Annotated in this window: 78 protein-coding genes, 1 tRNA gene and 4 pseudogenes; 49 read left to right on the forward strand and 34 right to left on the reverse strand. The window is 70.4% G+C overall.

Features of this window, described 5'->3' with window-relative positions; all coding sequences use genetic code 11:
- Positions 1–144: 144 nt before the first annotated feature.
- From ACWDEX_RS27900 to ACWDEX_RS27910, 3 genes are all read right to left on the reverse strand, one after another.
- The gene (locus ACWDEX_RS27900) at positions 145–444 is read right to left on the reverse strand and encodes a hypothetical protein (protein WP_450466958.1); all 300 of its coding nucleotides are present in this window, start codon (positions 442–444) and stop codon (positions 145–147) included.
- Between the two features lie 268 nt (positions 445–712).
- Positions 713–3,025 (reverse strand): protein kinase domain-containing protein, encoded by a 2,313-nt coding sequence (locus ACWDEX_RS27905; RefSeq protein WP_450466960.1) that lies wholly within the window; start codon positions 3,023–3,025, stop codon positions 713–715.
- 250 nt (positions 3,026–3,275) lie between these two features.
- Complete coding sequence (locus tag ACWDEX_RS27910; RefSeq protein WP_450466962.1) at positions 3,276–4,328, reverse strand: LacI family DNA-binding transcriptional regulator; 1,053 nt, start codon at positions 4,326–4,328, stop codon at positions 3,276–3,278.
- A 286-nt stretch (positions 4,329–4,614) separates the two neighbouring features.
- Between ACWDEX_RS27910 and ACWDEX_RS27915 the strand changes: the two genes are divergently transcribed.
- Positions 4,615–5,280, forward strand: a complete 666-nt coding sequence (locus ACWDEX_RS27915) for a response regulator (RefSeq protein WP_450466964.1) — start codon at positions 4,615–4,617, stop codon at positions 5,278–5,280.
- Positions 5,281–5,287: 7 nt separating this feature from the next.
- On the opposite strand, the gene ACWDEX_RS27920 is transcribed toward ACWDEX_RS27915, so the two are convergent.
- The 3 genes from ACWDEX_RS27920 to ACWDEX_RS27930 form a co-directional block, all read right to left on the reverse strand.
- Positions 5,288–6,511, reverse strand: a complete 1,224-nt coding sequence (locus ACWDEX_RS27920) for a sensor histidine kinase (RefSeq protein ID WP_450466965.1) — start codon at positions 6,509–6,511, stop codon at positions 5,288–5,290.
- Positions 6,512–6,588: 77 nt separating this feature from the next.
- Positions 6,589–7,959, reverse strand: a complete 1,371-nt coding sequence (locus ACWDEX_RS27925) for an FtsX-like permease family protein (protein ID WP_450466966.1) — start codon at positions 7,957–7,959, stop codon at positions 6,589–6,591.
- 5 nt (positions 7,960–7,964) lie between these two features.
- Entirely contained in the window at positions 7,965–8,717 is a 753-nt protein-coding gene (locus tag ACWDEX_RS27930) for an ABC transporter ATP-binding protein (RefSeq protein ID WP_450466967.1), read from the reverse strand.
- Between the two features lie 347 nt (positions 8,718–9,064).
- Between ACWDEX_RS27930 and ACWDEX_RS27935 the strand changes: the two genes are divergently transcribed.
- The 8 genes from ACWDEX_RS27935 (at position 9,065) to ACWDEX_RS27970 (ending at position 17,334) form a co-directional block, all read left to right on the forward strand.
- Complete coding sequence (locus tag ACWDEX_RS27935) at positions 9,065–9,622, forward strand: DUF2087 domain-containing protein (protein WP_450466968.1); 558 nt, start codon at positions 9,065–9,067, stop codon at positions 9,620–9,622.
- Positions 9,623–9,899: 277 nt separating this feature from the next.
- A complete protein-coding gene (locus ACWDEX_RS27940) occupies positions 9,900–12,089 on the forward strand; it encodes a peptidoglycan recognition protein family protein (protein WP_450466969.1) in 2,190 nt (729 codons plus the stop codon).
- Between the two features lie 364 nt (positions 12,090–12,453).
- Entirely contained in the window at positions 12,454–13,071 is a 618-nt protein-coding gene (locus ACWDEX_RS27945) for an RNA polymerase sigma factor (protein WP_450466970.1), read from the forward strand.
- Positions 13,068–13,919, forward strand: a complete 852-nt coding sequence (locus ACWDEX_RS27950) for a hypothetical protein (RefSeq protein WP_450466971.1) — start codon at positions 13,068–13,070, stop codon at positions 13,917–13,919. The genes ACWDEX_RS27945 and ACWDEX_RS27950 overlap by 4 nt, the downstream gene beginning before the upstream one ends.
- A gap of 121 nt (positions 13,920–14,040) precedes the next feature.
- Positions 14,041–14,883 (forward strand): CPBP family intramembrane glutamic endopeptidase, encoded by an 843-nt coding sequence (locus tag ACWDEX_RS27955; RefSeq protein ID WP_450466972.1) that lies wholly within the window; start codon positions 14,041–14,043, stop codon positions 14,881–14,883.
- A gap of 91 nt (positions 14,884–14,974) precedes the next feature.
- Complete coding sequence (locus tag ACWDEX_RS27960; RefSeq protein ID WP_450466973.1) at positions 14,975–16,240, forward strand: histidine kinase; 1,266 nt, start codon at positions 14,975–14,977, stop codon at positions 16,238–16,240.
- Complete coding sequence (locus tag ACWDEX_RS27965) at positions 16,204–16,845, forward strand: response regulator transcription factor (RefSeq protein ID WP_450466974.1); 642 nt, start codon at positions 16,204–16,206, stop codon at positions 16,843–16,845. Before ACWDEX_RS27960 ends, ACWDEX_RS27965 begins: the two co-directional genes overlap by 37 nt.
- Before the next feature lie 48 nt (positions 16,846–16,893).
- Positions 16,894–17,334, forward strand: coding sequence for a DUF523 domain-containing protein (locus ACWDEX_RS27970; RefSeq protein WP_450466975.1), 441 nt, complete (start codon positions 16,894–16,896; stop codon positions 17,332–17,334).
- A gap of 93 nt (positions 17,335–17,427) precedes the next feature.
- Here the strand turns inward: ACWDEX_RS27970 and ACWDEX_RS27975 are convergent, their stop codons facing one another.
- From ACWDEX_RS27975 to ACWDEX_RS27985, 3 genes are all read right to left on the reverse strand, one after another.
- Positions 17,428–17,964, reverse strand: a complete 537-nt coding sequence (locus tag ACWDEX_RS27975) for an NUDIX hydrolase family protein (RefSeq protein WP_450466976.1) — start codon at positions 17,962–17,964, stop codon at positions 17,428–17,430.
- Between the two features lie 241 nt (positions 17,965–18,205).
- Positions 18,206–20,425, reverse strand: coding sequence for an NADP-dependent isocitrate dehydrogenase (locus ACWDEX_RS27980; RefSeq protein ID WP_450466977.1), 2,220 nt, complete (start codon positions 20,423–20,425; stop codon positions 18,206–18,208).
- 112 nt (positions 20,426–20,537) lie between these two features.
- Positions 20,538–21,299: a crotonase/enoyl-CoA hydratase family protein gene (locus tag ACWDEX_RS27985; RefSeq protein ID WP_450466979.1), complete on the reverse strand. Its 762-nt coding sequence runs from the start codon at positions 21,297–21,299 to the stop codon at positions 20,538–20,540.
- A 137-nt stretch (positions 21,300–21,436) separates the two neighbouring features.
- Between ACWDEX_RS27985 and ACWDEX_RS27990 the strand changes: the two genes are divergently transcribed.
- From ACWDEX_RS27990 to ACWDEX_RS28005, 4 genes are all read left to right on the forward strand, one after another.
- Entirely contained in the window at positions 21,437–23,341 is a 1,905-nt protein-coding gene (locus ACWDEX_RS27990; RefSeq protein WP_450467052.1) for an ABC transporter ATP-binding protein, read from the forward strand.
- A 536-nt stretch (positions 23,342–23,877) separates the two neighbouring features.
- The gene (locus ACWDEX_RS27995) at positions 23,878–24,522 is read left to right on the forward strand and encodes a vitamin K epoxide reductase family protein (protein WP_450466980.1); all 645 of its coding nucleotides are present in this window, start codon (positions 23,878–23,880) and stop codon (positions 24,520–24,522) included.
- 265 nt (positions 24,523–24,787) lie between these two features.
- Positions 24,788–26,467, forward strand: coding sequence for an aa3-type cytochrome oxidase subunit I (ctaD, locus tag ACWDEX_RS28000; RefSeq protein WP_450467054.1), 1,680 nt, complete (start codon positions 24,788–24,790; stop codon positions 26,465–26,467).
- 3 nt (positions 26,468–26,470) lie between these two features.
- A complete protein-coding gene (locus ACWDEX_RS28005) occupies positions 26,471–27,031 on the forward strand; it encodes a hypothetical protein (RefSeq protein ID WP_450466981.1) in 561 nt (186 codons plus the stop codon).
- Positions 27,032–27,131: 100 nt separating this feature from the next.
- Here ACWDEX_RS28005 and ACWDEX_RS28010 read toward each other — a convergent pair whose 3' ends face one another.
- On the reverse strand, positions 27,132–28,439 hold the full coding sequence (locus ACWDEX_RS28010; protein ID WP_450466982.1) for a cytochrome P450: 1,308 nt from the start codon (positions 28,437–28,439) through the stop codon (positions 27,132–27,134).
- Between the two features lie 89 nt (positions 28,440–28,528).
- A complete protein-coding gene (locus ACWDEX_RS28015) occupies positions 28,529–29,893 on the reverse strand; it encodes a glutamine synthetase family protein (protein ID WP_450466983.1) in 1,365 nt (454 codons plus the stop codon).
- Between the two features lie 360 nt (positions 29,894–30,253).
- Here ACWDEX_RS28015 and ACWDEX_RS28020 point away from each other — a divergent pair, with 360 nt between their 5' ends.
- The 9 genes from ACWDEX_RS28020 (at position 30,254) to ACWDEX_RS28060 (ending at position 38,836) form a co-directional block, all read left to right on the forward strand.
- Positions 30,254–30,442: a ferredoxin gene (locus tag ACWDEX_RS28020; RefSeq protein ID WP_450466985.1), complete on the forward strand. Its 189-nt coding sequence runs from the start codon at positions 30,254–30,256 to the stop codon at positions 30,440–30,442.
- Position 30,443: 1 nt separating this feature from the next.
- Complete coding sequence (locus tag ACWDEX_RS28025; RefSeq protein ID WP_450466986.1) at positions 30,444–31,667, forward strand: NAD(P)/FAD-dependent oxidoreductase; 1,224 nt, start codon at positions 30,444–30,446, stop codon at positions 31,665–31,667.
- On the forward strand, positions 31,664–32,470 hold the full coding sequence (locus ACWDEX_RS28030) for an acetoacetate decarboxylase family protein (RefSeq protein WP_450466987.1): 807 nt from the start codon (positions 31,664–31,666) through the stop codon (positions 32,468–32,470). Before ACWDEX_RS28025 ends, ACWDEX_RS28030 begins: the two co-directional genes overlap by 4 nt.
- A 31-nt stretch (positions 32,471–32,501) precedes the next feature.
- A complete protein-coding gene (locus tag ACWDEX_RS28035; protein WP_450466988.1) occupies positions 32,502–33,965 on the forward strand; it encodes an aldehyde dehydrogenase in 1,464 nt (487 codons plus the stop codon).
- Positions 33,958–34,899: a 3,4-dihydroxyphenylacetate 2,3-dioxygenase gene (locus ACWDEX_RS28040; RefSeq protein WP_450466989.1), complete on the forward strand. Its 942-nt coding sequence runs from the start codon at positions 33,958–33,960 to the stop codon at positions 34,897–34,899. Before ACWDEX_RS28035 ends, ACWDEX_RS28040 begins: the two co-directional genes overlap by 8 nt.
- A 9-nt stretch (positions 34,900–34,908) precedes the next feature.
- Positions 34,909–35,754, forward strand: coding sequence for a fumarylacetoacetate hydrolase family protein (locus ACWDEX_RS28045; RefSeq protein WP_450466990.1), 846 nt, complete (start codon positions 34,909–34,911; stop codon positions 35,752–35,754).
- Positions 35,755–35,976: 222 nt separating this feature from the next.
- Entirely contained in the window at positions 35,977–36,618 is a 642-nt protein-coding gene (locus ACWDEX_RS28050) for a TetR/AcrR family transcriptional regulator (protein ID WP_450466991.1), read from the forward strand.
- Between the two features lie 243 nt (positions 36,619–36,861).
- Positions 36,862–38,316, forward strand: coding sequence for an APC family permease (locus ACWDEX_RS28055; protein ID WP_450466993.1), 1,455 nt, complete (start codon positions 36,862–36,864; stop codon positions 38,314–38,316).
- Between the two features lie 109 nt (positions 38,317–38,425).
- Positions 38,426–38,836 (forward strand): hypothetical protein, encoded by a 411-nt coding sequence (locus tag ACWDEX_RS28060; RefSeq protein ID WP_450466995.1) that lies wholly within the window; start codon positions 38,426–38,428, stop codon positions 38,834–38,836.
- Positions 38,837–38,942: 106 nt separating this feature from the next.
- Here ACWDEX_RS28060 and ACWDEX_RS28065 read toward each other — a convergent pair whose 3' ends face one another.
- A complete protein-coding gene (locus ACWDEX_RS28065; protein WP_450466997.1) occupies positions 38,943–40,142 on the reverse strand; it encodes an alpha/beta hydrolase family protein in 1,200 nt (399 codons plus the stop codon).
- A 116-nt stretch (positions 40,143–40,258) separates the two neighbouring features.
- Complete coding sequence (locus ACWDEX_RS28070; RefSeq protein ID WP_450466998.1) at positions 40,259–40,969, reverse strand: type 1 glutamine amidotransferase; 711 nt, start codon at positions 40,967–40,969, stop codon at positions 40,259–40,261.
- Between the two features lie 116 nt (positions 40,970–41,085).
- On the opposite strand from ACWDEX_RS28070, the gene ACWDEX_RS28075 reads away from it, so the two are divergent.
- Positions 41,086–42,576: an aldehyde dehydrogenase gene (locus ACWDEX_RS28075; RefSeq protein WP_450466999.1), complete on the forward strand. Its 1,491-nt coding sequence runs from the start codon at positions 41,086–41,088 to the stop codon at positions 42,574–42,576.
- A complete protein-coding gene (locus tag ACWDEX_RS28080) occupies positions 42,561–43,286 on the forward strand; it encodes a gamma-glutamyl-gamma-aminobutyrate hydrolase family protein (protein WP_450467055.1) in 726 nt (241 codons plus the stop codon). The genes ACWDEX_RS28075 and ACWDEX_RS28080 overlap by 16 nt, the downstream gene beginning before the upstream one ends.
- Before the next feature lie 28 nt (positions 43,287–43,314).
- Here the strand turns inward: ACWDEX_RS28080 and ACWDEX_RS28085 are convergent, their stop codons facing one another.
- Positions 43,315–43,974, reverse strand: coding sequence for a helix-turn-helix domain-containing protein (locus ACWDEX_RS28085; RefSeq protein WP_450467000.1), 660 nt, complete (start codon positions 43,972–43,974; stop codon positions 43,315–43,317).
- 71 nt (positions 43,975–44,045) lie between these two features.
- Between ACWDEX_RS28085 and ACWDEX_RS28090 the strand changes: the two genes are divergently transcribed.
- Positions 44,046–44,855: an IclR family transcriptional regulator gene (locus ACWDEX_RS28090; RefSeq protein WP_450467002.1), complete on the forward strand. Its 810-nt coding sequence runs from the start codon at positions 44,046–44,048 to the stop codon at positions 44,853–44,855.
- Positions 44,856–44,964: 109 nt separating this feature from the next.
- Here the strand turns inward: ACWDEX_RS28090 and dmpG are convergent, their stop codons facing one another.
- The 5 genes from dmpG to ACWDEX_RS28115 are packed head-to-tail and all read right to left on the reverse strand — an operon-like array spanning position 44,965 to position 49,691.
- Positions 44,965–45,984 (reverse strand): 4-hydroxy-2-oxovalerate aldolase, encoded by a 1,020-nt coding sequence (dmpG, locus tag ACWDEX_RS28095; RefSeq protein ID WP_450467003.1) that lies wholly within the window; start codon positions 45,982–45,984, stop codon positions 44,965–44,967.
- The gene (locus ACWDEX_RS28100; protein WP_450467004.1) at positions 45,981–46,925 is read right to left on the reverse strand and encodes an acetaldehyde dehydrogenase (acetylating); all 945 of its coding nucleotides are present in this window, start codon (positions 46,923–46,925) and stop codon (positions 45,981–45,983) included. Before ACWDEX_RS28100 ends, dmpG begins: the two co-directional genes overlap by 4 nt.
- Positions 46,922–47,725: a 2-keto-4-pentenoate hydratase gene (locus ACWDEX_RS28105; RefSeq protein WP_450467005.1), complete on the reverse strand. Its 804-nt coding sequence runs from the start codon at positions 47,723–47,725 to the stop codon at positions 46,922–46,924. The genes ACWDEX_RS28100 and ACWDEX_RS28105 overlap by 4 nt, the downstream gene beginning before the upstream one ends.
- On the reverse strand, positions 47,722–48,696 hold the full coding sequence (locus ACWDEX_RS28110; RefSeq protein ID WP_450467007.1) for a 3-carboxyethylcatechol 2,3-dioxygenase: 975 nt from the start codon (positions 48,694–48,696) through the stop codon (positions 47,722–47,724). Before ACWDEX_RS28110 ends, ACWDEX_RS28105 begins: the two co-directional genes overlap by 4 nt.
- Positions 48,693–49,691 carry a zinc-binding dehydrogenase gene (locus ACWDEX_RS28115; protein ID WP_450467008.1) on the reverse strand — a complete coding sequence of 333 codons (999 nt, stop codon included), beginning with the start codon at positions 49,689–49,691 and terminating at the stop codon, positions 48,693–48,695. The genes ACWDEX_RS28110 and ACWDEX_RS28115 overlap by 4 nt, the downstream gene beginning before the upstream one ends.
- Before the next feature lie 101 nt (positions 49,692–49,792).
- On the opposite strand from ACWDEX_RS28115, the gene ACWDEX_RS28120 reads away from it, so the two are divergent.
- From ACWDEX_RS28120 to ACWDEX_RS28155, 8 genes are all read left to right on the forward strand, one after another.
- The gene (locus ACWDEX_RS28120; protein WP_450467009.1) at positions 49,793–51,142 is read left to right on the forward strand and encodes an aromatic ring-hydroxylating dioxygenase subunit alpha; all 1,350 of its coding nucleotides are present in this window, start codon (positions 49,793–49,795) and stop codon (positions 51,140–51,142) included.
- A complete protein-coding gene (locus ACWDEX_RS28125; RefSeq protein WP_450467011.1) occupies positions 51,139–51,474 on the forward strand; it encodes a non-heme iron oxygenase ferredoxin subunit in 336 nt (111 codons plus the stop codon). Before ACWDEX_RS28120 ends, ACWDEX_RS28125 begins: the two co-directional genes overlap by 4 nt.
- Positions 51,471–52,685: an NAD(P)/FAD-dependent oxidoreductase gene (locus ACWDEX_RS28130; RefSeq protein ID WP_450467012.1), complete on the forward strand. Its 1,215-nt coding sequence runs from the start codon at positions 51,471–51,473 to the stop codon at positions 52,683–52,685. The genes ACWDEX_RS28125 and ACWDEX_RS28130 overlap by 4 nt, the downstream gene beginning before the upstream one ends.
- Before the next feature lie 68 nt (positions 52,686–52,753).
- The gene (locus ACWDEX_RS28135; protein ID WP_450467013.1) at positions 52,754–53,329 is read left to right on the forward strand and encodes a 3-phenylpropionate/cinnamic acid dioxygenase subunit beta; all 576 of its coding nucleotides are present in this window, start codon (positions 52,754–52,756) and stop codon (positions 53,327–53,329) included.
- A 45-nt stretch (positions 53,330–53,374) separates the two neighbouring features.
- A complete protein-coding gene (locus ACWDEX_RS28140) occupies positions 53,375–54,232 on the forward strand; it encodes an alpha/beta fold hydrolase (RefSeq protein ID WP_450467014.1) in 858 nt (285 codons plus the stop codon).
- Positions 54,229–55,065, forward strand: a complete 837-nt coding sequence (hcaB, locus tag ACWDEX_RS28145; protein WP_450467015.1) for a 3-(cis-5,6-dihydroxycyclohexa-1,3-dien-1-yl)propanoate dehydrogenase — start codon at positions 54,229–54,231, stop codon at positions 55,063–55,065. The genes ACWDEX_RS28140 and hcaB overlap by 4 nt, the downstream gene beginning before the upstream one ends.
- A gap of 20 nt (positions 55,066–55,085) precedes the next feature.
- The gene (locus tag ACWDEX_RS28150) at positions 55,086–56,684 is read left to right on the forward strand and encodes an acyl-CoA synthetase (protein WP_450467017.1); all 1,599 of its coding nucleotides are present in this window, start codon (positions 55,086–55,088) and stop codon (positions 56,682–56,684) included.
- A 1-nt stretch (position 56,685) separates the two neighbouring features.
- Entirely contained in the window at positions 56,686–57,150 is a 465-nt protein-coding gene (locus tag ACWDEX_RS28155) for a hypothetical protein (protein WP_450467019.1), read from the forward strand.
- Between the two features lie 111 nt (positions 57,151–57,261).
- Here ACWDEX_RS28155 and ACWDEX_RS28160 read toward each other — a convergent pair whose 3' ends face one another.
- Together ACWDEX_RS28160 and ACWDEX_RS28165 are read right to left on the reverse strand one after the other, a co-directional pair.
- On the reverse strand, positions 57,262–57,642 hold the full coding sequence (locus tag ACWDEX_RS28160; RefSeq protein WP_450467020.1) for a peptidase inhibitor family I36 protein: 381 nt from the start codon (positions 57,640–57,642) through the stop codon (positions 57,262–57,264).
- Positions 57,643–57,884: 242 nt separating this feature from the next.
- Positions 57,885–58,985 (reverse strand): hypothetical protein, encoded by a 1,101-nt coding sequence (locus ACWDEX_RS28165; protein WP_450467022.1) that lies wholly within the window; start codon positions 58,983–58,985, stop codon positions 57,885–57,887.
- Between the two features lie 406 nt (positions 58,986–59,391).
- Here ACWDEX_RS28165 and ACWDEX_RS28170 point away from each other — a divergent pair, with 406 nt between their 5' ends.
- Entirely contained in the window at positions 59,392–59,604 is a 213-nt protein-coding gene (locus ACWDEX_RS28170; protein ID WP_450467024.1) for a hypothetical protein, read from the forward strand.
- A 638-nt stretch (positions 59,605–60,242) separates the two neighbouring features.
- On the opposite strand, the gene ACWDEX_RS28175 is transcribed toward ACWDEX_RS28170, so the two are convergent.
- Both ACWDEX_RS28175 and gndA read right to left on the reverse strand, forming a co-directional pair.
- Positions 60,243–61,472, reverse strand: a complete 1,230-nt coding sequence (locus ACWDEX_RS28175; protein ID WP_450467025.1) for an FAD-dependent oxidoreductase — start codon at positions 61,470–61,472, stop codon at positions 60,243–60,245.
- Positions 61,473–62,356: 884 nt separating this feature from the next.
- Positions 62,357–63,796, reverse strand: coding sequence for an NADP-dependent phosphogluconate dehydrogenase (gndA, locus tag ACWDEX_RS28180; protein ID WP_450467026.1), 1,440 nt, complete (start codon positions 63,794–63,796; stop codon positions 62,357–62,359).
- Between the two features lie 325 nt (positions 63,797–64,121).
- Here gndA and ACWDEX_RS28185 point away from each other — a divergent pair, with 325 nt between their 5' ends.
- Positions 64,122–65,288, forward strand: a complete 1,167-nt coding sequence (locus ACWDEX_RS28185; protein ID WP_450467027.1) for a transglycosylase family protein — start codon at positions 64,122–64,124, stop codon at positions 65,286–65,288.
- Between the two features lie 54 nt (positions 65,289–65,342).
- Here ACWDEX_RS28185 and ACWDEX_RS28190 read toward each other — a convergent pair whose 3' ends face one another.
- Positions 65,343–66,458 carry a DMT family transporter gene (locus ACWDEX_RS28190; protein WP_450467028.1) on the reverse strand — a complete coding sequence of 372 codons (1,116 nt, stop codon included), beginning with the start codon at positions 66,456–66,458 and terminating at the stop codon, positions 65,343–65,345.
- Between the two features lie 413 nt (positions 66,459–66,871).
- Here ACWDEX_RS28190 and ACWDEX_RS28195 point away from each other — a divergent pair, with 413 nt between their 5' ends.
- From ACWDEX_RS28195 to ACWDEX_RS28230, 8 genes and pseudogenes are all read left to right on the forward strand, one after another.
- Positions 66,872–69,199 (forward strand): GH92 family glycosyl hydrolase, encoded by a 2,328-nt coding sequence (locus tag ACWDEX_RS28195; protein ID WP_450467029.1) that lies wholly within the window; start codon positions 66,872–66,874, stop codon positions 69,197–69,199.
- 145 nt (positions 69,200–69,344) lie between these two features.
- Positions 69,345–70,706, forward strand: a complete 1,362-nt coding sequence (locus ACWDEX_RS28200) for a wax ester/triacylglycerol synthase family O-acyltransferase (RefSeq protein ID WP_450467030.1) — start codon at positions 69,345–69,347, stop codon at positions 70,704–70,706.
- A gap of 225 nt (positions 70,707–70,931) precedes the next feature.
- Positions 70,932–72,422, forward strand: coding sequence for an SDR family NAD(P)-dependent oxidoreductase (locus ACWDEX_RS28205; RefSeq protein ID WP_450467032.1), 1,491 nt, complete (start codon positions 70,932–70,934; stop codon positions 72,420–72,422).
- Between the two features lie 105 nt (positions 72,423–72,527).
- Positions 72,528–72,761 (forward strand): hypothetical protein, encoded by a 234-nt coding sequence (locus ACWDEX_RS28210; RefSeq protein WP_450467033.1) that lies wholly within the window; start codon positions 72,528–72,530, stop codon positions 72,759–72,761.
- A 309-nt stretch (positions 72,762–73,070) separates the two neighbouring features.
- Positions 73,071–73,406, forward strand: a pseudogene (locus ACWDEX_RS28215) (nucleotidyltransferase); the annotation flags it as partial.
- A 421-nt stretch (positions 73,407–73,827) separates the two neighbouring features.
- A complete protein-coding gene (locus ACWDEX_RS28220) occupies positions 73,828–74,001 on the forward strand; it encodes a hypothetical protein (protein ID WP_450467034.1) in 174 nt (57 codons plus the stop codon).
- A 54-nt stretch (positions 74,002–74,055) separates the two neighbouring features.
- Positions 74,056–74,548, forward strand: a pseudogene (locus ACWDEX_RS28225) (N-acetyltransferase family protein).
- A 270-nt stretch (positions 74,549–74,818) separates the two neighbouring features.
- Positions 74,819–76,006, forward strand: a complete 1,188-nt coding sequence (locus tag ACWDEX_RS28230; RefSeq protein WP_450467035.1) for a thiolase family protein — start codon at positions 74,819–74,821, stop codon at positions 76,004–76,006.
- Between the two features lie 121 nt (positions 76,007–76,127).
- Here ACWDEX_RS28230 and ACWDEX_RS28235 read toward each other — a convergent pair whose 3' ends face one another.
- The gene (locus tag ACWDEX_RS28235; RefSeq protein ID WP_450467036.1) at positions 76,128–76,904 is read right to left on the reverse strand and encodes an HAD-IIA family hydrolase; all 777 of its coding nucleotides are present in this window, start codon (positions 76,902–76,904) and stop codon (positions 76,128–76,130) included.
- Positions 76,905–77,045: 141 nt separating this feature from the next.
- Between ACWDEX_RS28235 and ACWDEX_RS28240 the strand changes: the two genes are divergently transcribed.
- Positions 77,046–77,792 (forward strand): cobalt-precorrin-6A reductase, encoded by a 747-nt coding sequence (locus ACWDEX_RS28240; RefSeq protein WP_450467037.1) that lies wholly within the window; start codon positions 77,046–77,048, stop codon positions 77,790–77,792.
- Positions 77,793–77,891: 99 nt separating this feature from the next.
- On the opposite strand, the gene cobF is transcribed toward ACWDEX_RS28240, so the two are convergent.
- Positions 77,892–78,680 (reverse strand): precorrin-6A synthase (deacetylating), encoded by a 789-nt coding sequence (gene cobF / locus ACWDEX_RS28245; RefSeq protein ID WP_450467038.1) that lies wholly within the window; start codon positions 78,678–78,680, stop codon positions 77,892–77,894.
- A 59-nt stretch (positions 78,681–78,739) separates the two neighbouring features.
- Positions 78,740–79,264, reverse strand: a complete 525-nt coding sequence (locus tag ACWDEX_RS28250; protein WP_450467040.1) for a DUF309 domain-containing protein — start codon at positions 79,262–79,264, stop codon at positions 78,740–78,742.
- A 99-nt stretch (positions 79,265–79,363) separates the two neighbouring features.
- On the opposite strand from ACWDEX_RS28250, the gene ACWDEX_RS28255 reads away from it, so the two are divergent.
- Positions 79,364–79,437 (forward strand) — tRNA-Pro (locus ACWDEX_RS28255).
- 306 nt (positions 79,438–79,743) lie between these two features.
- Here ACWDEX_RS28255 and ACWDEX_RS28260 read toward each other — a convergent pair.
- The 5 genes and pseudogenes from ACWDEX_RS28260 to ACWDEX_RS28280 all read right to left on the reverse strand — a co-directional run.
- Positions 79,744–79,842: pseudogene (locus ACWDEX_RS28260) on the reverse strand (IS5/IS1182 family transposase); the annotation flags it as partial.
- Positions 79,843–79,950: 108 nt separating this feature from the next.
- A complete protein-coding gene (locus ACWDEX_RS28265) occupies positions 79,951–80,496 on the reverse strand; it encodes a TetR/AcrR family transcriptional regulator (protein WP_450467041.1) in 546 nt (181 codons plus the stop codon).
- A 61-nt stretch (positions 80,497–80,557) separates the two neighbouring features.
- A complete protein-coding gene (locus ACWDEX_RS28270; protein WP_450467042.1) occupies positions 80,558–80,689 on the reverse strand; it encodes a hypothetical protein in 132 nt (43 codons plus the stop codon).
- 26 nt (positions 80,690–80,715) lie between these two features.
- Positions 80,716–82,212 carry an MFS transporter gene (locus ACWDEX_RS28275; protein WP_450467043.1) on the reverse strand — a complete coding sequence of 499 codons (1,497 nt, stop codon included), beginning with the start codon at positions 82,210–82,212 and terminating at the stop codon, positions 80,716–80,718.
- A 320-nt stretch (positions 82,213–82,532) separates the two neighbouring features.
- Positions 82,533–83,462 (reverse strand): zinc-binding dehydrogenase, encoded by a 930-nt coding sequence (locus ACWDEX_RS28280; RefSeq protein WP_450467045.1) that lies wholly within the window; start codon positions 83,460–83,462, stop codon positions 82,533–82,535.
- Positions 83,463–83,542: 80 nt separating this feature from the next.
- Between ACWDEX_RS28280 and ACWDEX_RS28285 the strand changes: the two genes are divergently transcribed.
- Positions 83,543–84,208 carry a TetR/AcrR family transcriptional regulator gene (locus ACWDEX_RS28285; RefSeq protein ID WP_450467046.1) on the forward strand — a complete coding sequence of 222 codons (666 nt, stop codon included), beginning with the start codon at positions 83,543–83,545 and terminating at the stop codon, positions 84,206–84,208.
- A gap of 133 nt (positions 84,209–84,341) precedes the next feature.
- A pseudogene (locus tag ACWDEX_RS28290) lies at positions 84,342–84,832 on the forward strand (ARMT1-like domain-containing protein); the annotation flags it as partial.
- Positions 84,833–84,983: 151 nt separating this feature from the next.
- Here the strand turns inward: ACWDEX_RS28290 and ACWDEX_RS28295 are convergent.
- Positions 84,984–85,424 (reverse strand): hypothetical protein, encoded by a 441-nt coding sequence (locus ACWDEX_RS28295; protein ID WP_450467048.1) that lies wholly within the window; start codon positions 85,422–85,424, stop codon positions 84,984–84,986.
- A 169-nt stretch (positions 85,425–85,593) separates the two neighbouring features.
- On the opposite strand from ACWDEX_RS28295, the gene ACWDEX_RS28300 reads away from it, so the two are divergent.
- Positions 85,594–86,850: a histidine kinase gene (locus ACWDEX_RS28300; protein ID WP_450467049.1), complete on the forward strand. Its 1,257-nt coding sequence runs from the start codon at positions 85,594–85,596 to the stop codon at positions 86,848–86,850.
- Entirely contained in the window at positions 86,838–87,482 is a 645-nt protein-coding gene (locus ACWDEX_RS28305; protein WP_450467050.1) for a response regulator, read from the forward strand. Before ACWDEX_RS28300 ends, ACWDEX_RS28305 begins: the two co-directional genes overlap by 13 nt.
- Positions 87,483–88,130: 648 nt before the next feature.
- On the opposite strand, the gene ACWDEX_RS28310 is transcribed toward ACWDEX_RS28305, so the two are convergent.
- A partial coding sequence (locus tag ACWDEX_RS28310) for an alpha/beta hydrolase (protein WP_450467051.1) occupies positions 88,131–89,327 on the reverse strand: 1,197 nt, incomplete at its 5' end.

Below are 89,327 nucleotides of genomic sequence, written 5' to 3' on the forward strand. Positions count from 1 at the left end.
GCCGACGACCGCCCCCGCCGCGTCTGTCCTTGCGGATCTCGAACTCCATCGCACCCCTTGAGCTGGGGTGTTGCGACGACCACTAGAACTCAAGCTCCCGCGCCGGGGGCGTCGCACGTTCTGGCGCTTGGTGGCTGCCGGGGTTCAGTCGGCCCAGCGCGTGGCGAAGATCTGCGCCTGGGCTTCTTCTTCAGCGGTGTCGGCGGTGCGTTCGTAGTGGCAGACCAGGCACTGGCCGATGCCGACACCCATGCCGTGGTCGTCCTGATGATCGGAACTGAAGGACTCGTAGCCGCAGACGGGGCAGTCCTGCAGGTCGAGGCCCTCGGGGTTGTGCTTCGGGTGGTAGGGCTCGTGGAGTTCGGCTGCGGCCTCTGCGCGGCGGGCGGCTTCTTCGTCGCAGACTTGATGCGCCCGTCGGCGTAGGCAACCTGGGTCGGCCACTCGTGGGCGACGATCGCCGCCAGGCCGTTGGTGAGGGCCGTGTCGAAGGCGCCGGCGGCCGCGGCGGCCGTGGGGGCTAGCTCCAGGTCGGTGGTGCACTTGGCGTAGGTCTCTGCGCGCTCGCTCTGCATGGCGCCATCATTACCGCGCCCGCGATCTCCGGACAGGAAAGCTCTGTTAACAGGCCGTTGCGCCACCGCCAAGATGTGATGGGCGCGGCTACCCCCGCACCCATCACCCCAGTTCAGAACACTTTTCCGCCTCGTCCTCACGCGGATGATCTCGACCCCTTTGCGCTTGAAGCGAGGCAGTAGGCGAGCGTCTCGTAATGGCGTGTGGCAGGCACGGTGGCGTGCTCCGCGACGAGAGCCCGCGCCTGCTCCGACAGCGGCGGCGGATCGATCCTGCCCTCACCGGCTCCGGGAACCAGTGCCTCGGCCACGTCACCGGCCGTCGGCCGTTGATCCGGATCGGGGTGAAGGCACGACAGCACCACCTCCACGAAGTCCTCGGGCAGGCCGGCGAGATCGGGTGTACCGGCCCGGATGTTGGCGACCACGGACGGCGTGTCCTGGCCCCAGGGGCTGCGCCCCAGAGCCAGACGGGCGAGGACGGTGCCCAGGGAGAACACATCGCTGGCCGGTGTGAACGTGCGCTGCTCGCGTAGTTGCTCGGGGGAGGCGTACGCGTAGGTACCGGCGAATCCGCGCCGTGGCTCGGTGAGCCGTTCGATCTGGGCGATACCGAAGTCGATGACGCGCGGGCCGTCCTCGGTCAGCAGCACGTTGGCCGGCTTGAGGTCGAGATGCACGATGCCCTCGGCGTGGATGGCGCTCAGGGCGACGGCGATGCCCGCCCCAAGCGTGCGCACCAAGTCGATGTCCAGCGGTCCGTAGCGCTCGGCGAGTTCTTGCAACGAGGGGGCTGCCACGTACGGCACCGCCATCCACGGGGGCGAACCGTCGGTGTCCGCGGCGATCACCGGAACGGTGAACCGCCCGTCGACCCGTTGGGCCGCCCGCACCTCGTGGGCGAAGCCCTGCTTGATCGGGGGAGCCGCCGCGAGGTGCGCGTGCAGCGTCTTGACCGCGACCATCAGCCCGTCGGGATCCTGGCACAGGTAGACACGCCCGAAGCCGCCCTCGCCGACGCACTCCAGTACCTCGTACCTGCCGAAGACCGGTGGCTGGTCCACTCCGGCGGTGGGCCGTGCCCGCTCCATCTCCCGCCAGGTCCCGATGGCCGCGGCCTGCCCGTGCAACGCGATCCGTCCGTCCTCGGCCCCCGAGGACGTCCGCTTCCGTGCGCCCTGTTCACCCGTCGCGGGCTGCTCGTCCTTCACCACGACGACCCGCGCCGCCGTCGGTTCGCCCGCCCGGAATTCGTACGCCTCGATCCGCACGTTCCCCTCACCCAGGCGGGACACGTAGACGCCCAGCAGCCCCAACCGTTCGCAGAGGGAGGCCTCTTCGGGTGTCGGCCGTAGATCGTCGCGGGCGAAGCAGAGGGCCGTCACGTCGTACCCCTGCCGAGACAGTTCCCCCAGCACGGTCGCCCACTGCTCCGTGGTCCATTCGCGCCATATCCGGTCGTCCGTACCGTCGTTCAGTACCGCAAGGCGGGTCGCCTGGGATGCGCCGGCCTCGCGTGCCAGCACCGCGCATGTCGTTTCCGCCGCGGCCTGTACCGCCTCGCCCAACAGCGTCGCGGTCGGTTCCGCGATGCGAAGCACCTTGCGCCGGGACATCCGGGCAAGCTCGTCGCGCTGCCCGCGAAGGATGTCGTACTCCGGCGAACCAGGCCCCTGGCCCTGAAGCTCCATGCACGCGAGTACCTTCCCGAAACAGTCGACAGCCGTCGCGTGGTCCTCCGCGCTCACCGCCGCCTTCGCCTGCGCGACGCGTGCGGAGAGGGTATGGGAGCTGCCCGCCCCGTACAGTCGCTCGTACTGCGCGGCTACCTGCCCGTACATCCGGCCCGCGCGCTGGAAGTCGCCCGCGGCTTCGACGGCGGCGGCCGTCGCGAAGAGGTCCTTGAGCCCGTCGTGGCCGCCCTCGTTGCCGAACGGCAGCTCGCCGGCGACCTCGGCGTAGCGCTGACGGGCGATTTTGACGAGCTGGTGGCCGGGGCCGAGCTCCTGTTGGGCGGTGTGCAACATCTGGGAGAACGCGCGCAGCGCGGCCGCGTTGTCGCCGCCTTTCTGCTGCCAGTAACCCACCTCGCACAGCAGGGTGAGCGCCGCCTCGGTGCGGTTTTCCCGCTCGGCGGACCGTAACATGCCTTCGTAGCGGCGAACGGCCTCCTCGGGGCGGCCTGATCGGCCGTGCCAGTGCGCGAGTTGGTGGCGGGCCAGTTCGGTGTCCGGATGACGCGGTCCCTGTATCCGCTCCCGGTCGGCGAACAGGCGGGCGAACAGTTTCACTGCGGCTTCTGGTTGCCCGGATTCGCCGGTCCAGTGGGCCAGTTGGTGCCGCAGCGCCAATGTGTCGGTGTCCCGCGGTCCCAGGACGCGTTCCGCTTGGGCGACCAGTTCCGCGTAGCGTTCGGCGGCCTTCGCGGCATTTCCCTGACGGCCCGTCATTTCAGCCGCTCTGCTGCTCTCGCTCAGCGATGCGACGAAATCCTCGTGGGAACCCGCGTAGGGATCTGATGTCGCCTTGCGCCGCCTGCCGAACCAACCCACCAAGCCACCCCCATTGCCGTAGCCGGACGCGTGTCGAGTGGCCAGTATGCTCTACCCAATCGTTTGCGCCAATCGTTTGGGTAATGACGCCTGTTGAACTCACCGAAATGGAACTGACATGTGATCGGGCGGCCCTACGCTGTCCTGCTCACCGCAGACCCGGTCCGATCGGCCTGCCCGTGGAGGCCCGCACCACGAGATCCGGGCTGAGCACTTCCGAGGTGACGGACTCACCCGCGATACGGCGGAGCAGCAGCCGTACTGCGCGTCGGCCCTGCTCGGCCATGGGGGAGTGGACACTGGTGAGCGGGACGGGCAGTTCGGCGGCGAGGGGGGTGTCGTTGAAGCCCGCGAGCGCGAGGTCTTCGCCCAGACGCAGGCCCAGGTCGCGGGCGGCGCCGATGGTGCCGATCGCCGCGAGGTCGTTGACGGCGAAGATCGCGGTCGGCCGGTCGGGCCCGCTCAGCAACTCGACGGCCGCCCGGTGCCCTCCGGTCGTGTCGAAGCGGCAGTGCCGCACCCAGTGAGTGGCCAGAGGCAGGCCGGCCTCCCGGTAGCGGTCGGTGAAGCCGGTGGTGCGGTCGGTGCCGGTGCTGGCGAAGGGTTCACCGGCGATGACGGCAACCCGGCGGTGGCCCAGAGCCAGGAAGTGCTCGGCCACGAGCCGCCCGCCCAGGTGGTCGTCGCAGGTGACCGCCGGGTGGCCGGTATCGGTGCGGCGGTTGACGAGCACGAAGGGCGTGCCGTCCAGGGCCGGGTCGGTCAGCGCGGCCCCGTCCAGGTGTGCGTCGCCGATGATGAGACCGTCCACCCGGCGGCCCAGGACCATTCCGATCCGCTCGCGCTGGGTGGTGGGGTCGTCATGAGTGTTGGTGACGAAGGTGGAGAGCCCCCGCTGGGTCGCCTCCTCCTCCACACCTTCGTAAATGGTGGCCACCACGATCTCCGACAGCCGGGGGAAGAGCACCCCGACCAGGTTGCTGCGCCGGGTGCGCAGGCTGGTGGCGTGCGGGTTGGGCCGGTAGCCGAGTTCGTCGGCCAACTCGCGGATCCGTCGCGCCGTCTCGCCGGACGCGGCGCGGCCCTGCTCCCCGGTCGAGCCGTTGAGGACTCGGGAGACCGTGGAGATGTGCAACCCAAGCTGTTCCGCGATCCCACGCAGTGTCACCGGCCCGCCGTCGCCCGCCATACCGTCTCCCACCTCGCCGTTCCTGAACCGCCCCCATTCTCCCCAACCGCGCGCCTCGGCGGGCCCGGCAGACAACGAGTTCTGCTTCCGCCATCACTGAGGGGCAGCTCGCCGACGGGGTGCGCCCCGCGGGCCAGTCCTCAGGGGCAGTCCTCCGCCTGGTCACCACCGTGTCGGCGGGGACGGACCGACGATGCGGAGGGCCCCTGATGCGTGAGACACGGGGAGCCCTTGTCCGTCTCCGGTGTTGGTCGCCACCAGGAACCGACGGCCGGTGGCCAGGCCCGATAATGGCGTTGTGATCAACAGGCGTCTGCGCGTGGTACTGGCCGAGGACTCCGTCATCCTCCGTGACGGGATGGTCGAGTTGCTCGACGCCCGCGGCTGCGAGGTGGTGGCCACCGCCGGGACGGCGCCGGAGCTGCTCGCCGTGGTCTCCGAACACCGGCCCGACGTCGCCGTGGTGGACATTCGGATGCCACCTACTCATACCGACGAGGGCATCCGTGCCGCGGTCGAGATCCGTGCGACCATGCCCGAGGTCGCCATCCTGGTCTTCTCCCAGCATGTCGAGACCGGCTGGGCCTCGCGGCTGCTGGCGGACGGCGCGGCCGGCATCGGATACCTGCTGAAGGAGCGCGTCGCCCGTACCTCGGAGTTCCTGGACGCGCTGCACCGGGTCGCCGACGGGGGCACGGCACTCGACCCCGAGGTGGTCACCCGGCTCATGCGCAGCGGGGAACGCAGCAGGGTGGACACCCTGACGGCGCGTGAGCGCGAGGTACTGGAGCTGATGGCGCAAGGCCACTCCAACCGCTCCATCGCCGGGCTGCTGATGGTGTCGGAGCGGGCGGTGGAGAAACACGTCGCCGCCGTCTTCACCAAGTTCGATCTGCCGGCGACGGGCGCCGACAACCGTCGGGTGAAGGCCGTCCTCACCTACCTCACGGAGAGTACGAGTTGACGTCCCATCACAGATGTGTCGGCAGCTCGGCGGTGACCACCGTAGGCCCGCCTCGCGGACTGTCGACCTGCAAGGAGCCGTCCACCGCGGCGAGCCTCTCGGCCAGACCGGTCAGGCCGGTACCGGCGCCGAGCGCGGCGCCGCCGCAGCCGTCGTCGCGCACGGTCAGATGGACCCGGCCATCGGCCGAGGTCGCCGTGAGTTCGGCCGAGCGGGCGCCACTGTGCTTGGCGAGGTTGGTGAGCAGCTCGGCGGCGCAGAAGTAGACGGCCTGTTCGACCACCTGGTCCGGGCGTTCACGCAGGTCCAGGCGGACGGTGACCGGCATCGGCGCGGTGGCGGTGAGTCCCGGCAGCGCCTCGCCGAGGCCGCCGTCCAACGTCACCGGGTGAATACCCCGGGTGAGCCGCCGTAGCTCGGCGATGGTGTCGTCGGTCTGGTCACGGGCGCGGTCCACCAGAGTGCGCAGCCGCCCGACGTCCGGGCCGGCGGCGGGCACGAGCGCGTCCTCGGCCAGGGAGAGGGTGATGGCCAGGGCGACCAGCCGGGCCTGGGTGCCGTCGTGCAGGTCACGCTCCAGGCGGCGGAGCTGGTCGGTGTTCTTCGCGAGCAGGGTGGCCCGGGCGGTCTCCAACTCACGCACGCGCTGCTGGGCGCGGACCGGGCCGAGCAGCAGCCGGGCGAGTCGCCGGTTCGCTCCGCTCACCGCCCGGACCGCGCCGGGCACCGCGGACAGAAGAACCAGTCCCAGCGGGACCGAGGTGGCATCCAGCCAGGTGGCCGGCCGCGGATCCGGTTCCAGTAGGCCCACCCAGAGCGGAAAGCCGATCAGCCAGCCGCAGCCGAGGGGAAGTGCCACAGCGGCGGCGAAGCCGAGTACGCCGAGCGGCAACCGCAGCACCAGGTAGACCAGCGCCCGCCAGGCGACCGGGTCGGTCAGCACGACGCGACCGCGAGCTATGACGCCCACCGGGCGGGGCAGTCGGGCCGGCGCCTCGACGTACTCGCCGAGCAACCGGCCGATCAGCCGCCGGTGCAGCGTGGCGAAACCACGCGTGCCCAGCAGTGCGGCGACCACGAACGGCAGGCCGAGCACGGTGAGCGACAGCAGCGCCCCCGCATACAGGACAGTGAGCGCGTAGCCGCCGCCGATCAACGAGAGCGGCAGTCCGACGACGGCGAACGCCCATTCGCCGCCCCGGAAGGAGAGATACCGCCGCTGCTCAGCCATGTCCAATCCGGGGTACCTCCGTTGACCCACCCGAGGCCCGCGCCGGCACCGGACCGGCGGTCGACCCACCGCCGTGCTCAGTCACGGCCACCGCCTACCAGCTCAGCCGCCGGGCCGCGAACCGCCCACAGGCCCGTCCCCAGGATGCCCGGGACAGTCAGCGCCGCCGCCCCCGCGACGATCCACCAGCAGGCGGCCACCGGGACGACCGGCATCGCCGAACCGGTCACCGCTGTGCTGAACGCCGCCGACGCGGCGGCGGCGACCGCCGCGCCGAGGAGAACACCCACCGCCGTGGTCAGTGCCGCCTCGGCGGCCAGCATGCGCAGCAACTGACGCCGCGTCGCACCGACCAGCCGCAGCAGAGCGAACTCGCGCCGCCGGTCGGCGGTGAGGGCGACCAGGGTGTTGACGGTGGAGACGGCGGAGAAGCAGACCAGCAGCGTCAGTTCGGCCTGACGCAGCCAGACGTCCGTGGCCGAGGTGACGCTGTTCGGTGTCAGGCTCGAGGCGTGCCCGGCGGTGCGTGTCATCAACAACATCGTGCCCGACAGTCCCACAAGCAGAGCGACCGGCACCACCGCGGACGACAGCCGCCGTGCGTACCCGCGCAGGTTGGCGTCGGCCAGCCAGCCCGCACCGGGTGTCAGCGCCCGTATCGGCGCGCCCAGCGCAGCGGCCAGGGCGCGCGCCGTGAGCGGCCCTGCCAGGGCGACCGCGACCAGCAGCACCAGCGAACCGAGCAACGCCGCCTGGCCCGCCTTGTCCAACTGCTCCGCCGGCCGGGTCGCGGCCAGTCGTAGCAGCAGACCGCCACCGGTGAGCGCACCGATCCCGGCGAGCAGGCGCGGTGCACCCGTCCGCCCGTACTCGGTCGAGCTCGCGGTGAGGGCGGCTGCGGGCGCGATCCGGGAGATCCGTCGGGCCGCGACGGCCGAGGCCACCAGACCGACGGCGAGCGCGGCGGCCAGCGCGACCAGCATCGGCACCGGTGTCCACGGCACCCGCACGCTCGGTCCCGCCATCCCCCGCTGCCGCAGCTCGGCGAGGAGACGACGGGCGGCCGATGCTCCGGTGACCCAGCCCGGCACGGCCACCAGCAGCGTGATCGCGACGACCTGGCCACGGACCAGCCGCCGGACCTGACGGGGCGTCGCGGCAATGGTGCGCAACAAGGCCAGCTCGCGGTACTGCTGGCGGACGGCGAATCCCAGCGCGTTGACCACGACGAAGAACGCGACCAGCACGGAGATCTCGCCGAACGCGCCGGCGATCACCATCAGCCCAGGACCGGCCGCCGCCTTCCGGGCGGCCACGGGGACGGTGGCCTCGGCGGCGAACAGCAAGCCGAACAGCGTCACGGTGGCGACAGCGAGGAGGAGCGCAACCGCCAGACCGGCGAAGGAAGCCGGGCGCCGACGGATCTGCCCGAGGGCGAGGGAACTCATCACGCTCACCCACCCAGCCGGGTCAGGTGTTCACTGACCTCGGCGGCTGTGGGCCGATCGAGCTCGTCCACCACCAGGCCATCGGCGAGCAGCAGCACGCGGTCCGCGTATCCGGCGGCAACCGGGTCATGGGTGACCATCACGCAGGTCTGGCCGTCCCGGTCCACACCGGCACGCAGCAGGTCGAGGATCTCGTGGCCGGTGGCCCGGTCGAGAGCGCCGGTCGGCTCGTCGGCGAACAGCACCTGCGGGCGGGAGACCAGGGCCCGGGCGATCGCCACCCGCTGCTGCTGCCCACCGGACAGTTGGCCGGGCCGGTGCCGCTCCCGCCCGGCCAGTCCCACCCGGGCGAGCGCGTCCAGCACCCGGTCCCGGCCAGGCCGCTCGCCGGAGAGCCGGCCGGGAAGCTCGACGTTCTGGGCGACGGTCATCGCGGGCATCAGGTTGAACGCCTGGAAGACGAACCCGACCCGGCTGCGCCGCAGTTCCGCCAGCCGCCGCTCGGGCAGCCGGGACACCTCGGTGGCGCCCCACCAGACGGTGCCCCGGCTCGGTCGGTCCATTCCCGCGAGGCAGTGCAGCAAGGTGGTCTTGCCGGATCCTGACGGCCCCATCACCGCCGTGAACGTCCCGGGAGCGAAGGAGACCGACACCCCGCGCAACGCGCGCACGGTGCCGCCGCCACGCCCGTACTCCCGGTGCAGTCCCTCTGCCCGGGCGGCGGTTTTCCGGCGCTCATCTGTCGCTGTCTCAGCCATAGGCTCATCCTCGGCGGGCGGGGCACCACGATCGATCGTGCTCACCCCCGAATCGGAGGTTCGGGAAACCGAACCCGGTCCCGTCCCTGGCGCGCCGGTCATCGCCTCGGCCCTGGTGGCGCGGCGCCTGGCAGGCGGCGGGTGCGCATCAGGTCGGCGCGGCACCTTGGCACCCCGTCCGACGGCGGGGCTGCGGGGCTTTCGAAACATAGCCCTGGCCTGACGTTCCGACACCCGGCATGGTGGTGTGCGACGCGGACTGTGCGGCCCAGCGGCCGGAGCCGTACGGGTACGTGCTGCCCATGACCGCTTCGTGCCGTGCCCGAGGACCGACAGGAGACCTTCCCATGACCGCCGACGATCTGGTCGGGCTGTTCGCCGACGAGACCCGGGTACGTGCCTTCGCCGCGGTTGCCCTCGGGGCCCGGTCCACGTCCGAGGTCGCGGACCGGGCCGGGCTGCCGCTGAAGGGCGCCGCGCTGGCGCTGCGGCGACTCCAGGACCGGGAAGTGATCACCACCGACGACACCGGACTCATGGTCGCCTACGACCACTTCCGGCACCTCGTACGTGAACGCTCCACGTCCGTGCCCACCCAGGACCACGGCTCCGGAGACGAGCACGTGGAGTCCGTACTGCGCACCTTCGTGCGCGACGGACGTCTGATACGGCTGCCCGCCCAGTGGACCCGCAAGAAGTTCGTACTCCGGTACATCGCGGAACAGACCTTCCGACCGGGCATCGACTACTCGGAGCAGACCGTCAACGACAGACTGCGCGAATGGTGCGACGGCGGCGGGCTCGATCACGTCACACTGCGCCGCTACCTGGTCGACCTGCACCACCTGCACCGGCGTGACGGCAGGTACTGGAGGCCCGCCGACGACGGCGCCCCGGCCGACTGAGACGGTCGGCCATGGAGCCGACATCAATGCTCCAGCCGTCACCCTCCACGAGTCCGCCTCACCGAAGGACCGGCCGCCTCACCACTCAACACCCGCTGTGATCTACACCACTTAATTGCTCATACCCGTGATGTTTGTCAGCGGTACCACGCTGAAAGGGTGAGGCACTCGCGTGACAGGTGTGCCTAGGTGGCTTTTTTCTGTGGCCTTTCTTGGCCTTCTGTGGGGTGAATACGTCGTGAGCCGTCGTACGTCGCATGCGTACAGACCGCTGAGCTTGAAGCGCCGGGTGTGGCTGACGCTCGGTGCCGTGGTGCTGGGGGGCGGTGGAGTGGTGACCTATGCCGTCGCCACTCCCTCCGACTCCGGTGAGACGGGCCGGGCCAAGCGGCCGGTGAAGGTCTACGACCTTGCGCTGAAAGGTACTTCGGGCGACAAGGAGGAACTGCCGCGCACGGACACCGAGCAGTTCTCGCTGCTCGGCGTCACCTGGACGAGCGGCGGCCAGCGGTTGAACGGCACGGCGCAGGTGCGTACCCGGAGCAAGGAGACCGGCGACTGGAGTGCCTGGCGTGACCTCGAACTGAACGTCGACCCGCTGGAGAAGCCGGGCCGCGGCGTGCGCGGCGAGTCCGAGCCGCTGTGGGTCGGGTCCTCCGACGGCGTCCAGGTGCAGGTCGTCCGCAAGAACGGCACCGCCGGTCCGCTGCCCAAGGGGCTCAAGGTCAGCCTGGTTGATCCCGGCGTGGTGACCGACGCCGAGACCAAGGCACCCACCGGGAGCGAGCCGGCCGCCTTCGTCGCCGCGGAGAGCCCCGCCGAGCCCAGCGACGGCACCACCGCCACGCCGACGGCTCCCACCGACGCCACGCCCGCGACCACCCCCTCGACGAGCGCGTCCGCCAGCGCATCGCCCACCGTGCCGCCCGCGCCGCCGTCCACCGTGCCGAAACCGACGATCGTCTCGCGCGCCGACTGGGGCGCCGACGAGTCGCGCAGCCCCGACCCGTCGGAGTACAACGCCGATGTGAAGACCGTGTTCGTCCACCACACCGACGGAGTGGACTACACATGTGACCAGTCGGCGTCGATCGTGCGCGCCGTCTACACGTACCACACGACTGACAAGCCGAACGAGGCGGCCTGGAACGACATCGGCTACAACTTCCTGGTCGACAAGTGCGGCACCGTCTTCGAGGGCCGCAAGGGCGGTGTCGACCGGCCGGTACTCGGTGCCCACACCTACGGCTGGAACCGGGAGTCCGCGGGCATCGCGGTGCTCGGTACCTACACCTCCGCCGGTGCCTCCAACGCCGCGCTGGCCTCCGTCGCCCGGGTCGCGGCGTGGAAGCTCGGCCAGTACGGCGCCGACCCCGCCGGGACCGTCCAGCTCACCACGGCTGCCACGCAGAAGAACTACTTCGGCACCAGCTTCGTCTCGGGCAGCAAGTACACCTTCAACCGGATCTCCGCCCACCGCGACGGCTTCAACACCGTGTGCCCCGGTAACTCCCTCTACGCCCAGGTGCCGACCATCCGCTCCTGGGCGGCCGGACCGGTGCAGGGACTGAAGGTCACCTCGGTCACGGGCGCGACCCTTTCGGGTTCGACGTACTACACCAAGGGCGCCATCACTGCGAAGTGGTCGGCCACCACACCGTCCGCGCTCATCAAGAACTTCCAGCTGATGGTCGACGGCAAGGCCGTCACCACAGCCGCGGGTACCGCCACCTCCGTCGGTGCCACCCTGCCCGTGGGCACCCACACCGTTGCCGTACGGGCGGTGCACCAGTCCGGCAAGACCGCGACCAGCGCAGCGCTGAACGTCGTGGCGGACACGACCGCACCGACCTTCACCACCAGCCCGAAGCTCTCCCTGCGCACCGGCACCGTCAACACCACGGCCGTCCCGGTCTCCCTCGGCTGGAAGGCCACCGACGACAAGGCCCTGCGTCAGGTGAGCCTGCTGTCCCCGGCCACGGCCACCTTCGGCCCGACCGTCACCAGCTCCAACCGCACGGCCGCGTCGGGCAAGGCCACCACCTGGTCGATGCGCGCCGACGACTACGCCGGCAACTCCCGCACGTCCTCGCCTTCGTACACCCCGATGATCCTGCAGGAGAGTGCGGCCACCAAGTCCGGTAGCTGGACCACCCGTTCCTCCACCAGCTACCTCGGCGGCAAGTCCTACTCCAGCGGCTCCAAGAGCGCCAGCCTGACCTGGACCTTCACCGGCCGCTCCGCCGCCTGGGTGGTCTCCCGCGCCTCCAGCTCGGGTCAGGCATACGTCTATGTCGACGGCACCAAGGTCGCCACCGTGGACCTGAAGTCCTCCACCACCCAGTACCGGCAGGCCATCTGGACCAAGACCTGGTCCGGTAGCGCGAAGCACACCGTCAAGATCGTCGTGGTCGGCACCAGCGGCCGTCCCACCATCACCACCGACGGCCTCGTCTACATCAAGTAGCCGACAGGGCATCAAGTAACCATCATCAGACCGTGGTTGACGACGCACTCCGTCGGCCGACGCTTACGTGAGTGCACACCAGGACGTCGGCCTTTCCCTGCGACGAGCAGGGGGAGGCCGACGTCTCGTGTTCTGCATGAGACGAGTGGGCCGGGGGTCCTGCGGAGCGAGAGTCGAGCACGTACTGCCGCTGGGTGAGCGCACAAGAACTCCGCACACCCCATGCTTGTCAGAGCTCGTCTGTACGCTGCTGGCGTTGATCCGGAAGACCCGGCGGACCACCGGTCCGTCGAGCAGCGTGAGCCGGGAAACCCCCGCCTTCAGCGGGCAGCAGTCAACTCGACGGTACGGATGAGGACGGTTCTTGCTCCACGAAGACAGACCCCGCCACGCCCGAGCGTACGACGGGGAGTTAGGCGTGGCCGTCGCACAGGCTCAGGAAGGGGACGAGGCGGCCTTCGCGGTCGCGTACCGGATGGTGCAGCCCGGCCTGCTCGGCTACCTGCGCGGCATCGTCGGTGACGACGCCGAGGACGTGGCCTCCGAAGCCTGGCTCGAGATCGCCCGCGATCTCGGACGGTTCAAGGGTGACGGTGCCGGCTTTCGTGGCTGGAGCGCCACCATTGCCCGCCACCGGGCCCTCGATCTGTTGCGACGCCGCCGTAGTCGCCCCGTGCCCGCCGCGGTCGACGTGCAGTCGGTGGAACTGCCGGGGCCACACAGTACCGACGGCCAGGCCCTGGAGGTCCTCTCGACACAGTGCGCGCTGGAACTGGTGCGCGGTCTGCCTCGCGATCAGGCTGAAGCGGTGCTGCTGCGCGTCGTGGTCGGCCTTGACGGCCCGGCCGCCGCGCGGGTTCTCGGTAAGCGCCCCGGTGCCGTGCGCACCGCCGCCCACCGCGGGCTGAAACGGCTGGCCCGTCAACTCGGAGTGGAGGATGTGAAAGAAGAACAGCCCCGTACGCTGAGGCAGTCGAAGTGAGCACTCATCACGGCGAGCACATCGAGCAGACGAGCAGCAACCGCACGAGGACGGACACGAGCATGCGCGACCGACGGGGCGATGGCGAAGCATTCGCCGGTGCGGGTGGCCACGTGCCTCGTAGTGACAACCCAGTCGATCCCACCGTGCTGGAAACGGCGCTCGGTGACGCCTTGCGAGCGGACGCCCTCGACCCGCAGGCCGAACGGCACGCCGTGGCCGCTTTCCGTGCTGCCCGGGAGGCCGGGGTTCACAAGGACGCGCGGACGCGTGGACGGGACGACTGGCGGGCCAGGCGCGGCTCGCTTCGACGTGGCATGAAAGCCGCTGTCGCCCTGTTCGGCGCAAGCCTCACCCTTGGGGGCGTCGCGATCGCCGCGATCGGCTCACCCGACGGCACCCGCGCCCCGCAGGACCAGGCTTCCGGACCACGGCATCCGTCGCCGACCGCTCGGCAACCCTCGTCCCCGATGCCGCGGACGGACCGGCCCGACAAGCCCGCCGAGCCCGCCGAGCCCGCCGAGCCGCGCACCTCCGTGGCCGCCGAGCGCCCGCCCACCGCCAAGGACGTCCAGGCGCACTGCCGCGCCTACGCGTCGGTGAAGGACCGAGGGAAAGCGCTGGAGTCGACCGCCTGGCAGCGGTTCATCGCGACGGCCGGCGGGGAGGACAACGTCGCCGCGTTCTGTGCCGACCTGCTGGCGCGGACGGAGGCGGACAACCCGGGCAAGGCGAAGGGGAAGGGAAACCCCAAGTCCGCGGGCAGGACGCCGGAACAGACGGGCCCGCAGGGGAAGGGTCCGCAGGGGAGGGGCCCGCAGGGGAGGGGCCCGCAGGGGACCCCGTAGCGAGGGCGCCGAGGTGTACCTGAGTACACCCCCGTTCGGCACCCAGGTGCAGTGTCCGCGACCGTCCTGACCGGCATCGTCGAAGGCGATGGATCCGGTTCCCACGACGGGGGTTTGCGATATGCGGCACGACAGGCACAGGAACGGCAGCGACAAGTGGGCGGGGCCCGCGGGGGTGTTTTTCGGCGTCGCGTTCGTGGGGGCAGGGCTTCTGGGCGCGGTACAGCCCGCCACCGGGATCCCGGACGAGGTCGTCCAGCTGACCCAGTTCGGGCCTGCCCTCGGAGTACTGGCCGTGGCGCTGGTGTGGCCCTCGCGGACCCGGACGCTGTTGGTGCCCCGACAGGCGACGTTGCTGCCGGGCGGCGCACGGCGGGTGGGCCGCGATGTCTCCCCCTGGCCGCTGCTCGCCACGGCAGTTGTGATCATCCTGCTCGCGACGGGGATGTACGCCCTGCTCAGCGGTGACGCCCATCTCACGGACCCGAGGACGCTGGCGCATCCCTTCGTCCTGATCGCCGCGGCTCAGTTGGTCGGCGCGTGCGGTGAGGAGATCGGTTGGCGGTGCCTGCTCCAGCCCTTGTTGCGGACCCGGTTCCGCCCGCTCGCGGCGTCGGTCGTCGTGGGCGTGGTGTGGGGCCTGTGGCACGTGCAGGTTTTCGGTCGTGCCCCGGCGTACGCGGCCGGGTTCCTGCTGGCCACGACGGCGATGTCGGTGGTCCTCGGGCTCGGACTGGAGCGGGTCCGGGCGAACCGCCTGCTGCTCGCGGGCGGCTTCCACACCCTGGTCAATCTGGGCATGCTCCTGTGCATGGACGAGGAGTCGGGCAGGGTGCTGCCCATGGTGCTCTTCGGCCTGGCCGCCCTGGTGGCGGCGGTGCCGTGGGCGGTGCACTCGGCGGGCGTCGCTCGCCGGGAGGCCAATGCCTGCCGCGGCACTAGGATCCCGGGCGAGGAGCGCTGAACACGGGGGAACGGCGGGGGACATGGCAGTGGGGCACGAGCACCGTCCGGTGCACTGTGGGGCGGGCCCGGAAGGCAGCGTACGGCCTGTGGTGAGCGGCCGGACGGCCCTGGTCAGGTGCCAGTTGCTGAGCCTTGACGGCCTCGCCGTGTTCGCCGCCGGGAGTCTGGTGGCGGGCGCACTGCTCCTGGTCCCGCTCGGCATCGGCTTCTGGCTGCTGCCACCCGCGGCAGCCTTCCTGCGCCGGGCCTCCGACCGGTACCGGTCCCGCATCGCCCGCTGGACCGGTACCCCGGTCAGCCCGCCCGAGCCCCTTGACCGCGGACTGTCCGGGCGATCGGGCCCCGCGGGGCGTGCGCGCAGGCAGGCAGCCGCGGTCCTCGGTGACGACGGCTTCTGGCGCGACCTGCGCTGGGCCTCGCTGGAACCGTGGGCCGGCGGTCTGCTGGTCGCGCTGCCGCCGACCCTGTTCGTGTACGGGTCGTTCGGCGTACTGCTCCATTGGCTCCTGTGGTGGCTGCGCGGCGACGGCGACTGGTATGCGTTCGTACCCGTCCACTCCACCGCGACGCTGCTTGCCGCGCTGGCCCTCGGTCTCGTGTTCATGGCGGCGGGCGTATGGCTGGCCCCCGCGGTCGTGGACCTGCACTCCCGGCTCAGCCGCCGCCTGCTGGCCGCGCCACCCACCGCCGAACTGGCCCGGCGCGTCGCCCGGCTCACCGAGACCCGGGCCCAGGCGCTGGACGTGCACGCGGCCGAACTGCACCGCATCGAGCGTGACCTGCACGACGGCGCCCAGGCCCGGCTGGTCGCCCTCGGCATGACGCTGGACCGGGCGACCCGGCTGCTGTCCGACGACCCCGGCACCGCCCGCGAGCTGCTGCTGGACGTGCGCGAGGCGTCCGAGCGGGCCCTGCAGGACCTGCGGGAACTCGTCCGGGGCATCCATCCGCCGGTCCTCGCCGACCGCGGACTCGGCGACGCGCTACGGTCGCTGGCGCTCGACAGCTTCCTCGACGTCCATATCGACGTACGGCTGCCCGTACGGCTCCCGGCGCCGGTCGAGTCCGCCGCCTACTTCGCCGTCGCCGAACTACTGGCCAACGCGGGCAAGCACTCCGGCGCCGACGAGGTGCGTGTCACCGCGGCCCACGACGGCACCCGGCTGCGCGTCACGGTCGCCGACGACGGGCGCGGCGGCGCGGACCTGGCGGGAGGGACCGGACTGCTGGGCGTACGGCGGAGGTTGGGTACCTTCGATGGCACCCTCGCCGTGCGCAGCCCGCCCGGCGGACCGACCATCGTGACCCTGGAGATTCCGTGCGCGTCGTCCTCGCCGAAGACCTCTTCCTGCTGAGGGAAGGCCTGGAACGCACCCTGCGCGAGCACGGCTGCCAGGTGGTCGCGGTCGACAACGGCCCCGCGCTGCGACGGGCCCTGTGTGAGGAGGACCTGGACGTGGCGGTGGTCGACATCCGCCTGCCGCCGACCTTCACCGACGAAGGACTCAAGGCCGCCGTCGAGGCCCGCCGCGACCGACCCGGCCTGCCCGTGCTCGTCCTGTCCCAGTACGTCGAGCAGTTGTACGTCCACGAGTTGCTGGCCTCGGGTGACGGCGCCGTCGGCTACCTCCTCAAGGACCGGGTCACCCGCACCGACCAGTTCCTCGACGCGGTCCGCGCTGTCGCGTCCGGCGGCACGGTCATGGATCCGCAGGTCATCACGAGGTTCCTGACCCGCAGCGAGGCACGGGGTCGCACCGACGGGCTCACCCCGCGCGAGCACGAGGTCCTGAAACTCATGGCCGAGGCCCGGTCGAACGCGGCGATCGGGCGCGCCCTGCACATCAGCGGGAGCGCGGTGGCCAAGCACATCGCCGCGATCTTCGCCAAGCTGGGTATCGAGGCCTCGGACGACGACAACCGGCGGGTGCGGGCCGTGCTGACGTACCTCAAGGGGTGACGGGCCCGCGCGGTGGGCGTCGCTGACACCGTCGATAGGGTGGTTGCCATGGAACCGGTGGTGGTCAGTGCGTGTCTGACGGGTGTGCCGTGTCGGTACAACGGGCGTGCGGTGGAGTCCGAGCAGGCGCGAGCCCTGGCGGCCGAGGGGGCCGCGGTCGCGTTCTGCCCCGAGGTGGCAGGCGGCCTGCCCACCCCGCGCGTACCGGCCGAGATCGTCGGCGGGGACGGTGAGGACGTCCTGGAGGGTCGTGCCAGGGTGGTCGACGCCACGGGCGCGGACTGCACCGCGCCCTTCGTGGACGGTGCCCGCCAGGTGCTGGCCGCCGCTCAGGCCGCCGGGGCCCGTAGGGCGCTGTTGACGGGCCGCAGCCCGTCGTGCGGCTGCGGACAGATCTACGACGGCACCTTCAGCGGCACCTTGCGCCCCGGGGACGGTGTGGCGGCGGCGCTGCTGCGCCGTAACGGCATCCAGGTGGACACGGCCTGATGCACCGGCCGCTGACTCCGCTCAGTGGCCCTTGTCGTCGACACGCCCGTCGGCCCGGCACCGCTGGGGCGGGCGCCGGGCCGGGCGCGTCGTTCAGGACAGACAGCCGACGTGGGCCAGGGCCTGCTTGAGCAGGACGCCCTGGCCTCCCGGCATCTCGTTCTGCACCACCATCGAGGAGGCCTCCTGCGGGCTGAACCACTCGAGGTCGAGCGCGTCCTGGCGAGGACGGCAGTCGCCGGACACGGGGACGATGTAGGCGAGCGACACGGCGTGCTGGCGCGGATCGTGGAACGGCGTGATCCCCTGCGTCGGGAAGTACTCGGCGACGGTGAAGGGCTGCAGGGAGGGCGGGACACGGGGCAGGGCCACCGGGCCGAGGTCCTTCTCCAGGTGGCGCAGGAGGGCGTCCCGGACCCGTTCGTGGTGCAGGACCCGCCCGGAGACGAGAGCGCGGCTGACGGTCCCGTCGGGGCCGATTCGCAGCAGTAGGCCGATGCTGGTGACTTCGCCGCTGTCGTCGACGCGCACGGGCACGGCTTCCACGTACAGGATCGGCATGCGGGCGCGCGCCAGCTCGAGTTCGTCGTGAGCCAGCCAGCCGGGCGTGGTTTCGGTCGTGTCAGGCATTTCCCGATCGTACGGCGGGCGGCTCGTGCCGTGTGCGTGTTGCTCCAGGTCAGACGGATCTCACACCGAAGCGGGTGACGGGCTCAGCCACGGGGCCCGGGAAGTGAACACCCGTCGGCCGACCCCTTCGGCGAATGACCGACCCCAGGCCCCAGCAGACCGCTCCAGCAGACCGCCCCGGCCGGATCGGATCCGGCCGGGGCGGCTGTGCGCACGGATGCGGGTTGTTCGCGGGCGTCGGTTACGCCAGCGACGCCAGCGCCGAGTTCCAGGTCGCCGACGGGCGCATGACCGCGGCGGCCTTGGCCGGGTCGGGCTGGTAGTACCCGCCGATGTCGGCCGGCTTGCCCTGGACGGCGATCAGCTCGTCGACGATCTTCTGCTCGCTCGCGGCGAGCGTCTCGGCGAGCGGCGCGAACGCCTTGGCCAGCTCCGCGTCATCGGTCTGCTTGGCCAGCTCCTGCGCCCAGTACAGGGACAGGTAGAAGTGGCTGCCGCGGTTGTCGATGCCGCCGACGCGACGGGTCGGGGACTTGTCCTCGTTGAGGAACGTCGCGGTGGCGCGGTCGAGGGTGTCGGCGAGGACCTGGGCGCGGGTGTTGCCGGTGGTCTTCGCGTACTGCTCGAGGGACGGCACCAGCGCGAAGAACTCACCGAGCGAGTCCCAGCGCAGGTAGTCCTCCTTGACCAGCTGCTGGACGTGCTTGGGCGCGGAGCCGCCGGCACCCGTCTCGAACAGGCCGCCGCCCGCCATCAGCGGGACGACCGACAGCATCTTGGCGCTGGTGCCCAACTCCAGGATCGGGAACAGGTCCGTGAGGTAGTCACGGAGCACGTTGCCGGTGACGGAGATGGTGTTCTCGCCGCGGCGGATGCGCTCCACGGACAGCTTGGTCGCCTCGACGGGGGACAGGACGCGGATGTCCAGGCCCTCGGTGTCGTGCTCGGGCAGGTACTGCTCGACCTTGGCGATCAGGTTGGCGTCGTGGGCGCGGTTGGAGTCCAGCCAGAACACCGCGGGGTCGCCGGTGGCGCGGGCGCGGGTGACGGCGAGCTTCACCCAGTCCCTGATCGGGGCGTCCTTGGTCTGGCAGGCGCGGAAGATGTCGCCCGCGGAGACCGTCTGCTCCAGGACGGCGTTGCCGGCCTGGTCGACCAGGCGGACCGTGCCCGTGGTCGGGATCTCGAAGGTCTTGTCGTGGCTGCCGTACTCCTCGGCCTTCTGCGCCATGAGGCCGACGTTCGGGACGGAGCCCATGGTGGCCGGGTCGTAGGCGCCGTGGGCGCGGCAGTCGTCGACCACGGCCTGGTACACGCCGGAGTAGCTGCTGTCGGGCAGGACCGCGAGGGTGTCGTGCTCCTGGCCGTCCGGGCCCCACATGTGACCGGAGGTGCGGATCATGGCCGGCATGGAGGCGTCGACGATGACGTCGGAGGGCACGTGCAGGTTGGTGATGCCCTTGTCGGAGTCGACCATGGCCAGCTCCGGGCCCTCGGCCAGCTCGGCGTCGAAGGAGGCCTTGATCTCGGCGCCCTCCGGCAGGCCCTCCAGGCCCTTGAAGATGCCGCCCAGACCGTCGTTCGGGGTCAGGCCGGCCGCGGCGAACGTCTCGCCGTACTTCGCGAACGTCTTCGGGAAGAAGGCGCGCACCACATGACCGAAGATGATCGGGTCGGAGACCTTCATCATCGTGGCCTTCAGGTGCACGGAGAAGAGGACACCCTCCTCCTTGGCACGGGCGACCTGGGCGGTCAGGAACTCGCGCAGGGCGGCGACGCGCATCACGGAGGCGTCGACGACCTCGCCTTCGAGGACCGGCACCGACTCGCGCAGCACGGTGGTGGAGCCGTCGTCGCCCTTGAGCTCGATGCGCAGCGAACCGGCCTCGGAGATCACCACGGACTTCTCGGTGGAGCAGAAGTCGTCCACGCCCATGGTCGCCACGTTGGTCTTGGACTCGGAGGTCCAGGCGCCCATGCGGTGCGGGTGGGTCTTGGCGTAGTTCTTGACCGAGGCGGGGGCACGACGGTCGGAGTTGCCCTCACGCAGGACCGGGTTCACGGCGGAGCCCTTGATCTTGTCGTAGCGGGCGCGGATCTCGCGCTCCTCGTCTGTCTTCGGGTCGTCCGGGTAGGCGGGCAGCGCGTAGCCCTGGCCCTGCAGCTCGGCGATCGCGGCCTTGAGCTGCGGGATCGACGCCGAGATGTTCGGCAGCTTGATGATGTTGGCCGCGGGCGTCTTGGCCAGCTCGCCCAGCTCGGCGAGGGCGTCCGGGATGCGCTGGCCCTCCTTGAGGTACTCCGGGAACACGGCGATGATGCGCCCGGCCAGCGAGATGTCACGGGTCTCCACAGCGACACCCGCCTGCGAGGCGTACGCCCGGACCACCGGCAGGAAGGAATACGTCGCCAGTGCGGGGGCCTCGTCAGTGTGTGTGTAAATGATGGTCGAGTCAGTCACCGGGTGCTCCGCTCCACGTCTGCAACATTGCTCGACATCAAGATATCTCGTGATCGCCCCTGGCTCGACAGGGGTACGCGCCCGGACCGTGAGCCGCCCGTCCCGAGGGGCATCAGTGCGCGAACGACCCGTGCCGCCCGGCCCCCGCCGTGAAGCGGGCGGCGCCCTCCAGGCCCTCGGCCAGGACGTCCATGCCGTAACGGAGCTCGCCGCGCAGGGCGCTGGTCTCGTCCAGTCCCTCCTGATCGAGGACCGAGGCGCGGTCCCCGCGCAGGCAGGCCTGCGGAAAACGGGCGAGGGCGGCAGCCAGCTCCTCGGCCTCGGCGCGGGCGCGGCCGGTCGGTACGACGCGGTTGGCGAGCCCCATCGCGTACGCCTCACCGGCGGGCACCGGACGGCCGGTGAGGATCATGTCCATCGCGCGGCTGGTGCCGATCAGCCGCGGCAGCCGCACCGTCCCGCCGTCGATGAGCGGTACGCCCCAGCGGCGGCAGAAGACCCCGAACACCGCGTCCTCCTCGGCGACCCGCAGATCGCACCAGAGCGCCAACTCCAGCCCGCCGGCGACCGCGTGCCCGGCGACCGCCGCGATCACCGGCTTGGACAGCCTCAGCCGGGTCGGCCCCATCGGGCCGTCACCGCCGTCGGCCACCCGGTTGCCGCGCTCGGTCCCCACCGCCTTCAGATCGGCGCCGGCACAGAACGTCCCGCCCTCGCCCCACAGCACCGCCACCCGCGCGGACTCGTCCGCTTCGAACTCCCGGAAGGCGTCGGCGAGCGCGGTGGCGGTCGGCCCGTCCACCGCGTTACGGGCCTCGGGGCGGGAGAGGACGACGGTGGCGACATGCCCCTGGCGTTCGATCCGGACCGGCATAGGGCTGTCCCTTTCACACGGCGGGGAAGGCTGGCCCGGCCGAGGCTACTCCTGGGTAGGGGTGATGGTTCCCGGACTTTGTGCGCCGTGCATTTGACCTCAACAATGCTTGGGGTCCTAGCGTTTCTCTCATGAGCATGGAAACCACCGCCTGGCATCAGCTGCACAGTGTCATGAACGCGCGGCAGGAACGCCGTCCCTTCGCCCGCGCCACCCTGCGCCGCATCGGCGCGTTCGCGCGCCCGCACCGCCGCCGTATCGCGCAGTTCGTCGTGCTGAGCGTGGTGACCGCACTGCTCGCCGTCGCGACCCCCGTACTCGCCGGCCGTGTCGTCGACGCGATCGTGTCGCACGGCGAGCGGGGCACGGTCGTACGGCTGTCGCTACTCATCGCCCTCATCGCGCTCGCCGAGGCGGCGCTCGGGCTCCTCGGCCGCCGACTGTCGGCCACGCTCGGGGAGGGGCTCATCCTCGATCTGCGGACGGCCGTGTTCGATCACGTGCAGCGCATGCCGGTCGCCTTCTTCACGCGTACGCGTACGGGCGCGCTGGTCAGTCGTCTCAACAACGACGTCATCGGCGCCCAGCGGGCCTTCAGCAACACCTTGTCGGGAGTCGTCGGCAACGTGGTCACGCTCCTGCTCACGCTCGCCGTGATGCTCACCCTGTCCTGGCAGATCACCCTGCTCGCACTGGTGCTGCTGCCGGTCTTCGTCATCCCGGCGCGGCGGATGGGCGGGCGGATGGCGCGGCTGCAGCGGGAGGCAGCCGACCTCAACGCCGCCATGGGCAACCGGATGACCGAGCGTTTCTCCGCGCCCGGCGCCACGCTCGTGAAGCTCTTCGGACGGCCGGAGGACGAGTCCGCCGAGTTCGCCGCGCGGGCCCGGCGGGTGCGGGACATCGGGGTACGGACGGCGATGGCCCAGTCCGCGTTCATCACCGCGCTCACGTTGGTCTCCGCCCTCGCGCTCGCCCTGGTCTACGGCCTCGGCGGCTGGTTCGCCCTCAGCGGCACCCTGGAACCGGGCGCCGTCGTCTCACTGGCCTTGTTGCTCACCCGGCTCTACGCACCGCTCACCTCTCTCGCGGGCGCACGGGTCGAGGTCATGAGTGCCCTCGTCAGCTTCGAACGCGTCTTCGAAGTATTGGACCTCAAGCCGCTGGTCGAGGAGAAGGCGAATCCGCGACGGGTCCCCGACGGTCCGGTGGCGGTGGAGTTCGACAACGTCCGCTTCGGCTACCCGTCCGCCGACAAGGTCTCCCTCGCCTCACTGGAGGAGGTGGCGACCCTGGACACGCGCGGCGGCGCCCAGGTCCTGCACGGCATCTCCTTCCGTGCCGAGCCCGGACAGACGGTCGCGCTCGTGGGCTCCTCCGGCGCGGGCAAGTCCACCGTCGCCGCACTGCTGCCGCGGCTGTACGACGTCGACGAGGGCGCCGTCCGCGTCGGCGGCATCGACGTCCGCGACCTGAGCGCCGAGTCGCTGCGCGAGACCCTCGGCATGGTCACGCAGGACGGCCACCTGTTCCACGACTCCGTGCGGGCCAATCTGCTGCTGGCCCGCCCGAGCGCGACCGAGGACGACCTGTGGGACGCGCTGCGCCGGTCCCGTCTCGACGACCTCGTGCGGTCCCTGCCCGACGGTCTCGACACCGTCGTCGGCGAGCGCGGCTACCGCCTGTCCGGCGGTGAACGCCAGCGCATGACCATCGCCCGACTGCTGCTGGCCCGTCAGCGCGTTGTCATCCTCGACGAGGCCACCGCCCATCTGGACAACACCTCGGAGGCGGCGGTCCAGGAGGCCCTCGCGGAGGCGCTTCAGGGGCGCACCGCCGTCGTCATCGCCCACCGGCTGTCCACCGTACGCGCTGCCGACGTGATCCTCGTCGTCGAGTCCGGCCGGATCGTGGAGCGGGGCACGCACCTGGAACTCCTGACGGAGGGCGGTCGGTACGCGCAGTTGTACCGCACGCAGTTCGAGAAGGCGATCGCGCCCGAGGGGGCCGAACCCGAGGCCGAACCGGAGGCCGTGGTTTAGGGGCGCGAGGGCCGTTCGGCCCCTGTTGCCCGCCCGACGCACTGACTTCACTGGTCCCGCGGTCCCGCCGTACCGCTCACGTGCGGTACGGCGGGACCAGTGCGCGGGCGGACGAGACGGCGCCGTACCTGGGGTGCCCGCAGGAGCCGGACGGTGGCCGCCGGGCCGCACGGGCACACCCACCCATCGACCCTCGCGGGCCGGAAGCCCGCACCGAGCGCGAGCGAGGCGGAACAACCGCGATGACCAGTACTGCTACCGAACGCTTGCCCAGTGCTCCACCCTTCAGGGTGGAAGTGAAGGGCATCCCGTCCCTTGCGGCCCGGAGGGTCGCAGCGGCATGGCTACGATTGCGTCATCCGATGACGGAGTTGTCGGATCTACCGCCGGACGGGCGGAAAGTGACGCCTGTGGAGGCCCCCGTAAGACCGATCTCCCCGGAGATCGGCAAGGGCCGGCGAAGCAGGAACCCGAGGTGGCACCGCGTAGTGGTGCGGACCGGAATCTCCTGCCCTCGGGCAGGAGAGGACGTCAACGTGCACGACCTCACCACCAGGACCCAGGAGAGCGGAGGACGAGGGGAGACCACGCCGGAGGGCGTGAGCGGCGCCTCCCGTGCCTTCGCCTGGCTGCTGATCGTCACCGGGGCACTCGGGATTCTCGCCTCGTTCGTGATCACCATCGACAAGTTCGAACTGCTGCAGAACCCGGACTTCAGTCCGGCGTGCAATCTCAGCCCGGTGGTGTCGTGCTCGAACGTGATGAGCAGCGACCAGGCGGTCGTTTTCGGCTTCCCCAACCCGCTGCTCGGGCTGCTCGCCTACCCGGTCGTGGTCGCGGCCGGGGTGGGGCTGCTGGCCGGGGCCCGCTACCGGCGCTGGTTCTGGCTGGGGCTCAACGCGGGCGGACTGCTCGGCGTTGCCTTCTGCATGTGGCTGATGACCCAGGCGCTGTACGAGATCAACGCGCTGTGCCTGTGGTGCTGCCTGGCCTGGGTGGCCACCATCTTCCTCTTCTGGTACACGACCGTGCACAACCTCCGGCACGGCATCATCCGGGCCCCGCGTGCGCTGGTCGCCGGGGTGCTGGAGTTCCACTGGGTGGTTCCCGTCACCTGGTGCCTGACCATCGTGATGCTGATCGGCACGCGCTTCTGGTCCTACTGGCAGACGCTGCTCTGACCTCGCCGTACCTCCGCCGAACCCGGGCATCGATGGCCGCGTATGTCCGGTCCGCCCTGTTCTGGGTGTGAGGAAGGGACGTTGGGCCCTGCAGGGGGGACCTCGCAGGGGCCCTTCGGCCCTATCGGGACCAGGTACCTCAACGCCGATCATGATGCGCGGCCGGGAAGGGCCGTGGTCATCCCGCACCCATGCAGCTTCCCGGCCCGTCGACGAACACGCCCAGGGAGGATGCCGTCCGGTGGACGAGGCACAGATAGAACGAATGGGGACCGCGGCGACGCGGACCGAGGTCTCCGTGGCGGACGAGACGTCCGGACACATGGAGCATGTTTCGCGGCGGCCGTCGTGGGTGGAGTGGTTGACGACCACGGACCACAAGAAGATCGGCACGATGTACCTGGTCAGCGCGTTCGTGTTCTTCATCGTCGGCGGCGTGCTGGCCCTGTTGATGCGTGCCGAACTCGCCCGGCCCGGTATGCAGTTGATGTCGACCGAGCAGTTCAACCAGGCATTCACGATGCACGGTTCGATCATGCTGCTGATGTTCGCGATGCCGCTGTTCACCGGCTTCGCGAACTGGCTCATGCCGCTGCAGATCGGCGCCCCCGACGTCGCCTTCCCGCGGCTGAACATGCTGGCCTACTGGCTCTTCATGTTCGGTTCGACGATCGCGGCCCTCGGGTTCCTCACCCCGGACGGTGCCGCCGACTTCGGCTGGTTCCTCTACGCCCCGCTGTCGGACTCCGTCCACTCGCCCGGGCTCGGCGCCGACCTGTGGATCATGGGTGTGGCGTTCTCCGGCTTCGGCTCGATCTTCGGTGCGGTCAACTTCATCACCACGATCATCGGCATGCGCGCTCCGGGCATGACCATGTTCCGCATGCCCATCTTCGTGTGGAACGTGCTGCTGACCTCCCTGCTGGTCCTCCTGACGTTCCCGGTGCTGGCCGCGGCGCTGTTCGCACTCGAGATGGACCGCAGGTTCGGCAGCCACATCTTCGACCCGGCCAACGGCGGAGCGCTGCTGTGGCAGCACCTCTTCTGGTTCTTCGGCCACCCGGAGGTCTACATCCTGGCGCTGCCGTTCTTCGGCATCGTCTCGGAGGTCGTCCCGGTCTTCAGCCGTAAGCCGATGTTCGGCTACATGGGCCTGGTCGCCGCGACCATCTCCATCGCCGGTCTGTCGGTGACGGTCTGGGCGCACCACATGTACGTCACGGGCGGTGTGCTGCTGCCGTTCTTCTCCTTCATGACCTTCCTGATCGCGGTGCCGACCGGTGTGAAGTTCTTCAACTGGATCGGCACGATGTGGGGCGGTTCGCTGTCCTTCGAGACACCGATGCTCTGGGCGACCGGCTTCCTGGTCACCTTCACGTTCGGTGGTCTGACCGGTGTCATCCTGGCCTCGCCGCCGCTGGACTTCCACGTCTCCGACACGTACTTCGTCGTCGCGCACTTCCACTACACGCTCTTCGGTACGGTCGTGTACGCGATGTTCGCGGGATTCCACTTCTGGTGGCCCAAGTTCACCGGCAAGATGCTCGACGAGCGGCTCGGCAAGATCACGTTCTGGACGCTCACGGCCGGCTTCCACCTCACCTTCCTGGTGCAGCACTGGCTGGGCGTCGAGGGCATGCCCCGCCGGTACGCCGACTACCTGGCCGCCGACGGCTTCACCGGCCTCAACATGCTCTCCACCATCGGGTCGTTCCTGCTCGGCCTGTCGCTGCTGCCCTTCATGTACAACGTCTGGAAGACGGCCAAGTACGGCAAGCCGGTCGGTGTCGACGACCCGTGGGGCTACGGCCGTTCGCTGGAGTGGGCCACCTCCTGCCCGCCGCCGCGGCACAACTTCGTGAAGCTGCCGCAGATCCGGTCCGAGTCCCCGGCGTTCGACCTGCACCACCCCGAGGTCGTCGCCGCCGCGGAGAAGGTGGGCTGAACCATGTCCCGGACCGTGCTGGCCCTGGGGGCCGCGATGGTGACGGCCGCCGGCTGCGTCTGGTACCTGCCGGCCCTGGCCGACCTGCGCGCCGGTGCCGACCGCCCCGTCTCCCGCCGCACTGCCGCGGCGGCCTGTCTGAGCGGCTGGACCACGATCGGGCTCGTCGCCGCACTGCTGCTGGTGGCCCGGGCATGGTGGATCCCCTGCGGCGTCGCCGTGGCGGGCGCCGCCGTCACGGTCGGCCTCAGGGCCCGCGCGGCGATGCAGCACCGGCGCGAGGTGCAGGAGGCCGCCCGCCACTGGGCGGAGTTGCGTGACGCTTCACCCCGGGGTGGTACCGACCGCTCACGTCACGTCTTCGCCGCTCTGGTCGCCGGCGGGCTGGCCATGGCCGCGCTCACCGCGGCCGTGGCGCTGGGCACCGGTCCTGACGACGGTCCGCACTGGGTGCTGGCCGTCGCCGCTCCGGCCGTGGTGGTGGGTCTGTTCCTCACCGCCGCGATCGCCTGCGCGCACGGGTCCCGTCGCGCCGCGGCGGGCCACGCGCGAATCTCACGCTAGTGCCCTGACCATAACGATCGCCGGGCCCCGGCTCCCCCGTAGAAACGGGGGAGCCGGGGCCCTCGGCTGTCTGGACGTCAGTGTCCGGCAGGGGCACCGGTCAGGACAGGGTGACCTCGACCGGCAGCTTCTTGATGCCGTTGACGAAGTTGGAGCGGACGCGGGGGATGTCGCCGGCGAGGCGGATGTCCGCGATGCGCGGGATCAGCTCCTCGAACATGATGCGGATCTCGGTGCGGGCCAGCAGGTTGCCCAGGCACAGGTGCGGGCTGCCCTTGCCGAAGGTGACATGGTCGTTGTCCTGCCGGGTGACGTCGAAGTCGTACGGGTTGCCGAAGACCTTCTCGTCGCGGTTGCCGGAGGCGAACCACATCACGACCTTGTCGCCTTCCTTGACACGCTTGCCGCCGAGTTCGACGTCGCGGGTCGCGGTGCGCCGGAAGTGGTAGAGCGGCGAGGCCCAGCGCAGGAACTCCTCCACCGCGCCCGGGATGAGTGAGGGGTCGTCCTTGAGGCGGGCCAGCTGCTCCGGATGCTGGAGGAGTGCCAGCATGGAGTGGGAGATGGTGTGGCGGGTGGTCTCGTTGCCGGCGACCACCAGCAGCAGGAAGTAGTTGTCGAAGTCCTGCGCCGAGAGCGGGACACCGTCGCGGGGTGTCTCGTTGACCAGTCGGGAGACGAGGTCGGTGCCGTTGCCGCCGCGCCGCTGCCGGGCGAGTTCGCGACCGTACTCGAAGACCTCGATCGAGGCGGGGGAGCGGAAGGGCAGGTCGCGGTACTTCTCGCTCTCCGCGGTGTTCAGCAGTACGTCCGCGTAGTCCGGGTCGGTGTTGCCGATGATCCGGTTGCCCCAGTCGATGAGCTGCTGGTTGTCCTCCGGCGGCACGTCGAGGAGGCGGGCGAGGACGTTGATGGGGAAGTCGGCGGACACCTCCTTGACGAAGTCGAAGGTGCCCTTGGCCAGGGCCGCGTCGAGGGTCTGTGCGGTCAGGCCGCGCAGGAAGTCGCTGTAGCTGCTGATGACGTTCGCGCCGAACTGCCGCTGGATCACACTGCGCAGTGCACGGTGGCGGACACCGTCCATCTCCAGGATGGAGGCGCGCTTCTTGATCTGGTCGTCGTCGACCTCTTCGAGGTTGACGAACTTCGTGGAGGTGAACGTCTCCGCGTCGCGGTCGACGCGGGCGATGTCGGCGTGCTGGGTGACGGCCCAGAAGCCGGAGTTGGGAGCCTCTTCGGGCTGCCAGTGCACCGGATCCTCGTGGCGCAGGGTGTGGAACATGCGCCAGGGCTTGATGCCGTCGGTGAAGTTGTCGAGGTCGGCGAGGTCGACCTGGTCGAGCGGGAGCGGCTCGTCGAGGGCGGCGCGCAGTTCGGCGCCGGTGGTGGGGACGCTGGGGCTGGTCATGGCGGTGGGTCTCCTGGGCGAAGGGGGTGAAGGGCGAGGGCCCGAGGGGTGAGGGAGCCGGGTGGTGAGGGGCGAAGGCTCGGGGACCGTCACAGGTGATGGGCGTACTCGGTGAACTCCCAGTCGGTGACGTGCCTCCCGAAGCGTTCGACCTCGTTGCGCTTGTAGGCGAGGAAGGAGGCGGTGAAGTCCTTGCCGAGGACCTCGGTCAGCGCGGTGTCCGCCTCCAGGGCGTCGAGCGCGGCGGGCAGGTTCATGGGCAGCAGGGCCGAGCGAGCGGTGTCGTAGCCGTAGCCCTCCAGCGGGGCCGGGGGCTCCTGGCCCGCCTGGACGCCGAGCAGCGCGGCTGCGATGGTGCCGGCGATCAGCAGGTAGGGGTTGGCGCCGGCGTCGCCGAGGCGGAGTTCGATGCGGGCGCCCGAGCCGCGCTCCGGTGGGATGCGGACCATGGCGCTGCGGTTGTCCAGCCCCCAGTCGATCAACCAGGGGGCGAGGGTGTCGGGCCCGAAGCGCTTGTAGGAGTTGACGGTCGGATTGGCCAGCGCCGCGAGCGCGGGGGCATGGGCGATGACGCCCGCCACGGCGTGACGCGCGGTGGCGGACAGGCCGTACGCCCCGGCGGGATCGTCGAAGGCGTTGCGGGTGCCCGTCGTGTCGGTGGTCTCGCAGGACAGGTGGAGGTGGAAGCCGGAGCCGCCCGCGTCCCCGAAGGGCTTGGCCATGAAGGTGGCCAGGTTGCCCTCCCGGCGGGCCAGTTCCTTGACGGCGGCCTTGAAGCGGAAGGCGCGGTCGGCGGCGTCCAGAGCGTCGGAGTGGGTCAGGTTGATCTCGTACTGGCCGCCGTCGAACTCGTGGTTCCCGGCGACGACGCCGAGGCCGAGGTCGCGCAACTGCCGCAGGGTGCGCAGCAGATGGTTGTCGGGGTCGGCGCGCAGCCCGGCGGTGTAGACGGCTCCGGTGGCCTCCGGGGAGCGGCGCCAGCCGGTGGGCGTGCCGGGGGCGGGCTCCAGCAGGAAGTACTCCAACTCGGGGCCGACGACAGGGCGCAGCCCGTGCTCGGCGCAGCGGGCCAGCACGGAACGCAGCAGGTCGCGGGGCGATTCGGCGGCCGCCCGGCCGGTCGCCGAGTCGGTGACCTCGCCGAGACAACTGGCGACGCCCGGCTCCCACGGCAGTGGCACGAGCGTGTCCAGGTCCGGCCGTACGTTGACGTCCGGCAGTCCGGCGTCGAGTCCTCCGGCGACGGGGACCACGTCGCCCTGCGGGCTGGTGTGGTACACGGCCTTGCAGAAGGCGAGACCGTGCGCGCAGGCCGAGGGCAGATGGTCCAGCAGCACATCGCGGGCACGGTCGGTGCCGATGAGGTCGGGGTAGACCACCCTGACCACGTCGATGCCCTCGGCGGAGAGCCGCTCCATGTGCCGGTGGATGTCTGGGGTGTCCTGGGCGCTCACCGATGTCTCCTTGGGCGGGGTGGTGGGGCGCCCCCGGGCCGTGGGCCTGTCTGGCCCCGGGGGTCCGAGGGCGGAAGGACGAGAGCCCGGGTGAGGGAGGGGGGCGCTTCCCGAGCCATTCATTTGAGCCCGAACGATAAGAAGCGGATTTGCGGGGCCGCAAGAGGGTGGTCGAAAAAATTTATCCATCCGGACAGCTCTTGACCAGCGCCCGATGCGTTCCTATGTTGTTTGACGCCAAACGAGTTGGGGGTGCGTCTCCCGCACCCCTTTGGCCGAGGGGCCCGGTCCGACACCGGTCGGGCCCCTCTCATCCCCATCGCCTCGCTCCGACGCCCTTACCCCTCAGGAGGACCGGCCATGAAGGTCGTCGTCGACATGAACAAGTGCCAGGACCACGGCCAGTGCGTCTTCGCGGCTCCCGATGTCTTCCGCATGGACGACGACGATCACCTGGCCTACGTCCCCGACCCGGACGACGCCCTGCGCGACGAGGTCGAGGAAGCCGCCGACGTGTGTCCGCTCCAGGCCATCCGGATCGAGGACTGACATGGGCGCCCGCATCGTCGTCGCCGGTGCCTCCATGGGAGGCCTGCGGGCCGCCGAGCAGGTGCGCGCGGCGGGCTGGACCGGCGCCGTCACCGTGGTCGGGGCCGAGCCGCACATGCCCTACAACAGGCCCCCTTTGTCGAAGGAGGTCCTGGCCGGCAAGGCGTCCTTCGCGTCACTGACCTTCACGCCCAAGGCGTCCGCGGCCGATGTCGAGTGGCGCCTGGGCGCGGCCGTCACCTCCGCCCGCCTGGCGGACCGCGTCGTCGTGCTGGAGGACGGCGCCGAGCTGCCGTTCGACGGCCTGGTCGTCGCCACCGGCATGCGACCGCGCCGGCTGCGCTGCCCGGGCCCGCTCGCAGGCCGGCACACGGTCCGTACGATCGCCGACGCGCAGGTCCTGCGGGACGAGCTGACCCGACCGGGCGTGCGCGTGGTCGTGGTGGGTGCCGGATTCATCGGCTGCGAGGTCGCCGCCACCGCGGTCGCACTCGGTGCCGCCGAGGTCACCGTCGTCGACCCTCTGCCCCTGCCCATGGCGGGGCCGCTCGGTGATCTGCTCGCCGCCGCACTGTTGCGGCGCCACCAGGAACGCGGGGTGCGCTTCGCGCTCGGCACGGGTGTCGCCGGTTTCGAGGGCGAGGACCGCGTCACCGGGGTCCGGCTCGACGACGGCACGGTCCTCGCTGCCGACGTGGTCGTGGAGTCCGTGGGCTCGGTCGCCAACACCGAGTGGCTCGACGGCAACGGCCTCGACCTGTCCGACGGGGTGCTCACCGACGAGCACCTGCGGGTCGGCGGCCTTCCCTACGTGGTGGCGGTCGGTGACATCGCCCGCTTCCCCAACGCCCGCTATGACGGCGTGGCGCGCAGGGTCGAGCACTGGTCGATCCCCACCGACACCGCCCGGCACGCCGCGAAGGCCCTCGTCGCTCATCTCACCGATGCCGACGTCGGCTTGGCGCCCTTCGCGCCGCTGCCCACCTTCTGGAGCGACCAGCACGAGTTCCGGTTGCAGTCCTTCGGGGCGCCCGGGCTCGGCAAGGACGACGTACGGGTCCTTGACGGCGACCCGCAGGAGGACCTCCTCGTCGGATACCACCGCGACGGTCGCCTGGTCGGTGTCGTCGCCCTCGGCGGACAGGCCGCGGCGGGCGCCGCCGCCCGCTACCGCGCCGAACTCCTCAAGCAACCCGCCCTCACCGCCCAAGGAATCCCGACATGACCAGCGTCCGCGGTTACTTCCCGCCCAAGACGGCGACCGGCTCCTCCTCGCTGATCCCCTCGCCACCCTGGCGCTACTCCGGCGACCTGCTGACCGTCGAGTACCGCACCGACCCCGCCCGAGTGCGCGAACTGCTGCCCGCGCCACTGGAACTGGCCGACGAGGACCCCGGCGCCGTCGCGCTGATCTGGGCCGACTGGCAGTCCTGTTCGGCATCCGGGGAGGAACTGCTCGACCCGGTGCGCGCCCAGTACAAGGAGGCCTTCGCCGTCGTCCGCTGCTCCTACCGGGGACAGACGTACTCGCGTTGCGTCTACATCTGGGTCGACAAGGACTTCGCGATCGCCCGCGGGCTGCACCAGGGCTACCCGAAGAAGCTCGGATCGATCCACCAGACGCGTCCACACCCGTACGGTCCCGCGCCGCGCATCGAGGCGGGCGCCCGCTTCGGCGCCACCCTCGCCGCCGCGGACCGGCGCCTGGCCCAGGCCGTGGTCACCCTGCGGGAGCCGTCCGAGACGAACGGTTTCGTCAACGGCCACCCCATGGCGCACCACCGCTGGCTGCCGTCGATCGAGAAGGGCAAGGGACTCGCCCTCGACGAGCTGGTCGAGGCCGGTGCCGCCGCCTTCGAGGCCGGGCAGGCCTGGCGTGGCGAGGCGGAGCTGGAGCTGTTCGAGGCACCCACCGAGGAGCTGGCCCGCCTGGAGATCCACGAGCCGATCGCCGCCTACTACAGCCAGGTCGGTGTCGTGTGGGACGGCGGGCGGCTGCTGGAGTCCGGCACGTCCGGCGCCGAGTGACGCCCGCACCGAAAGGACTTGGAGACCGGACATGACCGACCACACCATCACCGTCGCCGGCGTCGCCGTCGACACGCGGCACTGGATCGGCGGAGAGCGCGTCGCCTCCCCGGAGACGTTCACCGATGTCTCACCGATCGACTCAGGCGTCCTCGGTGAGATCTCCCGGGGCACCTCCGTGGAGGCCGAGGCCGCCGTGGCCGCCGCGAAGGCCGCCTTCCCCGGCTGGGCCGCCACGCCCGTCACCGAACGTGCCCGCGTCCTGCACGCCATCGCCGACGGTGTCGAGAAGCGCATCGAAGAGCTCGCGATCGTCGAGACCACCGACAACGGGGCCCTGCTGCGCTCCCACCGCCGGGGCGTGATGCCGCGAGTCGCCCACAACTTCCGCTTCTTCGCCGACTGGCTGCTGCGCCTCGACCACGACGACTTCGAGACGCGCGGCCACACCAACCACGTCAGCTGGGACCCGGCGGGGCCCTGTGTGCTGATCACCCCGTGGAACGCGCCGCTGATGCTGGCCACCTGGAAGGTGGCCCCGGCGCTGGCCGCCGGGAACACGGTGATCCTCAAGCCCGCCGAGTGGTCGCCGCTGACCGCCTCGCTGCTCGCCGACATCGCCGCGGAGGCCGGTCTTCCGGCCGGTGTCCTCAACGTCGTCCAGGGCTACGGCGCCGAGGCGGGCAGCGCTCTCGTCTCCCACCCGGACGTGCGACGGGTCAGCTTTACCGGCTCGGTGCCCACGGCCAGGCGGATCGCGGAGTCCGCCGCCGCGAACCTCACCCCGCTCAGCCTCGAACTCGGCGGCAAGTCCCCGCTGTTGGTGTTCGCGGACGCCGACCTGGACCTTGCCGTCGACCTCGCGGTGGAGCAGTACGACAACGCCGGCCAGGTCTGTCTCGCGGCCACCCGCATCCTCGTCGAGGAGTCGGTCGCCGAGGAGTTCACCCGACGCTTCGTCGAGAAGGCCGCACTGCTCAGCCAGGGCGATCCGCGCGACGAGACCACCGACATCGGCCCCAACATCCACGCCCGGCAACTGGAGAAGATCGACGGGTTCGTCCAGCGGGCCGTCGCGGCGGGGGCCCGCGCGGTCATCGGCGGCCACCGGGGGGACGGCCTGTACTACGCGCCTACCCTCCTCACTGATGTCGCCCAGGACTCCGAGATCGTCCAGGAGGAGGTCTTCGGCCCGGTGCTGACCCTGCAGACCTTCACCGACGAGGAGGAAGCCGTCCGCATCGCCAACGACACCCGCTTCGGTCTCGCCGCGACCGTCGCCACCGGCGACCGCGAGCGCGCCGAACGCGTCACCGCACGGCTCGTCGCGGGCACCGTGTGGGTCAACTGCTTCTTCGTACGCGACCTTCAGGCCCCCTTCGGCGGCTCGCGCCATTCCGGTGTCGGCCGCGAAGGCGGCACCTGGAGCTTCGACTTCTACTGCGACCTGAAGAACACCGTGACCGCCCCGAAGGGATGGAAGGATCATGGGTGAGATCGTCGGGGCAGGCCTGCTCGCCCATGTCCCCACCATCGTGCTGCCCGAGGCCGACCGCCTGGAGCTGAACGAGGGCAAGGAGATCACCCTCGTCACCGGCCTGGAGCAGCTGCGCGGGGACGTCTTCGAGCGCGACGACTACGACACCGTCGTCGTCCTGGACTCGCACTGGGCGACCACCGTCGAGTTCGTCGTCACCGCGCAGGACCGGCGGGCGGGCCTGTTCACCTCCGAAGAACTGCCGCGCGGTATGTGCCGCATGCCGTACGACTACCCCGGTGACCCCGAACTCGCCCACAACATCGCCTCGTTCGCCGACCGGCACGGTACCTGGATCACCGCGATCGACGACGCTTACCTGCCGGTCTACTACGCCACGATCAACCTCTGGAAGTTCCTCGGCGAGGGCCTGCCGGACAAGAGATGGGTGACCATCGGTGTCTGCCAGACCGGCGACATGGAGGACCATCTGCGCCTCGGCCGGGCCCTGGCGGACGGCATCGCCGCCACTCCCGGCCGCCGGGTGCTGCTCATCGCCTCCGGTGCCCTCTCGCACACCTTCTGGCCGCTGCGCGAGCTGCGCGACCACGAGGCCAGCGACCCGGTGCACATCTTCACACCCGAGGCGCGCGAGGCGGACGAGCAGCGCATCGCCTGGTTCAAGGAGGGTCGCCACGACCAGGTCCTGGACACGATGGACGAGTTCTGGAAGTACAAGCCCGAGGCGAAGTTCTTCCACTACCTGATGATGGCCGGCGCCCTCGGTGAGCGGTCGTGTGTCGCCAGGGCCCGCCAGTACGGAGAGTACGAGAACTCCGTGGGCACCGGTCAGGTCCACCTCTGGTTCGATCGCCCCGCCGGCGGCTGGACCGGTACCGGTACCGGTCTCTCGACGCCCCCGTCGCCGCACACCTCGCACAGCCGTAACTAGGAGCCCCGCATGCCCGAGTACCGCCGCATCCTCCTGGACGGCGCCACCGTCCAGGTCACCGTCGAGGGTGATGAACTGGTCGCCGCGGACGGCCGTCGCGTCAAGGCCGACGACGCCAGGCACCTGCCCCCGGTCGTCCCGTCCAAGGTGATCGCCGTCCATCTCAACCACCGCAGCCGGGTCGAGGAGTTCCAGATCGAACTTCCCGACACACCTACGTACTTCCACAAGCCCACCTCGGCACTGAACTCCCACAAGGGCGCGATCGTCCGCCCCGAGGGCTGCCAGTGGCTCAACTACGAGGGTGAGGTCGCCATCGTCATCGGGCGGACCGCACGGAACATCTCCCCGGCCGCGGCGGGGGAGTACATCGCGGGCTACACCGTCGCCAACGACTACGGCCTGCACGACTTCCGTGACACCGACGCCGGGTCCATGCTGCGCGTCAAGGGCTCGGACACCCTCTGCCCGCTCGGCCCCGGCCTCGTCACCGGCTGGGACTTCCACGGCAAGCGGCTGCGGACGTACGTCAACGGCGAGGTGGTGCAGGACGGTTCGACCGACGAGATGAAGTGGGACATGCACTACCTCGTCGCCGACATCGCCCGCACCATCACCCTCTACCCCGGCGACGTCCTGCTGTCCGGCACCCCTGCCAACTCCCGTCCCGTGCAACCGGGTGACGTGGTCGAGGTGGAGGTCGAGGGCCTCGGCCGGCTCACCAACCACATCGTCACCGGGCCGGTCCCCGTCCGCACCGACGTGGGCGCGCAGCCCACGGAATCCGAGGAGGTCCTGTCCACCGCCCTCGGCGGGGACTGGGAGTTCCGCGGGATCCGGCCACCCAAGCGCTGAACCACCCGCCCACGCCGCACCGGGCCCGGCACGGGCCGCCCGGTGCGGCGCGGGCGTTCCTCGTTGGAAGGCGGCGGACAGGCAGGGCGTGTTCGGTCGCGGCGCGGGCTCACGGTGCCGTGTCCGGCCGGCCGGTGTGGTGTGTGCGGCGTGCCTGCGAGGCAGGTGCGTCCGGCTGGGAGGGTGGTGCTGAGTGATGCGGGCGGGGGTAGGGTCGCAACCATGATCGATTCCGCGGGCGTGTCCGGGAGCCGGCGGCAGGGCAAGCGTCTGCACTACGGGGAGGGGCGCGAAGCCCTGCTGAACGCCGCCGTGCGGGTCGTGGCCCGCGGCGGACTGCGCAAGCTCACCTATCGGGCCGTCGCGGAGGAGGCCGGGGTGACCCATGGGCTCGTCGTGCACCACTTCGGCTCGCGTGACGCACTGATCGAGGAGGCCCTCACCCATACGATCCGCACCTCATTGAGTACCAGTGCGCTCGAACCCGGCACCGGGAAGGTCGCGGACTTCTCGGCCGGACTGGCCGAGATGGTCACGGCTGATCCGGGCACCCAGGCGTTCCAGTACGAGCTGCTCCTCGAAGCGCGACGCAGGCCGGAGCTGCTGCCGCATCTTCGTGTCCTGTACGACGAGTACTTCGACGCCACCCAGCGCGAGTTGACCCGGATGCTGCCCGCCGGAGCCGACCGGGCGCTGGCGCGACTGGTCTTCGCCGCGTTGGACGGCCTTGTACTGCACCAACTCGTCTTCGGCGAACCCGAGGTCATCGACACCGCGCTGGAGGAACTGCGCTCCCTGCTCAGACTCCTCCACGCCGACGGCGGCGCTGACGGCGACAGCGACTCCGACGGCGGCGGTGAATGACCCGCTGAGCGGGACATGAAAGGCCCTGGTGTCCAGGGCCTTTCACATGTGTCACGGGTCTGCGTGCGATGCGCGGCGATTCCGCATGGGCCCGCGCCATCCGGCGAGACGGGTGGGCACGGCTGTGCCTGCCGGGAATCTCGGCTCAACCTCTTGCCAATCGGATAGTTCCAGCTCACCATGAGGCAACTCGTTTGGCCTTAAATGAAATCTTGCTCGTCCCGCTCCCGATAGGTGATTCGAGTGGACACTCAGACGGCGGCCGCCCCGCCCATCGCGCACGATTCCCCCACGTCAGGCAGACTCAAGCCCAATTCCCTCGGCGTCCTGGGCATCCTTTTCTTCGTCCTCTCCGCACAGGCGCCGCTGACCGGCATGGCCGGGGCCGTACCCCTCGCCGTCGGGATCGGCAACGGGGCCGGCACCCCCGCCGCGTATGTCGCCTCCGGTGCCATGGTCCTGCTGTTCTCCGTGGGCTTCGTCGCCATGGGCCGGCACGTCGTGGACGCCGGCGCCTTCTACACCTACATCGGCAAGGGTCTGGGACGCCTGATCGGCTCCGGCAGCGCCGCCGTCGCACTCTTCGCCTACTGTTCAATCCAGGCGGCCATGTACGGGCTGTACGGCGCGACGGTGAGCGGACTGGTCGAGCACTACGCCGGTGTGCACGTGGCGTGGTGGATCTGGGTCCTGGTCACCATGGCCGTCGTCCAGGTCCTCGGTGCCGCGGGGATCGAGATGGGCGCCAAGGTCCTGACGGTCTTCGTGCTGGCGGAGTTCAGCATCCTGCTCGCCTTCGCCCTCGTGACCTTCTTCAAGGGGGGAGGGTCCGAGGGCCTCGGCTTCACCGACAGCTTCTCGCCGTCCGCCGTCCTCCAGGGCGCTCCGGGGGTGGCCCTGATGTTCGCCGTGGCGTCGATGTTCGGCTTCGAGGCCACCGCCATCTACGGCGAGGAGGCCCGGGAGCCCCGTAAGACCGTGCCCCGGGCCACCTATCTGTCGGTCGCGGTGGTCACCGGCTTCTTCGCCTTCACCTCCTGGATGTTGATCTCCGCGCACGGAGCGTCCAAGGCCACGTCCGACGCGGGTCGGGCGCTGGAGTCGGATGCCACGACCTTCGTCTTCGGCCCCATCGCCGACCGGTTCGGCGCCTGGACCGGCGATGTGCTGCCCGTGCTGCTGGCCACCTCGCTCTTCGCGGGCATCCTGGCGTTCCACAACTCCGCCAACCGCTACCTGTTCTCCCTCGGCCGGGAAGGCCTGCTGCCGCACGGGCTGACCGCCATCAACCGGCGTCACTCGCCCTGGGTGGCAGGCAACGTGCAGACCGCGATCGCGCTGCTGCTGGTCATGCCCTTCGCGCTGCTGGGCAAGGACCCGGTGCTGATGCTCTTCTCCTGGTTCAGTGGGGTGGCGGTGCTGGCGATGATGCTCCTCTACTTCCTGACCTCCGTCTCGGTGATCGCCTTCTTCCGCCGTACGCGCGCCGACACCCGGCCGTGGAACACACTCATCGCCCCCGCACTGGGTGCACTCGGCATCGCCGGTGCCATCTGGCTGATCGTCCAGAACTTCACCACGCTCATCGGCGGCGACGAGACCACCGCCCTGTGGCTCCAGCTCACCGTGCCGGTGGTCCTGGCTCTCGGGGTCGCCGCCGCCAGGCTGAACCGCGGCAGGACGGTGCGGCAGAACTGACGCACACCGTCTCGGCGGCGCCCGGACCGCCCGTGATCCCGAGTGTGTCGAAGCCGCGGGCCCGGGCGCTCCGAACAGCGCCCGGGCCCGCGGCCTCCTGGTATCCCAGATGAGCGGGGCGTTCGGCCCGTATCGTTCAGACATGGACATCACCGCTTCACCCCGCGTCCTCGTCATCGGACTTGATCCGTATCGGGTGCCTGGGCCGTGGGATCCTGAGCCGTTGGTCAAGGCGATCGAGGCGGGCCTGACCAAGTTCGCCGAACATGGTGTGGGCGTCGAGACCTGCCTGATCGGCCTTGATGGAAGTGACGACGTCGAAGCGGTCGTCGGGAACGCGCTGCGATCTCATCCGTGGGAGTGCGTTACCGTCGGCGGTGGCCTCAGGCACTCGGACGATCAGGTCGAACTCCTCGAGCAGGTGATCAACCTGGTCCGGCGACACGCACCCGATGCGGCCATCGCGTTCAACAGCACCCCAGCCACCACCTACGAGGCCGCAGCCCGTTGGATCGAGTGACGACAGTGATCTACGGGGCTTCCTGTTCTCCGGCGGCGCCCTTGCGTAGAGGTTGGCCGTCGCCGCCATGCGGCTCCGGCCTCGTCCGTAACGCCCCGGACAGCCGTCAGTCGACGAACGAAACCTCGGGGTAGGCGGCCGAAGGACCGTCGAGGAGGCCGTGCTCGGGGCAGTGTCGAAGGTGCACGTCGAAGAAGGCGCTGAGGTAGGCGCGTTGTGCTCGTAGGGAGCGAGCCGGCTCTATGTCGCCGACGAGCCCGGCGAGCTTGTCGGCAGGCATCTTCCCGGCGGCGGCGATGGACGGCAGTTGGGTCTGGAGATCGGTGTAGGCATAGTGGCCGGCGGAGGTCATCTGGAGGTTGCGGTGCCAGCCGCGCAGGTGCTGCCAGAGAGATGAGAGCACGTCGTCGTGGTGGTTGCCGAGTATGCTGTTCATCAGCAGGAACGGCTGATCGAGGCCGTCCTCGACGACGGAGCCGATCGCTTCCGGCCCGGAGCCCACCGCGCCATCGAGGTCGGCGGCCGCGAGGATGCGCGGGTCGTCGTGCATGGCCTGGGCGGCCGTGGCTCCGCCGATCGAGTGCCCGAACATGCCGACCGTGGACACGTCGGCGACGTCGCGCTTGTCCAACTGGTCGAGGACGAACCTGACATCGGCCACCCGAACGTCGACCAGGGCGCGGAGAGTCGCCTCTTCCGTGGCGTCGAGCACGGTGGCGACGCGGCCGTCGGGGAACTGCACGGCGATCGTCTCGTGGGTGTGGTCGATGGCCACCACCAGGTAGCCCCGGCTGGCCAGGTCCTCGGCGAGGACGGTCCCGAAGCCGCGTGGGACGTTCCTGCCCGGCGAGTAAAGGATCACCGGCAGCCCGCCGCGCCGGTGCCGGACCGGGGCGCGGTGGACGGCGTGGGTCTGGGTGGCCACCCAGTCCACGGCCCCGGGCTCGACCGAGAACTGCTGCTCGACGAGCCGCTGCCACTCGGCCGCCACCCCCGGCGGGAGCTGACGTGCGGGCACTCGCCCAGGCATGGGCCGGGCGGGATACCAGAAGGTGACCATCAACTCCCGTGCGGCGGCAGCGCGGGTGGGGAGCCAGGGATCGGCGCGGGTGTGGTCCACCAGGTGCAGCGACACCGTGCCGACAGGGTAAGGGCCGGTGGGCGACGGCAACGTCATGGTGACGGGGCCGGGACGGGCGCGGCCACCGGGTGCCGCCTCGGCGCTGCTCGCACCGGCCCTCGGTGCGAGCAGCGCAAGGCCGAGGACGCCGACGAACTGGCGGCGGCGAAGGTTCGTAGGACTCATGCCCCGACGCTAGGGAGCGGACCGGGCCGGAGCGTCCTCCCTCAGACGGGACCGCCTCCGCCGGACGGCGGAGGCGGTCGGACGGGCCGGCTGACGCCGCCTGCCGGGCACTGGCGTCACCGCGGGGCGTTCGCCACCCGGTCGAGGAAGCCGTCGACCAGGCGGCCGGCGTTCTCGCGAGCCGCCGGTTCCATGGCGTGGCTCTGCGCGAGTAGTTCGTCCGGATCCAGGCCGTGCCGCAGGCACTGCTCCCTGCCGCCCAGTTCGATCCAGCCGCGGAGCATCGCCATGGTGATCTCCGGATGGAACTGCACCCCGAGGGCGCGTCCCACCTGGAAGGCCTGCGCGCACACGGCGTTGCGGGCCACCTCCTTCGCGTCCGCCGGCGGAAGGAAGCGGTCGTAGTGCCACTGCAGCCAGGGTCCCGGCGGGACCAGGCCGGGATCGTCAGTGTCGACCTCCGTCCAGCCGATCTCGGGACGGGGAGCGGACTCGACGGACCCGCCGAGTGCGGTGGCCAGCGCCTGGGCGCCGAAGCAGACGCCCAGTACCGGCACGCCGAGGAGGTGGGCCCGGCGCAGCAGGGCGAGTTCGCCGCCGATCCAGCCGCCTATGGCCTCCTCGTCGTACACCGACCAGGGGGCGCCGAGCGACACGATCAGGTCCCAGCCGTCGGCGTCGGGGAACTCGTAGGAGACGTTCGGTGCGTGGTGCCGGTCCTGCGGCACCACCGTGACGGTGGTGAGGTCGTATCCGCGCTCGACGAGCCGGGCACCGACCAGTCCCGGCTCCGTCACGTGTTCGTGCCGGATGACGAGTGCGCGCACGTCGACAGCTCCCTTCCCTGATCCGGCGACTGCCGGATCGATCCTGTTCAGCCCTTGTGGCGGTCCGCCGCCCGATCATATCGTTTGGCTTCAAATGTTTCGTCTGGAGGCCTCGCATGCTGGACGTATCCCATGAGGAGTGGCTGCGCCGCGCCAAGTCCCTCGACCCGCCCGGCGCCCATCACGTCGACGGCGCCGACCACCCCGGAGAGGGAGCGAGCTTCCCGGTCGTCTCGCCCCGCGACGGCCAGGTGCTGGCACAGGTCGCCGACGCCGGCCCCGCCGAGGTGGACATGGCCGTCGCCGCCGCCCGGCGGGCCTTCGACTCCGGGCCGTGGCCGCGCCTGGCGCCCGTCGAGCGCGGCCGAGTACTGCTGCGGATCGCCGATCTGCTCGAAGAACGGCGCGAGGAGCTGGCGTTGACCGTCAGCCTGGAGATGGGCAAGCCCATCAGCGACGCGTACGGAATCGAACTGCGTGCCGCCATCACCACCTTCCGCTGGTACGGGCAACTGGCCGACAAGCTCACCGACGAGTCCCCGCACACCGCGCCGGACGCGCTGGCACTGATCACCCGGGAGCCCGCCGGGGTCGTCGGCGCGGTCGTGCCATGGAACTTCCCTCTGACACTGGCGAGTTGGAAGGTGGCCCCGGCGCTGGCGGCCGGCTGTACGGTGGTGCTCAAGCCCTCCGAGAACTCCCCGCTGTCCGCGCTGCTGCTCGCCCGGATCGCCACCGAGGCCGGACTTCCGCCGGGGGTGCTGAACGTCGTGTGCGGTGACGGACCAGTGGCCGGCCGGGCCATCGGCCTCCATCCGGATGTCGACGTGCTCGCCTTCACGGGCTCCACCGCCGTCGGCCGCCACTTCCTGCGCTACGCCGCCGACTCCAACCTCAAGCGGGTCTGGCTGGAACTGGGCGGCAAGTCGCCGAACATCATCCTTCCCGACGCTCCTGATCTGGAGCAGGCCGCGGCCACGGCCGCCTGGGGCATCTTCTTCAACCAGGGCGAGATGTGCACCGCCCCCTCCCGGCTGCTGGTGCACTCGTCGATCGCCGAACAGGTCACCGAGGCCGTCGTGGCACGGGCGCGCGAACTGCGCGTCGGTGACCCCCTCGACCCGGCCACCGAGATGGGCGCACTGGTCGGCGAAGGTCACCTGGGCCGGGTCCTGGAGCACATCGATGCCGGCCTGGACGAAGGCGCCCGGCTGCGCGTCGGAGGCGGCCGCACCCTGGCCGAGTCGGGTGGCAGTTTCCTCCGGCCCACCGTCTTCGACCGGGTGGACCCGGAGATGCGGCTGGCCCGGGACGAGATCTTCGGCCCCGTCCTTTCCGTGCTCACCTTCGACGACCTCGACGAGGCCGTCGCACTCGCCAACGCCACGGAGTACGGGCTCGCCGCCGCGGTGTGGACCTCCGACCTGAGGACCGCCCACCAGGTCTCGCGCGCCCTGAAGGCCGGCACGGTCTGGGTGAACTGCTACGAGGAGGGCGATCTGACCGTTCCCTTCGGCGGCATGAAGCAGTCCGGCAACGGCCGTGACAAGTCCGTCCACGCCATCGAGAAGTACACCGAGCTCAAGACCACCTGGATCCAGCTGTGAGACCGCTCATCGCCCTCCCCGCCCGTTTCTCCGCCACGACCTCCGCCCTGCGGTACGCCGCCGAGGTCAACGCCCGCGCGCTCATCGAGGCGGTGTGGCGGGCCGGCGGCGAACCCGCCACCATCCATCCGGTCGCCCCCGCCGCCGAGGACCTCGCCGCCCGGCTCGCCCGTTTCGACGGCGTCCTGCTCCCGGGTGGCGGGGACATCGCCCCGTCCCGCTACGGCGTCACCGACACCCACGACAGCGTCTACGACGTCGACGACCTCCAGGACGCCTTCGACCTCGAAGTCGCCCGCACGGCACTCACCTCCGGCCTCCCCCTGCTCGCCATCTGCCGCGGTCTGCAGATAGTCAACGTCGCCCTCGGCGGCAGCCTGGAGCAGGACATGGGCGGCCCGGAGCGCGCGCACCGCCATGTCGTGCACCCGGTCGCGATCCGACGTGGAACCCTGCTCGAACAGGCCACCGGAGTCGGTAAGGCGGAGGCGTCCTGCTTCCACCACCAGCGCGTCGACCGCACCGGGGACGGGCTCGCGGCCACCGCACACGCCGCGGACGGCACCGTGGAAGGGCTCGAACTCCCCGGCGCGGCCGGATGGTTCACCGCCGTTCAGTGGCATCCCGAGGACACCGCCCACGAAGACCCCGCCCAGCAGGGACTGTTCGACGCCCTCGTACGGGCCGCTCGCGAGAAAAGCCGAAGCTGACCCGGCCGTCCCCTTCCCTGTGACCGCCTCAACTCGACGGTGTGGCGATCCCCTTGGTGATCGTGGGCCCGAAGCGGCGCAGCTGCGGCAGGGTGGTGACCATGTGGGCCACGACCCGCTCGCTGAGGCAGACATGGTGGTGGGGGACATCCCCGGGAAAGCGCACGAAGTCACCGGCCGACAGGTCCACCGGTTCATTGACCGGGCCGGTGCGCAGCTTCCCGGTGATCACGTAGAGGTGGTGCAGAGTGCCCGGGGCGTGCGCGGCGATCGTTTCGGGGGTCCCGGTGCCGCGCTCCAGACGGAGTACCAGGGTCCGGACGTAGCCCGAACCGTAGGTCTCGTCCAGCGGACGCTCGGCCCAGTGCTCCCGATCGACCCATTCGCCCTCGTCGTGCCGCTGGACGTAGACCGGGGTGCCCCACTCGGTCAGCAGGCGGCGGGTCGGCACGTCCAGTGCGGCACCGAGCAGGGCCAGGGTCTCCACGGTGGGGTTGCCCAAGCCCTGCTCGATCTTGCTCAGCGTCTGTTTCGACAGGCCGGACCGGCGGGCGAGTTCGCCCAGGGACATCGTCCTCTCCCGCCGGAAGCGCCGGACGTTGCGCGCCACGAGTTCGTTCTCCCGGGGCGCGGTGTCACTTTTAATATGCATCTCGTCATTGTTGACGAACGGCGGTGCAGTTCGCATCCTTGTCACGTAAAGGTTTCCGCGGTGTGTATTGAAAGTGACACCGCCCCTTGGCACTGAGGTGATCCACCATGACCGTGACCCTCGATGGCCCCGTGCGCGACGACCGGGCCGCTGTCGACAAGGCCATCAGCCTCCTCGTCGCCCTGGGAGACAGGGCCAGCGGGGGGATGGGGGTCAGCGAGCTCGCGCGGCGGGCACAGATGAGCAAGTCGACCGCGTACCGGGTGCTCGGCATGCTGGAGCGCAACGGCGTCGTGGAACGCGTCGGCACCGGCTACCAACTCGGTGAGCGGCTGCACCACCTGGGCCGTGCCGTCTACGCGCCGGGTGCCGAGAGCGTCCGCGACGTGCTGCTGCCCTACCTGGCCGACCTGTACGAATCGACCCGCGAGACGGTGCACCTGGCGGTGCTGCACGGCACCCACGTGGTCTATCTCGCCAAGCTCTACGGCCACCGTCCCGCGCCCGTGCCGTCCCGGATCGGCGGGCGGCTGCCGGCCCACACGACGGCCGTCGGCAAGGTCCTGCTCGCCTATGACTCCGACGCCGCGGAGCGGGTGATGTCCCAGCCGCTGGAGGGATTCACCGCGAACAGCATCACCGACCCGGACGACCTGTCCGCCGAACTGGACGTCATCCGCCGTACCGGTGTCGCCTTCGACGACGAGGAGTACCAGCCCGGGCTGGCCTGCGTGGCGGCCCCCGTGCTCAGCCGGGGCGGACGCGCGGTCGCGGCCCTGTCGGTCGCCGGGCGGCACGGCCGGATCGACCCCCGGGCGCTGAGCGCACAGGCGCGCCGCGTCGCCGCCGCGGCGTCCCGGGCGTGGGCGGGCCGGGTCGGCCGGCAGCCGTATGCCGACCTGAGGGCCCGCGCGTAGACCCCGTGCCGGGACGTCCGGCCACCACGGTGGCCGGACGTCCCGTGAGGGCCCGGGGCGGGGTACCGACGACGGCGAGCCCTCGTCACCCACCCGGGGCCGTCGGCGGTCAGGTAGTCGGAGCCGACCGCAGCAGATCCAGCGCTATGTCGACGATCATGTCCTCCTGACCGCCGACCAGCCCACGCCGTCCCACCTCCAGCAGGATGCTGCGCACATCGATGCCGTACTGCCGGGAGGCGGCCTCCGCGTGCCGCAGGAAGCTGGAGTAGACACCGGCGTAGCCAAGGGTGAGCGTCTCACGGTCGACCTGGACCGGACGGTCCTGCAAGGGCCGTACGAGATCGTCCGCGGCGTCCTGCAGGGCGAACAGGTCGCAGCCGTGTTTCCACCCCTGCAGCGAGGCCACCGCCACGAACGGCTCGATGGGGCAGTTGCCCGCGCCCGCGCCGTGTCCGGCGAGGGACGCGTCGACCCGGGTGACGCCCTCCTCGACGGCAACGACGGAGTTCGCGACCGCCAGGGACAGGTTCTGGTGGGCGTGGACACCGATCTGCGTCTCGGGCTTCAGCACATCGCGGTAGGCGCGGACGCGTTCGCGGACGCCGTCCATGGTGAGCCGGCCACCGGAGTCGGTGACGTACACACAGTGGGCGCCGTACGACTCCATCAACCTGGCCTGCTCGGCGAGCTTCCCGGCGGGGGCCATATGGCTGAGCATCAGGAACCCGGAGACGTCCATGCCGAGTTCGCGGGCGGTGGCGATGTGCTGGGCGGCGACATCGGCCTCGGTGCAGTGCGTGGCGATGCGCACGGACCGTACACCGAGCGAGTGCGCGTGCTTGAGTTCGGCGATGGTGCCGATGCCGGGCAGCAGCAGCGTGGTGAGCGTGGCCCGTTCGAGGACGGACGCGGCGGCCTCGATCCACTCCCAGTCCGTGTTGCTGCCGGGGCCGTAGTTCAGCGAGCCGCCCGCCAGGCCGTCGCCGTGGGCGACCTCGATCGCGTCGACGCCGGCCGCGTCCAGGGCGGCGACGATCCGGGTCACGTCGGCAGGGGTGATGCGATGCCGGACGGCGTGCATGCCGTCCCGCAGGGTGACGTCCTGGACGTACAGGTTCGTGGTCATGCGGGTGCCCCCTGGCGTGCGTGCTGGGCGATGCGCTCGGCGGTGCGCAGGGCGGCCGAGGTCATGATGTCGAGGTTGCCGGCGTAGGCGGGGAGGTAGTGGGCGGCGCCCTCGACCTCCAGGAACACCGACACCCGGGTGGTCACCTCGGGGGCGTCGGCGGGCAGCAGGGTGTGCACGGGCTCGTCGGCCGGCAGCGGGGTGAACTGGACGTCCTGCTTGAGCCGGTAGCCGGGTACGTACTGGGCGACCTCCGCCACCATGTCCGCCACCGAGGCGCGGATCGCCTGGTGATCGGCGTCGCCGATGAGACAGAAGACGGTGTCCCGCATGATGAGCGGCGGCTCTGCGGGGTTGAGGACGATGATCGCCTTACCGCGGGCCGCGCCGCCCACCTTCTCGATGGCCGCCGAGGTGGTCTCGGTGAACTCGTCGATGTTGGCGCGGGTGCCGGGGCCCGCGGACTTCGAGGCGATGGAGGCGACGATCTCCGCATAGGGGACGGGGGTCGTACGGGCGATGGCGTGGACGATGGGGATGGTGGCCTGGCCGCCGCAGGTGACCATGTTGACGTCGTCGGCGTTCAGGTGGGCGTCGAGATTGACCGCGGGGACGACGAACGGGCCGATCGCCGCGGGCGTGAGGTCGATCAGCTTCTTGCCGAACGGCTGGAGCCTTCGGGCATTGGTGAGGTGCGCCTTGGCCGAGGTGGCGTCGAAGACGATGTCGATGTCCTCGAAGCCGTCCATCGCGATCAGACCGTCGACGCCCTCGTGGGTGGTGGGCACCTTGAGACGGCGGGCCCGGGCGAGACCGTCCGAGTCCGGGTCGATGCCGACCATGGCTGCCATCTCCAGGCTCTCGGAGAGCCGGAGAACCTTGATCATCAAGTCGGTTCCGATGTTGCCGGAGCCGATCACGGCCACTTTCGTCTTCTTCATGAGGCGTCCTTGTCGGTGAACGTGGCGGTTACCGGGCCGAGGCCGGAGATCTCCGCGGAGACGGTGACGCCGGGTGCGATGACGGCCATCGGGCCGAGGGCGCCGGAGAGCACGAGCTGGCCGGCGCGCAGGGGGTCCCCCAGGGCGCGTGCGGTGCGGGCCAGCCACAGCAGGGCGTAGAGCGGGTCGCCGAGACAGGCGGCGCCGTCGCCTTCGGAGACGAGAGCCCCGTCGATGTGCATCCGCATGACCGCCTCGCGCGGTTCGAACGCGCTCAGCGGCAGACGGGACTCGCCGAGCACATACAGCCCGCTGGAGGCGTTGTCGGCGACGGTGTCGGCGAGGGTGATGTCCCAGTCGGCGATGCGGCTGTCGACGATCTCCAGGGCGGGTGTCGCGTAGTCGACCGCCGCGCGGACGGCGGCGAGATCGAGGTTGTCCCCGTCCAGGTCCGCGGCGAGAACGAAGGCGATCTCCGCCTCGGCCTTCGGCTGCAGCAGCCGATTCATCGGCACCTGGGCCCGGTCGGAGACATCCATGTCGGCGAAGAGGACGCCGAAGTCCGGCTGATCCACGCCCAGTTGCCGCTGCACCACGGGCGAGGTGAGCCCGATCTTGCGGCCGGTGACGACCGCTCCGGCAGCCAGTCTGCGCTCGGTGAGCCGGCGCTGGACCGCGTAGGCCGTGACGACATCGGTACTGCCCAGCAGATCGCGGACCGGGGCGCACGGGCGCCCTTCGATCCCGGCCGTCTCCAGCCGGTCCACGGCCGCGGCGACGGCCTTCTCGTGGTCGCTCATCGGCCCGCATCCCCTTCCGTCGGCTCTTCCGCGGCCGTCTGTTCCGCGGTCGCCACGGCGAAGCCCGCGATCCACTCGGGGACGGGTGCGTAGAAGCGGGACGTCATTTCGTACGGGCCGGTCGCGGCCAGCGAGGCGAACGCGGCGATCCAGGTGCGCACCTCGTGGGCCGAGCCCCCGCCTTCGGCGCCCATCCACTCCACGCTCCAACCGTCCACGTCGGCGAGACGGTTCTCCTGAAGGGTGTCGAGGACGAGGTTGTCCCAGGCCGGGTTGATCGGGATCATCGTGGTGGAGCCCGCCGCGTAGTCGCGGCCGGCCTGGATTACTCGCTGCTCGCCCCTGGCCCGCTGCTCGGGAGTGGGCGGATGACCTTCGATGAGGGCGTCGGCGACCCGGGGCGGGGCGCCGTCGAGCACCGGCACCGGCGGATCGTGCGAGAGCCCGCCGGAACCGAGGAAGAGCACCCGCCGGTCGAGCTCCGCGGCGGCTTCCCCCAGAGCGGTTCCCAGGGCCCGGATCCGGCTGACCGGCCCGAGCGGGGTGGCGACACCGTTCACGAACACCGGCACGACGGGGACCTGGTCGATGCCGCCGAACAGGACCTCCAGCGGCTGCACGAAGCCGTGGTCCACGGTCATCCGGGCCGAGACGCTCAGATCGATTCCGCGGGCGAGGACACCGCGGGCGAGCGCGCGGGCCGCCTCGGTGTCGACCGAGACGGGACCGGCCGACGAGCCGAAGTCACCGACGGCGCCTGCGTCGGTGGCCAGGCAGAACGGAGGCATCTCCTTGTAGAAGAAGCCGTTGTAGTGGTCCGGGGCGTACAGGACGACCAGGTCGGGATCAAAGGCGCGGACGAAGGCGCGCGCGGTGTCGACGGCGCTCTCGACGGCGGCGAGGACCTCCGGGGCGGGATCGTTCTTGCCGATGAGGGGGGAGTGGGACAGGCCGACGGCGGCGGCGGTCATCGCGGTGCTCCTGACTGGTCCGGTCCGGACGGGTGGATGACGAGCTTTCCGGTGAGCCGCCCGTCGAGCATGAGCTGGAAGCCCTTGTGGATCTCGTCCAGCGGCAGCGTGCGGTCGATCACCGGGCGCAGACCGGTGGCGTCCATGAGCTTCAGCAGCGCCACCAGTTCGCTCCGGGTGCAGCCGGTCGAGCCGATGACGCGCTGCTGGAGGTAGAAGATCCGGCCGAGGTCGGCGGGCGGATTGGTACCGCTGGTGGCTCCGGCGATCACGACCGTGCCGCCGGGACGCAGCGACTTCAGCGAATGCGACCAGGTGGCCTCGCCGACCGTCTCGACCACGACATCGACGCGCTCGGGCAGTCGCTCCCCGGTCGGCACCGCCGCCCGCACGCCCCAGGAGAGAGCTTCAACCCGCTTCTCCTCGCTGCGGCTGGTGGCGTACACGACGGCGCCCGCGGCGACGGCCAGCTTGATCGCCGCCGAGGCGACACCGCCGCCCACGCCCTGCACGAGCACCCGGTCGCCCGCGGTGATCCTGGCCTGGGTGAAGAGCATGCGGTACGCGGTCCCCCAGGCGACCGGCAGGCAGGCGGCCTCGTCGAAGGAGAGCCACGACGGCTTGGGGATCAGATTGCGGGTGGGGACGGACAGGTATTCGGCGAAGGCGCCGTTGTGCTGCTCGGAGAGCAGCGCGCGCCCGGGGTCGAGCGTCTCGTCGCCCATGCCGGCGTCCGCGTCGGCGATGACGGGATGCACGAGAACCTCGTTGCCGTCCTCGTCGTAGCCCGCGGCGTCGCAGCCGAGGACGACGGGCAGCCGCTCGGGCGGGTGGCCGACACCGCGCAGGGTCCACAGATCGTGCATGTTGAGCGACGACGAGACCACACGGACGGTCGACCAGCCGGGTCGGCGCTCGGGCGTGGGAACGTCGCCCAGGACGAGCCCGGCGAGCGGGTCGGTCGCGCTCTGGGAGACGGCGGTTGCAGCAAGCATGCGCTCACGCTCCCCCGCGGCCTCCGTCCGCCGACAGCCCGTGTTCCGTCCTACGGAACGACGGATGGCGACCGCTCGCACCGCTGGGTTTGCCTGGGCCCATGACCTCGACGAACGATCCCCAGGGCGCGGCCACGGCGGCCCCGCGCGGGGCCCTGCGGCGCCCGGCAGACCTGGCGCGGAACATCGACGTCTCCGGGCTCGTGGACACCGAGGGCGGGCTGCTGGACCGTGTCATCTTCACGGACCAGGAGCTCTACCGGCAGGAACTGCGCCGTGTCTTCGCTCCGAGCTGGCTGTTCCTCGCGCACACCGACCAGTTCCACAAGCCGGGCGACTTCTTCACCACGTACATGGGTGAGGACCCCGTCATCGTCACCCTCGACCGTGACCGGCGGATCCGCGCCTACCTCAACTCCTGCCGTCATCGCGGCGCCCGGGTCTGCCGCGCCGACGCCGGCACCACCCGCAACTTCACCTGCACCTACCACGGCTGGTCCTTCAACCTGGACGGCGCGCTGGTCAGCGTGCCCAACAAGGACGGCTACCCCGAGTCCTTCGAGACGGGGGAGTGGGGCCTGGTGGAGGTGCCGCACGTGGAGACCTACCACGGCCTGATCTTCGGCACCTGGAACCCCGATCCCGTGTCACTGCGCGAGTCCCTCGGGGACATGGCCTGGTACATGGACGCGATGCTCGACCACGACGACGAGGGCACCGTCGTGGTGGGCGGGGTCCACAAATGGGTCCTGGAGGGCAACTGGAAGCTGGCGGCCGAGCAGTTCGCCACCGACTGGTACCACGTCAACATGAGCCATGCGTCGGCGCTCACGGTGCTCGCGCCCTCGGGCAAGAAGCCCAAGGACGAGGTCGTCCACCGCACCGGCCGCCAGTACTCCGACGCCAACGGCAACGGCGCCGGATTCCCGGTCCACCCCAGGAACCGGTTCGACGCCCAGACCGTGCACAAGTGGATGGACTACGACGCGTTGCGCGAACGTCTCGGTGACGCCCGCGTCGAGGGACCGCTCACGAACGGCCACGCCACCGTCTTCCCCAACTTCTCCTACCTCCCGGTCAACGGCTCGCTCCGCGTCTGGCACCCCAAAGGCCCGGACAAGATGGAGGTCTGGTCCTGGACGATCGTCGACAAGTCGATGCCGCCGGAGGTCCGTGAGGCGCAACGCCTGTACAACCTGCGCACGTTCGGACCGAGCGGCATCTTCGAGCAGGACGACGGCGAGAACTGGAGCGAGGTGCAGGCCATCTCGCACGGCTTCATCACCAACAACGTGGCCCTCAACTACCAAATGGGGATGGGCTCCGAGCGTGAGGACGGCCGCTACCCCGGCACGACCAGCGAACTGTACAGCGACGCGGCCGGCCGCGCGTTCTACACGCGCTGGCGCCACCTGATGAACACCCCCGCCTGGCACGAGGAGAAGAAATGAGCGACGGCATCCGCGTCGCAGCCCTGGAGGACATCCCCCAGGGCGAGGGCATCGCCGTCGACAAGGCGATCACCGGCACCGACGACGACATCGCCCTGCTGCGCGACACCGACGACAGCGTGTATGCGCTCGACGACACCTGCACCCACGGGGACGCCTCGCTCGCCGACGGCTGGGTGGAGGACGGATACGTCGAGTGCCCGCTGCACTCCAGCAAGTTCTGTCTGAAGAACGGCGAGGTCCAGGGCCTGCCCGCGACCCGCAACGCCTGCCCGCACCGCGTCGAGGTGCGCGACGGCGAGGTCTACCTCTTCCCGGGTGAGACGCCGTGACCGACCGTGTGGTGATCGTGGGCGGCGGCATCGCCGGTGTCAGCACGGCGGCCTCCCTGCGCGCGGGCGGCTTCGACGGCGACCTCACCCTGGTCGACGCCGGCGAGTTCCCCTATGACCGCCCGCCCCTGTCGAAGGACTTCCTGTCCGGAACCAAGGGCCTCGAGCAGATCGCTCTCCAGCAGTCCTCCTGGTATGACGACCAGCGGGTACGGCTGGTCAACCAGGCGGTCGTGAAGGCCCTCAGGCCGCGGGACGGCGCCGTCGAGCTGACGGACGGACACCTGCTGCCCGCCGACCGCGTCGTCCTCGCGACCGGCGGCGGTGCCGCCCGCCCGCCGATACCGGGAGCCGACAGCGACCGCGTCCACGTACTGCGCACGGCGGAGGACGCCGACCGGTTGCGTCCGGCTCTCGCCCCCGGCGCCCGACTACTGGTCGTCGGCGCCGGACTGATCGGCGCCGAGGTCGCCGCCACGGCCGTACGCCTCGGCTGCGAGGTCGTCCTGGTCGATCCGGTGGCCACACCCCTTGCCGCCCCGCTCGGCCGGGAACTGGCCACCTGGCTGCACGCCCTGCACACCCGTCACCGCATCAGGACCGCGCAGGCCACCGTGGAGTCCTTCACGGACCGTCCCGACGGCATCGAGGCACGCTTCACCGGCGTCGCCACGCCGGACCTCTTCGACGCGGTGGTGCTCGGGGTCGGCATGGTGCCCCGCACCGAACTCGCTCAGGAGGCGGGGCTGGAGGTCGACCGAGGCATCGTCGTCGACCCCGGGCAGGTCACGTCGAACCCGGCGGTGCTCGCCGTCGGCGACCCGGCACGCACCCGCCGCGACAGCTTGCTCCTGGCGCGCACCGAGCACTGGGAAGCCGCCCAGCACGACGGCGCCCGCGCGGCGGCCACCCTCCTCGGCACCCCGCCACCGGCACCGACCGCCCCCTGGTTCTGGACCGACCGGCACGGACACCACATCGAGGGCGTCGGGAGCATGGACGGCGCCACACGGACGATCGTCCGCGGCTCCTTCGACGAGCCGTCCTTCGCCGTCTTCGGCCTGCGCGACGAACACGTCGTCGCGGCAGCCTCCGTCGACGACCCGTCCGCCGTACGGGCCGCCCGCCGGATGATCGACCGCCACGTCCCGGTCGACGCGTCCCGGCTGGCCGACCCTGCCGTGAACCTGCGCACTCTGCTGCGCGGGTGACGTGCCGGTGTGCCGCTGGGCGGCACATCCCGTAACGCCATGCCCCGCAGAAGGGATCGAATGACACCGTGAGCACAGCCACCGAGCAGATCCGGTCACGCGCCGGGACGCGCGCCGACCGCGACACGCACTTCGAGGTGGAGCAGTTCTACTACGAGGAGGCCGACCTCCTCGACGCCGGCCGCTACACCGACTGGCTCGACCTGCTCGCCGACGACCTCGACTACTGGATGCCGACGCGCACCAACCGTCTGCGCCGCCAGCAGGCACTGTCCGTGGCCGCGCGGGGTGAGGCCGCCTACTACGACGAGAGCAAGGACAGCCTCGCCTGGCGCATCCGCCGGTTCGACTCCGGCATGGCCTGGGCCGAGGACCCGCCCTCGCGGACCCGGCACCTGGTGACGAACGTGATGGTGCGGCACGTGGATCCCGCCGAACACGACGGGTTCACCGAAGACGACCTGTGGGTGCGCTCGGCGTTCCTGGTCTACCGCAACCGGCTGGAGCGTGAGGAGAACGTCTTCGCCGGCAGCCGCACCGACATCCTGCGCCGCACCGGCGACGGCCGTCTCCAGGTGGCCCGCAGGACCATCCTCCTCGAGCAGAACATCCTGCAGGCGAAGAACATCTCGACGTTCTTCTGAGCACCACCCCCGCACCACCTCGACCTCCTTGTGATGGGACATCCCGTGACCGACCTCGACCTCAAGCAACACCGCGTGCCCACCTCACTGGGTGAGATCGCCGTGGCCGAAACCGGTGAAGGACCCGTGCTGGTGATGCTGCACGGCGGCGGCCCCGGCGCCTCCGGTGTCAGCAACTACCTCCAGAACCTCCCGGCCCTGGCCCGGCACTTCCGTGTCGTCCTGCCGGACCAGCCCGGCTTCGGCGACAGCTACCGCCCGGACGAGGAGGACCTGGAGCAGCGGTCGATCACCGAGATCACCGTGGACGCCCTCTTCCAGGCCCTCGACGCCCTCGGTATCGACACCTTCCACCTGCTGGGCAACAGCCTCGGCGGAGCCGCCGCCCTCGCCATGGCCCAGCAGCGCCCGGAGCGGGTGACCCGGCTGGTGCTGATGGCGCCCGGCGGCGGCTGGCTGCCCTTCGGTCCCACACCCACCGAAGGCCAGAAGGAGATGTTCCGCTACTACAACGGTGGCGGGCCCAGCGAGAAGAAGATGGCCGCGTTCATCCGCACCATGGTCTTCGACCACAAGCAGTTCGGCGAGGACGTCGTACGGGCCCGTTACGAGGCCTCGCTCGACGAGAGCCACATCGCCTTCTACCACCGCTACAACGCGGCGTTCGCCCGGCGCGGCGGCATGGACCCGCTCTGGCGTGAGCTGCATCGCATCACGGCACCCACCCTGCTGCTGTGGGGCCGCGACGACCGTACGATCACTCTTGACGGCGCGCAGCTCATGCTCAAGCAGATCCGGGACGTGCAACTGCACGTGTTCGGCCGCTGCGGCCACTGGGTGCAGCTCGAGCGGCGGCGCGAGTTCGACGACCTGGTCACCGGATTCCTCAGGGAGCAGGCATGAGCGGCGGATGGCTCGAAGGATACGCGGCCCTGATCACCGGCGGCGGATCCGGCATCGGCCGCGCCGTCGCCGAACGCTTCCTCGCCGAGGGAGCCTCGGTCACGGTTCTCGGCCGGGACAAGGATCGGCTGGACGAGGTCGTACGCTCGGCCGCCGATCCGTCCCGGGTCCACACGGTCACGGCCGACGTACGCGACAGTGTGGGGCTCCAAGCGGCCGTCGCCGAGACCGTCGACCGCTTCGGCAAGCTGGACACCCTCGTCGCCAACGCCGGGGTGTGGGACTACCAGCGGCAGCTCACCCGGCTAGGTGCCGAGGAACTGGACACAGCCTTCGACGAGATCTTCTCCGTCAACGTCAAGGGGTATCTGCTGGCCGCTCAGGCGGCGTGGCGCGAGCTGGTGAAGACACGCGGCAGCATCGTCATGACGTTGTCCAACGCCTCGTTCTACGTCAACGGCGGCGGCCCCCTCTACACGGCGAGCAAGCACGCCTGTCTGGGCCTGATGCGCGAACTGGCCTACGAACTCGCCCCCAAGGTCCGTGTCAACGGCGTGGCCTGCGGCGGTATGAACACCGATCTGCGCGGCCCGGAGTCCCTGGCTCTGGCCGGCCGCTCGATCTCGGCGTCCTTCGCGAAGAAGGGACCGGACGCCCCGCCGCCGCCCATCCCGCTGCACGACTCCAGCACGGATCCGCGTGACTTCACCGGGCCGTACGTGCTGCTCGCCTCCCGCGCCCAAAGCGGTCCGATCACCGGGCACGCGATCTCTGTCGACGGCGGCATCGGCGTACGCGGGTTCACGCGCGCCGCCGGCGGCGACGACCTCTGACGCTCGATGAGGAGCCGACCGTGACCACGCCCCCTGCGACGACGCCCCACCCGCTCAACTCCGGCCTCCGGGTCGACCTCAACCCGGCCGCCGCCGTCGCGCGCAACGCCCGTCACCAGGGCGATGCCATCGCTGTCCGCTATGCGGGCGGCGACCTCACCTATGCCCGGCTCGACGACCGGTCCGCCCGGCTGGCGACCGTGCTGGCACAAGGAGGTGTCGCCGACGGCGACCGGGTCGCCTACCTCGGTCTCAACAGCGGCGCCTTCCTGGTGACCATGCTGGCGGCCTTCCGGCTCGGCGCCGTCTTCGTCCCGGTCAACTACCGATTGGCCGAACCGGAGTTGGAACGTGTGCTGCACGGCAGCGGTGCCACGGTCGTGGTCTGCGAGGAAGGACACCGGGCGGGCATCGAACGGGTGCGTGACAGGACGCGTCTCACCCGCTTCCTCCTCGTGGACGACGACCCGGAGGCGCCGACGACGGGCGCGGACGGCTGGGAGCCCTGGTCCCCGCTGCTCGCGGCCGCCCTGCCCACTTCCTCCATGGCCGTCAAGTACGCCGATGACGCGGCGATCCTGATGTTCACCTCGGGTACCACCGGAGTGCCCAAGGGAGTCGTCCTGACGCACGGCAACGCCTGGTGGAACGCAGTCAACGTCGAGCTGCGGCTGGACACACGCCGTGGCGACGTCACCTACGCCGCCGCCCCGCTCTTCCACATCGGAGCCCTGAACAGCTTCGTGCTGCGCACCCTGGTGCGCGGCGGCACGGTGGTGGTCCGCCGCGCCTTCGACCCGCAGACGTGTCTGGACGACGTGGTCACCCACCGGGTCAACTCGATGTTCGGGGTTCCCCAGATGTTCGGCGCCCTCGCCCGCGTACCCGGTGTCTTCGACCGGGATCTGAGCCATCTGCGGTCCGTGGTGGTCGCGGGTGCCCCGGTACCGCCCTCGCTCATCGAGCTGTACGCGGCCCACGGCGTGCTGCTCCAGCAGGCGTGGGGACTTACCGAGACCGCCCCCTTCGCCACCCATCTGCCCGGCGAGCGCACCCTGGACAAGATCGGCTCCGCCGGCATCCCGATGCCCTTCACCGAGGTCCGCGTGGTGGACACGGTCACCAACGAGCCGCTGAAGCCCGGAGAGCCCGGGGAGATCGTCGTCCGCGGCCCCAACGTCACGGTCGGTTACTGGGAGAACCCGGAGGCGACCCGGGCGGCCTTCGACGACGAGGGCTGGTTCCACTCCGGCGACATCGGCCACCTCGACGAGGACGGTTACCTGTTCATCGTGGACCGCCTCAAGGACATGATCATCAGCGGTGGTGAGAACGTCTACCCGGCGGAGGTAGAGCGCGTACTGGCCGCCATGCCGGGGGTACTCGACGTCGCCGTCGTCGGCGTTCCCGACGAGCAGTGGGGCGAGACCGTCGCCGCCGTGCTGACCGTGGAGGATCCGGCGACGATCACCCTGGAGGACGTCCGTTCCTACGCGGCCGGGCAACTGGCCCGGTACAAGCTGCCGCGACGCCTCAAGCTCGTGCCCGCCGTCCCGCGGAACACCTCAGGGAAGCTGGACAAGGTGGCCATCCGCCGCCTGGCCGACGGGGAGGCCTGAAGTGATCGCGGCGCCCTCCCTGCCCGCACTCGACATCCCGGGCGGGTGGAAGACCACGGTGGAGTCGTGGACGCGCTCCACGGGCCGCCTGCGCCTGCACCTGCACGGGCAGGGCATCGACATCGGTGTCCGTGTGGAGCGCTGCGCGGCCGGGCGGCTCCGGGAGGCCTATCCGGCCGGAGCCCGTGATCTGGAGGTGCGGATCGACGGCGGATGCCCGCACAACGCCCTGGCGGAACTGCTTCTGACCCTCGTGGACGCGGTCAGGGCAGCGGATCCCCGCTGCCGGAGGATCGTGTACGCGGCCGCTGAGGACGACCAGGACACCATCGCCGTGGCGGCCGCCGCCGGCTTCCGTCATGCCGTCGATGTGGACCTCGGGGAACAGCAGCTCAGCCTGCTGGTGGCCGAGCCGGACTGGGTCAGCGCCATCGACATGGACCTGGAACACCTGCCGGGGACCTGAGCGGAGCCCTTCGTGTTCGCTGCCCACCCATGGACTCCACGAGGAGTCCATGGGTGCTCGCGGTGCCGGGCCGGGCTTCACCACTCACCGACGGCCGGCAGGCATGGGGTGTCACTGGGGCTTGAAGGAACGGATCTGGTAGTTGCCCATCAGGTTGCCTCCCGCGCCGGCCGGGGTGGAGCCGACGCGGTGGTTGTAGTTGGTCTGTGTGTAGTACTGCATCCGGTGGCCTGTTCCGTTCCACAGGGAGCGGACGTTCTGCCCCCTCCGGATGAAGGAACAGTCGTCGGCGGTGTTCGCCTTGCTGGACTGCTGCCACTGGCAGCGGGTTCCCCCGCCGTTGTAGTCGCTGTAGATGCAGAAGTGCCCCGGGGCACAGCTGTAACTGGCCCGGTGGGCCGTGCTCGTGGGGGCCGCGGCCGCGGCGGGTACGGTGCCGAGGGCTGCGGCCAGCGCGAGCGAGGCAAGGGCGAACGAGCGGATACGACGCATTCCATGGGCTCCTTCTCCTCCCGGCGGTCTCCGGGCCGGTCATGCCACCCGGGACGGGGAGGTTCAGCGGGATCATCTGCTCAAGAGGAGGCCACAGCGGCAAAGCCGAGAGCAAGGACAACGCCGGTAAATCGCCCATTGAGGGGAAATCGGACAGCCTGGAGCCGTGGCGCCGTAGCGCAACTGGTATGGCGGGACGGGGGGTCGGCGATCTCGCCGGGGGTCTCGGCGTCGTATCCGGCTCAGGGCTGTCCGCCGCGCGACTGCGCAGGCGTGGCCCGGAGCGCACCCTTGGCCGCGTTGATCACCGTGTCGCGTTGACGGTGGTGCCGCTCGTACTCCAGCACCTGCCGGACCACGTGGTCGGAGACGTCCCGCAGCTGCGTCTTGATGCGTTCCGGACCCATGGCGTCGTATCCGGCCCAGGGCTCGGCTTCGCGGAGGTGCCCGATGGCGTGCAGCACCCCGGGCCTGCCCGCGTGGGCGCGTTCGTAGCCCTCGATCACCGTCAGTTCCGTCTGGGACAGGCCACGCAGACGCTGCTGGATCTCCGTGATGCCGAGTTGGCTGAAGCCGGGGATGGGCAGGTCGGCATCGCGGGCGACCGCGCCATGCACTTTCTCGGCCAGGTGGGTGACGTCGGGCACCCCTCGTAGGGCGCCGTCTGCTGCGTTCGCCGCGTGTCTGGTGCCTCTTCGGAAGACGGACCGCAGCCGGGCCACGGCCGCGCGTACCCTGCGCCTGACCACGCCCAGCAGCCTGCGGCGGTCGGCTGCCCGGGGCTGGGGCGGACGGTGGCCGTCGGTGGCTGCCGCCACGGCCCTTGCCCGCTGGGCGAGATCCTCCTCGAGGCTCTCCAGAATCCGCTCGTCCTGGCGGCACAGCATGGCCAGCAGGTCGGCGGTCTCCTGGTCCTGGAACTGCTCGGCGATGTTCTTCCCAGCCCGGCAGGTGGCCAGGGCGCGGGCCGCGACGGCGTACGCGTCCTCGGTGTTCTTCAGCAGGCGGCGCTCACCGGCCGGCTGCCGACCGCGCGCCGTCTCCGTCACGGTCAGCACAGCCGCCTTCACCGGCAGCGCGGCCGCCCGTACTGCGCCACGGGTCACGAACCGCGTCAACTGCGCGGCAGCGGAGAACAGTCCGCGGGCCGGGCGTATCTCGCGCACGCGGTCCTCGATGCGCTCGAGGTGATCTTGAGCCTCGGCGGCCCGGCGTTCCAGTCTTTGCCGCTGGACGCCCGGCGGTGTGAGGGTCGCATCCATCCGGAATCGGTCGACGACCGCGGCGTGGGCCTCACGGGTGTCCTCCAACGCCGGTATCAGCACATCCGTCATCGCTGCCATGAGCTGCTCCTGGTGGGATCGGGTGCGGCACACAGCCGCGCGCGAAGAAGGGCTGCCCGCCGTCCATCGCTGTGGCCGGGCAACCGGAACCCATCCTGCGGAAGGTCGCCGAAGATCGCCTGCGGAGTCGGCCGCTCCCGGTCCTCCATACGGGCGGCGTCACCAGGGGCGGCCGCGTCGGCCGGCCCGGCCAGGCGGGCACGGCTTCCTGTGGGGCGCACTCACCCGAGGAGAAGCCGTTCGGGTGACGCGGCGTCCGACGGTGTTCGGCCCGGGAGATCCACCGGTCGAGTGGTGGATTCATCGTGTCCGGGGGGATTCTGGTCCTAGTCATCCACAAGCCCGCGTGGAGTGCGCTCAGCGGCTCCGCACCGATGTGCAGCTCCTTCCCTCCCCGGGGGGCGAAGTGAAAGTCGAACTGATCCAACGGGCTGCCGACGTGCTGTTCGACGTCCCGGACGATGTGCACGAGGAGATCATCAAGCTCATCGACGCTGTGGCCAGGGATCCGGAGGCACAGGTCCCGGACCTTGCCGCGGCGTTCGGGGAATGGTGCTGGCTCGTGTACATCATTCACGGGGACGTGATCGAAGTGCTGGACGTCGGCTGCGCCCGGTGATGCCTGGCCCGGGACCCCGGGCCATGTGCGCGGCCGGGTCTTCGGGGCTTTCCCGGCCCGTGCCCTCATGGTTCCCGAGTGTGGGAGCCGACAGCTCTCGCCCGGCCGGTGCGCCCCCTGCCGGTTCCTCCTCGGGCACGGGAAGCGGCTGCCGCCATGGCGTGGATGTGTCGACCTCCGGTGCGGCCCTGCGGAGCCCTCGTGCCGTGGCCTCGGCCTGCGGGCCGTACCGCACGGAAACGGCGAGAAGACGGAACGGCGCGGGGGGCCGGAGTTCGACGCACACGACGGGCCTGCCGGGCCGCACCACAACGAAATCCTTCCCGCCGTGATGGGCACGCGTGCCGACGCACACAGCTCCGGGAATCCACACGCCTCGCCGGGAGCCTCCGCGCAGCGCGCGCCACCAGTCGGGTTCCACGGTCACCCGGCACACCGCCGTCAGCGGCAGGCGCACATCACCGTGGCGCGCCGCCGCCTTCTCCCACCACGACAGGCGTACGACCACGTCGTCACCCTTGACGAGCATCCGTGCCATTGTCCGGCTCCCTCCCCTCCATCCTCGCTCAGGGAGGCATCCACCGGGTGTCCGGGCAGGTCAGAGGCCGGCCCGGGCAGGGGAAACCCGGGCCGGCCGGTCACAGGCGGCCGGTGAGCATGCCGTGCCAGTACACCGGCGGCAGCACGTACCGCTTGAACACCCACATGTCGCGCCGCTCCTTGAAGGTGTTGATCAGCGGGAACGTGGGCGAGGGCTTCAGGTCGTAGTCGAACTCGGCGAGCAGCATCCGGTCGCGCGCGGTCACCAGCGGGCAGGAGGTGTAGCCGTCGTACCGGCCCGTCGGGGTCTTGCCCTTCATCACGTCCAGCAGGTTCGCGGCCACGACCGGTGCCTGCTTGCGCACGGCCGCGCCGGTCTTGGAGGTCGGCAGGTTCGCCACGTCGCCGAGCGCGAACACGTCCGGGTACTGCGGGTGCCGCAGCGTGTGCTTGTCCGCGGCGACGAACCCCAGGGGACTCGCCGGGTCGGCGAGCGGGCTCTCCTTGACCCAGTCGGGCGCGCTCTGCGGCGGGACGGCGTGCAGGAAGTCGTAGCGGACGGTCTCCTCCGTACCGCCCGCGTGGTCGGTGAGCACGACCTCGCGGCGGTCGCCGTCCACGGCGGTCATCTCCGACCGCAGCCGCACCTCGATGCCGTACCGGGCGGCGACCCGTTCCAGGGTGCGGGACCATTCGGGCACCTTGAACAGGACGGGGTCGGGAATGACGAGGATGATCCGGATCCGGTCGAGGACCCCCTGCTTGCGCCAGTGGTCGGCGGCCAGATACGCGATCTTCTGCGGTGCGCCGCCGCACTTGAGAGGCGTCGCCGGGTGCGTGAACACGGCCGTGCCGGAGCGCATCCCCTTGATCAGGTCCCAGGTGCGCGGGGCGTACTCCGGTGCGTAGTTGCTGCTCACCCGGTCATGTCCCACCGCCTTGGCGAGCCCGGGCACGGCGTCCCAGTCCAGTTGCAGCCCGGGGGCCATCACGAGGTACTCATAGGCGAGTTCGCCGCCGCCGGACAACGTCACGGTGTGGGCGTCGGGGTCGACGGCGAGGGCGTGCCGACGTATCCAGCGCACTCCGTCGGGGATGACGGACGCCTCGGAACGGCGGGTGCTGCGCAAGGACGCCTGACCGCCGCCGACCAGGGTCCACAGTGGCTGGTACCAGTGCGTGTCGGACGGTTCGACGAGGGTGATGTCGGTGACGCCGGCACGGCGCAGGCGGGCCGCGACGCTGATCCCGGCGCTGCCGCCGCCGATCACGGCGACGCGGTGTCGGCCGGCGATGGCCTTGTCGTGCGGTGAGGGGCTGGCGACCATGGTGGAGATCCTTTCCGTCTGACCCTGAGTCTGGAGGTGGATCGTTGTCTGGCGCGGTCCGCGGTTCAGGGCTGCCAGTGCGAGCGCCGGTCTGCGTGGGTGAGACCGAGGGGTGGCGTCGGGTGATCAGGCTCTGAGATACCCCGGGGGGTTATGCCGGTGAGTCTACGAAGGCGTCCGGAAGAGCGTCAAATACCCGGCGGGGTATTTGTCCCTGAGGTAAGACGTCCGACTTACGCTGGGGGAGCACCCTGGAACCGACGGTCTCCCGATCCGGGACAACGCCGCCGAGCGCGTGTCGACGTGCGCCCCAGGAACCGCGGCCGTGCGCGGCGTAGGCCCGCCGCGTGCCCCACCCGGTTCTCCCGTGTCCCGCGACGGAGCGAGTACCGGCACGGAGGCACGGTACCCGTGGGAAAAATCCGGGCCCATGCGATGACTGGCTGGAGGACACGATGACGCATCCGTTCCCCGATCCCGCACAGCCGGGACCGCCCCCCGGACCGGGACCGACCCCGGGACCGGAGCCGATCCCCGAACCAGGCCCCGAACCGGGCCCCGAGCCCGGACCCGCGCCGACGCCGCCAGGACCCGCGCCCACGCCGCCGGGTCCTACGCCTCCGACGCCGCCAGGTCCCACGCCCCCAGGACCCGGCCCTCTCCCCGGCCCGGGCCCCGACCAACCGCAGCCGGTCCCGGAACCCCCACCCGGTCCGGAGCCGCGCCCCACCCCCGAGCCACCCCCGTCCCCGATCCCCCGACCGCCGGGCCCGGACCCTGTTCCCGAACCGGAACCGGGGCCGCCACTGAAATAAGGACGGTTCCCTCCGGCAGCAGGGTGGCCCGGTGCGGGTGCGCCGGGCCACCGTGACTACGGGTACGAACTACGCCTCGACCTCCGAGCGGTCCCCGCCCCACAGTGTGTGGAACGAGCCCGCGCGGTCCGTCCGCCGGTACGTGTGCGCCCCGAAGAAGTCCCGCTGCCCCTGGGTGAGCGCGGCCGGCAGCCGCTGGGCGCGCAGGGCGTCGTAGTAGGCGAGCGCCGCGGCGAAACCCGGTGCGGGGACGCCCTGACGGGTCGCGGCGACGAGGACCTCGCGCCAGTCGTCCTGCGCGTCGGCGATCTCCTGCGCGAATGTCTTGTCCGACAGCAGGCTCGGCAGGTCCGCCCGGACGTCGTAGGCGGCGCGGATACGGTCCAGGAATGCCGCGCGGATGATGCAGCCGCCGCGCCAGATGGACGCCACCTTGCCGAGGTCGATGTTCCAGTCGTACTCCTCACTGCCCGCCGTGATCTCGTGGAAGCCCTGGGTGTAGGACACGATCTTCGAGGCGTACAGCGCCTGCTCCACGCGGTCCGCGAAGGCCGCTGCCTCCGCCTCGCCCAGCGGTGCGGCCTTCGGTCCGGCCAGGCTGCGCGAGGCCTCGCGCAGCGCCCTGTGTCCGGACAGTGAGCGGGCGAACACCGCCTCCGCGATGCCTGACACCGGCACACCCAGGTCGAGCGCGATCTGCACGGTCCAGCGGCCCGTGCCCTTCTGTTCCGCCTGGTCCAGGACCACGTCCACGAACGGCTTCCCGGTCGCCGCGTCCACGTGGGAGAGCACCTCCGCCGTGATCTCGATCAGATACGAGTCCAGCCGGCCGGTGTTCCAGGTGCGGAAGATCTCCGCGATCTGCGCGGGGGAGCGGCCGGCGACGTCACGCAGCAACTGGTAGGCCTCGCCGATCAGTTGCATGTCGGCGTACTCGATGCCGTTGTGGACCATCTTCACGAAGTGGCCGGCACCGTCCGGACCGACGTGGGTCACGCACGGCGCGCCGTCCTTCGCCTTCGCGGAGATCTTCTCCAGCATCGGCCCGAGGGAGTCGTACGACTCGGTGGAGCCGCCGGGCATGATGCTCGGCCCGTGCAGAGCGCCCTCCTCACCGCCCGAGACGCCGGTGCCCACGAAGTGGATGCCCCGCTCGCGCAGCTCCTTCTCCCGGCGGCGGGTGTCCGCGAAGTGCGCGTTGCCGCCGTCGATGATCATGTCACCGGGCTCCAGGAGCGGCGCGAACTCCTGGATCACGGCGTCGGTCGGCTCACCCGCCTTCACCATGATCATCAGGCGCCGGGGCCGCTCCAGCGCCGCCACGAACTCCTCCGCGGTCTCGGTCGGCACGAAGTCGCCCTCGTGTCCGAATTCCTTCACGAGGTCGTGCGTGCGGGACACGGTCCGGTTGTGCAGGGCGACGGTGTAGCCGTTGCGCGCGAAGTTGCGGGCGAGGTTGCGGCCCATGACCGCGAGTCCCGAAACACCGATCTGCGCTGAAGTGCTCATGGCGGTATTGCTCCTAGAGATCCTGGAATCGGCAGTGCCGGTTCGGTCCTGAAGACGTCCTCGACAAGTGGTGAGTGCTGAGTCGTGCCGGTCGTGCTCGTCAGTATGGTCCGGTGACCATCGCGACGTGCCGGTACGCCCCTCGCATGTCCGGATGCCCCGCGACGAGGAACCGGAGGGGCCCGGCTCCAGCCGTTTCCCAGGCGGCGTCAACGCGTGCCGGATCCCGGTCGGTTGGTTCGACGGAGAGGCTGATTGCCGTCTTGTCATGGTCTGTTTGCAGCGCTAACTTTTGCCCCTCCTGACGCACGCCGAGGGGGTCTCCATGGCCGTACGCGGTCGGCACCGCCGGTACCAGCCGACAAGGATCAACCGCGCCTCGCTCACCGTCACGGCGGGCAGCGCCGGCGTGGCGATCCCGCTCATCGGCGCCGGAGTCGCGCAGGCGGCCGACGTGGACACCTGGAACAAGGTCGCCGCCTGCGAGTCGAGCCACAACTGGAGCATCAACACGGGCAACGGCTACTACGGGGGACTGCAGTTCACACAGTCCACCTGGGAGGCCTACGGCGGAACGGCGTACGCCCACCGTGCGGATCTGGCCACCAAGGACCAGCAGATCGCCGTGGCCGAGAAGGTCCTCAAGGGGCAGGGCCCCGGCGCCTGGCCCGCCTGTTCGGTCCGCGCGGGCCTCACCCATTCCCACACCCGTCCCGGCTCGGGCGAAGGGACCCCCACCGCGGACGTTTCCGGCACCCGAGGCCTGTCCACGCAGGCCGCCAAGCGCTCCGTACGTGACGTGAAACCGCAGATCACGCCGCAGTCCCAGGCGGGCACCGCCGAGACGTACACGGTCGTGCGCGGTGACACGCTCTCCGGCATCGCCGACGGCCACCACGTCCGGGGCGGTTGGCACCAGCTGTACGCCGCCAACCGCGCGACGATCGGTGCGGACCCGGACATGATCCTGCCGGGCCAGCGGCTGGACCTGCACACCAAGGTGACGAGACACGCGGAGCCGTCGACGTCCACGCCGACCCACAAGTCGTCCACGAAGAAGAGGACTTCCGGCCACGCCACCACCACCCACTCCCTGGCCGCTCCGGTGAACGCCGGGCTGGGCACGCCGTACCGCGCCGCGGGTTCCGCCTGGTCGAAGGGCTACCACACCGGCGTCGACTTCCCCGTGCCCACCGGCACCTCGGTGAAGGCGGTGGCGGCCGGGCATGTGATCAGTGCCGGCTGGGGCGGCTCCTTCGGCTACCAGGTGGTCATCCGGCACGCCGATGGCCGTTACACGCAGTACGCCCATCTGTCGGCGATCTCCGTGAAGGACGGGCAGAGCGTGGTGTCCGGCCAGCGCATCGGCCGTTCCGGCTCCACGGGCAACAGCACGGGCCCACACCTGCACTTCGAAGTGCGCACCGGGCCCGAGTTCGGCAGTGACATCGATCCGATCGCCTATCTCCGGGCGGGCGGTGTCGGGGTCTGACGCGTGCGGGCCGGAGCGGCGTCCGCTGGGCAGGCCACGAGGACCGCGGTCCGGTCAGGAGCTGACGCGTGTCCGACGCCGGTCCGGCGAGGACGCCGGCGCGAACATGCCACTGTAGAAGGGGAAGTAGAGGCAGAGCGACTTGTCGTGGTGGGCCGGCTGCCCACCCTCGCCCTCGTACCCGCCCTTTCCGAACGACGCCGCTACCAGCACGTCCTCCTCCGCCGGGGCCGTCGGCCGGACGGGTACCGACGCCAGGAGTTCCCCGACGGGCTCCGCCGCGGTGATGGTTTCCGTGATGGGCTCCGTGACGGCCCCGGTGGAAGCCACCGCACGCTGTTCGCCGCTGATCCGCTCCGTGGTCAGCAGGATCAGTCCGCCCGCGGCGATGACTCCGCAGCCCAGCGCGAGCGCGGTGCCGGTGGTGCCGCCGCGGAAGGTCTCCCCGAACATGACGATGCCCACCACGGCCGCCACCACCGGATTCACGACCGTCAGCGTGGCCAGCGGCGCCGCGAGTCCCGCGCCGCGGTAGGAAGCCTGCGACAGCAGCATGCCCGCCGTCGCGAAGACGCCTATCACCGCCAGGCTCGGCAGATCGTCGCCGGAGACCCCGCTCGTCCAGTCCATTGCGACCGTCTTCGTGAACACCGACGACATGCCGAACACAGCACCGGACGCGACCGCCAGCAGCACACTGCGCACCGCCGGATGACGGTGCGCCGCACGGGCCGCGACCATCAGGGCCACGACGCTACCGACGGTGACCAGCGCCACCGTCACACGCTGGGCGTTGCTCAGTGACCGAGCGTCGGACGCGACGACCAGGGAGAGCAGACCCGCCAGACCGATCGTCGCCATGACGGCGCCCCGCCAGGCGGTCGCGCCGGCCTTGCGGCCCACGAACAGGGCGGCCATCGGCAGCGCGAACACGATGGTGAGTGCGCCCAGCGGCTGAACCAGGCTCAACGGACCGTAGGCGAGCGCCACGACGTGCAGCAGCGCGCCGAGACCGTTCAACGTGACGGCGGCCCACCAGCCCGGCCGGCGCAGCGGAGCAAAAGGCTGGCCCGGCGAGGACGCGGCCACCCGTTCCTGCACGATCGCTCCGCCCGCGTAGGCGACGGCGGAGACGAGCGACAGGAGCACGGACAACGCGAGGGCGCTCATGAGCGGCTCCCCTGCAGGAGGCCGGAGCGGCGGGCCCAGCACGGCGGGCGGTCGGATGTCATAGCCAACACGATGCCGTGTGCCGCGGTTCCCGTCGTCGTACCTGAGCACCCATTGGGTCATACTGCCGATGGAGTACTGCTGTACGACCATCATCTCCAAGGCTGGTGACGGTGGGCGCCACGGTCTGTTGCCGGTGGCTGTGCCTCACAACTCCGCCACGTCCGAGCCCTGTCCGAGCCGCCCGCTCCCTATTGCCCCCCAGGTCGTAAGCCGGACGCGGCGCGCCCGCGGGCCGTGTACCAGGCCTGATCCGCGACGCGTGGCCGGGTAACTCCCCCGGTTCCCCGCAAAACTGACATTCCGCCAGCACCATGTGGGCAACGACGTCGATCTTCCGGAGGTCTTCCGAGATGAGATGGACCCGGCGCCTGCGCCTCGCCGCCGCGGGCACGGTGGCCGCCACGGCGCTGTTCCCGCTGCCGGCGACCCACGCCGAGCCGAGCGGCGGCAGTCTCACCGACCTGGTCAACCCCTTCATCGGCTCCCAGAACGAAGGCAACACCTTTCCGGGCACCGCCGCGCCCTTCGGCATGGTGCAGTTCTCACCGGACACCGGACACCGGACCGGTTACGACTACGGCCGGCACACGATCCGCGGCTTCTCCCTGGTCCATCTCTCCGGTGTCGGCTGCCCGATCGGTGGCGACCTGCCCGTGCTGCCCACGACGGGTGACGTCACCGAGACCGACTACGCCAAGTACGCGGCGAAGTTCAGCCACGCACACGAACAGGCGAGCCCCGGCTTCTACCGGGTCCGCCTCGACACCGGCATCGAGGCCGAACTGACCGCCACCGAGCGGGCCGGCGTGCAGCGCTACACGTTCCCGGCCACCGACAAGGCGAACGTGCTGCTCAACACCGGCCAGTCACTGCACAAGAACGTCTCGTCCAAGGTCGAGATCCTCGACGACCGCACCGTTCGCACGGAGATCACGGGCAGTGGCTTCTGCCGCTCCACCCGGCCCTACACGGTGTACACGGTCACCCGTTTCGACCGGCCTTTCACCGCGCACGGGACGTGGTACCAGGACTCGATCACCCCGGGTGCGAGAAAGTCGTCCGGCCCCGGGCGCAACGGTGCGTACGTCACGTTCGACACGACGAAAGACCGTACGGTCGAGGCGACCACCGCGCTGTCCTACGTCGACGCGCGCGGCGCCGCCGTCAACCTCGCCGCCACGAAGGGGCGTTCGTTCTCCGGGGTTCGGGAGGCCGCTCGCCGCGCCTGGGAGGACCGTCTGGCCGACGTGAAGGTCCAAGGCGGCAGCGACACCCTGCGCACCACCTTCTACTCGTCCCTGTACCGGTCCTTCCTCGCGCCGAACATCGGCAGTGACGCCGACGGCCGCTACAAGGGCTGGGACCAGAAGATCCACCGGGCGCGGGGGTTCACGTACTACCAGAACTGGTCGCTGTGGGACACCTACCGCACCCAGTGCCAGCTCCTGTCCCTGCTCGCACCGCACGAGTCGCGCGACATGGCGATCTCCCTGCTCAAGGTCGACGAGCAGGGTGGCTGGCTGCCCAAGTGGGGCTACGGTCCGGTGGAGACGAACATCATGAGCGGCGACCCGGTCACCCCGTTCCTCACCAACGCCTACCAGCAGGGGCTGCTCAAGGGGTACGAGGAGCGCGCCTACCGCGCGCTCAGGAGGAACGCAGACGGCGTGCCGCCCGCCGACACCATGTACACCGGCCGGGAGTCCAACCGCGAGTACATCGCGCACGGCTTCGCCCCCTACGTCAAGGGCCGCCCGTATGCCAAGCCCGGCGACTCCGACTATCACCACGGCGGGTCGGTGACGCTGGAGTACGCGCTGTCGGACGCGATGCTCGCGCAGATGGCCCGAAGCCTGGGCCATCGGGCGGACGCGGCACGCTATGCCGCCCGGTCGCGGAACTACCGCAACGTTCTCGACCCCTCGACCGGCTTCGTCCGCGCCCGGGACACCTCCGGCGCCTTCGCTGGGCCGGCCGACCCGGCCAGGAGCGTGGGCTTCCACGAGGGCACGGCCTGGCAGTACCAGTGGCTGGTGCCGCAGGACCTGCGCGGCATGATCCGCCTGATCGGCGGTGAGAAGGCTGCCAGTGACCGTCTCGACGCCTTCTTCGCCTACGACCGACTCCTCAAGGAACCGGCGAAGACCGCGCGCGAAGTGTGGGTGAACGGCGCGTACGCCTACTACAACGCGGACAAGTACAACCCGCAGAACGAGCCCGACCTGATCGCGCCGTACGCGTACCTGTGGACCGGTCGGCCGTGGAAGACGACCGACGTGGTGCATGCGGCGCTGACCCTCTTCACGGACGGGCCCACCGGTATGACGGGCAACGACGACCTCGGCACGATGTCCGCCTGGAACGTGCTGTCGTCCATCGGTATCTTCCCGGTACAGCCCGGCTACCCCACCTGGGGCCTGACCACGCCGGTCTTCGACCGGGTCGATCTGGCCCTTGACCGGGCGTACTACCCGCGCGGCCGGCTGACCATCACGGCGCCGGGCAGGTCGGACGGCGACCGGTACATCCAGGGGGTGCGCGTCGACGGCTCTGCCTACGAGCGGACGTACGTCACGACCGAAGCGCTGCGCCGTCTGGGTGTGCTGGAGTTCACGGTCGGCGCGCGGCCGTCCGGGTGGGGTACGGCGCCGGATGCCGCGCCACCTGCACTGAAGTGACCTCGTGTGCCTCATGAGTCCCGCCTCTTTCGGAGAGGCGGGATTCAATCTGCCGTTAACTGTACGTAGCCTGATCGTACTTGACCGTAATTGGCTGTCGGAGGTTGACTTCTTGCTTCCCACCCCGTCGACGCGAGGCAAGCCCTTGACTTCTGACCTGCTCGCGCCACTCGACCTCGCATTCTGGAACATCGAGTCCGCCCGTCACCCGATGCACCTCGGTGCCCTCGGCGTCTTCCCCTGCCACTCACCGACCGCGGGCGCCCACGCCGCCGATCTGCTGGCGGTCCGGGCCGCGGCCGTGCCGGGACTGCGCATGCGGATCCGCGACGTCTGGCTTCCGGACGTACGCCTCCCGCGCGATCTCGCCGACGTACGGCTCCCGCTCGCCCTCGGCGGCGCGGCCCGGGAACCCGTCCCCGACTTCGACCCGCTCGACCACGTACGGCTGCACGCCCCCACCGCCGACTTCCACGCCGCCGCCGGCCGGCTCCTGGAGCGTCCGCTGGAGCGTGGACGGCCACCGTGGGAGGCGCACGTCCTGCCGGGGGAGTCGGGCACCTCGTTCGCCGTCCTCTTCAAGTTCCACCACGCGCTCGCCGACGGACTGCGTGCCCTGACGCTCGCGGCCGCCGTCATGGACCCGATGGACATGCCGGAGCCCCGCCCGCGTCCCCCCGAACCCGCGCGTGGCCTCCTCCCGGACGTCCGCAAACTCCCCGGGCTGCTCCGCGGCACCCTCGCGGACGTGGGCCGGGCCCTGGACATCGGTGCCTCCGTCGCCCTGTCCACGCTCGGTATGCGCTCCTCGTCCGCCTTCACCTCCGAGCCCAGCGGCACCCGCCGCACCGCCGGCGTCGTCATCGACCTCGACGAGGTGCACCGGGTGCGCAAGTCGGCGGGCGGCACCGTCAACGACGTCCTCATCGCGGTCGTCGCGGGCGCCCTGCGCCGCTGGCTGAACGAACGCGGCGACGGCAGCGCGGGGGTCGCGCCCCGCGCCCTGATCCCCGTCTCCAAGCGCCGACCCCGCACCGCCCATCCACAGGGCAACCGGCTCTCCGGCTATCTGATACGGCTCCCGGTCGACGACCCTGACCCGCTGACGCGGCTGCGGACGGTGCGCACGGCCATGGATCGCAACAAGGACGCGGGGCCCAACCGGGGCGCGGGCGCCGTCGCGCTGCTGGCCGACCACGTGCCCGCGCTGGGGCACCGGCTGGGCGGGCCACTGGTCAGCCAGGCCGCCCGGCTCTGGTTCGACATCCTGGTCACCAGTGTGCCGCTACCCAGTCTCGGCCTGCGTCTCGGCGGCAATCCGCTCACCGAGATCTATCCGCTCGCCCCGCTGGCCCGCGGCCAGTCCCTGGCGGTGGCGATCTCGACGTACCGCGGCCGCGTCCACTACGGGTTGGTCGCCGACGGTCGGGCGGTGCCGGACCTCGGTCGGCTGGCGCGCGCGGTGTCGGAGGAGGTGGAGACGCTGCTGGTGGCCTGCCGCACATGAACGGCTGTGCCGCGGGGGCAGGTGGCGGCGGCCCGGGGCGTGGGACTGAGCTGTCGTCCCCGCCGCGGCCGCCCCGGCATCCGCGCCTCCAGCACCGTTCGCCGGTCACCACCCGCTCCCTTGATCAACTCGGGTTTGGAGACCCGCCCGCCGCTCCGTAAAATTCTCTGTTCGAAAGCGAGCGCGGTCGGAGCGCTGCGCGGGTGAGCGAGGAACGGCAGCGCTATGACGGTGACTGAGGACGGCCTGGTGGGCAGCGGCCCGGCGGCCACGGACGGGGTGTCGTACGGCCCCGGCATCGACCCGGAGCGCCTGGCCGTCTGCCTCGGCGTGCTCGAAGAGCTCGAGGAGCTCGAGGTCGACCACCCCGACGCGATCAAGGTGCGTCGGGCGACCTCGCACATCTACCGCATGGTCAAGCAGCGCCGCCGCTCGGAGCGCCGCGCCGCCAAGACCGCCCACGACAAGGCGGTAACCGAGGCCACGGCGACGGGATCCGCACAGCGCATCGACGACGAGACCGAGGGCATCCTGCCGTCGTCGATCACTGAGGCCGGCCGAGTCGCGGGAATACTCCAGCGCCCGCGCTCCTGCTACGTCTGCAAGAGCCGCTACGTCGAGGTCGACTACTTCTACCACCAGCTCTGCCCGAAGTGCGCCGTCGAGAACCGTGCCCGCCGCGACGCCCGGGCCGACCTCACCGGCAAGCGGGCGCTGCTCACCGGCGGTCGCGCCAAGATCGGCATGTACATCGCGCTGCGCCTGCTGCGCGACGGCGCCCACACCACGATCACCACCCGGTTCCCGAACGACGCGATCCGCCGCTTCAAGGCCCAGCCCGACAGCGACGAGTGGATCCACCGGCTGAAGATCGTCGGCATCGACCTGCGCGACCCCGCCCAGGTGGTGGCGCTGGCCGACTCGGTCGCCGCCGAGGGTCCGCTGGACATCCTGATCAACAACGCGGCGCAGACCGTACGCCGCTCCCCGCAGGCCTACAGCGAACTGGTGGCCGCCGAGTCCGCCCCGCTGCCGGCGGGCGAGCTCCCGTCGGCCGAGGTGATCGGCACGTTCGGCTCCGGGGCCGTGCCGGCGCTCCCGGTCGCCGGGGACGGCGCGCTCACCGCCCAGGACGTCACCGACCTGGCCTTGGTCTCCGGTTCGGCGTCGCTGGAACGCATCGCGGCGGGCACGGCGATCGACGCGGGCGGTCTCGTCCCCGACCTGCACGACAGCAACAGCTGGGTCCAGGCGGTGGAGGACGTCACGCCCATCGAGTTGCTGGAGGTCCAACTGTGCAACTCCACGGCGCCCTTCATCCTGATCAGCCGCCTGCGCGCCGCCATGGCCGCCTCTTCGGCCCGGCGTACGTACATCGTGAACGTCTCCGCGATGGAGGGCGTCTTCAACCGCGGCTACAAGGGTGCCGGCCATCCGCACACCAACATGGCGAAGGCCGCCCTGAACATGCTCACGCGCACCAGTGCGCAGGAGATGTTCGAGAAGGACAGCATCCTGATGACCGCCGTCGACACCGGCTGGATCACCGACGAGCGTCCGCACCCGGACAAGGTGCGCCTCGCTGAGGAGGGCTTCCACGCCCCGCTCGACCTCGTGGACGGCGCGGCCCGGGTATACGATCCGATTGTGCGCGGCGAGCAGGGCGAGGACCTGTACGGCGTCTTCCTGAAGGACTACGCGCCCGGGAAGTGGTAAGCCCGGAAGTGGCCCCGCAGGCGGCGAGGCGACGCTCCTGAATGTGTCGCCCGGCGCCGGCCGGGAACTCGGTCCCTGGTGAGTACCACCGCGGGAGGAGTTCCCATGGCCGAACCACACGAGATCGATCCACGTGCCGCCGAGGACCCTCGCAACGTCTATCCAAGCGACGAGCAGTTCTACGAGGCGGACCGTCCGCCGGGCCACGCACTGCCGGAGGACCGGCCACGCGGCGGCGAGCCCAGGGCCCAGTTGAAACACCGCGGGACCTGGGCCACTGTCGCGCTGGTCGTCTGCATCATCGTGGTGGTCCTTGCCGGCATCGCGCTGTTCCCCTGAGGGGTCACAGCAGGTGACAGGGCGCGTGTGAACGCAGCCCGTCGGGGTGTACGCCCCGGAGAGTGAGTTCTCCGGGGCGTACGCCGTCCCCGACGCGATTCCGCCGTCGCCCGGCAGGTCGGCGCCGCCGTCCCCGGTCCACCCTGAGGCCCGGACCGGTACGTGTCTCAGGTCCGGACGTGACGCCTTGGGTGCACGGGGCCATGGCCGGCCGGCAGGAGACCAGGCTGCCCACCGGGAAAACCCGGTGACCGCAGCCCCGTCCGACACCACAATGAAATGCCACGGCGCCGGTGGAACCCATCGCTCGCGGTGCCCACCGAGAAGCTGCACGGCCTGCGCCTGCCCAAGGAGTCGCACGTCAGCACGGCCCCCGACCGCACCCTGCACGAGGCCGCGAAGTGGTGCAGGCTCGCCCTCGGCGGCAACCCGACCGCCATGGAACCCATGTGGCTCCCGGCCGAGTTGTACGAGGTACGGACACCGCTCGGTGACGAGCTGATCGGTATCCGTGCGTCCTTCCTGTGTGCCAAGCGTGTCCGCGACGCCTGTCTCGGCTATGCGACCCAGCAGTTCAGGCGTCTTGAAGCCCGTGGCGACAGTTCGTTCTCCGCGGACACCCGCAAGCGTTCCGCCAAGCACGCCCTTCCCCGGTGCCCAACCGGCCGCAGACTGCGCGTCGATCCGTACACGCGTGACGCCGGCTCGGTGAACAGTTCGATGGTTGAGCCGAACGGGTGGTTTCAAATAGGGCGATTGCCATCAAAGTGGTTAAGAATAAGGCTGAATGGGGGCGGGAGGTGCGCGACGGTTACCCGGTTGTTCCAGCCCCATCGAGCGGGCTCCCGCTCATTTGGTTAATCTGGTCTGTGGCGGACAACTTTTGGGGTCCCACCCACACCCACGGTCCGTCCCGGGACATGCCGGTCACCACGGCCTGCTCTCGTATGAGTTGCCGACGCCACCGCGTCCGACCTGTTTTCGACTCAGACCCGAGCGGACGTTAGAGGCACAGTGGCGGACTGGGCTACGTCCCGAGGGTTACCCGACACATAAGGAGTGCGCGGTGACACCGGAGAAGACCAATCGCAATCAGCGTCCCAAGGAACGTGCGGACGGGGGCCGACGGACGGAGAAGAAGCTCGGCAGTCTGGACGTGTGGGCCAGGTCGGCCCCCATCCGGCTGGCCGGCTACGAGGACGACCTCGCCGAGCCCCATATCCTGCCGAGTGTCGACTGACCTTGCGGGATTCGTTGTGATCGCTGACGGCATGGGCGTGCCAGGCTCACGTCCATGCTGATCAGGGAAGCCGCGGCCGACGACTGGCCGCGGATCTGGCCTTTCTGGCACCGGATCGTCGCCGCCGGCGAAACCTACGCATGGGACCCGGACACCACCGAGGAAGCGGCTCGCGCGCTGTGGATGGCGCCGGCCAAACGCGTGTACGTCGCCGAGGACGACACCGGAGCGGTTGTCGGCTCGGCCTACGTCACACCGAGCACACCGAACTACGGGGGCCACCGCCGCGGGCATCGCCAACGCCGGCTTCATGGTCGACCCGGGCTGTGCGGGCCGCGGCGTCGGACGAGCTCTGGCCGAGTACGTCCTGGCCGCGGCGAAATCCCTCGGCTACCGCGGCATGGTCTTCAACGCGGTCGTGGAGACCAACCCCGCGGTGAGGCTGTGGACGTCTCTGGGCTTCACCATCCTGGGCACGGTTCCGGACGCGTACGACCACCCCCGGTTCGGGAGGGTCGGGCTGCATGTCATGCACCGGGCGCTGTGAGGCCGGCCTGGTAGGCGGTGGTGAATCACCGGCTGGGGTGGCCGACGGGAGTTGAGTGCGAAGGTCGAACTTTCTTGCCCTTGTTGGCGGTTGCCATCATGCGCGGTCTGGTGCGCCTCCCGGATCTCCGCGTCGTTGTCGTTGCTTGGTCGCGGTCTCCTCGACGGCCGGCGACGCCGGGAGCCGCGGATCTTCCCAGCGGACCACCCGGCGGTCTATAGTCCAAAACTAGCAGCGCTAATTAACTCTGAGGCAGGTCAGGAGTACCTCGTGCGTTCCGTCCACTTCGCCGCGGCCCGTCGTACCCCCATCGGCAAACTGCGCGGCGCACTGTCCTGCGTACGGCCCGACGACCTGGCCGCCACCGTCATCCGAGGCCTGGTAGCCGATGTGCCCATCCTCGACCCGGCCCGCATCGACGACGTCTACTGGGGCGCCGCCAACCAGGCCGGCGAGGACAACCGCAACGTCGCCCGTATGGCCGCCCTCCTCGCCGGCCTGCCGGACTCCGTGCCGGGCGCCACCGTCAACCGGCTCTGCGCCTCCGGCCTGGAGGCGGTGACCATGGCAGCCCGCGCGATCGCCGCGGGCGAGGCCGACATCGTGCTCGCCGGGGGCTCCGAGTCCATGAGCCGCGCCCCCTTCGTCCTGCCCCGCCCCGACGAGGCCCTGCCGCACCGCATGGAGACCGTCGACACCCGCCTCGGCTGGCGCCTGGTCAACCCGGCGATGCGCGACCTGCACGGCCTGCTGTCCATGGGGGAGACCGCGGAGGAGGTCGCCGAGCGGTACGCCGTCTCGCGCGAACGCCAGGACGACTTCGCGCTGCGCAGCCACCAGCGTGCCGCCGCCGCCCGCAAGGACGGCTGCTTCGACGCCGAACTCCTGCCGGTGACCAGGCCGGACGGCATCGTGGTCGAAGCCGACGAGTGCGTACGCGAGGACACGTCGCCCGAGAAGCTCGCCCGTCTCAAGCCGGTGTTCCGCGAGGGCGGCACGGTCACGGCCGGCAATGCCTCACCCATGAACGACGGCGCGGCCGGACTCCTGCTCGTCAGCGAGGAGGCGCTGAACGAACTGGGCCTCGAGTCCCTCGGCCGGTACGTCGCCGGCACCTCGGCCGGCGTCCACCCGGATGTGATGGGCATCGGCCCCGTCCCCGCCACCCAGAAGGCCCTGGCGCGCGCCGGCTGGACCATCGGCGACCTCCAGGAGGCCGAGTTCAACGAGGCGTTCGCCGCCCAGGCCCTGGCCTGTGTCGACCGTCTCGGCATCGACCCGGAGCTGGTCAACCCGACCGGTGGTGCCATCGCCCTCGGCCATCCCCTCGGCTGCTCGGGCGCGCGCATCCTGACGACCCTGCTCCACCGCATGCGCCGCACCGGCGCGGCCCGCGGGCTTGCGACGATGTGCGTGGGCGTCGGGCAGGGCAGCGCGATGCTCGTCGAGCGGCCCTGAAGGTACGTCACCAATCCAGGCATGCACATGCGAGACCTTCGGCCGACCCGCCGCCCTGCCGAAGGCCCGGCAGAACGGTGACTGCCGTCCAACTGCTGCCGAGCTGAACGAGTCCGGCGGCTTACCGGAGCAGCGCGGGCAGGTCCGCGAAGGAGTCGAGGACGTGGTCGGGCTCGCCGCTCGCGGCCCGGTGGACCTCCGGCAGGTACTTGCCGGTCCTGACGAGCACCCCGGCGATGCCGGCGCGCTGCGCCGCGAGTACATCGGACTCGATATCGTCGCCGACCATCAACACCCGGTCGGCGCCGACCCCGAGACGGGCCAGCGCCGTCTCGAAGAACGCGGGCGACGGCTTGCCGGTGACCTCCGCTTCCGTGCGCGCGGCCTTCTCGAGCCCGAGCAGGAACGCACCCGTGTCGAGCTGCAATCCGCGGTCGGTGCGCCAGTACAGATTGCGGTGCATGGCGACCAGCCGGGCACCCTGCTGGAGGTGGCCGAAGGCGCGGTTGAGAGCGGTGTAGTCGAACTCGGGGCCGGCACCGCCGACGATCACGACATCCGGGACGGTGTCGTCTTCGACGACACGGACACCGACGAGGTCCTCCCGGATGTCCCCGCTGTTGAGCAGCCAACACCGCGCCCCCGGACAGCGGTCGGCGAGGTACGCGGCCGTGACGGCGGGCGCGGTGAGGATGTCCTCGGCAGCCACCGGAAAACCGGCCGCCGAGAGGGTCCCGGCGATCGACGCGCGGGTGCGGGACGTCGTGTTGGTGACCAGGACGACGGCGAGACCCCGGTCGCGGATCTCCCACAGTGCCTCGACCGCTCCCGGCAGTGGCCGCCACGAGACGGTGAGGACGCCGTCGATGTCGATGAGCACGGCACGCACTGAGTCCATGGCAGGACGATAACGACGGCGGTGGGGATACGGCGCGTGCCGCGCGCTCGCCCAGGAGGCCCCGCCCCTCAGGACAAGGGCGCCACCACAGTCTTGATCACCCCGTCGGCGACGAACACCGCCGCCCGTACCCTCGACGTCATGATCCCGCATGTCCTGGTCCTCGGCGGCACCGCCGAGGCACGCGAACTCGCCGCCCTGTTGACCTCCCGCACCGGCGTCCGGGTGACCACGTCCCTGGCCGGGCGGGTGTCCCGGCCCAGGGCGCTGGACGGGGACGTACGCGTCGGGGGCTTCGGCGGCGCGGAGGGTATGGTCGCCTGGCTGCGCGAGCACCGCGTGGACGCGGTGCTCGACGCCACGCACCCGTTCGCCGTCGGCATCACGGCGAACGCTGCCCGTGCCGCGGCGATCACCGGAGTTCCCACCGTCGTGCTGCGCAGGCCCGGCTGGAGCGCGGGCTCCGGAGACCGCTGGCACGAGGCGGCGTCGCTCGCTGAAGCGGCGAATCTGCTGCCACCGCTCGGCCGACGCGTCTTCCTCACCACCGGCCGACTGGGGATCGCGGCCTTCGCCCACCTGGCAGACCTCCACTTCGTCGTACGCTCGGTGGAGCTGCCCGAGCCCCCCATGCCGCCGGATACGGAGGTGCTGCTGGCCCGCGGGCCCTTCACGGCCGCAGGAGAGACGGCTTTGCTGCGCGAGCACCGTATCGACGTGCTCGTGACGAAGGACAGCGGTGGAGCGGCGACGGCGGCCAAACTCACGGCCGCGCGGGCTCTCGGCCTCCCGGTGGTCGTCGTACGCCGCCCGCCCCTGCCCGCGGGCGTGACCACGGTGCCGGACGTGGCCGGCGCGCTGGCCAGGTTGGGACTCGGCCCCGGATGACGAACGCGTGCCCTGCGCGGTGATCGTCGCAGGGGCGCGAACGCACCGGTGGGCCGTGCCCACGAGCGGGGACCGGCCGCCCGGGCGGCCGTACCGCCGCTACTCGGCCGCTTGGCCGCGGCCCTGCGGATGCCTGCGCAGCAGATACGTGTCCATGATCCAGCCCTTGCGCTCCCGGGCCTCCGCGCGCAGCCGCTCGATGCGCTCGGCGGTCTCGGCCAGGGGGCCGGAGACGAGTATCTCGTCCGGCGTGCCTATGTAGGCGCCCCAATAGATGTCGATGTCCTGGTCCGCATACCGCCGGAAGGCCTGGTGAGCGTCCAGCATCACCACCACGTCGTCCACCCCCTCCGGGAAGCCCTCGGCGAGACGGCGGCCTGTGGTGATCTGCACGGGCCGGGCCACCCGGTTGAGCCCCGTGCGGTGCTTCGCGACGAGCGCCGAGACGCTGCTGATACCCGGCACGACGTCGTACGAGAACGTCACCGCGCCCCGGTCCAGGACCTCCTCCAGGATGCCGAGTGTGCTGTCGTACAGCGCGGGGTCGCCCCACACCAGGAACGCACCGGTGTCCTCCTCGCCCAGCTCCTCGGCGATCAGCCGCTCGTAGATACCGGCGCGCGCCGAGCGCCAGTCACCGACGGCGGGGGAGTAGGCCGCGCCGCCCGCGGCCCGGTCGCGCTCCGGGTCACGTGCCTCGACCAGGCGGTAAGCCCCCTCCGGCCGGTGTGCGTCGAGAAGGTCACGGCGCAGCCGGGTGAGATCCGACTTCACCTCGCCCTTGTCGAGGACGAAGAACACGTCCGTGCTCTTCAGCGCCTTGACCGCCTGCAGGGTCAGCTGGTCGGGGTCGCCCGCCCCGATGCCGATGACATGAATTTTCCGCACGACTCAGAGTCTGCCGTACGCCACTGACAGCCCACGCACGCCCCTTGCCTCGCCCCGACCTACGGCTGCTCCTCGCGCAGCCTGGGCGACCAGGCAAGCGGGTCCACGCCGGCCGTGTTCCGTTCCACGACCGCGGCCAGCTCCCTCGCCCAGACGGCGATACCGGACACCTCCAGGCCGTAGGGCCGACGCCGTCCCGTCTCGGCTGCCCACCCCTCGACCGCCCCGGCTCCGCGGCGCAGGAGCCGGGCGCCGCCTGTCACGTTGCCCCGGGCCGCGTGCGTGAGGCCGACCGCGAGCTGGGCAAGACCTCGCCACAGCGCACGTTCCTCGTCGGGACCCGACTTCCAGGCGTCCTCGAAGACCTCGTGCGCGTGGAACGGCTTCCCTGCGTCCAACAGGGCCTGGGCCTCGGCGACGGTGTCCTCCGGGGCGCGTACGACGCCCTCGGGCTGGCGCGCGACGCCCCGCGCTCCGTAGGGCAACGGCCGACCCAGGCCGTCCCGCGGCCGCGCGTTGCGGGCCCGCCCTGCCGCGTCCCGGTCACGCTCCCGGTCCGCTCGATCTTCCGATGCGTCGTTCATAACCCGATTGTCGCGCGCCACCTGCCCTCCCGCGGGGCAGTCCCCGGCGTGGGGTAAAGTTCTGTTCGCGCGATCACGTGGGTCACCGCGGGAGCGCATCGGGACGTGGCGCAGCTTGGTAGCGCACTTGACTGGGGGTCAAGGGGTCGCAGGTTCAAATCCTGTCGTCCCGACAGTGATGTCGGAAATTTCCGCAGGTCAGGGGCTCTCTTTGGAGAGCCCCTGATGCGTTTGTGGGATCGGGGTGGGAGCCCTCTTCCGCTCCTTGTGCTCCCATCGCTCCCAGCCGTGGTTGGCTGCGTCAATTGATATTCACCGGCCGTCGCCCGATCCGGTCGAGATGGCTGCGCTCCCACGGCGGCGGGCCTGCTGCTCCCGGCTTTTGCTGGTCAAGGGGTCGGCTTGCTCCCAGCTCCTCAAAGGAGGTCGTGTGAACGGGCGGCCTCTTGTCCGATTTTCCCAGCTGTATGGAGCGGCGCCCGCTCGACCACCCACCGGTAGACACCCAGCCCGCTGCCGTGCTCGGTGCCGCGCCGTGCGATGAGGGACACAACGCCGCGGGCGCTCCAGCCCCGACGTCCCGAACCTGTTTGACCTGCAACCGAGTTCGCCGATTCGTTGAACTCCGCTGACGTTTCACCCGTGCGTCGGACCCGTCCGACGCATCCCATGCGGCCCGGGGTCGGTCAGTGCCGTGGCGGCCACAGGCCGTCGATGAGGACGGTAAGTACCTGATCGGCTTCGTCGGGGGCGTGCTCACGGGTCCAGGCCGCCGCGGCGATCAGTGCGAACAGTTCCGCGGCCGAGGTGTCGTCCCGTACCTCGCCGGCCCGCTGGGCCCGCTCCAGAAGCTGCTTACCGGACGACTGCATGGACGTACAGGCGTTGTTCAGCTCGGAGGTCTCGTCCTTGAGGCTGTCCATCAGCGTGGTGACGAGACCCCGGTAGGTGGTGGCATGCGCCACCGCCGCTCGTACCCAGGTCGCGAGGGCCTCTCCGGCCGGCTCCGTGGTCAGCAACTCCCCTGCGGTCTCGTTGAGTTCCGAGATGCTGTCTTGGAGTATCGCCTCCAGTAGGGCTTCCCGGGTAGGGAAGTGGCGGTAGAGCGTCGCGTTGCCCAGGCCCGCCTGCTTGGCGATGTCGTCGAGCGAGGTGTGGATGCCGTGCTGGTCGAAGGCCTTCCTGGCTTCGGCCAGGAGTCGCTCGTAGTTGCGGCGGGCGTCTGCGCGCATCGGGCTGTCATCTCCTTGGCCGTGCCTGGAGCCGCGTCAAAAACGGGGTAGGGCCCCGATTCTAACCCGGCTCTTGGTCGATCTCCTTCAGCTTCGGGCGGTCGCCCCGCAGCGCCGGGACCAGGATCGGCGGCTCCGTGTTCAGGCTCTGCGCGGCGAGCGCCACGAGGACACTGTCCAGGCCGAGTTCCACGAGCAGTCGGACGCGGAGCTTCCGGACTACTCCGAGCCTTGTTCCGCGCTACTGCCCGTCGGGACGGAGCGCATGATCAGGGTGAGCAGGATGGTGAGGGCGGTGAAGCCGGCGCCCCAGGCGAAGGCCGTGGTGACGCCCTCGGTGAGGATGAAGTCCGCGGTCCCCTTGGCGTCGAGTCCGGCGGGCACCTCGTCGGCCGCGCCACGGCTGGCGGCGCCGAAGACGGTGACCATGATGGCGAGGCCCAGTGCGCCGCCGATCTGCTGCATCACGTTCAGCAGACCGGACGCGGCGCCCGTCTCCTCCGCCGCGACGCCGGACATCAGGATGGTGGTGACGCCCACGAGCAGGGTGCCCATGCCGAGGCCGGCGACGAGCATGGGCCCGAGCAGCGTGGAGAGGTACTCGGCCTCGGGGGTGATCTGGGTGAACCAGATCAGGCCGATGCTGATGGCGCCGGCGCCGACCGCGGTCAGCACCCGCGGGCCGGCCTTGGGCAGCACCTTGGCGGCGGCGCTGGAGGCGCCGAGGATGAGCACGGCCAGTGGGACGAAGGCCAGGCCTGCCTGGATCGGGGTGAAGCCGCGGACCTCCTGGAGGAACTGGGTGAGGAAGAAGAACATCGCGTTGCCTGCCGCCATGACGAACAGCAGCGAGAGGTAACCGGTCGCGCGGTTGCGGTCCGCGAACAGTCGCAGCGGGGTGATCGGCTGCTTGGCGTGGGTCTCGATGAAGACGAACAGCACGAGCAGGACGACGGCGAGGGCGAAGGAGACCAATGTCAGCGCGTCGCCCCAGCCGCTCTCGGCGGCCCGGATGAAGCCGTAGACCAGGGCGGTCATACCGGCGGTCGAAGTGAGCGCGCCGCCGACGTCGAAGTGGGCGGGCTTGCGCTCGGTCTCGTGGATGAACATCGGGGCGGCGATCAGCAACGCGATGCCGATCGGCACGTTGATGAAGAGCACCCAGCGCCAGGACAGCCAGTCCGTCAGCAGGCCGCCGCCGATCAGGCCGATGGCCGCGCCGGAGCCGGACACCGCCGCGTACAGACCCAGGGCGCGGGCTCGGGCCTTCTCGTCGGTGAAGTGCGTCGCGATCAGAGCGAGCACGGTGGGCGCTGCGAAGGCGGCGCCGATGCCCTGCAGGGCGCGGGCGGAGAGCAGCATCGCAGGCGAGTTGGACAGGCCGCCGAGCAGCGAGGCGGCGGTGAAGACCGTGACGCCGATGAGCATGCCACGACGGTGACCGAGGACGTCTCCAGTGCGGCCGCCGAGCAGGAGCAGACCGCCGAAGGTCAGCAGGTAGGAGCTGAGGACCCAGGAGAGTCCGGTCGGGGTGAAGTCGAGCGCGACCTTGAGGTCGGGGAGGGCGATGTTCACCACGTTCACGTCGAGGATGATCATCGTCTGGAGGGCGAGCACGATGACGAGCACCATGCCGTTGCCGTTGCCGCGGCCCACCGCGTCGGCAAGGGCGGGAGCGCGCTGGCCCGCGGAGCTCGTGACGGTCTGTTCGCTCATGATTCGGCATCTCCTCGGAAGGTAAACGGGGATAGTCCACGGTTCTTTCGTTGAAAATACAGGGACTGTCCCCGTTTAGCAATCGGCAACGTTCCCATGCCGGTTGACGCCCAGTTCCCGATTGAGAAAGGCGGTGTCGGGGTCGGGGCTTGTGTGGGGCCTCGCAGGGGTGATGCATGCGGCCGCGTGGTGGCCGCGACTGGCTGGACCAGGGCGTGTTTCGAAAGTCCCGCCTGCCCCGCGGTGTCTGGCACGGCACCTCGCCCCAGACGCCGCGGGGCCCGCCCTTCGGGCGGACGACGGGACTTTCGAAACACGCCCTAGCCGAGGGTGAGCACCGCCTTGCCGTGGAGCCCGCGGGCGAGCAGTGCGTCGATCGCCTCCGCCGCAGCGTCCCAGCTGCCGCGCCAGGTGATGCCCGGATCGAGGTCACCGGCGGCGACGCGCTGGGCCAACCAGGTCAGCTCGCGGTCCAGGCCGGTGCAGGCGAGCAGGAAGAACGTCACTATCGAGCGGTTGTGCCTGCCCTGGTCGCCGAAGAACGCTCCGAACGGGAAGTCCTCCCCGCTCTCGGTGCCGTGTCCGACCGAGACGAGGGTGCCGCCTTCGTTCAGCGTCTGGTACGCCTCGACGAGCAGCGGACCGCCGACCATGTCGACCACGCCGTCCATCGGCCGGGTGGCCTCCTTCGGCGTGCTGATCACCTCGTGGGCGCCCAGCCCGCGCAGCAGTTCGCCGTTGGTGTCAGGGTCGCTGGTGACGGCCACGACGTGGGCGCCCGCCGCGCGGGCGAGTTGCACGGCGTATCGGCCGACGCCTCCGGTGGCTCCCGTTACGAGGACGTCGCGTCCCAGGAGCGGACCGATGCGGTGCAGGGCGCGCAGGGCGCTCGTGGCGGCGACCGGGATCGTCGACAGCGCGGCCGGGTCGGCTCCCTCGGGTGCGACACCGATCAACGCGGTGTCGACCGCACGCAGTTCGGCCCAGGCACCATCGGGCATGAGGGTCACGACCGGCGTGCCGACGGCCGGTCCGGAGCCGTCGGCGGCCGCCCGTTCCACGACGCCGGCGGCGTCCCAGCCCAGGACCGCACCCTCGGGCGCTCCCTTCAGGCCGAAGACGACCTCTCCGTAGTTGAGCGAGGTCGCGGTCACCCGGATCAGGGCCTGATGAGGCGCGGGAACTGGGTCGGGGACGGTGCTGAGGCGCAGGCCGGCGGGAGCCGAACGGTCGATGAGCAGTGCGCGCATGGAAATCCTCCCAGGAAAAAAATGCCACTGAGTGGCGTTAGCCTACAGGTGGCATTTGCCGCTCGGCTACACTGGAGGTAATGACGTCCAAGACATCCGCTGCCGACCCGCCTGCAGTCGCCCATCTGCCCCTGCGTGAGCGCAAGAAGCTACGCACCCGGCAGGCGCTGATCGACACCGCGCTGGAACTGTTCAGCGAGCGTGGCTTCGACGCGGTGACGTTGGACGAGCTCTGCGATGCGGTCGAGGCCTCCAAGCGGACGTTTTTCCGCAACTTCAGCAGCAAGGAAGACGTCGCACTGGCGCCGACCCAGGACCTGTGGGCGGTCTTTCTCGACGTGCTGGAGGACTGCCCGGCAGACGGGCGTACGCTCATCGCGCTGTTCGAGGACACTCTCGTCGCGGCCATCGGTCGGATGGATGCCGACGGATGGGCCGAACGTGCCTTGGTGAGCCGTCGATTGGCGGCTCGGACGCCGTCCATGGAGGCGCATGGGCTGGCGTTCTGCGACCGCACCAGCCGCGCCGCTCTCGCCGTTGTCGAGCAACGGTTCGGCCTCCCCAGGGCCGGCGACGTACGCGCCCATCTGGCACTCGACATGCTGGTCGCGGCGTTCCACCGAGCGCTCGACGGCTGGGTGACCCAGCCCGCTGGGCACACCCGGGCAGACCTCGCCCGCCGGCTCCGCGCGACCTGCGCGGAGCTGCCCGGTGCACTGATGGTGAAAGCCGAGGGGCGCGCGTAGGACCTAGGGTCTGTTGGGAAAGCGCTGGTCACAGCCACCCGTTGAGGACTGCGACCAGCACTGTCGCCTCGTAGCGAATGGCAAGCTTGATGCCCTATGGCTTGCCGAGCAGCGGCAGCTCGCCGAAGTCGGGGTGGATGCCTTCGCCTGGGGCGTGTTGACCAAGCGGCATCCCGCCCTTATCAAGAGGGTGCGCGATGCCTTCCCGTACGGGACCGAGCAGCACCGAGCGCTCGACGCCCTGCTCGAGGAGAGTCTGATGGACGTGATCGAACCCCTTGGCCCTGATGCCCCCGATCGGGAACAGTGGGAGGCATGGGACCGGGGCTCGTCGGCCGGTCCTGGTTCGGCGTGCCGTTCCTGGGGGCGGAGAGCTATTTCTACCGCAAACTTCTCGGAGCAGTCGGGTACTTCGAAGCAGGCCCGTGGCAGGCCATCGACCCGTTCAGGCCCTTCAAACAGGCCGAGCTATGCACTGATGAGGCCGAAGCCGAGCTGACGGCCCCGGACCGGCTGGCTCTGCGATCCGTCGACGAGCAGGCTCGGGCAATTCTCCATGGCTCCTTGTGGGGCAACCGTGCGGACCCCACCGCGGACTTGGCATCCGGGTCCGTGTCCCCGGGGAGTGGGGCAGTCATGTCAGCGAAGCCGTCCGTGACCAGCAAGATCAAGGGGCAGGGCCGCAAAGGCGTCCTGACGGCCCAACAGCGTGAGACATGGATCTCCTCCGGTGGGACGGTGGCGTACGGGAAGTGAGCGGGGCCGGGAGCGAGGGTCAGACTGTCGGGCGGGCAGTCCCTCGTACCGCCAGCGCGACGCACACCACCGCCAGTGGCAGTTCCGCGCCGAGCGCCATCGCTATCGCCGAGACCTGATCCGCGCCCGGTGCCGCGGTCATCGTGTCGAACCAGGCGTCGACCACCAGCAGCGTCGCGGTGGCGGTGGCCGTCAGGGTGTGCAGGTGGTGGCCGCGTGCAGCCAGCAGCCCCGTGGCGATCAGCCCCAGCGCCTCCAAGGCGTCCAGGCCGATCCAGGCGGTGCACCAGTTCGAGGCGATGGTGGTTCCCGGCAGGCCGTTGGCCAGCACGACCAGCCACGGCAGCAGGGTCAGCCCGCAGCCGATCAGTACGTGTTCCAGGCGGTACCGGCGGCGGATTCGACGGCCGGCCGCACCGCGGGTCCTGTCCTCAGGTCGGCAGATGCTCAGCGTGCTCATCGGATCGGTCTCCTCGCGTTCCCGGCGCTCCTTCACGGCCTCCAGCCTCGTCCGCCGGACGCTCACGGTCAGTAACGCGAATGTCCGTTGTGGGGGTGGCACTAGCTACACCCCGAGGCGGATGCTCTTGCCATGGCCCGCCCCCGGCCCGGACACCTACCGTTTCCCCATGCACACAACCGCCCGCCTGCGGCGCCTACTTCTGTTCCCGTTCCAGGGAGCCGGACGACTGGTCTCGTTCCTCGTCACGGGCGTCCTCGTCCAGCTCGGCGTCCTCTTCGTCGTGTCCCTGCTGTTTCTGCTCTTCCTCCCGGTCCTCGACCCGGCGGGCCAACTGCCCGTCGCGGTGTTCGTCCTATTCACGGCCATCGTGCTCGCCGGGCCGCTGCTGACCGAGGTGCAGCGCGGCCGCTTCCGCACCCGGCTCGACGTGGCCATCCCCTCGCCTTACGCGGGACAGCGGCCCCGGCTGCCGGAGTGGCTGCGATCCCGGGCGGGGCACCGGCAGCTCAGGTACCACCTGCTGGACGGGCCGCTGCTCGCTCTCGCGGGGTTCTTCACCCTCCTGGCATCGGTCGTGGCCGTCACCGCCACCTCGATCTACCTGTGGATCTGGCTGGTGCCGCTGGACTGGCGCGTCGACCATCCCGGCTACTACACCTGGGCGGCGTACGTCACCGCGGCCGGGCTCGCCCTGCTCCACATCGCGCGGTTGTCGGCCGACGCCCTCTCCCGGCTCGACACCCGCACCGCCACCGTCCTGCTCGGGCCCAGCCGCGAGGAGCAGTTGGCGCGCAGGGTCGAGGACCTGGCCGAGAGCCGGGCCGGCCTGGTGGACGCGGTCGATGCCGAACGGCGGCGTATAGAACGGGACTTGCACGACGGTGCCCAGCAGCGGCTGGTCTCCCTTGCGGTCAACCTCGGCCTGGCCAAGGCCACGCTCGGGGACCTGCCCGAGGAGGCCCGCCAGGTGATCGGCGAGGCGCACCGGGAGGCGAAGGAGGCGATAGAGGAGCTGAGCGGCCTGGTGCGCGGGCTGCACCCGGCCGTGCTGGAGGACCGCGGCCTGGACGCCGCACTGTCCGGCATCGCCGCCCGGGCCCCCCTCCCGGTACGGGTGAAGGTGGACCTGCCGTCGCGGCCGTCGCCCACGACCGAGGCGGTCGCCTACTTCGTCGTCTCCGAAGCACTGACGAACGTGGTGAAGCACGCGGAGGCGTCCAGTGCCGAGGTCACCGTGGAGCGCTTCGGGAAGACGCTGCTGGTCGTCATCAGCGATGACGGGGTGGGCGGCGCGGAACCCACCGGTGGTACCGGGCTGGCGGGGCTGGCCAAGCGGGTCGCCTCGGTCGATGGCACGCTGTCGGTCGACAGCCCCGTCGGGGGGCCGACCGTCATCACCGTGGAGCTGCCGTGCGTGCCGTGATCGCCGAGGATTCCGTACTGCTCAGGGTCGGGGTGGTCAAGGTCCTGGAGATGGCCGGGTTCGAGGTGGTCGCCGAAGTCGGCGATGGCGAGGCGCTGTTGGCGGCGGTGGAGGAACACCGGCCGGACATCGCTGTGGTGGACGTCCGCATGCCCCCCGGTTTCACCGACGAGGGAGTGCGCGCCGCGCTGGTCATCAGGCAACAGTGGCCAAAGACCGCGGTGTTGCTGCTCTCGCAGTATGTGGAGGAGCGGTACGCGGCCGATCTGCTGTCCGCCAACACCTCCAGCATCGGCTACCTGCTCAAGCAACGCGTCGCGGACGTGGAGGAGTTCGCCGACGCGCTGCGCCGGGTCGCGGCCGGCGGAACGGCGCTGGACCCGCAGGTCGTCTCGCAGCTTCTGGTGCGCCGCCACAGCGACCCGCTGGACCGGCTCACCCCGCGGGAACGCGAGGTCCTGGAGCTGATGGCGGGCGGCCGGTCCAACGCCGGGATAGCGGGGCAACTTGTGGTCAGCGAGAGCGCGGTGGCCAAGCACATCAACAACATTTTCGCCAAGCTCGACCTGCCGAAGGCGGACGCCGACCACCGCCGGGTGCTCGCCGTACTGAGCTTCCTCGGCGTGGCCTGATCCCGGCCGACCCTGCGGACCGCATCCCCTCCCACTTGGGCCTTCCGGCCTTTCTCCGGCATGACATCCGGGCGTCCGAGGTGGTGCCGGCGCGTCCCGGGACTCCGTGCCCAATATCGCCAACTTCCTGGTGCCGGTGATGACCGCCCGCTGCCACCTCGACAACGAGGGCCAGCAGCCCGCCGCGCTGACCGTTTCGCGGTGGCTTCGGCCACCGCCCATCCCACACCCTTCGCAGGCATCCCTTGGAATTGATCCTTGCGACCCCTTGACCCCCAGCAATGCGGTCGAGCTTGGTTTGAAGACTTGTACCGCCGTAGCGCACCGTCATTGCCGACTGGGGTTCAAATCCTGTCGTCCCGACTCGAAAGAGTCGCAGGTCAGGGGTCGTTTCGGAGATATCCGAAACGACCCACTGATCGTTTTTGGGGATCAGTTGGGGACGAGTGCGCTTGATTGATCTGTAGCGCTCCTTGACCGGGTCAAGGTGCGTCATACGTGATCTGTGAACGCGCCCGCGCTTAGTTCCGCAGCCTGTTGACGCGTGTGTCTTCTCGTCCTCGTACGTGTCCTCCACTACGAGGTACTTGCGATGGTCGGGAGCGTGGAACTTCGTCCCCTTCGGGACGCCGAGGAGGTCACGCCGCCCTAGGAGCAGACGGTGCCGGCCGCCGGGACCTTTCCGTCCAGCAGATAGCGGTTCACCGTGTCCTGCACGCACTTGTTCTTGCTGTAGTACGCACCGTGTCCCTGACCCTTGTACGTCAGCTCGACACCGACCCCTTCGCCGAGCGCTTTCACCATCCTCCTCGCGCCTTCGTACGGGGTGGCCGGGTCACCGGTGTTGCCGATCACGAGGATGCGCCCGGCAGCGGGCGCGTGCACGTCCGGGTGGTAGGCGGCTCCCGTCACGGGCCAGTTGGTGCAGCTGATCAGGCCCCAGGCCAGGAGGTCGCCGAACAGCGGGGAGGCGGCCCGGAACTGCGGCAGCTTCGCCTTCACGTCGGCGACGGTGTACCGCGGCTTGTCGTCCGCGCAGTTGATGGCGACTTCCGCGGCGAAGACGTTGCTGTACTGGCCGCTCGCGTTGCGCTCGTTCACCGTGTCCGACAGCAGCATCAGTAACCTGCCGTCGCCTGTGTACGCCCGTTGCAGAGCCTTGGTGAGGTCGGGCCAGGAGTCCCTGGAGTACAGGGCCTCCAGGACGCCGTTGAGCGCGGCGGTCCGGGTCAGTCGGCGGGGCAAGATGCCGGGAATGGGCTTGCGGTCGAGGTCGTTCAGCAGTTTGGCGATCCGGTTCTCGACGTTCTTCGGGGTGCTGCCGACCGGGCAGCCCGCGCTCTTCGCGGTGCAGTCCCGGGCAAAGTTGTCGAACGCCAGTTGGAAACCTCTGGCTTGTGCGAGCGCGGCCTGTTTCGGTGTCAGTGTCGGGTCGACAACCGCGTCGAACACGGCCCGTCCGACGTTCTTCGGGAACAAGTGCGCGTAGACGCCGCCGAGTTCGGTGCCGTAGGAGATGCCGAAGTAGTACAGCTTCCGGTCGCCGAGCAGTTGCCGCATCAGGTCCATGTCGCGGGCCGTGTCGGTGGTGCGCAGGTAGGGCAGCAACCTGCCGGAGTTCTGCTGGCAGGCTTTGTTGAACTGTTTGGTGCTGTTCAGGAACGTCTGCTGTGCGGCCGCTGTCCTGGGCATCGCGTCCTGCTGGAAGAACACGTCGAGCTGCTGATCGGTCTTGCACTTCACGCCCGCACTGCGGCCGACCCCGCGCGGGTCGAAGCTCACCAGGTCGTAGCGGGTGCGCAGGGTCGCGTAGTCCGGTGCGAAGGCGGGCAGCGCGGTGACGCC

The organism is Streptomyces sp. NPDC001020 (assembly GCF_053599115.1).

Coding starts and splice junctions, on each gene's coding strand:
- ACWDEX_RS27905 (WP_450466960.1), bottom strand. CDS start 3,025: ATGACGGGCCGTCAGGGAAATGCCGCGAAGGCCGCCGAACGCTACGCG.
- ACWDEX_RS27920 (WP_450466965.1), bottom strand. CDS start 6,511: ATGGCTGAGCAGCGGCGGTATCTCTCCTTCCGGGGCGGCGAATGGGCG.
- ACWDEX_RS27925 (WP_450466966.1), bottom strand. CDS start 7,959: ATGAGTTCCCTCGCCCTCGGGCAGATCCGTCGGCGCCCGGCTTCCTTC.
- ACWDEX_RS27930 (WP_450466967.1), bottom strand. CDS start 8,717: ATGGCTGAGACAGCGACAGATGAGCGCCGGAAAACCGCCGCCCGGGCA.
- ACWDEX_RS27935 (WP_450466968.1), top strand. CDS start 9,065: ATGACCGCCGACGATCTGGTCGGGCTGTTCGCCGACGAGACCCGGGTA.
- ACWDEX_RS27955 (WP_450466972.1), top strand. CDS start 14,041: ATGCGGCACGACAGGCACAGGAACGGCAGCGACAAGTGGGCGGGGCCC.
- ACWDEX_RS27970 (WP_450466975.1), top strand. CDS start 16,894: ATGGAACCGGTGGTGGTCAGTGCGTGTCTGACGGGTGTGCCGTGTCGG.
- ACWDEX_RS27975 (WP_450466976.1), bottom strand. CDS start 17,964: ATGCCTGACACGACCGAAACCACGCCCGGCTGGCTGGCTCACGACGAA.
- ACWDEX_RS27985 (WP_450466979.1), bottom strand. CDS start 21,299: ATGCCGGTCCGGATCGAACGCCAGGGGCATGTCGCCACCGTCGTCCTC.
- ACWDEX_RS27990 (WP_450467052.1), top strand. CDS start 21,437: ATGGAAACCACCGCCTGGCATCAGCTGCACAGTGTCATGAACGCGCGG.
- ctaD (WP_450467054.1), top strand. CDS start 24,788: ATGGGGACCGCGGCGACGCGGACCGAGGTCTCCGTGGCGGACGAGACG.
- ACWDEX_RS28005 (WP_450466981.1), top strand. CDS start 26,471: ATGTCCCGGACCGTGCTGGCCCTGGGGGCCGCGATGGTGACGGCCGCC.
- ACWDEX_RS28010 (WP_450466982.1), bottom strand. CDS start 28,439: ATGACCAGCCCCAGCGTCCCCACCACCGGCGCCGAACTGCGCGCCGCC.
- ACWDEX_RS28020 (WP_450466985.1), top strand. CDS start 30,254: ATGAAGGTCGTCGTCGACATGAACAAGTGCCAGGACCACGGCCAGTGC.
- ACWDEX_RS28025 (WP_450466986.1), top strand. CDS start 30,444: ATGGGCGCCCGCATCGTCGTCGCCGGTGCCTCCATGGGAGGCCTGCGG.
- ACWDEX_RS28030 (WP_450466987.1), top strand. CDS start 31,664: ATGACCAGCGTCCGCGGTTACTTCCCGCCCAAGACGGCGACCGGCTCC.
- ACWDEX_RS28035 (WP_450466988.1), top strand. CDS start 32,502: ATGACCGACCACACCATCACCGTCGCCGGCGTCGCCGTCGACACGCGG.
- ACWDEX_RS28040 (WP_450466989.1), top strand. CDS start 33,958: ATGGGTGAGATCGTCGGGGCAGGCCTGCTCGCCCATGTCCCCACCATC.
- ACWDEX_RS28045 (WP_450466990.1), top strand. CDS start 34,909: ATGCCCGAGTACCGCCGCATCCTCCTGGACGGCGCCACCGTCCAGGTC.
- ACWDEX_RS28050 (WP_450466991.1), top strand. CDS start 35,977: ATGATCGATTCCGCGGGCGTGTCCGGGAGCCGGCGGCAGGGCAAGCGT.
- ACWDEX_RS28060 (WP_450466995.1), top strand. CDS start 38,426: ATGAGCGGGGCGTTCGGCCCGTATCGTTCAGACATGGACATCACCGCT.
- ACWDEX_RS28065 (WP_450466997.1), bottom strand. CDS start 40,142: ATGAGTCCTACGAACCTTCGCCGCCGCCAGTTCGTCGGCGTCCTCGGC.
- ACWDEX_RS28075 (WP_450466999.1), top strand. CDS start 41,086: ATGCTGGACGTATCCCATGAGGAGTGGCTGCGCCGCGCCAAGTCCCTC.
- ACWDEX_RS28085 (WP_450467000.1), bottom strand. CDS start 43,974: ATGCGAACTGCACCGCCGTTCGTCAACAATGACGAGATGCATATTAAA.
- ACWDEX_RS28090 (WP_450467002.1), top strand. CDS start 44,046: ATGACCGTGACCCTCGATGGCCCCGTGCGCGACGACCGGGCCGCTGTC.
- dmpG (WP_450467003.1), bottom strand. CDS start 45,984: ATGACCACGAACCTGTACGTCCAGGACGTCACCCTGCGGGACGGCATG.
- ACWDEX_RS28100 (WP_450467004.1), bottom strand. CDS start 46,925: ATGAAGAAGACGAAAGTGGCCGTGATCGGCTCCGGCAACATCGGAACC.
- ACWDEX_RS28105 (WP_450467005.1), bottom strand. CDS start 47,725: ATGAGCGACCACGAGAAGGCCGTCGCCGCGGCCGTGGACCGGCTGGAG.
- ACWDEX_RS28110 (WP_450467007.1), bottom strand. CDS start 48,696: ATGACCGCCGCCGCCGTCGGCCTGTCCCACTCCCCCCTCATCGGCAAG.
- ACWDEX_RS28115 (WP_450467008.1), bottom strand. CDS start 49,691: ATGCTTGCTGCAACCGCCGTCTCCCAGAGCGCGACCGACCCGCTCGCC.
- ACWDEX_RS28120 (WP_450467009.1), top strand. CDS start 49,793: ATGACCTCGACGAACGATCCCCAGGGCGCGGCCACGGCGGCCCCGCGC.
- ACWDEX_RS28125 (WP_450467011.1), top strand. CDS start 51,139: ATGAGCGACGGCATCCGCGTCGCAGCCCTGGAGGACATCCCCCAGGGC.
- hcaB (WP_450467015.1), top strand. CDS start 54,229: ATGAGCGGCGGATGGCTCGAAGGATACGCGGCCCTGATCACCGGCGGC.
- ACWDEX_RS28160 (WP_450467020.1), bottom strand. CDS start 57,642: ATGCGTCGTATCCGCTCGTTCGCCCTTGCCTCGCTCGCGCTGGCCGCA.
- ACWDEX_RS28165 (WP_450467022.1), bottom strand. CDS start 58,985: ATGGCAGCGATGACGGATGTGCTGATACCGGCGTTGGAGGACACCCGT.
- ACWDEX_RS28175 (WP_450467025.1), bottom strand. CDS start 61,472: ATGGTCGCCAGCCCCTCACCGCACGACAAGGCCATCGCCGGCCGACAC.
- gndA (WP_450467026.1), bottom strand. CDS start 63,796: ATGAGCACTTCAGCGCAGATCGGTGTTTCGGGACTCGCGGTCATGGGC.
- ACWDEX_RS28185 (WP_450467027.1), top strand. CDS start 64,122: ATGGCCGTACGCGGTCGGCACCGCCGGTACCAGCCGACAAGGATCAAC.
- ACWDEX_RS28190 (WP_450467028.1), bottom strand. CDS start 66,458: ATGAGCGCCCTCGCGTTGTCCGTGCTCCTGTCGCTCGTCTCCGCCGTC.
- ACWDEX_RS28195 (WP_450467029.1), top strand. CDS start 66,872: ATGAGATGGACCCGGCGCCTGCGCCTCGCCGCCGCGGGCACGGTGGCC.
- ACWDEX_RS28205 (WP_450467032.1), top strand. CDS start 70,932: ATGACGGTGACTGAGGACGGCCTGGTGGGCAGCGGCCCGGCGGCCACG.
- ACWDEX_RS28210 (WP_450467033.1), top strand. CDS start 72,528: ATGGCCGAACCACACGAGATCGATCCACGTGCCGCCGAGGACCCTCGC.
- ACWDEX_RS28235 (WP_450467036.1), bottom strand. CDS start 76,904: ATGGACTCAGTGCGTGCCGTGCTCATCGACATCGACGGCGTCCTCACC.
- ACWDEX_RS28240 (WP_450467037.1), top strand. CDS start 77,046: ATGATCCCGCATGTCCTGGTCCTCGGCGGCACCGCCGAGGCACGCGAA.
- ACWDEX_RS28250 (WP_450467040.1), bottom strand. CDS start 79,264: ATGAACGACGCATCGGAAGATCGAGCGGACCGGGAGCGTGACCGGGAC.
- ACWDEX_RS28265 (WP_450467041.1), bottom strand. CDS start 80,496: ATGCGCGCAGACGCCCGCCGCAACTACGAGCGACTCCTGGCCGAAGCC.
- ACWDEX_RS28275 (WP_450467043.1), bottom strand. CDS start 82,212: ATGAGCGAACAGACCGTCACGAGCTCCGCGGGCCAGCGCGCTCCCGCC.
- ACWDEX_RS28280 (WP_450467045.1), bottom strand. CDS start 83,462: ATGCGCGCACTGCTCATCGACCGTTCGGCTCCCGCCGGCCTGCGCCTC.
- ACWDEX_RS28285 (WP_450467046.1), top strand. CDS start 83,543: ATGACGTCCAAGACATCCGCTGCCGACCCGCCTGCAGTCGCCCATCTG.
- ACWDEX_RS28295 (WP_450467048.1), bottom strand. CDS start 85,424: ATGAGCACGCTGAGCATCTGCCGACCTGAGGACAGGACCCGCGGTGCG.
- ACWDEX_RS28300 (WP_450467049.1), top strand. CDS start 85,594: ATGCACACAACCGCCCGCCTGCGGCGCCTACTTCTGTTCCCGTTCCAG.